Source organism: Rathayibacter sp. AY1D9, from assembly GCF_002932395.1.
Lineage (GTDB): Bacteria > Actinomycetota > Actinomycetes > Actinomycetales > Microbacteriaceae > Rathayibacter.
The window spans coordinates 111,973-192,953 of the sequence record NZ_PSVQ01000002.1 but is presented as its reverse complement, the minus strand read 5'-3'; the positions used below and the strand labels follow the sequence as shown (position 1 = coordinate 192,953).

The window sequence follows — 80,981 nt, the reverse complement described above, 5'->3', positions numbered from 1 at the left end:
AGGCCGGGGTATAAAATTGGCATTGAACATAGTGCACGCTGTTGAGTTCTCAAGAATCGGACACATCCCGCCTCCACACCAGAACGGTGCTTCACAACGAAAGTGATCGAAGTTTGCTGTACGAGGGCGTGAGCCACTCGATTTGTCTTGCTTGCCGAGACCGGTTAGGCTTGTCAGGACCGAAGTCCCGATCGCCTCCGTGGCAACTCGACTAACTTAGCACATCCGCAGGCCGTGTCAAGTCCGGCTTCTTCGTGGTGTTCGCTGCACGATCGAGGACCGCACCGCTGCACCGGGCTCGGCCGTGAGGCCTTGCAACGAAGCCGGGACCGTGTCCTGTGGAGGCTTTGCATCTTACGCTCGCGATCCCGCAGTCTTCAAGAGACGAATCTCTAACAGGCCTGGGAGCGAGGGGATGGTCCCCGCTTGAGGTGGGCCAGCTGGTCTCGACGCACCGCGCCTGACTCCCGCTTGCCGCTCCTTTGGGGTGACGAGGAGTTACATTACGTCGGGCCTCGGCCGAGCGGCAAATCGCCTGCGTCCCGGGCGTGTCGCGATTCAGGGGCCGTGCGTCGCTGAGTGTCCGACTCGGTACCCGACACCGGCTACCGGCTACCGGCTACCGGCTACCGGACACCGGACACCGGACACGGGACACGGGACACGGGACACCGTGTTGATGAGACCGCCGACGCCGTCATCATCCGCGTCCGCTCGAGGAGAGCGGGCACGCGGTCAGCGGACGAAGGCCCCGGCGAAGCTCTTCTTGCCGCGACGGAGGACGGCGATCCCATCGATCAACGGGAGCTCGCCGAGCGTGACGGTCTCGGACGGGAGGGCGGTGTTGTTCACCGAGAGCCCGCCCTGGGCGAGAGCCCGCCGCGCCTCCCCCGTGCTGGCGACGAGTCCGGTCTCGACGAACGCCTGCAGCGCCGGCGTCTCCGGGGTCGCCTCCATCGAGGGCACCGCCTCGAGTGCGCCGCGGAGGATGACCGGGTCGATCCCCTCGAGCGAGCCCTTGCCGAAGAGCGCGGCCGAGGCGTCGATCACCGAGCGCGTCGCCTCCGCTCCGTGCACCAGCGACGTGACCTCCCAGGCGAGCGCGCGCTGCGCCTCCCGGCGGAACGGCTCGTCGGCAGCGGCCTTCTCCAGGCGCTCGATCTCCGTGCGCGGCAGGAAGGTGAAGATCCGCAGGCGGTCGGCGACGTCACGGTCGTCCGTGTTGACCCAGAACTGGTAGAACGCGTACGGGCTGGTGAGCTCGGAGTCGAGCCAGACGGCGTTGCCCTCGCTCTTGCCGAACTTGGTGCCGTCGGAGTTCATCACCAGCGGTGTGCCGATCGCGTGGACCGACACGCCCTCCGTGCGGTGGATCAGGTCGGTCCCGCTCGTCAGGTTGCCCCACTGGTCGCTGCCGCCGGTCTGCAGGACGCACCCGTACTGCCGGTAGAGCTCCAGGTAGTCGAGTCCCTGCAGGATCTGGTAGCTGAACTCGGTGTAGCTGATCCCCGCGTCGGAGTTGAGGCGGGCGCTGACCGCGTCCTTCTTGAGCATCGTCCCCACACGGAAGTGCTTCCCGATCTCCCGCAGGAAGTCGATCGCCGACAGCGGAGCGGTCCAGTCGAGGTTGTTGACCAGGCGCAGCCCGTTGTCGCCGCCCGCGGGAACGAACCGGGACACCTGCGCCTGGAGGCGCTCGACCCACGCCGTCACCGTCTCGCGCGAGTTCAGCGTCCGCTCGGCCGTCGGACGCGGATCCCCGATCAGCCCGGTCGAGCCGCCGACGAGCCCGAGCGGCCGATGCCCGGCCAGCTGGAGCCGGCGCATGACGATCAGCTGCACCAGGTTCCCGAGGTGGAGGCTGGGCGCGGTCGGGTCGAACCCGCAGTAGTAGGTGATCGGCTCCCCCGACAGCAGCTCGCGCAACGCTCCCGCATCGGTCGACACGTGCACCGAGCCTCGCCAGACCAGCTCGTCCCACACGGAGTCGAAGGCGGGGTCGAGCCGCGGGCTCGTCGCGGACCCGGGGAGGTGCTGGTCGATCACCCGACCAGGCTACCGCGGCGGGAAGGAGCCGGTCTCCGGGAGTCAAGCGCACAGGCTTGATCCGGGGCGATCAAGTGCCGATACTTGATCGAGGAGGTCCGATGTTCGTCATCACCGCGGATCAGCGCGACAGCAGGCACGACCACGACCGCGTGGACCAGGCGATCGCGAGCCTGATCGACGACGGTCGGGCGTCGTTCGTCCTGCCCCCGGAGCGGACGGCGGGCGACGAGTTCCAGTGCGTGCTCGACCGGGCCGATGCCGTCGTCGCGCTCGTGCTCGAGCTGCACCGGACCGGCCACTGGAGCATCGGCCTCGGGATCGGCCCCGTCGACCGGCCACTCCCCGCGACCACGAGAGCGGCGACCGGGGAGGCGTACTTCGCGGCGCGCCGGGCGGTCGAGGCGGCGAAGGGCCGGCCGACGCGCTTCTCCCTCGATCCGGACGCACCGGGAACGGCGGCGCCGGCACCGGCGGACGTCCAGGCGCTGATCGATCCGCTCCTCCTGCTGCGCGACGCGCGCTCCGAGGCCGGCTGGCAGATCGTCGACCTGCTCGAGAGCGGCCTCTCCCAGAAGGATGCGGCCGAGCGCCTCGCCGTCAGCCCGCAGGCGGTCAGCCTCCGGGTCCGCGCGGCGAGTGCTCGAGTCGACGCTCCCGCCCGTGACGCGCTCGCGCGCCTGCTGACAGTGGTCGACCGTACGCTCGACCCCACCGACGAGAGGACACCCCGATGACGGCACCCCCCGGATCCCCCGCCCTGCTCCTCGCCTCCGCGCTGCAGTCCGCCTCGTGGACGGGCGTGGTGCTCGTGCTGCTCGCCGGACTCGCCGGTGCGGTGCTCGCCGTGCGCCTTCGCCGTCCGCAGCTCGCCTGGATCCCCCTCGTGGCGGCGGCCGCCGCCTTCCTGCTCACGGCGGTCGCCGGACCGTCCGCGCCCCCGATCCACTCCGTCCTGGTGGCGGTGCTGGCCTTCGCGCTGGCGGTCGCGGGCGGCGGGCCGATCGTGCTGCTCACCCTCCGGCTCGCGACGGCCGATTCCCGCAGCGGCAGCCACGGCGGCATCATGGTCGCCGGATCCTCCCGCCCCGCCGCCGGGAGCGCGCCCTCGGCGATCGGCCAGCCGATCGAGGTGCTCCGCGGCGGGACGACGATAGGGGTCCTCGAGCGGATCGCGACGGCCGGCGCACTGATGAGCGGTCTCCCCGAGGGGATCGCGGTCGTGGTGGCGATCAAGGGCGTCGGCCGCTTCAGCGAGCTCGCCTCCCCGGAGGCGCGCGAGCGGTTCATCATCGGCACGCTGGCGAGCCTCGCCTGGTCGGCGGCTCTCGGCGTGCTCGCCCGGCTCTACCTCGCGGGCTGAGCTCCGGGCCGCCGCCGGGGCACTGCTCTCCGGTAGGGCGAGACGGTGGGGTCGCCCGGGATGCTGAAGCGCCACGGGAAGTCGTCCCCGCCGCCCGGGCCCGAGACGCCGGTGCGCGGGCCCGCCGCCACGGAGGACGGCCTCTCCCCCGGCAGCAGCTCGAACGCCGCCTCGAGCGGGTCGCCCGACTCGGTGAGACGGACTCCGAGGGCCTTCGCCAGCCGTGCGGGTCCGCGGGCCAGATCCCGGCTGCGAACGGGTCCGCGCCGGATCATCGCGAGATCCTCCCCCGATACGACCTCGCCTGCGCGCAGCAGCACCGCCGACGCCGTGCCCGCCGGGGAGCAGACGATGTTCACACAGGTGTGCATCCCGTACGTGAAGTACGCGTACACGGATCCGGGCGGACCGAACATGGGAGCCGTCCGGGGTGTCGGTCCGCGGTGCGCATGCGAGCCCGGATCCTCACCGGTTCCGAGGTACGCCTCGACCTCGGTCAGCCGGACGCCGACCACGCCCTCCGGCGTGCGGTGCAGAAGGACGCGGCCGAGCAGCTCCGGTGCCACCTCGAGAGCCGAGCGCGCGAGGTCGGGGAGGTCGGCGCTCAGAAGAAGCTCTGGCCCGACACGAGGGTGATCACGATCACCGCGACGATGACGACTGCGGCGACGAGCACCAGAGTCCGCTGCTGCCAGGGGCGCAGCGGCGGACGGCCGTCGTCGCCCGGCGCTCCTCGAAGAGTCACGGGCGTTCCCCTCGGAGGGATCCGCGCACGACCCGGACGCGCTCGGTCAGCCGGGCGAGCTGCTCCGCGACGCGGTCGGGAGCCGTGCCGCCGACACCGTCCCGGCTCGCCACCGATCCCTCGATGCTGAGGACGGACCGCACGTCGGGAGTGAGCAGCGGCGACACCGAGGCGAGCGCGGCGGCGTCGAGATCCTCGAGCCCCCTCCCCTGCGACTCCGCCAGCTTGACCAGCTCACCGGTGATCTCGTGGGCGTCCCGGAAGGGCACGTGCTTCTTCACGAGCCACTCGGCCACGTCGGTCGCGAGGGAGAAGCCCTGGGGCGCGAGCTCCGCCATCCGGTCGGTGTGGAAGGTGAGGGTCGCGATCATGCCGCTGAACGCGGGCAGCAGCACCTCGAGGGTCGTCACCGAGTCGAAGACCGGCTCCTTGTCCTCCTGCAGGTCGCGGTTGTAGGCGAGCGGCAGCGCCTTGAGGGTCGCGAGCAGCCCGGTGAGGTTGCCGATCAAGCGGCCGGACTTCCCCCGGGCGAGCTCGGCGATGTCGGGGTTCTTCTTCTGCGGCATGATCGAGGACCCGGTCGAGTAGCCGTCGTCGAGCGTGACGAAGGCGAACTCCCGCGTGTTCCAGAGGATGACCTCCTCCGCGATGCGCGAGACGTCGATCCCGATCATGGCGCTGACGAAGGCGAACTCGGCGACGAGGTCGCGGCTGGCCGTCCCGTCGATCGAGTTCGGCACGCTCGACGCGAAGCCGAGATCGCGGGCGACCGCCTCGGCGTCCAGGCCGAGGGTCGAGCCGGCGAGGGCGCCCGAGCCGTAGGGCGAGACGTCCGCCCGGACGGCCCAGTCCCGCAGGCGCTCCAGATCGCGCAGCAGCGCCCAGCCGTGGGCGAGCAGATGGTGCGCGAGGAGCACGGGCTGAGCGTGCTGGAGGTGTGTGCGCCCGGGCATGATCGCCGTCGGGTGCGCCGACGCCTGCGCGGCGAGGGCGTCGATGAGCTGCACCACCAGCTCCGAGACGAGCGCCGCGTGGTCGCGGAGGTACATCCGGACGAAGGTGGCGATCTGGTCGTTGCGCGAGCGCCCCGCGCGGAGCTTGCCGCCGAGCTCGGGACCGGCTTCGAGCATCAGGCCGCGCTCGAGGGCGCCGTGCACGTCCTCGTCGGATTCGTCGGCGGCGAAGCTCCCGTCGGCGACGGCAGCCTCGAGCCGGTCGAGCGCCGCGAGCATCGCGGTGAGCTCGGCGTCGTCGAGGTAGCCCGCTCCGGCGAGCGCTCGGGCGTGGGCGCGGGAGCCGGCGAGGTCGTAGGGGGCGAGCTGCCAGTCGAAGTGGGTCGACCTCGAGAGCGCCGCGAGCTCGGGCGAGGGGCCGCCGGCGAAGCGGCCGCCCCAGAGGGCTCCGGCCTCGCCCGCGCGGGCGGAGGGTCGTTCCGTCATGGTTCTCCTCGGGTTCGGCTGTCGAGTCTACTGAGCCGCGTCGGCGGTGCCGGCGCGCTCCAGGAGCCACACGAGCAGGGCCTTCTGCGCGTGCAGGCGGTTCTCCGCCTCATCCCAGATCACGCTCTGCGGGCCGTCGATCACGTCGGCGGTCACCTCGTAGCCGCGATCCGCGGGCAGGCAGTGCAGGAACAGCGCGTCGGGAGCGGCAGCGGCCATCGTGGCCGCGTCGACCCGGTAGGCGCCGAAGGTCGCGACGCGCGCCGCCTTCTCGTCCTCCTTGCCCATCGACACCCACGTGTCCGTGATCACGATGTCGGAGCCGGCCGCGCCCTCGTCGGGGTCGGTCGTGGTGATCGCCGATCCGCCGGTGGTCGCTGCGATGCGCTGCGCATCGGCCAGGACCGCCGCGTCCGGCGAGTACGACTCCGGAGAGACGATGCGGACGTGCATGCCGGCCGTGGCCCCCGCCAGGAGGTACGAGTGCGCCATGTTGCTCGCTCCGTCGCCGAAGAACGTGAGCGTGAGGCCGGCGAGGCGACCGCGGTGCTCGCGGATGGTCAGCAGGTCGGCGAGGAGCTGGCACGGGTGGAACTCGTCCGAGAGCGCGTTGACGACCGGCACGCGCGTGCTGCGCGCCATCTCCTCCAGGCCCGACTGCGCGTAGGTGCGCCACACGATGGCGGCGACCTGGCGCTCCAGGACCCGCGCCGTGTCGGAGGCGGTCTCCTTGCCGCCGAGCTGGCTGCTCGCGGTCGAGATGATCAGGGGGCTGCCGCCGAGATCGGCGATGCCGACCGCGAAGGAGACGCGGGTGCGCGTGGAGGACTTGTCGAAGATCACGGCGACGGTCTGCGGCCCGGCGAGGGGCTTCCGGGAGAAGCGGTCGCGCTTGAGCTCGAGGGCGAGGTCGAGGATCTCGGCCTGCTCGGCGGGAGTGATGTCGTCGTCGCGGAGGAAGTGGCGGGTCACGGTGCTGGTCGCTTTCGGTGGAGGTACGGGGTCAGAGGGTCTGCAGTGCGCGGCCGAAGCGCTCGGCGAACTCGGCGACGTCGGCGGCGGTCACCACGAGCGGAGGCGCGAGCCGGACGCTCGAGTCGTTCGCCGCGTTCACGATCAGGCCGGCGTCGAGGCAGGCGGCGGCGAGCTCGGCGGCGACCGGCCGGGTCAGGGCGATGCCCAGGAGGAGGCCCGCGCCGCGGACCCCTCCGATCAGGGGCGAGTCGAGAGCGGTCAGCGCGTCGACGATCTGCGCCCCGCGCTCCCGCGCGTTGCCGAGAAGGTCGGCGCGCTCGATCTCGGCGAGCACGGCTCCGGCCACGGCGGTCGCGAGCGGATTGCCGCCGAACGTGCTGCCGTGGTGGCCCTTCTGCAGGAGGTCGGACGCCTCGCCGAAGGTCACCAGCGCTCCGACGGGGAAGCCTCCGCCGAGCCCCTTGGCCAGGGTGACGGCGTCGGGCAGGATCCCCGCCTCCTGGTACGCGAACCAGCGTCCGGTCCGCCCGACCCCGGTCTGGATCTCGTCGACGATGAGCAGCGCGCCGTGCTCGCGGGTGAGCTCCCGCGCGCGCTCGAGGTAGCCGGCCGGCAGCGGGATGACGCCCGCCTCCCCCTGGATGGGCTCGACGATCAGCGCGGCGACGGACTCGTCGAGAGCCGCCTCGAGGGCCTCGACGCTCGCCTCGAGGTGCTCGACCCCTCCCGGCATCGGCTCGAACGGCGCGCGCATGGCCGCCTTGCCGGTCAGCGCGAGCGCGCCCATCGTCCGCCCGTGGAACGCGTTCTGCAGCGCCAGGACGCGGTGCCGGCCGCCGGCCGCGTTCAGCCGCGCCAGCTTGAAGGCCGCCTCGTTGGCCTCGGTGCCCGAGTTGGCGAAGTAGACGCGGCCCGTCTCCCCGGCCCCGGTGAGGCGGCGCAGGGTCTCGGCCAGCTCGATCTGCGGGGCGGTCGCGAAGTAGTTGGAGACGTGGGCGAGCGCACCGGCCTGGCGCGTCACGGCCTCGACGAACACGGGATGCGCATGGCCGAGCGAGTTGACGGCGATGCCGCCGAGGAAGTCGAGGTACTCCCGCCCGTCGACGTCCCAGACCCGGCAGCCCTCACCGCGCTCGAGCACGGCGAGCGGCGGCGCGAAGGTCTGCATCATCGCGGCGGAGTAGCGGTCGCGCGCCGAGCCGGTGCGGGACGCGGTCGTGGGGGTGGACATGGTGGCCTTTCGATCGGAGCGGTCCGGCCGCGAGGGCCGACGGTGCGCGCGTCCCGGACGGGACGGGCGCTCGGAGCCGGGGCCGCTGAGGATCAGCGGCCCGACATTCGCTCCCGGTCGCGGGGGTCGAGCGAGGCGACGACCTCGGTGCCGATGCCCTCCGAGGTGAACACCTCGAGCAGGATCGAGTGCGGGATGCGGCCGTCGATGATGGCGGCCTTGGGCACTCCCCCGCGCACGGCGTCGAGGCAGGCGGTCATCTTGGGGATCATGCCCGATTCGAGCGAGGGCAGCAGAGCCGCGAGGTCGTCCGAGCGGATGTGCGAGACGAGCGACTCGCGGTCGGGCCAGTCGGAGTAGAGGCCGGCCACGTCGGTGAGGACGACGAGCTTCTCGGCGCCGAGCGCGACGGCCAGCGCGGCGGCGGCGGCGTCGGCGTTGACGTTCAGCGACTGCGTGGGGTCGTCCGAATCGGGGGCGATCGAGGACACGACCGGGATCCGGCCGGCCTCGAGCTGAGCGAGGACGGCGGCGGGGTCCACAGCGATCACGTCTCCGACGAGTCCGAGGTCGTGCTCCTCGCCGTCGATCACGACACCGCGGCGGCGGCCGACGAAGAGGCCCGCGTCCTCACCGGAGATGCCGGCGGCGAGGGGGCCGTGCTCGTTGATCCGGCGGACGATGTCGCGGCTGATGCTGCCGGTGAGCACCATCCGCACCACCTCCATCGCCTCGGGGCTCGTGACCCGGTAGCCGCCCCGGAACTCGCTCTCGATCCCGAGCCGGTCGAGCATCCGCGAGATCTGCGGCCCGCCGCCGTGGACGACCACGGGGCGGATCCCGGCGTAGCGCAGGTAGACCATGTCCTGGGCGAAGGAGCGCTGCAGCTCCTCCGACACCATCGCGTTGCCGCCGAACTTGATCACCATCGTGCGCCCGTGGAAGCTCTGCAGCCAGGGCAGCGACTCGATGAGCGTCGCGGCCTTCCCGGGTGCGGCGTCGCGCTCGGCGCGGCTCTCGGCCGAGAGGGTGGTGTCGTCGCTCATGGCCGCCTCAGCTCGAGTACGCGGAGTTCTCGTGCACGTAGTCGTGCGTGAGGTCATTGGTCCAGATCGTGGCCGTCGCGTCGCCGGCGTGCAGGTCGATGTCGACGGCGACCTGCCGAGGGGCGAGGTCGACGAGGTCGCGGCTCTCGTGCGGCTCGCCCGCGAGGCAGACCTGCACCCCGTTCATCGCGACGTCGATGCCGTACGGGTCGAACTGCGCATCGGTCGTGCCCACGGCGGCGAGGACGCGGCCCCAGTTGGGGTCCTTGCCGAAGATCGCGGCCTTGAACAGGTTGCTGCGGGAGACGGCGCGGGCGACGACCACGGCCTCGTCCTCGGTCGCGGCGTTCAGCACGCGGATCGCGACGTCGTGGTCGGCGCCCTCCGCGTCGGCCTGCAGCTGCAGGGTGAGGGCGCGGCAGACCGCGGTCAGGGCCGCGGTGAACTCGTCGGCGTCGGCCTCCACGCCGCTGGCGCCGCTCGCGAGCAGTGCGACGGTGTCGTTCGTCGACATGCAGCCGTCCGAGTCGAGGCGGTCGAAGGTGACGCGGGTCGCGGCGCGCAGGGCGATGTCGAGAGCGGCGGACTCGAGGGCCGCGTCGGTCGTGATCACGACCAGCATCGTCGCCAGACCCGGCGCGAGCATCCCGGCGCCCTTGGCCATGCCGCCGATGCTCCAGCCCTGCTCGGAGCGGACCACCGCCTGCTTCGGGACCGTGTCGGTGGTCATGATCGCGCGGGCGGCCGCCTCGCCCGCCTCGGGTCCCCCGGCGAGCTCGGCGGAGGCGCCGGTCACGCCGGCGGTGAGCTTCGCGAGGTCGAGCTGGTCGCCGATCAGCCCGGTGGAGCACACCAGCACGTCGCCGGCGGACACCTCGAGGCTCTCGCCCACGAGCTCCGCGGTGCGGTGGGTGACCTGGAAGCCCTGAGCACCCGTGTAGCAGTTGGCGCCGCCGGAGTTGAGGACGATCGCCGAGACGACGCCGTCGCGCATCACCTGCTCGCTCCAGAGGACGGGATTCGCCTTGCAGCGGTTGCTCGTGAAGACCGCGGCGGCGCTCTGCAGCGGGCCGAGGTTCTGCACGAGCGCGACGTCGCGCGCTCCGGTCGACTTGAGCCCGGCGACGACTCCGGCCGCCCGGAACCCTGCTGCTGCGGTGACGCTCACGGCGCGACTCCGTTCACGCTCAGGCCGAGGGACTCCGGGAGTCCCAGGGCGATGTTGGTGGACTGGACGGCCGCGCCCGCGGTGCCCTTGACCAGGTTGTCGATGGCCGAGACGACCACGACGCGGCGGGCCCGCTCGTCCACGGCGAGTCCGATCAGAGCGGTGTTCGCCCCTACCACGTCGGCCGTCCGGGGGAAGGAGCCCTCCGGGAGCAGCTGGACGAAGGTCTCGTCGCCGTAGGCGGTCTCCCACGCGGCGCGCACGTCCTGCGCCGAGACGCCGGGAGCGAGGCGCGCGGTCGAGGTCGCCAGGATGCCCCGGGACATCGGCACGAGGACCGGCGTGAACGAGATCGAGACGGGTCCGGCTCCGGCGAGCAGGAGGTTCTGCCGGATCTCGGGATTGTGACGGTGCGCTCCGCCGAGGCCGTAGGCGTGCGCGGAGCCGAGGAGCTCGCTGGCGAGGAGGTCGGTCCGCAGGCTCTTGCCCGCACCCGAGGGGCCGACGGCGAGGACCGCGACGAGGTCCGACGACTCGATCACTCCGGCGTGCAGACCGGGGGCCAGGCCGAGCGTGATCGCCGTGACGTTGCAGCCGGGGACGGCGATGCGCCGCACTCCGGCGAGCGCCTCGCGCTGCTTGCGTCCGCCGCCGCCGATCAGCAGCTCCGGGAGCCCGTAGGGCCAGGCCCCGGCGAAGTCGCCCCCGTAGAAGTCGGCCCAGTCCTGCGGGTCGGTCAACCGGTGGTCGGCGCCGCAGTCGACGACGAGGACGTCCTCGGGGAGGGTCGCGGTGATCTCGCCCGACTTCCCGTGCGGGAGGGCGAGGAAGACGACGTCGTGCCCGGCGAGGTTCCCGGTCGTCGTGTCGACGAGGACGAGGTCGCGGAGCGAGCGGAGGTGCGGGTGCACGGCGATGAGGGGCTGACCCGCGTTGGCGTGCGCCGTCACCGTGCGCACCTCGAACTCGGGGTGGTCGGCGAGCAGTCGCAGCAGCTCGCCGCCCGCGTAGCCGCTCGCACCGGCCACCGCCACGGAGAAAGTCATGCCCGAGAGCCTAGCCGGTGCGGGTGCGGGGCACCGCCCGGCCGAACCGGACGGGACCCCCGGCCTCACTCGCGGAGTCGGGCGCCGAAGCGCTCCGCCGCCACGGCCACGCCGTTCTCCTTCGCGGCCGTCGCCTCGGCCGCGGTGAGCGTGCGGTCCGGCGCGCGGAAGCGCAGCGCGAAGGTCAGCGACTTCGTCCCCTCGGAGAGCCCGGTGCCGCGGTAGTCGTCGACCAGGCGGATCGCCTCGAGCAGCTCGCCCGCCCCCTCGGCGACGGCGGCGCGCACGTCAGCCGCCGCGGTGCCGACCGGCACGACGAGCGAGAGGTCCTGGGTCGCGGCGGGCAGCGCGCCCACCGGGCGGGCCACGACGACCCTCCCGGCCCGCGCGAGCAGCGGCTCCAGGTCGAGCTCGACCACGGCGACGCGGCGCGGCAGGTCGAGCTCCTCGGCGAGCGCCGGGAGCAGCTCCCCCGCGTGGCCGATGACCGCGCCGTCGAGGACGACCTCGGCGGTGCGACCCGGGTGCAGCGCGGCGTGGGCCCCCTGGCGCAGCACCAGCTCGGTGCCGGTCGCCGCGGAGACCTCGCGGACCACGTCGAGGGCGTCGCGCCAGTCGACGTCACGGCCGGCGACACCGGGCTGGCGCACGACGGCGGCACCCGTGAGCAGCGCCGCGAGGTGCCGCGGCTGCGGTGGGATGCCCGCGTTCAGCTCGGCCTCGACCTCCGCGGACGGACGCGCCCCGCCCGCAGGGAGCGCCCCGGAGCCGAACGGGCCGCCGGCGGCCGGGAGGAAGACGGAGCCGAGCTCGTAGACCGCGAGATCCGTCAGGCCGCGCGAGCGGTTGCGGGCCGCGACCTGCACGAGACCCGGCAGCAGAGAGATCCGCAGCTGGCCCGCGGTCGCGTCGAGCGGGTTGGCGAGCGTGATCTGCTCCTGCGGCTCCCCGTCGACCGAGCCGAGCCGGTCGTTGATCGAGCGCGAGAGGAACGGGTACGAGAGCACCTCGGTCAGACCCGCGGCGGCGAGCGCCTGGGCGAGGGTGCGGCGCAGCCTCTGGCCCGGGGTCAGACCGCGGCCGGGAGGCGCGACGGGCAGGATCGCCGGGATGCGGTCGTACCCGGTGATGCGGGCGACCTCCTCCGCGAGCGAGGCGCGGTCGACGAGGTCCGGGCGCCAGCTCGGCGGAGTCACCAGCAGGCCCGCTCCGCCGGCCTCGACGGAGGCGCCGATCTCGACGAGCGCGCCGCGGATCTCCTCCGGGGTGTACTCCACGCCGATGAGGCCTGCGACGTAGCCGTCCGGCAGCTCGACCGGCTCCGCCGTGCGCGGGTCGGCCAGGACCGAGCCGAGCTCGTCCGCCGTGCCGCCGGCGAGCTCCACCAGCAGCTGCACCGCCCGGGCCGCGGCGACCGAGGCCACCTCGGGGTCGACGCCGCGCTCGAAGCGCCGCGACGCCTCGCTCGGCAGCTTGTGCCGGCGAGCCGTCCGGGCGATCGAGACCGGGTCGAAGTTCGCCGCCTCGAGCAGGACGTCGGACGTGGCGTCCGAGATCTCGGTGCGCGCGCCCCCCATCACTCCGGCGAGGCCGATCGCCCCGCCGTCGTCGGCGATGACGAGGTCCTCCGCGTGCAGGCGCCGGGTCTGGCCGTCGAGCGTCTCGAGGGTCTCCCCCGGCGCGGCGCGCCGCACCACGATGCCGCCCTGCAGGGTCGCCAGGTCGTAGCCGTGCAGCGGCTGGCCCAGCTCGAACATCACGTAGTTGGTGATGTCCACGACGAGCGAGATCGAGCGGACGCCGGCCAGGCGCAGTCGCGCGAGCATCCACGGCGGCGTCGGTCGCGAGACGTCGACGCCCCGGACGACGCGCGTGACGAACACGGAGGCGCCGACACGGCCGCGGATCGGCGCCTCGTCGGCCACGGACACGGGGAAGACGGGCGCCGTCTCCGTGCGCTCGTGCGGAGGGAGCGCCCGAGCGGGGTCGCGGAAGGCGGCTCCGGTGGCGTGGGCGTACTCGCGGGCGATGCCGCGGATCGAGAAGGCGTAGCCGCGGTCGGGCGTCACGTTGACCTCGACCGCGGCGTCGTCGAGACCGAGGAGCGCGACGGCGTCCGTGCCCGGCTCCGGGTCGAGCCCGAGCGAGGCGAGGCGGAGGATGCCCTCGTGGTCGTCCCCGAGGCCGAGCTCGCGGCTCGAGGCGATCATCCCGTCGGACACGTGCCCGTAGGTCTTCCGCGCGGAGATCGGGAACGGCCCGGGCAGGACCGCACCCGGCAGGGACACGACGACCTTGTCGCCGGCCGCGAAGTTGTGGGCTCCGCAGACGATGCCGCGGACGTCCTCTCCGCCGTCGGCGGCCCGCCCGCCCTCCGGAGCCACGCGGACGTGGCACCAGTTGATGGTCTTGCCGTTCTTCTGCGGCTCCGGAGCGAGGTCGAGCACCTCGCCGACGACGACAGGGCCGGTCACCTCGAAGCGGTGGACGTCCTCCTCCTCCAGGCCGACCGACACCAGGGCCGCGTGCACGGACTCCGTCGTGACGTCCTGCTCGAGGTCGACGTACTCCCCCAGCCAGCTCAGCGGGATGCGCATCAGATCACCATCCCGTACTGCTCGCTGAAGCGGACGTCGCCCTCGACCATGTCGCGCATGTCCTTCACGTCGTTGCGGAACATCAGGGTCCGCTCGATCCCCATGCCGAAGGCGAACCCGGAGTACTCCTCCGGGTCGATCCCGGCCGCGCGCAGCACGTTCGGATTCACCATGCCGCAGCCGCCCCACTCGATCCAGCGGGCACCGCCGACGAAGGTCGGGTGCCAGACGTCCAGCTCGGCGCTGGGCTCGGTGAAGGGGAAGTAGTTCGGGCGCAGGCGGATGCGCGCGTCGTCGCCGAAGAGGATCCGCGCGACGTGCTCGAGGGTGCCGCGCAGGTGCGCCATGGTCAGGCCGCGGTCGACGGCGAGGCCCTCGAACTGCGTGAACACGGGCGTGTGCGTCGCGTCGAGCTCGTCGGTGCGGTACACCCGTCCGGGAGCGATCACGTAGAGCGGCAGCGGGCGCTCGAGCATCGAGCGGATCTGCACCGGCGAGGTGTGCGTGCGCAGCACCAGGTGCGAGTCGACGGGGTCGACGAAGAAGGTGTCCTGCATGGCTCGGGCCGGGTGGTCCTCGTCGAAGTTCAGGGCGTCGAAGTTGAACCACTCGTTCTCGAGCTCCGGCCCCTCCGCGATCTCCCAGCCCATCCCGACGAACACGTCGGCGATCGACTCCTGGAGCAGCGAGAGGGGGTGGCGGGCGCCGCGGCGCACGAAGCTGGCACCGGCGGTGACGTCCACGCGCTCGGCCTCGAGCGCGGCCGCGTCCTCGGCCTCGACGAGCTCGGCCTCGCGGGCGGCGTAGGCGTCGCCCACCTGCTTGCGGGCACCGCCGACGAGCTTGCCGGACGCCGCCTTGTGCTCGGGCGGGACGGAGCGCATCCGCGCGTTGAGGCGGGCGAGGGCGGACCCCTCGCCGAGGTGGGCGGCTCGGGCGGACTTCAGAGCGGCGGAGTCGCCCGCCGCGCCGATGGCGGCGAGGGCGTCGGCGACCGCCGCGGAGACGGCCTCATCGGTGATCGGGTTGCTGTCTGACACGATCCCCCAGTGTAGGCGAGGGCCTCCGCCCCCTCCCGCCGCCCGCGCGCGGTGCTCGTCGCGCTCGCCCGCGGCCAGGCCACCGTCTGCGCCGACGGCCCTCGAAGCCCCGCCGCCGGCGCTGCTCGACCAGCAGGGGCGGGGTTCTCGCTACGCCGGGGTCGGAGGCTGCTCGACCGGCAGGAGGGGGGGCACCGCCGGGCGGGAGGACGAGAAGACGCCCGGATCGATCGCGACTCCCCGATCACCACCGCCTCCGCGTCGACGACGCCGGAGCGGAGCACCACCGCTCGATGCGCTGAGCGATCGCCGGACCCTCGAGGCGAACGGAGGAATCGCGTGCGAGCGATTCCTCCTGGCCGGACGCAGGACGCTCTGCGGAACCCGACCCCGTCAGGAAGCCGACCGCGGTGAGGATCGCCCTCGGGCGATCCTCACAGTTCAATCCTGCACAGCGATCAGCTGCGTGTCCGTCTGCGCGCGGGCTGCGGGGTGGCCGCCGATGGTGCGGCCGCCGCGTCCGCCGCTCTTCGTGCGGATCTCGATCCACTTCGCCAGCCCCGAGAGGAGGAGGCAGATGCCGATGTAGATCGCTCCGATGACGATCGCCGCCGGGATGATCGGGCTGTCGAGGCTCGACTGGTTGCCCAGGTAGCGCGCGTAGTACAGCAGCTCGTTGTAGGTGATGATCGAGCCGAGCGCCGTGTCCTTGAGGGCGACGACGAGCTGGGCGATGATCACGGGCAGCATCGAGCGGATCGCCTGGGGGAACAGGATGAGCCGCATCACGCCGGACTTGCGCAGGCCGATCGCGTAGCCCGCCTCCTTCTGTCCTCGCGGGAGGGCTTCGATGCCGGCGCGGAAGATCTCGGAGAAGACGGAGCCGTTGTAGAGGGTCAGGGCGATGACGACGGCGAGGTAGGGGCTGAGCTTGAGGCCAGCGAACGGCAGGCCGTAGTACATCAGCATCATCAGGATCAGGACGGGGATCGCCCGGAACAGCTCGATGAAGAGCGTGACGGGGACGTTGATCCAGCGCCGGTCCGAGAGCCGGCCGATCGCCAGGAGGAGGCCGAGGACGAGGCTGGCGACGCCCGCCGTGGCGAAGGCCGCGAGCGTGCGGCCGAGGGCGCCGCCGATGCTCTGCCAGACCAGCGGGTAGCCGAACGCGCGCCACTTGGAGGCGTCGAACTGGCCGGACTCCGCGAAGCGCCAGACCACGAAGCCGAGGAACGCCGCGATCAGCAGGACGACGACGACGCCGATGACGCGGTTGCGCACGACGGCCCGGGGGCCGGGGTTGTCGAAGAGGACGGAGCTCATCGGGCGACCCTCCACTTCTTCTCGAGCTGACGTTGGACGAGCGAGAGCAGGGTGACCAGGACCACGAAGACCAGGGCCACCCAGAGGACGACGATGAGGCTGTTCTCGCCGCGCTCGTTGAGGACGCGGACGATGGTGCCCGCCTCCGCGACCGAGAAGCCGGCGGCGACGGTGGTGTTCTTCAGCAGCGCGATCAGGACGCTCATGAGCGGCGGGATCACGGAGCGGAAGGCCTGGGGCAGGACGACCTGCGTCATCGTGAGGCCGAAGTCGAGGCCGATCGCGCGGGCGGCCTCGGCCTGGCCGATCGGCACGGTGTTGATGCCCGAGCGCAGCACCTCCGCGACGTAGGTCGCGGTGTAGAGGCTGAGGGCGCAGATCGCCAGGTTCGTGTAGTCCACCTGCGGCAGGTCGAGCTTGGGGTAGCCGAAGGCGAAGAAGAACATCACCAGCGTGAGCGGGGTGTTCCGGATGGTGTTCACGTACACCGTGCCGACCGCGCGGGCGATCGGGACGGGCGAGACGCGCATCGCGCCGACCACCGTGCCGATCAGCAGGGCGAACACGAGCGAGACGCTGAAGAGGATCAGGGTGTTGCCGAAGGCCGGGACGTAGACGTCGAGGTTGTTCAACAGGACATCCATGCGGCTGGCCCTTCTGTCGGAGCGGTGGTGGTGGTCGAGGAGAGGGGACCCCCGGGCGGCGGTCGGGCCGCCCGGGGCGCCTCCTAGTAGTCGTTCACCGCCGGCTGGGTGACGGTCGTGCCGGACTGGCCGAGCGTCTCGTCGTAGATGGCGCTCCAGGTCTCGCCGCCGTCGGTCAGCATGCCGTTGACGAAGTGGCGCAGGGCGTCGTCGTCCTTCGGCAGGCCGATGCCGTAGAGCTCGGTGCTGAAGGGCTCTCCGACGACCTTGAGCTCGTCGGGCTTCTGAGCGGCGTAACCGATCAGGATCGCGCCGTCGGTGGTGACGGCGTCGACGGTGCCGTCGGAGAGGGCGTCCACGCACTGCGAGTACGTGTCGAACTCCTCGGTCTTCACCTCGGGGTAGTTGGTGCGGATGTTCTGGATCGGGGTGGAGCCGGTGGCCGAGCACACGGTGGTGTCGGCGGTGAGGTCGTCCGGTCCGGTGATCGTGTCGTTGTCGGCCGCGACGAGCAGCTGCTGGCCGGTCTCGAAGTAGGGTCCGGCGAAGCCGACCTGCTCCTTGCGCTTGTCGGTGATCGAGTAGGTGCCGACGTAGTAGTCGATGTCGCCGTTCACGATCGACGCCTCGCGGTTGGCCGACGGGATCGCCTGGAACTCGATGGCGTCGGCCGCGAAGCCGAGCGAGGCGGCGGTCCACTTGGCGATCTCGATGTCGAAGCCGGAGCGCTCGCCGGTCGCCGCGTCGAGGTAGCCCAGCCCGGGCTGATCCTCCTTGACGCCGATGACGACCTTGCCGTCCGCGGTCATCGCGTCGAAGGTCGGGCTGCCCTCGAGAGTGACGTCGGAGGCGACCTCGTACGCGGAGGTCCCTCCCTCGGAGCCTCCACCGGCGCCGCCGCCGGCGGTTCCGGCGTCGCCGGAGCAGCCGGCGAGGGCGAGGGTCGCTGCCGCGAGTCCCGCGGTCATGAACATGAGCCTGGTGCGCATGATCGTCCTTCCTGGGGTTCGGCCCGCCGGAGCGGGCGATGTCGGGTCGGCTCCCGGGTCACGGGTCCGACCTGCCTGGTGGCTGCTGATCGCGCTTCTAGTGCGTGATGAGCTTGGAGAGGAAGTCCTTGGCCCGGTCGGTGCGGGGCGCGGTGAAGAACGACTCAGGGTCGGTGTCCTCGAGGATCTCGCCGTCGGCCATGAACACGACGCGATCGGCGGCCTTCCGGGCGAAGCCCATCTCGTGGGTGACGACGATCATCGTCATCCCGTCCTTGGCGAGCCCGACCATCACGTCCAGGACCTCGTTGATCATCTCGGGGTCGAGCGCCGAGGTCGGCTCGTCGAACAGCATCACCTTGGGCTTCATCGCCAGCGCCCGCGCGATCGCGACGCGCTGCTGCTGCCCGCCGGAGAGCTGGGCCGGGGTCTTGGCGGCCTGGTGGCCGACGCCGACCCGGTCGAGCAGCGCCGTGGCCTGGGCCTCCGCGTCCTTGCGGGAGAGCCCGCGGACCTTGATCGGGCCGAGGGTGACGTTCTCGAGGATCGTCTTGTGCGCGAAGAGGTTGAACGACTGGAAGACCATCCCGACGTCGGCGCGGAGCGCGGCGAGGCCCTTGCCCTCCTCCGGGAGCTTCTGACCGTCGATGGTGATGGTGCCGCCCGAGATCGTCTCGAGCCGGTTGACCGTGCGGCAGAGCGTCGACTTGCCGGATCCGGAGGGGCCGAGGACCACGACGACCTCGCCCCGGTGCACCGTCAGATCGATGTCCTTCAGAGCCTGGAAGTCGCCGTAGTGCTTCTGCACCCCGGAGAGGACGACGAGGGGTTCACCGGCGGGAGCGGCGGCGCGCTCGTCTTGCGGGGCTGTGACCATGCCGTCAGAGAAGCACACGGGGATGGGCCGGTCAAATCATGAGGGAATTCTTAACCGAAGGGTAACAACGCGCCCTGTTCTCCAGGTTCGCGGCACCCTCGGCCCGGTTCCTCTCAGGAACGCAGCGCGAAGGCGCTCTCGTACAGGCAGACGGAGGCCGCGGTCGCGAGGTTCAGCGACTCCGCCGCCCCGTAGATAGGCACCGCCACCACGCCGTCGACGAGGGCGAGCGACTCGTCCTCGAGGCCGCGCGCCTCGTTGCCGAAGACCCAGACGGTCGGCTGGGCGAGGTCCCCGCGGGCGCGGACGTCGAGCAGGTCCTCCCCCTTCACGTCGGCCGCGACGGAGCGCAGTCCCACGCCGCGGAGCCGGACCAGCACGTCGGCGAGGTCGGCGCCGACCGCGACCGGGAGGTGGAAGAGCGAGCCGGTCGTGGAGCGCACGACCTTGGGGTTGTAGAGGTCGACCGAGCGGCCGGACAGCACGACCGCGTCAGCGCCGGCTGCGTCGGCGGCACGGATGATCGTGCCGAGGTTGCCCGGATCGCGGACCTCCTCGAGCACCGCCACGAGGCGCGGCTCGGAGGCGACGACGTCCTTGAGCGACGTGGGGAACTGACGGCAGACCGCGACGAAGCCCTGCGGAGTGACGGTGTCGGCCATCGCGTCGAGGACGTCCTCGGTCACGTACTCGATCTCCACCTCCGCCTCGGCGGCCGCGGCGACGATCTCGGGGTGCCGCTCCAGAGCGGTCGGAGTCGCGAACGACTCGACGATCAGCTCCGGGCGGTACTGCAGCGCCTCGGAGAGTGCCTGCGGGCCCTCGAGGAGGAAGAGCCCCGTCTCGAGCCGGGCCGGGCGGCGGGTGAGCTTCGCCACGGAGCGGACACGGGGAGAGCGGGGGTTGTCGAGCATGCGGCGAGCCTATCGGCGCGGTGATCGCCGCCCCCGCAGACACGGCGCGGGAGGGCCCGCGAACGACGGAGGGGGCCGCGACCTCTCGGTCGCGACCCCCTCCGGGAAGCCGTGCTGACTACGCTGCGGCCTTGGGCGCCGAGGTGTCGGCGGGCAGCGCGCTCTTCGCGGTCGCGACGAGCGAGGCGAACGTGGCCGGCTCGGTGATCGCGAGGTCCGCGAGGATGCGGCGGTCGACCTGGACGCCGGCCAGGGCGAGGCCCTGGATGAAGCGGTTGTAGGTCAGGCCGTTCGCGCGGGACGCGGCGTTGATGCGCTGGATCCAGAGACGACGGAACTCGCCCTTCTTGGCGCGGCGGTCGCGGTACGAGTAGACGAGGGAGTGGGTGACCTGCTCCTTCGCCTTGCGGTAGAGGCGCGACCGCTGGCCGCGGTAGCCCGAGGCGCGCTCGAGGATGACGCGACGCTTCTTGTGGGCGTTGACGGCCCTCTTCACTCTTGCCATTGCTGTTTCTTCCTATCGATCCGTGTCGGCTGAGTAGCGACCACGCGGCGCAGCGGGCTGCGCCGGCGGTGGGCTACAGACCGAGAAGCTTCTTGGCGACCTTGGCGTCCTGCGGGGCGAGGACCTGGTCCTGGTTGAGGCGGCGCGTGCGAACGCTGGACTTGGACTCCAGGTTGTGCCGCATGCCGGCCTGCTGCTTCATGACCTTGCCGGAGCCGGTCACCTTGAAGCGCTTCTTGGCACCCGAGTGGGTCTTCATCTTGGGCATGTTCTCTCCTTGTGAACGTCACTCCGCGCTCGGCGGGGCGAAACCGGTGCCCCGCGAGCGGGGCGTCCACCGGCCCCGAGGCCGGGGCGGCGAAGTACTAGACGGACTCGGCCTCGGCCGTGTCCTCGGGGGTGTTGGCCTCGCGACGAGCGGCGCGGACCGCATTGGCCTCGGCCTTCGCCTCGGACTTGTTCTTCAGCGGGCCGATGACCATCACCATGTTGCGACCGTCGATGGTCGGGGTGGACTCGACCTGGCCGAACTCGGCGACGTCCTCCGCGAAGCGCTGGAGCAGGCGGACGCCCATCTCGGGGCGCGACTGCTCGCGACCGCGGAAGAGGATCATCGCCTTGACCTTGTCGCCGGCCTTGAGGAAGCCCTCGGCGCGCTTGCGCTTGGTCTCGTAGTCGTGCTTGTCGATCTTCAGGCGGAAACGGACCTCCTTGAGGATCGTGTTCGCCTGGTTGCGACGGGCTTCCTTGAGCTTCTGAGCCTGCTCGTACTTGAACTTCCCGTAGTCCATGATCTTGGCCACGGGCGGCTTGGAGTTGGGGGCGACCTCGACCAGGTCCAGGTCTGCGTCCTGCGCGAGTCGCAGGGCGACCTCGATCTTGACGACGCCGACCTGTTCTCCTGCGGGACCCACGAGGCGGACCTCGGGGACGCGGATACGGTCGTTGGTACGGGGATCGCTGATTGCGTTTCTCCTCTGATCTCGGTGAGTGCAGCTGCGCTGCCGGAGTCTTCTCCAGCGCACCCGAGAGAGGTGATCGTCCCGTCCACGTCGTGCCTGCAGCACGGCGCTCGCACCCTGTGACGCGGTTCCCGAGGCGGACCTCGAGAGCCGCAGCCCTGCCTCCGGTGGTCTGACGACCCTCGGGGGCGGAGTGCTTCTGACCCGGTAACCTTGTGAAGCGGTCAAGCGCGGGTGGGAGAATCTCCACTTTCGAACCGAGGACATGCCTCGGAGCCCGGACAACCATAGCAGACCGGCGGCCCGCCCGACAGACCGGATCCGGCCGCCCCTCGATCCTCTGCTCCGGCGGCCGCGCCCCTCCACCACGGACGACGAACGAAGGACCCATGGCCCAGTACGACGACGACTACACGCGACGATTCGGCGAGGACGGCGGAGCCTCCGACGTGGAGGCCGCCCGCGACATCGCGGAGGTCCCGGCGGTGGAGATCATCACCACCGCCGCCGTGCACCTGATGAGCGCGGCCGCCGTCAAGTGCGGACTCGCCGACGAGCCCGGAGCGCAGGTCGACCTCGACGAGGCGCGCAAGCTCATCAACGCGCTCGCGGGCCTGGTCACGGCCGGGGCGCCCGACATCAGCGACATGCACGCCCGGAGCCTGCGCGACGGCCTCCGCACCCTCCAGCTCGCGTTCCGCGAGGCGTCCCCCATCGCCGACCCGATCGGCAAGGGCCCGGGCGAGAAGTGGACCGGCCCGGTCACCTGATCGGGGGTCAGTGGGCGGCGGCGAGCTGCAGCGTCATCGAGTCGACGCGCTGCGCGACGGTCTCGTCGGCCGCCCACCGCTCCCCCAGGCGCGCGACGAGGGCGCCGAGCGCGTCCTGATCGAGCCCCGGGCGCAGGCTCAGGACCACCACGAGCTCGGGGCCCGCGAGGCGCTGCTCCGGGTCTCCCGCGCGCACCTCGAGCGAGGCGACCGCCCGCTCCCCCTCCGCAGCCGCGCGCAGAGCCCGGAGCACCTCCGCATCGGCGGGGGCCGGCCGCCAGTCGCCGCCCTCCGCGATCGCCCAGAGCGCCGGGCGCCGGACCGCGAACTCCCGCTCGGACGCGGGGTCGAGGACCATCACCTCGGTGCCCTCCGCGACGGCCGCCAGGGCCGCACGGCGCCCGTCGACCGGGACGGGACGGGCGGCCGGGTCCCATCGGCGCATGCTCTCGACGCCGCTGAAGACAGGGAGCACCGTGCGGCCGTCGGGTCCGGCGACCGTGACGATCGCGAGCTCCTGCGTCTTGTCCGCCCGGAGTCCCCCGACCCCCTCCGCCTCCTCGCCGAGGCGGGCGACCAGCGGGATGAGCAGGCGGGACGTGCGGATCGCGTCGACCACGGCCTCCGGGCCGCGAGTGCCACCGGCGAAGGACTCGAGCGCGGCGACCAGCGCCTCCGGGGCGCTTCCGTCGTCCTCCGGCGCTGCGCTCGGCTCGAAGTGCCGGCCCGCCCAGGGGGTGCCGGCCGAGTCGGTCAGATGCGCCGGGAGCGGGCGGGGCTCACTCGGATGCGACATCCAGGGCCTCCGCGAGCGTGAACGCGCCCGCGTACAGCGCCTTGCCGACGATCGCGCCCTCGAGCCCCTGGGGCACGAGGTCGCGCAGAGCGGCGATGTCGTCGAGGTTCGAGATGCCGCCCGAGGCGATCACGGGGCGGTGGGTGCGGGCCATGACCTGCTCGAGGAGCTCGAGGTTCGGGCCCTTGAGCGTGCCGTCCTTCGTGACGTCGGTGACGACGTAGCGGGTGCAGCCGGCCTCCTCCAGGCGGTCGAGGACCTGCCAGAGGTCGCCGCCCTCCTTGGTCCAGCCGCGCGCGGCGAGCGTGGTGCCCCGGACGTCGAGACCGATGGCGATCTGGTCGCCGTACTGCGCGATGACGCTCGCGGCCCACTCGGGGTTCTCGAGCGCCGCGGTGCCGAGGTTGATGCGCTTCGCGCCGGCGCTCAGCGCGGACTCGAGGCTGCGGTCGTCGCGGATCCCGCCGGAGAGCTCGACGTTGACGCCCTTCACCTGCCGGATGACCTTCTTCATGATGCCGTGGTTGTCGCCGCGGCCGAAGGCGGCGTCGAGGTCGACGAGGTGGATCCACTCCGCGCCCTGGTCGGCCCAGTCGCCCGCGGCGTCGATCGGGTCGCCGTAGTTGGTCTCGGTCCCGGCCTCGCCCTGCGTGAGCCGCACGGCCCTGCCGCCCGCCACGTCGATCGCGGGCAGGAGGACCAGGCCCGGGGCCTTGGTGAACTCGCTCATCGTCATCCTCAGTCTCGGAGCCGGTGCCGGCCCCTGGAGGCGCCGACCACCGGCCGATCCTAGTTCGTGCGGAGGGTGCCCAGCCAATTGGCCAGCAGCCGGAGCCCGGCGGCCCCCGACTTCTCGGGGTGGAACTGCGTGGCCGAGAGCGGCCCGTTCTCGACCGCGGCGATGAAGGGGCCTCCGTGATCGGCCCAGGTGACCGCGGGACGCGGGAACGGGGGCATCACGTCGAGCGACCACTCGCGGGCGCCGTAGGAGTGCACGAAGTAGAAGCGCTCCTCGGCGATGCCGTCGAAGAGCACCGAGCCCTCGGGAGCGGAGACGGTGTTCCAGCCCATGTGCGGGACGACCTCGGCCGGGAGGAGGTCCACCGTCCCCGGCCACTCGCCCAGGCCCTCGCTCTCGACCCCGCGCTCGACGCCGCGCTCGAAGAGCACCTGCATCCCGACGCAGATGCCCAGGACGGGGCGCCCGCCGGCGAGGCGCTTCTCGATGATCTCGCCGCCGCGGGCGCGGGTCAGCGCCGACATCACGGCGTCGAAGGCGCCGACGCCGGGCACGAGGAGGCCGTCCGCCTCCAGCGCCCGCTGCCGGTCCCCCGTCAGCTCGACGTCGGCCCCGGCGAGCTCGAGCGCCTTGACGGCGGAGTGCACGTTCCCCGAGCCGTAGTCGTAGACCACGACGGAGGGGCGGGCCGAGCTCACAGCGCGCCCTTCGTCGACGGCACGCCGGAGACGAGCGGGTCGAGGGCCTTGGCCTGACGGAAGGCGCGGGCGAACGCCTTGAACTCCGCTTCGGCGATGTGGTGCGGGTCCCTGCCGCCGAGCACCGTGACGTGCACGGTGAGGCCGGCGTTGAACGCGATCGCCTCGAAGACGTGGCGCACCATCGACCCGGTGAAGTGGCCGCCGATCAGGTGCAGCGCGAAGCCCTCCGGCTCGCCGGTGTGCACGAGGTAGGGGCGCCCCGAGATGTCGACGACGGCCTGCACGAGCGCCTCGTCGAGGGGGACGAGCGCGTCGCCGAAGCGGGAGATCCCGGCCTTGTCGCCGAGAGCCTGTCGGATGGCCGTGCCGAGCACGATGCCGATGTCCTCCGCGGTGTGGTGGATGTCGATCTCGATGTCGCCGCGGGCCCGAACGCGCAGGTCCGTGAGCGAATGCTTCGCGAACGCCGTCAGCAGGTGGTCGAAGAAGGGCACGCCGGTCTCGAGATCGGCGACGCCCGTGCCGTCGAGGTCGAGGGAGAGCTCGATGCTCGACTCGCTGGTGGCACGGCTGAGGGAGGCGGTGCGCCCGGGTGCGGCGCTCGGGGAGGTCATGCCTCCCAGTCTATTCGCGCCGCGTCACCGACCCAGGGCGGACCTCTACTCGCGCGAAAGCGCCACCGCGGGGTCGGCCGACGGTGCGGGGAGGGAGGCGAGCGCCTCGAGGAACGCGGTCGTCTCCTCCTCGGTGCCGGCGCTGACGCGGAGGTGGTTCGGGATGCCGACGTCGCGGATGAGCACGCCGCGGGCGAGCAGGCCCTCGAACACGGCGGCCGGATCCGCGACGCCGCCGAAGAGGACGAAGTTGCTGCCGGTCGTGTACGGGCGGTAGCCGAGGGCGCGCAGTCCGTCGATCATCCGGTCGCGCTGCACGATGATCTCGCCGACCATGGCGAGCATCTCGTCGGCGTGAGCGAGGGCGGCGGTCGCGGCGGCCTGGGTGAGGGCCGACAGGTGGTACGGGAGGCGGACGAGGCGGAGCGCGTCGATCACCGCGGGGTCGGCGGCGAGGTAGCCCAGGCGGACACCGGCGAAGGCGAAGGCCTTGCTCATGGTGCGGGACACGAGCAGGCGCGGTCGCCCGGGGAGGAGGCTCAGCGCGGTGGGCGCGCCCCTGCCGGCGAACTCGGCGTACGCTTCGTCGACGACGACGATGCCGTCGGTCGCGTCGTAGACCGCCTCGATCACGGCGAGGTCGAGCGGCGTCCCGGTCGGGTTGTTCGGCGCGCAGAGGAAGACGATGTCGGGCCGGGCCCGGCGCACCTGCTCCGCGGCGTACTCGGCTCCGATCTCGAACTCCGCCTCGCGCGGAGCGGGGATCCACTCCGCTCCGCTCCCCGACGCGAGGATCGAGTACATCGAGTAGGTGGGCGCGAACCCCAGCAGCGAGCGCCCGGGACCGCCGAACGCCTGAAGGACGTGCTGGAGCACCTCGTTCGATCCGTTCGCAGCCCACACGCCTTCCGCGGTGAGCCCGTGACCGAGGTAGCCGGCGAGGGAGTCGCGCAGCTCTCGGAACTCGCGGTCGGGGTACCGGTTGACGGTGCGCAGCGCCTCCGAGACCCGCCCGACGATGTCGGCGATCACATCGTCCGGGACCGGGTGGGTGTTCTCGTTGACGTTGAGGGCGACGGGCACGACCGCCTGGGGTGCGCCGTACGGGTGCTTGCCTCGGAGGTCGTCGCGGAGGGGCAGGTCGTCGAGAGTCGTCACCAGGGAATGGTAGCGAAGCGCCCGACGCGGACGACCGGGCAGCCCGGCTCAGCGAGCGGTGTCGTACTCGGCCGGGACGGCGAGGCGCTGCCCGGGCTCGACGCCCGCGCTCGAGAGCTGGTTGAGGGAGAGGATGTCGTCGACCACGTCGCGCGGGTCCGCCTGCGGGGCGAGCTCCTCGGCGAGCAACCAGAGCGACTCGCCCGCGTGGACGGTGACGTACTGGAACTCGACTGCAGCGGCGTCGCTCGACGCGACCGCTCCACCGCCGTTGAGCCCGAAGGCGAAGGCACCCGCGACGATCGGCAGGGCTCCCAGAGCGGCCACCACGGCGCGGCCGCGGCGCGTGAGGCGGAGACGGGTGCGGACGATCCGCGCCTCGCCGAACGCGTTCATCGGCTCGGAAGCGGACGGCAGGACCTCGACGGGCCGGGCCGCGGACGAGCGCTGCAGCGGGCGGGAGGTGAGCTGTGCGGTCATGGGATCGCTCCTTTCAACAGGGATTCGGAGAGGCCCTCGGCCGGGAGGGCCGCCCCGAACGCCTGTACCGAACATATCTTCGAACAGCGGAGCGGTCAAGGGACCGTTCCGGCTGATCCGCGTGCGGACTTGCGCGCGACACACTCGAACGAATGTTCCGAGTCGGGAGTTCCGGCGGATACAGTTTCGAGAGCCTGGTCGTAGTACAGCAGCGACCACCGACATTCCTTGTCGGGTCGCGACCGGGCGGGCGCGCACGCGGCGTGCGCACCGGGAAGAGGGAGCATCGTGAGCGACGCGCAGAGGGCCGGGACCCCGGCCGCCAAGACGAAGGCGGCCGCAGGCCGGCGCCGGAAGAGCCTGAGCGCCAAGCAGCTCGCGATCCTCGACGCGATCCAGCGCTCGGTGTCGAGCCGCGGCTACCCGCCGAGCATGCGCGAGATCGGCGACGCGGTCGGCCTCGCCTCGCTGTCGAGCGTCACCCACCAGCTCAACCAGCTCGAGCTCAGCGGCTACCTGCGCCGCGACCCGAACCGGCCCCGCGCCCTCGAGATCCTCATCGACGTCCCCAGCTCGACGGAGGACGACGGGTCGTTCGAGTCGACCGCGACGGTCGGCGACGCGGCGATGGTCCCCCTCGTCGGCCGGATCGCGGCGGGCGTGCCGATCATGGCCGACCAGCAGATCGACGAGGTGTTCCCGCTTCCCCGGCAGCTCGTCGGCAAGGGCGAGCTCTTCATGCTCAAGGTCGTCGGCGAGTCGATGATCGACGCCGCGATCTGCGACGGCGACTGGGTCGTGGTCCGCTCGCAGCGCACCGCCGAGAACGGCGAGATCGTGGCGGCCATGCTCGACGGCGAGGCCACCGTCAAGGTGCTGCGCCAGCGCGACGGCCACACCTGGCTGCTGCCCCGCAACTCCAACTTCGAGCCGATCCTCGGCGACGAGGCAGAGGTGCTCGGGAAGATCGTGGCGGTCCTGCGCTCGGTCTGACACCGGGCGTGCAGGAGGGGCCCGACCGGCGTGCAGCCGGCCGGGCCCCTCCTGCGTTCGACGGGCACCGGCGATCGGGGCGCGCGCCCCTCCGTCGCGGTCACGGGAAGGCGGAGGAGGGCCGCCGAAACCCCGTCGCCGAACCCTCCGGCCGCCGCCGGTCGGTGGTGCGGGTCGCCGCACCCCCTCCCGGATGCGCCGAGCGCCCGCCTCCCTGACGGGGAGACGGGCGCTCGGGTGGTGGCGATCAGGCCTGGACGGCCGCGCGCGGAACCGCGAACTCGGTGAGCGAGCCCGCCAGATCGGCGTGCACGAGGGCGACCACGTGGGTGCCGCCCTCGACGTACTGCGTCGACAGGATCCGGCCGCTGCGGTGCAGATGCGAGATCACGTCGCCACGGTCGTACGGCACGAGCAGGTCGATCTCGACGTCCGGCTCGGGCAGGATCTCGGCGATCCGCGCCTCCAGCTCGTCGATGCCCTCGCCGCTGCGCGCCGACACGAAGACCGCGTCGGGAGCGAGACCGCGCAGCACCAGCCGCGTGCCCTCGTCCACCAGATCGGCCTTGTTGAAGGCGATGATCTCGGGGATGCTGCGGGCGCCCACCTCGCCGATCACGTCGCGCACGGTGGCGATCTGCCCGGCCGGATCGGGGTGGGAGGCGTCCACGACGTGGACGATCACATCGGAGTCCGCGACCTCCTCGAGCGTCGACCGGAAGGCCTCGACGAGCTGGTGCGGAAGCGCTCGCACGAAGCCGACCGTGTCGGCGAGCGTGTAGAGGCGCCCGTCCTTCGTCTGGGCCTTGCGAACGGTGGCGTCGAGGGTCGCGAAGAGCGAGTTCTCGACGAGGACGCCCGCGTGCGTCATCCGGTTCAGCAGGCTCGACTTGCCGGCGTTCGTGTACCCCGCGATCGCCACCGAGGGGACGGCGTTGCGCTTGCGGTTCGCGCGCTTGGCCTCGCGGGCGGGCTTCATCGCCGTGATCTGCTTGCGCAGGCGCGCCATGCGGGTGTGGATGCGGCGACGATCGAGCTCGATCTTCGTCTCACCCGGACCGCGCGAGCCCATTCCGGCTCCCGCGCCCACCTGGCCGCCGGCCTGGCGGGACATGGACTCGCCCCAGCCGCGCAGTCGCGGGAGCAGGTACTCGAGCTGCGCGAGCTCGACCTGCGCCTTGCCCTCACGGCTCTTCGCGTGCTGGCTGAAGATGTCGAGGATCACCGCGGTGCGGTCGATCACCTTGACCTTCACCACGTCCTCCAGCGCACGCCGCTGGCTCGGTGCGAGCTCGGTGTCGGCGACGACCGTGTCCGCGCCGAGGGCCGCGACGAGCCCCGCGAGCTCCTGGGCCTTGCCCTTGCCGAGGTAGGTGCTCGGATCGGGGTGCGGGCGGCGCTGGAGCAGGCCGTCGAGGACCGTCGCTCCCGCCGTCTCCGCGAGCGCGGCGAGCTCGTGCAACGAGTTCTCCGCGTCCTCCAGCGAATTCTGCGAGTACACGCCGATGAGCACGACGTTCTCCAGGCGCAGCTGGCGGTACTCGACCTCCGTGACGTCCTCGAGCTCGGTCGAGAGGCCGGCGACGCGTCGCAGCGCCTGCCGGTCGTCGCGGTCGAACTGCTCGCCGTCGCTGTTCTCGCCCTCGTGGCCGGCGCTCTGCAGCGCCTGGGCTCCACCCGCGACGAAGCGCGAGTACCCTGCCGAACGCGACTGCGCGTTCGCCAGGACCCTCGAGACGACGTCCACGGCCTCGGTCGTGTCGGTCTCGTTCAGGTCTTCCGTCATCCGGATAACACTAACTCCTCAGGTCTTGATAGGTTCACTTCTCATGGCCGCCGAGCACTACTTCTCGAGTACTCCCGACGGCGACCTCCGGCCCCGCAGGATCCAGGCCCGCCTGGCCGGCCGCGACCTCGAGGTCACGACGGCAGGAGGGGTGTTCAGCCCCGGTCACGTCGATCTCGGCACACGCGTCCTGCTGGACGCGGTGCCCGACGCCCCCGCTGACGGGGACCTGCTGGACCTCGGCTGCGGCTGGGGCCCGATCGCCCTCGCGCTCGCCCTCGCCTCCCCCGACGCCCGGGTGTGGGCGGTCGACGTCAACCAGCGGGCGCTCGAGCTGGTCCGTCGCAACTGCGAGGAACTCGGCGTCCTTAATGTCAACGCCGTGCTGCCCGAGGATGTTCCCGACGACGTCCGCTTCCGCACCGTGTGGTCGAACCCGCCGATCCGCATCGGCAAGGAGGAGCTGCACCTCCTGCTCGAACGCTGGCTGCCGCGGCTCGAGGAGGGCGCGGACGCCTGGCTCGTCGTGCAGCGCAACCTCGGCTCCGACTCGCTCCAGACCTGGCTGGGCGCCGCGTTCGCCGGGCGGCTCGACGTGGAGCGCGTCTCCTCGGCGAAGGGCTTCCGCGTGCTGCGGACGACCCGCCTGGCCTGACCGGGTCCTCAGTCGATCCGGATCGTCCCGGTGAAGACGAGGTCGGCCGGGCCGGAGAGCCCGACGTGCTCGCCCTCCTCCGCCGCGAACATCGTCACGCCGAGCGTGCCGCCCGGGACCTCCACGCGCCAGGCCTGCGGAGCGCGCGCTCCCGCCCAGTAGCGCACCGCCAGTGCCGCCGCCGCGGCACCCGTGCCGCAGCTCAGGGTCTCGCCGCTGCCGCGCTCGTGCACGCGCATCCGGATCCGCCCGATCCCGTCGTGGACCAGGGGCTCGCCGGGAACCACGAACTCGACGTTCGCGCCGTCCTCGAGCTCCGGGTCGAGCTGCGGGATGTAGGAGAGGTCGGCGGAGTCGAGCTCCTCGTCGATGCTGAGGGCGACGACCACGTGCGGATTGCCGAGGTCGATCCCGAGACCGGGGCGCGCGACCTTGAGCTCCTTCGCCCGCACCAGGGGCTCGCCGCCCGCCAGCTCCCAGCGGCCGAGGTCGACCTGGAACCCGGCACCGCTGCGGGTGACGTCGCGGACGCCGGCGCGGGTGCCGATCGGCAGGGTGTCGCCGGGCTCGAGCGCCGCGAGGCCGCCCGCGAGCAGGAACGCGGCGTAGACGCGGATGCCGTTGCCGCACATCTCGGCGATCGAGCCGTCGGCGTTGCGGTAATCCATGAACCACTCCGCCTCGCTCTCCTCGGCCAGAGCCGCGGCGCCCTCCGGGATCGCGCGGGAGCGGACGGCACGGATGACGCCGTCGGCGCCGACGCCGAAGTGGCGGTCGCAGATCATCGCGATCTGCGCGGGCGAGAGGTCGACCTCACCGTCCGGGTCGCTGAAGAGCACGAAGTCGTTGCCGGTGCCCTGGCCCTTGGTGAAGTGCAGCTCGATCGTCATGGCGCACAGCCTAGCGAGGAGCGGGAGCGGCGGCCTGGGCGGCGGCGTGCGCCCGCGACACCAGGTCCGGCGCGTCGTACGGGAGCCGGTGGGCGCCGGCGTAGCGCCGGAACCAGCTGTTCTGCCGACGTGCGTAGCGGCGCGTGAGCGCCTGCGTCGCCGCGATCGCCTCCTCCTCGCGGAGGACGCCGGCACGCTGGGCGAGCGCCTGGGCGTACCCGATGGCCCGCCCGGCTGTGACGCCGCGCTCCAGGCCGAGGGGGACGAGCCGCTCGACCTCGTCGAGCATCCCGGCCGCCCACATCCGCTCCACCCGCCGGTCGAGGCGCTGCACCAGCTCCTCCCGCGGAGCCTCGAGGAACAGGACAGAGGCGGGGCGCCACGGAACCGGCTCGTCGGACATCAGCGCGCTGTGCGTGCTCCCGCCGGTGAGCTCCGCGATCTCGAGCGCGCGGACGATGCGCCGGGCGTTGTGCGGACCGATCCGCTCGGCCACTCCGGCGTCGATCCGGCGCAACCGCTCGACGAGGGCGCCCAGGCCCTCCCGCTCGGCGGTCTCCTCGAGCCGGCGCCGGACGGCCGGGTCGGTGCCCGCGAACGAGAACTCGAAGACGACGCTGGAGACGTACAGACCGGAGCCTCCGACGAGGATCGGCGTCGCCCCGCGCGCCAGCACGCTCTCGATCACGCGCCGCGCCTCGCTCTGGTAGCGGGCGACCGACGCCTCCTCCGTCACGTCGAGGACGTCGAGCAGGTGGTGCGGGACGCCCCGACGCTCGTCGGCGGGCAGCTTCGCGGTGCCGATGTCCATCCCGCGGTAGAGCTGCATCGCGTCGGCGTTCACGATCTCAGCGGCGCCGCCGTCCTGCCGGATCGCCTCGGCGAGCTCGAGCGAGAGGTCGGACTTGCCCGTGCCGGTCGCGCCGACGACCGCGATGAGCTCCGGCGCGGTATCGGGGGCTCCGGTCTCAGCGCTCGCCATCGAGGGCGTCGTAGATCGGCGTCGTCAGCGTGCCGGCGTCGCGCACGCGCAGCGACGGCAGGCCCAGCGAGACCCGGGGCGCCCCGCTCCCGCCCGGGGCGGCCGGAACTCCGCAGGACTCGGTCTGCGCCCGGTCCCAGGCGTCGCCCGCGCGGGTGTGGCGGATGCGGAGCGGCGCGCCGTCGGGCGAATCCGCCAGGAGGTAGAAGGGGGCGGCACGGGTGACCCGGACGGAGACCACGTCTCCGGGACGCGGCTGCTCGGAGCCCTCGGGCACGTCGAAGTGCACCAGACGGCTGTCCTCGGCGCGTCCGCTCAGCCGGTGCGTCTCCGTGTCGCGACGGCCCTCGCCGGTCGCGACGAGGACCTCGACCTCTCGGCCGACGACTGCGCGGTTCTCCTGCTCGCTGATCGCGTCCTGCAGGGCGACGAGCCGCTCGTAACGCTCCTGGACGACCGCCTTGGGGATCTGGTCGGGCAGCGTCGCGGCCGGGGTGCCGGGCCGGATGGAGTACTGGAAGGTGAAGGCGGAGGCGAAGCGGGCCGCCTCGACCACCCGCAGGGTCTCCTGGAAGTCGGCCTCCGTCTCGCCGGGGAAGCCCACGATGATGTCGGTGCTGATCGCCGCGTGCGGGATGCGATCGCGCACCCGGTCGAGGATCCCGAGGAACTTCTCGGAGCGGTAGGAGCGGCGCATCGCCTTGAGGACGCGGTCGGAGCCGGATTGGAGCGGCATGTGCAGCTGCGGCATCACCGCCGGCGTCTCGGCCATGGCGTCGATCACGTCGTCGGTGAAGGCCGCGGGATGGGGGCTCGTGAAGCGGATCCGCTCGAGCCCGTCGATGGTGCCCGCCGCGCGGAGCAGCTTCGAGAACGCCTGGCGATCGCCGAACTCGACGCCGTAGGAGTTCACGTTCTGGCCGAGAAGGGTGACCTCGATCGCGCCGTCGTCCACGAGCGCCTGGATCTCGGCGAGCACGTCGCCGGGGCGCCGGTCCTTCTCCTTGCCGCGGAGCGAGGGGACGATGCAGAAGGTGCAGGTGTTGTTGCAGCCGACCGAGATCGAGACCCAGCCGCTGTAGGTCGAGTCGCGCTTCGTGGGGAGCGTGGAGGGGAAGACATCGAGCGATTCGAGGATCTCGAGCTGCGCCTCGTCGTTGTGGCGGGCGCGCTCGAGCAGGCTGGGGAGGGCGCCCATGTTGTGCGTGCCGAAGACCACGTCGACCCACGGGGCACGGTCGAGGATGACGTTCTTGTCCTTCTGCGCGAGACAGCCGCCGACCGCGATCTGCATCCCCTCGTGGCGGCGCTTCACCGACGCGAGGTGGCCGAGGTTGCCGTAGAGCTTGTTGTCGGCGTTCTCGCGCACCGCGCAGGTGTTGATCACGACGACGTCGGCCTCGGCTCCATCGGCGGACACGTAGCCCGCCGCCTCGAGCGAACCGCTCAGCCGCTCGGAGTCGTGCACGTTCATCTGGCACCCGAACGTACGGACCTCGTAGGTCCTCGGCCGGGTCTCGGCGACGGGCGACGGGGCGGTACCGAGCGTGCTCATGGTGTGGGATTCTACGCTCCGGTCGGACCGCTCCCGGGCCGCCGTGTCAGCGGAAGCGGACGCTCGACCCCGGCTTCCGGATCGTCTCGCGGACGACGCGCTGCACGAGTCCGCCGGCGTAGCCGCGGCGCGCGAGGAATCCCGTGAGTCGGCGCTCGGCGACCTCGTCGGAGAGCGAGCGCAGGCTCGGCAGGCGCTTGCGCGCGAGCTCGAGCGCCGTGCGGTACTCGTCGTCGCCGTCCAGCTCGTCGAGCGCTGACGCGATCGCCTCGGGGTCGATCTTCCGCGCGCGCAGCTCCTGCTGGATGGAGGAGCGGCCGAGCTTCTTGCGGTCGCGGAGCGAGACGACCAGCTGCTCCGCCATGCGGAGGTCGTCGAGGTAGCCGAAGCGCGTGAAGCGCTCGAGGATCTCGAGGGCGTCCTTCTCGGCGACGCCCTCCGTGTAAAGGCGCGCCTCGACCTCGGCGACCGAGAGGCTCTTGCGGGAGAGCCCCCGTACGATCCGATCCGCGACCTGCTCGGGATCGATCTCCTCCGGGATCTCGATCGCGTCGTCGTCGTCCTCGTCGTCCGCGTTCTCGACGAACGCCGGCGCGCGCCGGGCGACATGAGCCGAGAGCTCGGCGATCCGCTCGGAGGCCGGAGACGCGGCGCCGCCGACGGCCGAGCCTCCCGACTCTCCTCCGACCGTCCCGGGCGCACTGGTACGCGGCGTCCCGGCTCCGGACGGCTCCGGAAGCGACCCGGCCCCGTCGGCGGCCGGCGCCGCCGGAGCCCAGCCCTCGTCGCCCGCCGCACCCCGGTCGACCCAGGGCAGGAAGGCCACGGGGCGGCCCTTCGCCCCCTCCGCGGCCTTCTCCGCCACGGGCTAGGCGCCCTTGCGCACGGGCTGCTTGGTCTCGATCGCGACCGGCGCGGCCTCGACGGCCGCGTTCGGGTCGACGATCACGCCGAGCTTCACCAGGATGCGCTTCTCGATCTCAGCGGCCACATCGGCGTTGTCGATGAGGAACTGGCGCGCCTTCTCCTTGCCCTGGCCGAGCTGGTCGCCATCGTAGGTGTACCAGGCGCCCGACTTGCGGACGATCTCGTGCTCGACACCGAAGTCGATCAGGCTGCCCTCGCGGGAGATGCCGACGCCGTAGAGGATGTCGAACTCGGCCTGCTTGAAGGGCGGGGCCATCTTGTTCTTCACGACCTTGACGCGGGTGCGGTTGCCGACCGCGTCGGTGCCGTCCTTCAGCGTCTCGATGCGGCGGATGTCGAGGCGGACCGACGCGTAGAACTTGAGCGCCTTGCCGCCCGCCGTGGTCTCGGGACTTCCGAAGAAGACGCCGATCTTCTCGCGCAGCTGGTTGATGAAGATCATCGTGGTGTTCGTGGTGTTCAGTCCGCCGGTCAGCTTGCGCAGCGCCTGGGACATGAGGCGCGCCTGCAGGCCGACGTGGGAGTCGCCCATCTCGCCCTCGATCTCGGCACGCGGCACGAGGGCCGCGACGGAGTCGATCACGATGAGGTCGATCGAGCCCGAGCGCACGAGCATGTCGGCGATCTCGAGCGCCTGCTCTCCGGTGTCGGGCTGCGACACGAGGAGGGAGTCGATGTCGACGCCGAGCTTCTTGGCGTACTCGGGGTCGAGCGCGTGCTCCGCGTCGATGAAGGCGGCGATGCCGCCGTTGCGCTGCGCGTTCGCGATCGCGTGCAGCGTGAGGGTTGTCTTTCCGGAGGACTCGGGGCCGTAGATCTCGACGATGCGGCCGCGGGGGAGCCCGCCGATCCCGAGCGCGACGTCGAGCGCGATCGAACCGGTCTGGATCACCTCGACGGGAGCGCGGTCGTCGCTTCCAAGGCGCATGACGGCGCCCTTGCCGAACTGGCGGTCGATCTGGGCGAGTGCGGTCTCGAGGGACTTCTCGCGGTCGGAGGAACTGGGCATGGCCGTCTCGCTCTCGTGTTCGTGGTGGTGTCGCCTACAGGCTGTCGCGACATGCCGGTGGCTGTCGGAGTGACAGTGCCGGCCGGCTGCGACAAGGCGGTGAAGCAGGTCCGTTCAGGTGTCTCCGACGGTACGCCCGACCACCGACATCGGGGCCGAGCGAGAGCGACTCCGTGGAGACGGGGCCGTTCCTGCTTCTGTGGAGGAGCCTAGACCCGTTCGAACACGGATTCGAGCACGAGCCGTCGGCGTGTCGAACACGGCTTCGGCGACGGGAGCGTCAGCGGTGGCGCTTCCGCGGATCCACGCCGTGCCACCGGGCCTCCGGGACGTCGTTGGCGCGGCAGAGGGCGAGCCAGACCTCGCGCGGCTCCGCTCCGTCCGCGAGGGCGCGCTCGGCTGTGCGGCCCCCGAGCTCGGTCAGCACGAGGTCCGAGACCAGGACACGGGCGTAGGCGCCGCCGAACTCGTCGTCCACCAGCTGCCGGAACTCGCTCAAGCGCATGCGTCCACGGTAGCCGCTGCCCGGAGGCCGCACTCCCCCGGGAACGCCGAAGGGCGCCCGGCCGGAGCCTGGGCGCCCTTCGCGTGGAGCGGGTGCGGTGAGTGGAGGGGACGGGGGCCGACTACTGCGTGACGAGGTCCGCGTCGAAGCCGGCGACCATATCGGCCGGGATGGTGTCGGGGATGGTGTCGATGCCCTCGATGACGGCGAGACGATCGCCGACCTCGCGCATGATCACCGAGATGGGGGTGTCGAGGGCGTCGGCGACAGAGGCGAGGATCTCCGAGGAGGCCTCCTTCTGACCGCGTTCGACCTCGCTCAGGTAGCCGAGCGCAACGCTCGCCTTGCTCGCCACCTGACGGAGCGTACGACCTTTCTGCAGGCGAAAGTCCCTGAGGACATCGCCGATCTCCTGACGAACTAGAACCACTGGACCCTCCTTCTCCACGTCAACCGCATGTCGTGCACCTGCACCGCGAGCACGAGCGCCGGAGATTCCGGAGCGGGTGATCGGGGGGCTGGGACGAGAGAACCGGATAGCTGTTCACTACCCGGTTCGTATGGTGTCGACTCTAATACCGGATGACTGGACTTTGCGTGTGAGCGACACCAGTTGTAACCGGGCCGCAATGCGGCGCATTCCGATTCCCGGAGGGCCCTCGCTGGGTATCCGCCTCATGCCCCCCGGGAGATCAGCTCCGCGCCGAGGGCGAGGGCCGCGTCGACCGAGGCGGCGCGGATCGCGGCGCGGTCGCCGTCGAACCGGTGCTCACGGACGAGCTCGTCCTCGCCGAGGACGGCCGCCACGAAGACGGTGCCGACGGCCGTGTCCCCCTGCGGATCCGGACCGGCGACCCCCGTGGTCGCCAGGCCGAGCGTCGGACGCCCGTCGGCTGCGAGCCGCGAGGACGCTCCGCGCGCCATCTGCACGGCGACTCCGGGATCGACGGGACCCCGCTCGCCGAGGACGCGCGCGTCGACCCCGAGGAGCCGGTCCTTGAGGTCGGTGGCATAGCTCACCACTCCCCCGCGGTACACGGCGGAGGCGCCGGGCACCTCCACGAGGGCGGAGCTGAGCGCGCCGCCGGTGAGGGACTCCGCGACGGCGAGGTCGACACCCCGCCGCCGGAGCTCGGCGATCAGCTGCGCGGCCGTCACCGCGTCGACCGGGCGGCCCGGCTCTGGCGGGCGGCGTCGGCGAGGTAGTCGATCCCGGTGGCGACCGTGAGCACCACCGCCGCCGTCATCGTGATGCCGTTCAGCCAGTGGACCCACTCGCCGAGGACGGCCCAGAGCGGCAGCAGAGCGAGGGAGATCGCGATCGACTGCACGATCGTCTTGAGCTTGCCGCCCCGCGACGCGGGGATCACCCGGTCCGAGAGCACGGCCATCCGGAACACGGTGATGCCGATCTCGCGCACCAGGATGACGATCGTCACCCACCACGGCAGCTCCGCGAGGATCGAGAGCCCGACGAGCGCCGCGCCGGTGAGCACCTTGTCGGCGATCGGATCCAGGAGCTTGCCGAGATCGGTCACGAGGCCCCGGCTCCGGGCGATGTGCCCGTCGATGCCGTCCGTGGCGATCGCGACGATGAAGAGGAGCGCCGCGGCGATCCGGATCCCGCCGTCCTGCCCCCCGTCGGCCAGCAGGAGCCAGAAGAAGACGGGCGCCAGCAGGATCCGGACGACCGTGATCGCGTTCGGCAGGTTCCAGTTGCCCGACGCGGCCGGAGCCGGTGCGGTGGGGTGGGTCATCGTGCTCCGCCGTTCCTCGCAGTGCGGGCGACCGGGACGGTCACTCGCGTCCCGTCAGCGTCCAGGCGTCCTCGCCGGACCCCTCGTCGTCGTCGTGGTAGTCGGTGGCGGCGGGCCCCGTCGGCTCGGCCAGCGGATCCGCGTACGGGTCCGGGGCGACCGAGGACGGCGCGGCCGGCCCCTCGCCCGGGTCCTCGCCGCGCATCCGCGCGAGGACGCCCGGCAGCTGCTCGGCGGTGACCAGCACGTCGCGGGCCTTCGACCCCTCGGAGGGGCCGACGACCTCGCGCGACTCGAGCAGGTCCATCAGTCGGCCGGCCTTGGCGAAGCCGACGCGGAGCTTGCGCTGCAGCATCGAGGTCGAGCCGAACTGCGTGCTGACGACGAGCTCGGCCGCCGCGACCAGCAGCTCGAGGTCGTCCCCGATGTCGGAGTCGATCTCCTTGCGCTGCGCCTGCACGGTGATGTCCTGGCGGTACTCGGGCTGCGCCTGACGGGTGACGTGCTCGACGACCTTCGCGATCTCGTCCTCGCGGACCCAGGCGCCCTGGACGCGCATCGGCTTGTTGGTGCCCATGGGGAGGAAGAGGCCGTCGCCCTGCCCGATGAGCTTGTCGGCTCCCGGCTGGTCGAGGATGACCCGCGAGTCGGTCACGCTGGTCACCGCGAAGGCGAGGCGGCTGGGCACGTTCGCCTTGATGAGGCCGGTCACCACGTCGACGCTCGGCCGCTGCGTGGCCAGCACGAGGTGGATGCCCGAGGCGCGCGCGAGCTGGGTGATGCGCACGATCGAGTCCTCGACGTCGCGCGGGGCGACCATCATCAGGTCGGCGAGCTCGTCGACCACCACGAGGAGGTACGGGTACGGCTTGAGGACGCGGCTGCTGCCCGCGGGGAGCTTGATCTCGTCGGCGCGGACGGCCGCGTTGAAGTCGTCGATGTGGCGGAACCCGAACGACGCCAGGTCGTCGTAGCGCATGTCCATCTCCTTCACGACCCACTGCAGCGCCTCGGCGGCCTTCTTGGGGTTCGTGATGATCGGAGTGATCAGGTGCGGCACTCCGCCGTAGATGGTGAGCTCCACGCGCTTGGGGTCGATCAGGACCATGCGCACGTCCTGCGGGCGCGCGCGCATCAGCAGGCTCGTGATCATCGAGTTGACGAAGCTGGACTTGCCGGAGCCGGTGGAGCCGGCGACCAGGAGGTGCGGCATCTTGGCGAGGTTCGCCACGACGTAGCCGCCCTCGACGTCCTTGCCGACGCCGATGGTCATCGGGTGCGTGGACGTCGTCGAGGCCGGCGAGCGGAGGACGTCGCCCAGCGAGACGATCTCGCGGTCCGTGTTGGGGATCTCGACGCCGATCGCGCTCTTGCCCGGGATCGGGGAGAGGATCCGGACCTCGTTGCTGGCGACGGCGTAGGAGAGGTTCTTGCTGAGCGCGGTGACGCGCTCGACCTTGACGCCGGGGCCGAGCTCGATCTCGTAGCGGGTGACGGTCGGGCCGCGGGAGAAGCCGGTGACCGTCGCGTCCACGTTGAACTGCTGCAGCACCTCGGTGATGGCGCGGACCATCTCGTCGTTGGCCGCCGAGCGCGCCTTGGAGGGCGTGCCCGTCGAGAGGGCGGCCGCCGAAGGGAGGCGGTACGGCGCGTCGTCCTCGAACGAGGAGTCGAAACCGGCGGTCGGGTCCGCCTCGGCGAGGGGCGCGATCGGGCCGGTCTCGATGACGGGCGGGATCGGGACGGCGGGCGCCACGTCGAGGCGGTCGAGCCGGATGACCTCGGTCGCGTCGTCGTCGACCACGCCGGTCGCGCCGCGGGGAGCGCCCGTCTGCTCGAAGCGGGCGAGCGCCGCCTCGGCGGTCTCGGCCTCGGCCAGCACCTCGGTGGCGTAGGAGCGGGTCGGCGGGTGGGCCTCGTCGTCGCGCTCCTCGAGCGCGGTGTCGAAGCCCTTCGCGCGGCCGCGGGCCGGCGCGGCGCCCTCGATGACCTCGGTGAAGGAGTCGATCGGGAGCTCGGTCTGCACGGTCGGCTCGTCCTCGCGCCCGGACTCGGTGCGCCGCCACCAGGGCAGCTCTCCGCCGTCCTGCTGCGCATCCTCCTCCTGCTCGGCCTCCGCCTTCGCCGCGGCCTTCGCGGCGGCCCGCTCGGCCTTGAGGCGGGCGCGCTCCTCGTCGTCGAGCACGGGGGCGCCGAAGAGGTAGCCGTAGAGCTCCCGCGAGCGCGCGCCGATGCGGTTCGGCGGGGTCTTGGTGATGATGAACAGCGACAGCAGGATCACGAGCGACAGCAGCACGGTCGCGCCGGGGACGGTGGCGATCGCCGCGAGCGGGGCGCCCACCAGCCAGCCGAGGACGCCTCCCGCTGCCGCCATGGTCTCGATTCCCTGGCCGGGCTGCGGCAGGCCGAGGTGCGCGTGGCAGATGCCGGCGGAGGCGACGAGCAGCGTGATGACGCCCACGCCGATCCGCCCGTTGTCGTCGACGGACCGGGGGTGCCGGAAGAGCCAGAGGGAGAAGAGGAGAAGGACGACCGGCAGCACGTAGGCGACCCGGCCGAAGAAGCCGCCGAAGCTCCACGCGTCGAGCACCAGGGCGACCGGGTCGGTCGCGAGGAACCACTCGACGACCGCGCCCGCGACGGCCAGCAGCAGCAGCAGGAAGGGGACGCCGTCGCGGCGCTCCTCCTTCGCCAGCCGCTCGGGACCGAGGGCGCGCGCGGCGCCGCCCGCGAGGTGGGCCAGCGCCATCCAGAGCCGCACGGCGGGGTTGGTGCGCGGGGCGGACTCGAAGGCCACCGCCTTCGTCTCGGCGGCCGCCTTGCCCGAGCCCCGGCCGGATCGCGGCGCGCCGGAGCGCGGAGTCGCGCTGCCGCGCCCGCGCGAGGTCGTCTTGGTACTGGTCGCCATGAGGCCACCGTACCCGCCGCCCCCGTCAGGGCCGGTGACCCGCGCCGCGACGGCCGGCGCCGATCCGCCGCCGGCCGGGAGGCTCAGGCCTCGATGACGAGCGGCACGATCATGGGCCGGCGGCGGTAGGAGGTGTTGACCCAGCGGCCGACGACGCGACGGACGGCCTGCGACAGCGCGTGCTGGTCGCTCGCCCCGTTCCGCACCGCCTCCTCGAGCGCGGCCGCGATCCGCGGCTTGACCTCGTCGAAGACGCTGTCGTCCTCCGCGAAGCCCTTCGCGTGGATCTCGGGGCCGACGACGATCCGCCCCGTGCCCGCCTCGACCACCACGATGATCGAGATGAAGCCCTCCTCGCCGAGGATCCGCCGGTCCTTGAGGTCGGCGTCCGTGATCTCGCCCACCGACGATCCGTCGACGTAGACGAACCCCAGGTCGAGCCGTCCGACGACGGTCGCCCTGCCGTCGAGCAGGTCGATCACGGTGCCGTCCTCGGCGATGATCGTGTTCTCCTCCGCGATCCCGGTCTCGCGCGCGAGCTGCGCGTTCGCGACCAGGTGCCGGTACTCGCCGTGCACCGGCATCACGTTCAGCGGCTTGAGGATGTTGTAGCAGTAGAGGAGCTCGCCGGCCGCGGCGTGCCCGGACACGTGCACCTTCGCGTTGCCCTTGTGCACGACGGTCGCTCCGAGCCGGGTGAGCCCGTTGATGACCCGGTACACCGCGTTCTCGTTGCCGGGGATGAGGCTGGAGGCGAGGATCACGGTGTCGCCCTCCCCCGGCTCGATCTGGTGATCGAGGTTGGCCATCCGGCTGAGGACGGCCATCGGCTCGCCCTGCGACCCGGTGGACATGTAGACGATCCTGTCCTCGGGGACATCGCCCGACTTCTTCATGTCGACCAGGACTCCCGGAGGGACGTGCAGGTAGCCGAGATCCGCGGCGATGCGCATGTTGCGGACCATGGAGCGGCCGAGCAGCGCCACGCGGCGGCCCGTGGCGTGGGCCGCGTCGAGCACCTGCTGCACCCGGTGCACGTGGCTGGAGAAGCTCGCGACGATGACGCGGCGGGTCGCCCTGGCCATGACGCTCTCGATGACCGGGCCGATGTCGCGCTCGCTCGGCGTGAAGCCGGGGACGTCGGCGTTGGTGGAGTCGACCATGAACAGATCGACGCCCTCCTCGCCGAGGCGGGCGAAGGCGCGCAGGTCGGTGATCCGGCCGTCGAGCGGCAGCTGGTCCATCTTGAAGTCGCCGGTGTGCAGCACCGAGCCGGCGTCGGTGACGATCGACACGGCCAGCGCGTCCGGGATCGAGTGGTTCACGGCGACGAACTCGAGCTCGAAGGGCCCGAGGTTCTCGACGTCGCCCTCCTTCACCGTGAGCGTGTACGGCGTGATCCGGTGCTCCTTGAGCTTCGCCTCGACGAGGGCGAGCGTGAGGGTGGACCCGATCAGCGGGATGTCGCGCTTCAGGAGGAGCAGGTAGGGGACGGCGCCGATGTGGTCCTCGTGGCCGTGGGTGAGGACCACTCCGACGATGTCGTCGAGCCTGTCCCGGATGGGCGTGAAGTCCGGGAGGATCAGGTCGACGCCCGGCTGGTCCTCCTCCGGGAAGAGCACGCCGCAGTCGACGACCAGGAGCCTGCCGTCGATCTCGAAGACGGTCATGTTGCGGCCGATCTCGCCGAGGCCGCCGAGGGGGATGATCCGGAGCGTTCCCGGAGCGAGCGGGGCGGGGATGATCACGGGACCGGGCATGCGCCCTCCTTCTCCAGCGGTGCTTTCTCGGGACGTGCCGCTCGGGCTCAGCGGGTGGTGCCGGCGACCTTCGGGAGGGCGCCGCCGGCCGCGGCGTTGCGGTCGGGCCGGAAGTTGCGGAAGTCGACGCCCGGGATGTCGCGGACCAGGCCGAGCTCGTCCTCGATGAGCGCCGCCTCCGACTCCTCCGGGCCGACCAGGGGCAGCCGCACGCGCGGCGAGGAGATGCGGCCGAGGCCGTGCAGGATGTACTTCGCGGCGACGGTCCCGGGGACGTGCGTCATCACGGCGCGCACGAGCGGCTCGAGCTGCTGGTGCGCGCGGGTGGCCGCGTGGAGGTCGCCCGCGTTCACGGCGTCGACGATCGTGCGGTACGGCGCGGCGGCGATGTTCGCGGTGACGCCGATGAGCCCCGTGGCGCCGATGGCGAGCTCGGGGAGCACGTTCGCGTCGTCGCCGCAGAAGTACATCAGGTCGGTCTGGTTGAGCACGCGGCTGACCTCGGAGAGATCGCCCTTCGCGTCCTTCACGGCCAGGATGTTCGGGTGCTTGGCCGCCCGCAGGATCGTCTCGTAGCGGATCGGCACGCCGGTGCGGCCGGGGATGTCGTAGAGGATCACCGGCAGGTCCGTCGCATCCGCGATCATCCGGAAGTGGGTGAGCACGCCCGCCTGCGTGGGCTTGTTGTAGTACGGGGTGACGATCATGTTGCCGTCGGCGCCGGCCTTCTCGCTCTGACGGGCGAGCTGCATGGCGTGGGCGGTCTCGTTCGAGCCGCCTCCCGTGATGATCTTGGCGCGGCCCCCGGCGACCGAGCGGCCGACCTCGACGAGGCGGATCTTCTCCGGGTCGGTCAGGGTGCTGGTCTCGCCCGTGGTCCCGGTGACCACGATGCCGTCCGCGCCCGCTGCGATGCAGTCGTCGATGTGCTTCTCGACACCGGGCCAGTCGACCTCGCCGTCGGCGGTGAACGGGGTGACCAGGGCGACCAGGACCTGGCCGAAGGGATTCTCCGGAGTTGACACGCTGCCAGGGTAGCGGGTCGCCGCCGCGCCGCCGGGAGGAGGTTCCCGGAGCCGCCCGCGCGGACGGCAGCAGGCGGATCGGGCGGGACGGCCCGCTCGTCCTCGCCGGGCGGCGGGCTACGGAGCGACGCGGCCGTTCGCTGTGAAGGCGGCGGCCGTGAGGGGCATCAGCTCCTGGAAGTGCGTCTCCATCTGCTCGGCCGCCATCTCGATCTCGCGCTGCGGGAAGGAGGGGAACGTCGAGTCCTCGCGCTTGGTGCGCAGGGAGAGGAAGTTCATCAGCGAGCGGGCGTTGAGCGTGACGTACATCGACGAGTAGATGTTCAGCGGGAGGACGATCCGGGCGACCTCGCGGGCGACGCCCTCGCCGAGCATCCGCCGGTACGACTCGTAGGCCTGCGTGCTGACGCGGCGCGTCTCCTCGGCGACGAGCTCGGCCTGCTCCGCGGTGCCGGGCTCGAAGGAGTAGGCGCCGGGCTTGCCGACCTGCACGAGGTTGCGGCGGGGGCCGGGCACGTAGAAGACCGGACGGAGCTCGCGGTAGCGGCCCGACTCCTCGTTGTAGGAGGCGATGCGGTGCCGCATGAACTCGCGGAAGACGAAGATCGGCGCCTGCACGTAGAAGGTCATCGAGTTGTGCTCGAACGGCGAGCCGTGGCGGTCGCGCATGAGGTAGTTGATCAGGCCGCGGTCGCGCTTGCGCTGCAGCTCGGCGTCGGACTCCTCGCCGTCGAGCGCCTCGGCGAGCGTCTTCTCGCCCTGGGTCGAGACGCGGGCCGCGAACAGCACGTCGGAGTCGTGGGCGCTCGCGCGGACCAGCTCGACGACGACATCACTGCGGAAGACGGGACTACTCGGGTCTGCGCTGAGGCTGCTCTGTTCGGTCACGGATCGAACCTAGACCACGCTCCGACCGCGGCCGTCGTCACATCCCGAAACAGTCGTCCGCGCAGCGCCCGCGCCGACCTACGCTTCCCTGATGGAGCCCGTGACGATCCTCGCCGCACTGCTCGGCCTCGTCGTGCTGGGCGTCGTCCTCGGGGCTGTCCATCGGGCCCGCTCCGGGCGCGTCGCGAGCGCCCCCTCGCGCCAGGACCCCGCGATCGACCCCGGCGAGCTCGTCCCCGGCGCAGTGCTCGGGACCCGGGCCACAGTCGTGCAGTTCTCGACCGACGTCTGCACGCGGTGCCCTGCAGTGCGACGGATGCTCGGGGAGCTCGCCCAGCAGCGGCCCGGGCTGGCGCACCTCGACGTCGATCTGACGCACCGCCCCGACCTCGCGGCGCGCTTCCGCGTCCGGCAGACGCCCACGCTCCTCCTGCTCGATCGAGACGGAGTGCCGCGCAGCCGCGTCGGCGGCGCTCCGACCCGGGCCGCCCTGACCATCGAGCTCGACCGACTCCAGGAGACATGATGAGCACCCGCTCCCCCTCCACCACCGGCGCCACTCCCCCGTCCGGCACAGTCGATCCCCGCGGCCCGAGGGTCGCCGCCGGAGTCACCGCCGCACTCCTCCTCACGGCCGTGGGCCTCGGGCTCGCGGCCCCGGCCCGGGCCGACCTCGACGGCCGGCTCTCCCAGCCCGGCTTCCTCCTGCTGCTCGCGCTCGCCGCCCTCTTCGCCTGGTCGGCCGCGCGCGGCGTCGGCTCCGGCCCCTGGGCGGTGCTGTTCCGCCGGGTGGTCCGGCCGCACCTGGCACCGCCGCGCGAGTGGGAGGACGCCCGCCCGCCGCGCTTCGCCCAGCTGATCGGCCTGGTGGTGACCGGCACCGGCGTCCTCCTGCACGTCGCCGGCGTCCCGGGATCGGTTCCGGTCGCCGCGGCCGTCGCCTTCCTCGCCGCCTTCCTCAACGCCGTGTTCGGCCTCTGCCTGGGCTGCGAGCTCTACCTCGTGCTCGCGCGGGCCGGCCTGGTCGGGCGCTCGGCCGGCTCCCGGGCGTGAGGCTCTAGGCTGGGTCCGCTTCGCGGGCGGCCCGCGACCGGCTCCGGGAGGCACCATGAGCGACTCATCCGCACGGCACTCCGACCACGACGGGACCACGGACTCCGGCTCGCCGCGACGCGCCGCGCGCACGCCGGGCGAGCACGTGTCGACGCCGTCCGAGCTGCCCTCGGCCCGGCCGGACGCGTCCGCTCCCCGGCTCCGCGTCCTGATCTCGGGCGCCAGCGGGATGATCGGCTCCGAGCTGACCCGCCAGCTGCGCGCCGAGGGGCACGAGATCCTGCGCCTGGTGCGCCACGCGCCGTCGAGCCCGGACGAGTTCCACTGGGCGCCCACCTCGCACATGCTCGACTTCAGCGTGCTCGACCGCGTCGACGCCGTGATCAACCTCTCCGGCGCCTCGATCAGCCGCCTGCCGTGGACCGCGTCCTACAAGCGGGAGATCCTCGACTCGCGGATCCAGTCCACGCAGACCCTCACCGACGCGATGCGGATGTCCTCGACCCCGCCGACGACGCTGATCAACGCCTCCGCGGTCGGCTACTACGGAGACCGCCCGGGCGAGGAGCTCACCGAGCAGTCCTCGCGCGGCGACGGGTTCCTCGCCGACGTCGTCGACCGCTGGGAGAAGGCCGCCCACCTCGCGCCCGAGGCCACGCGGGTGGTCACCGCTCGCACCGGGCTCGTCCTCGGCGACGGCGGCGCGCTCAAGCCGCTCCTGCCCCTGACGAAGCTCGGCCTCAGCGGACCCCTCGGCAGCGGCAACCAGGCCTGGCCCTGGATCAGCCTCTACGACGAGGCCGCGGCGATCCGCCACCTGCTCACGTCCTCGCTCTCGGGCCCGGTGAACCTCGCCGGACCGGTGCCGGCGACCGCGAACGAAGTGATGCGCACCCTCGCCGAGCAGCTGCACCGCCCGTTCAAGCTGGCCGTCCCCGAGAAGATCATCGAGCTCGCGCTGCGCGACGCCGGGCACGAGCTCCTGCTCTCGAGCCAGCGCCTGGTCCCCCAGCGGCTGCTCGACGACGGCTTCGAGTTCCGCCACCGCACGGTCGGCGCGGCGCTGGAGTGGGTGCTCGCCTGATCCCGGCCGCCCGAGCGGTTCTCGCCCGGAGAGCCGCGCTCGAGTCGCGGCCGAGCGGTCAGGCCGGAGCCTCGTGCTCCAGCGCGATGGCCCGGCGGATGGCGCCTCGGGCGCGCTTGCGGTCGCCACTGGCGTCGTAGGCGAGGCCGAGGCGGTACCAGGCACGCCAGCTCCCGGGCTGCGCGTCGACCTCCTCCGCGTACTGCGGGAACAGCGCGTCCGCCTCCTCCCGGAGCGGACGCCCGCTGGCCCGCGAGTCGAGGACCTCCTGCGGCAGCGCGTTCTCGCCCTCCAGCCGACGGGCCAGCTTCTCGGCGCGGAGCCCGAACAGCAGCTCGCGCACGAGCCCCCAGACGCCGACGGCGCCGAGGATCAGCAGGCCGACGCCCATCACGATGCCGGGCACCGTCGCCGCGGCGAAGGCGACGACGGAGTACTGCAGGCAGACGAACAGGTAGAGGGCGAGCAGGACCGCCATCAGGACGACGCCGATGCGGGTCCTCACGGGGTGCTCGTCGCTGCGGCGGCCTGGCCGGACGGAGCCCGGTCGATGACGGGCTGCTCGTCGACCGGCCGCTCGTCGAGAGGCGCGGCGTCGAAGGCGGCGCGCAGGTCGATCAGCGCGTCGAGGCCCACCACCACGCCCGTGGTCGTCCGGACCGCGTCGAGAGCGCGCAGGACGCCCTGCTCGTAGGACGCCTGCGAGGTGGTGTCGTGCCGGATGGTGACCGTCTCGCCGGTGCCGCCGAAGACGACCTCCTGGCGCGCCTCCACTCCGGGCAGGCGGAGGCTGTGGACCGGGACGCTCGCGACCTGCTGGCCGCGGGCCCGCTGGTCGGTGTGCGGAGCCTGCACCGGACCGAGCTCGGCCCGGGCGCGCAGCAGCAGCTCGGCCGTGCGGACCGCGGTCCCGGAGGGCGAGTCGACCTTGCGGGCGCCGTGGGTCTCGACGATCTCGGCGGCGTCGAAGAAGCGCGCGGCCACGGTGGCCAGCGCGGTCGCGAGCACCGAGCCCAGCGAGAAGTTGGGGATGATCACGACGCCGGCCTCCGGCTGCTCGGCGACGCTGCGCCGGAGGGCCGCGATCCGGTCGCCGGTCCAGCCGGAGGTGCCGACGAGCACCTTCCTCCCGTTGGCCACGGCGAAGTCGACGATCTGCTGGCTGACGGCCGGCACGGTCATGTCGACGACGACGTCGGCCGCGAGCATCTCGGCGGGATCGCTCCGCGAGCCGAGCCGCGCGACGAGCGAGAACTCGCTCGACGCCTCGATGAGCGAGCAGGTGAACGAGCCGAGTCGGCCGGACGCGCCGACCACGGCGACGGAGGTAGTCACCGACTCAGCGTAGCCCGCGGCTCAGTACGGCTGGGCCTCGGGCAGGCCGGTGCGCAGCTCCACGGGCAGGTGCGAGAGGTCGTTGTGCACGACGAGCACCGGCGGCTTGCGGGAGCGGACGCGGATGATCGTCAGCCCGCAGTTGGCCTGGTTGAGGCCCAGCCACCGCCAGTCGGGAGCGTCGAACACGTGGCGGACGAACCAGCCGATCACGAAGTTGTGGGTGATGAGGAGGTCGTGGCGGTCCTCGCGCGACGGCGCCAGGAACTCGGCCACCGCGTCCTGCATCTGCGCGTGCCCCGCCTCGATCTCGGCCGCGGTGACGCTGCCGAAGAAGGGCTCGAACGCCTTGGGCATGTCCGGGGTCGGCCCCGAGGGGATGCAGTCGAACAGCAGCGAGGACGGCTGGAGCGGCAGGCTCGGCAGAAGCGTCTGGAAGCGCGCGGCCGTCTCCTCGGCCCGGCGCAGCGGCGAGTGCCACGCTCCGGTGAAGGGGACTCCGCCGAGCCGCTCGGCGATGAGCCTCGCCTGGCGCTCACCACGGGCCGAGAGCGGGCCGTCCGGCATGCCGTGCTCGGCGTCCTGCTGCTCGCCGTGGCGGACGAGGTAGATGTAGTGGGACACGGGGTCCTCCCTGGTGCGGCGCGGCGGTGCGCGGTCAGCGGGCGTTCGACGATCGGATCAGATCGCGGAGGCGCTCTCGATCCCGGCGATCCCGGCGAAGGCCGACTCGTCGACCGCGCCGACGGCCGAGATCGACGACGGCCCCCGGGCCAAGTCTGCCGCGAGTGCCTGGACGTCCTCCGCGCCGACGAGGGCGAGTCGGCGCAGGCTCTCGTCGAGGTCGACGAACTCGCCGAAGGTCAGCTCGGCGCGTCCGAGGCGCGACATCCGGGTGTCGGAGTCCTCCAGCGCGAGCGCCGCCGCTCCCGAGAGCTGGCCGCGGGCGCGGGCGAGCTCGTCGTCGGTGACGCCGTCCTCGGCGAGGCGGTGGAACTCGGTGAGCAGGAGCTCGGCGACCGTCCCCGCCTTCGCCGGGGTGCACGCGGCGTAGAGCCCGAAGAGGCCCGCGTCCGAGTAGGACGGGGCGAAGGAGTAGACGGAGTAGGCCAGGCCGCGCTTCTCGCGCACCTCCTGGAACAGCCGCGAGGACATGCCGCCGCCGAGGATCGAGTTGAGGACGCCCATCGTCATCCGCCGCTCGTCGCCCGCGGCGAGACCGGGGAAGCCGACCAGCAGGTTCGCCTGCTCGGTGGGGCGGTGCACCACCGACAGGGCGCTGCCGCGGGTGTAGGACGCACGGCCGCCGACGCGCCGCTCGACGGGCGGGGCCGCCGTGCCGAGGTCCCAGCCGTCGGCGACGAGGACCCGCTGGAGCAGCGCGACGAGCGCCTCGTGGTCGACGGCGCCGGCGACGGTGATCACCACGTCTCGCGGGCGGTAGGCGGCGCGGTAGTGCGCCCAGACCGCGTCCCGGGTGGCCTCGCCGATGGTCGCGGCGGTGCCCCCGATCGGGCGGCCCAGCGGGTGGTCGCCGAACACGGCCTCGAACAGCTTCTCGCCCGCCACGTCGGCCGGATCGTCGTCCGCCATCGCCAGCTCCTCGAGGATGACCCCGCGCTCGGTCTCGAACTCGTCCGGATCGATCAGGCTCGAGGTCACCATGTCGGCGATCACCTCGACCGCCATCGGGAGGTCGCGGTCCTGGATCTTGGCGTAGTAGCAGGTGTACTCCTTGGCGGTGAGAGCGTTGTGCTCCCCGCCCACGGAGTCGAAGGACACGGCGATGTCGAGGGCGGACCGCTTCTGCGTGCCCTTGAACAGCAGGTGCTCGAGGAAGTGCGTCGAGCCGACGTTGGAGGGCACGGCGGGCTCGCCCGCGGTCGCGGGGCGGCCGGGCCGCTCGTCGCGAGAACCCGCGGCGACCCAGAAGCCGATCGTGGCGCTGCGGGCGCCGGGCACCGATTCGCTGAGGATGCGGACACCGCTCGGGAGGACGGAGCGGCGGACCGTGGATCCGCCTGCGGCCCGGACTGACGTCTCCGGCTGGTCGAGGGGCAGTGCGACTCCGTGATTCATCGTGCCCACCCTAGGCCACCGCGACGGCGGCCCGAGCCGGGCTGTCGCGCCGTGGCGGGAGAGGTGCAGGGGGCGTCGCGGACGGGCGCGGTCAGCGGCGCGCGCGCTCCAGCGCGGCCAGGTGTCCGGGGTCGAGCTCGAGCGAGACCGCGCGCACCAGCGCGTCCACGTCGGCGGGTGAGCGCGGGGCGACCGTCGCGGCGGTCAGCCGCGGCCGGCCGAGCAGCCAGGCCAGGGCGACGGCGGCGGGAGCGGCCGAGAGCTCGGCACCGATCGCGTCGAGGACGGCGAGGACCCGGCGTCCGCGGCGCCCGAGGTGGGCGGCGGCGAGTGCCCCGTCGGGCAGGCGGCCGAGCTCGCGGCGGGTGCGCTCGGCGCCGCGGAGGAACCCGTGGGCGAGGGGGACGGTCGCGAGCAGGGCGAGTCCCTGGCCGGCGGCGACGAGGCCGAGATCGCCCTCCGAGCCGGGCCGCTCGAGCAGGTTCCAGCGGACCTCCGCGCCGGCGAGGCGGGGCAGCCCGTGGGCGGCCAGGACGCGCGCCTCGAACAGCTCCTCCGGGGAGAACCCGGAGGCGACCACCGACCGCACCAGCCCGCGCGCCAGCAGCACGTCGACGGCGCTGAGGAGCTCGTCGAGGCGTCCGGCCCCGTCGGGGCGGACCGCCAGCACATCGAGGCGATCGGTGCGGAGGCGGCGCAGCGCCCCCTCGACACGGTCCACCAGCGCACGCGGCGTCGCGGGCGCGCCGACCGGAGCGGCGAAGCGGCCGATCAGGAGGAAGCGGTCCCGGTCGCGGTGTCCGGCGGGCCAGCCGCCGACGCCCTCCGCGAGGCTCGAGTCGGTGACGACGACGCCGTTGCCGCCCCACGCCGCGTAGCGCTCGAGCAGCGCGGCACCGTCGTCGCGGCCGAGGGCCGCCGCGTCGAGCACGAAGGGGAAGAGGTCGTGGCCGGAGTCGCCCATCGGCCGGCGGCGCGAGGGTGCGACGGCGGTCGGCTCGACGGAGCCGGTCTCGGCGAGGACGCCGCTCGAGGCGGCTGCGCGGGAGACCGCGGGCGGGAGCGGGACGGCACTGTGACGGGGAGCCCGCACGACGGCGCCGGTCCTGTCCCTGGGCACGCCACCACTCTCCCTGCGGCGGCTCGGGTCCCGCCAGGGGAGAGAGTATCCGAGCGCCGTAGCCGCCACTCCGCCGGGTCGCGCACGGTTCACCAGATCGTTACACGGGCGCCGCCGGCGGGGTCGACTCGCGCCGGCGAGCGGTGCGGCGGGCCCCTCCGTGTCGGCCGTCCGGGCTAGATTCGCGACCATGGACTCCGCCGCCCCGACCCCCTCCGAGACCGCCGCCCCGACCTCCGACTCCCCCGAGCGGGAGACGTCCGCGCCCTGGTGGACGAGCGCCGTCGTCTACCAGATCTACCCGCGCTCGTTCGCGGACTCGAACGGCGACGGCATCGGCGACCTGGGCGGCATCCGCTCGAAGCTCGACCACCTCGCCGACCTGGGGGTCGACGTGATCTGGCTCTCGCCGGTCTACCCGTCGCCGCAGCACGACAACGGCTACGACATCTCGGACTACGAGGACATCGACCCGCGGTTCGGGACGCTGGAGGAGTTCGACCTGCTCCTCGCGGAGGCCCACGAGCGCGGCATCCGCATCGTGATGGACCTCGTGGTCAACCACACGAGCGACGAGCACGCCTGGTTCGTCGAGTCCCGCTCCTCGCAGGAGGACCCGAAGCGCGACTGGTACTGGTGGCGCCGCGGGCGCCGCTCGGCCGAGCCCGGCCGCGAGCTCGAGGCGGCCGCCGGCGCCGGCCTCGACGTCGCCGAGCCGAACGGCTGGCGCTCCTACTTCTCCGGCCCGGCCTGGACGCTCGACCCGGCGACGGACGAGTACTTCCTCCACCTCTTCGCGGTGCAGCAGCCGGACCTCAACTGGGAGAACCCCGAGGTGCGGCACGCGGTGCACGCGATGATGAACCGCTGGCTCGACCGCGGAGTGGACGGCTTCCGGATGGACGTGATCAACCTCGTCTCGAAGGACGTCGGAGCCGTCGACGGCGACCAGGGCGGCGCGGGCATCGTCGGAGGGGTGGGTCCGCGGCTCCACGAGTACCTCCGCGAGATGCACGAGGCCGTGTTCGCGCACCGCGAGGGCTCCTTCCTCACCGTCGGCGAGATGCCCGGGGTCACCCTCGAGGAGGCGGTGCTCGTGACCGATCCCGAGCGGCGTGAGCTCGACATGGTCTTCCAGTTCGAGCACGTCGGCATCGACCACGGAGTCGACAAGTTCCACCCGGTGCCGCTGGACCTGGTCGCCTTGAAGGCCAACCTCGCGCGCTGGCAGGACGGCCTGGCCGAGCGCGGCTGGAACAGCCTGTACCTCGGCAACCACGACCAGCCGCGTCTCGTCTCGCGCTTCGGGGACGACGGCGCGCACCGCTACGAGTCCGCGACCCTCTGGGCGACGCTCCTCCACCTCCAGCGCGGCACGCCGTACATCTACCAGGGCGACGAGATCGGGATGACGAACGTCCCGTTCGCCGGCATCGAGGACTTCCGCGACGTCGAGTCCCTGAACTACTGGGCCGAGGCCGTCGGCGAGCGCGGCGAGGACCCGGCGACCGTGCTCGCCGGGCTGCGCGCGCAGAGCCGCGACAACGCCCGCACGCCGGTGCAGTGGGACGACAGCCTCCAGGCCGGCTTCACGACCGGCGAGCCGTGGATCGCGGTCAACCCGAACGCCGCCGAGGTGAACGTCGCCGCCGATCGGGCCGCCGAGCGGTCGGTCTTCGAGTACTACCGGTCGCTGATCGCGCTGCGGCACGCCGACGAGACGGTGCAGCTGGGCCGCTTCGCGCTGCTGGAGCCCGAGCACCCCGCGCTCTTCGCCTTCACGCGCACCGGACCGGGCGAGCTGCTCGTCGTCGGGAACGTGTCCGGTGAGCCGCTCGAGGTGCCGCTGCTCGAGGAGTGGGCGGCTGCCGAGACGGTCCTCGGCAACGTCGCCGGTGCGACCGGGTCGACGCTCGGCCCGTGGGAGGCGCGCATCCTGCGCCGCTGAACCTCGCCGCGCCCCGCTCCGAGCACGGCGCGGGGCGCGGCGCCCGACGGCGGTGGACCAGCGGGCGAGGGCCTCAGGCGGAGACGCGGTCCAGTTGAGCGACGTCGCTGCGGGTCAGCGGGAGCGCGGCCGCCGCGAACAGCGACTCGAGCTCCGCGGCGTTCCGCGCCCGGACGATCGCCGCCGAGACCTCCTGGTGCGAGAGCACCCAGGCGAGCGCGACCACGCCGGGCTCCGTGCCGTGGGCCCCGGCGATCTCGTCGAGGGCCGCGAGCACGCGGGAGCCGTGGCGGCCGACGTAGTCCAGGCCCGCCTCGAACAGGGCCGACTCCGGCTCGTCCGTGCGGCTGCGCAGGGCGCCGGTGAGGTAGCCGCTCGCCAGGGGCAGCCGCGCGAGGGTACCGAGCTCGAGCCGCACCACCTCGGGGGCGACGTCGGTCTCGTAGGTCCGGCGCTCCATCAGGCTGTACTCCGACACGACGGCCGAGAGCGACGGCAGCGCGAACGCGGTCGCCGTCTCGTGCAGCGCCGTGATCGCGGCTCCGCTGAAGTGCGCGGCGCCCAGGGCGCCGACCGAGCCGTCCGCCAGGAACGGCGCGACCGCCGCCAGGCTGTCGGCGATGGGGATCCCGGGGTCCTCGCTGTCGAACGAGAGCAGGTCGATCCGGGTGCCGAGCCGCTCGAGGCTCCCCTCGATCGCGATGCGGACGTCCTCCGGGGCGAGGCCCGGCGCGTCCGGGTGCCGGCCGACCTTCGTCGCGACCAGCATCCGCTCGCGCAGCCCGCTCTGCTCGAGCCAGCGGCCGATCATGTACTCGCTCCGACCGGTCGCGTAGTGGTCCGCGGTCGAGATCAGGGTGCCGCCGAGACGGCCGAACGCGTCGAGCACCTCGGTGGTGTCGTCGATCCCGGCGGCCCAGCCGAAGACGGAGCCGTCGAGGGCGAGCGGATGCACGGGGAGGCCGGTCCGACCCAGGGTGCGTGAGAGGAGGGGCGTCTCCGGCTCGGTGGCCAGGGGCGTCGGGTCGGTCACGGAGTCCTCCGGTCGGGGCGGTGCGGCGCGGTCCCGCCACCGTACCCCATGCCCCCGCCGACGACGGACGCCCGCCCCACCGGAGTGGGACGGGCGTCACGGTCGTGCAGGAGGGATCAGCTCTCGGCGGGAGCCTCGACCTCGGCCTCCTCGGCCACGACGGGCGCGAGGGACAGCTTGCCGCGGTCGTCGATCTTGGTGATCTGGACGAGCAGCTTCTGGCCGACTCCGAGGACGTCCTCGACGTTCTCGACGCGCTTGCCGCCGGCGAGCTTGCGGACCTCGCTGATGTGCAGCAGTCCGTCCTTGCCGGGGAGGAGCGAGACGAACGCGCCGAACGTCGCGAGCTTGACGACGGTTCCGAGGAACTGCTCGCCGACCTCGGGGTTGGTCGGGTTCGCGATGGCGTTGACCTGCGCACGCGCGGCCTCGGCCGACGGACCGTCGACGGCTCCGATGTAGACGGTGCCGTCCTCCTCGATGGAGATGTCGGCGCCGGTCTCGTCCTGGATCGCGTTGATCGTCTTGCCCTTGGGGCCGATCAGCTCGCCGATCTTGTCGACGGGGATCTGCACCGAGATCACGCGGGGCGCGGTCGGGGCCATCTCGTCGGGCTGGTCGATGGCCGCCGTGAGCACCGCGAGGATCGTGGTGCGGGCGTCCTTGGCCTGCTTGAGCGCGGCGTCGAGCACCGACGACGGGATGCCGTCGAGCTTCGTGTCGAGCTGGATGGCCGTGACGAACTCGGCGGTTCCGGCGACCTTGAAGTCCATGTCGCCGAGCGCGTCCTCGGCGCCCAGGATGTCGGTCAGCGCCGCGTAGCGGGTCTGGCCGTCGACGACGTCGGACACGAGGCCCATCGCGATGCCCGCGACCGGGGCGCGCAGCGGCACTCCGGCGTTGAGGAGCGACAGGGTCGACGCGCAGACCGAGCCCATCGAGGTCGAGCCGTTGGAGCTCAGCGCCTCGGAGACCTGGCGGATCGCGTAGGGGAACTCCTCGCGGCTCGGCAGCACCGGCACGAGGGCGCGCTCGGCGAGGAAGCCGTGCCCGATCTCGCGACGCTTCGGCGATCCGACGCGGCCGGTCTCACCGGTCGAGTAGGGCGGGAAGTTGTAGTGGTGCAGGTACCGCTTCTTGGTGACGGGCGACAGCGAGTCGATCTGCTGCTCCATCTTGAGCATGTTCAGCGTGGTGACGCCCAGGATCTGGGTCTCGCCGCGCTGGAAGATGGCCGAGCCGTGGACGCGCGGGATGACCTGCACCTCGGCGTCGAGCGGGCGGATGTCGGCCAGGCCGCGTCCGTCGATGCGCACGCCGTCGCGGAGGATGCGGCCGCGGACGACCACCTTCGTGACGGACTTGTACGCCGCTCCGACCTGGTTGTAGGCCTCGGCCGAGAGCTGGCCCGAGGCGATGCGCTCGGCGATCTGCTCCTTGACGCGCGCCTTGAGGGCGTCGTCGGCGTCCTGCCGCTCGACCTTGTCGGCGATCTGGTACACGCGGACGAGCTCGTCGTAGCTGAGCTCGGCGACGTTGTCGTAGGTCTCCTGCGCGTAGGGCAGGAACACCGGGTAGTCCTTGACCGGCTTCGCGGTCTCGGCGGCGAGCTTCGCCTGCGCCTCGACGAGTGCGCGGAGGAAGGGCTTGGCGGCCTCGAGGCCCTCGGCGACGACGTCCTCGCTGGGCTTGGTCGCACCCGCCTTGATGAGGTTCCAGGAGGACTCCGTGGCCTCGGCCTCGACCATCATGATGGCGACGTCCGAGGAGCCGTCCTCGTTGGTGACGACGCGGCCCGCGACGGTGAGGTCGAAGACGGCGTTCTCCAGCTGGGAGGCCTTGGGGAAGGCGACCCACTGGTCGTTGCCGGAGCCGTCGGACATGAGCGCCAGGCGGACGCCGGCGACCGGGCCGGAGAACGGCAGGCCGGAGATCTGCGTGGACGCGCTCGCGGCGTTGATCGCGAGGGCGTCGTAGAACTCGTCCGGCGCGATGCTGAGGACCGTGATGACGATCTGGACCTCGTTGCGCAGGCCCTCGACGAACGAGGGGCGCAGCGGCCGGTCGATCAGACGGCAGACCAGGATCGCCTCGGTGGAGGGGCGGCCCTCGCGGCGGAAGAACGAGCCGGGGATCTTGCCGGCGGCGTAGGAGCGCTCCTCGACGTCGACGGTCAGCGGGAAGAAGTCGAAGTTGTCCTTCGGGTTCTTCGAGGCCGACGTGGCCGAGAGGAGCATGGTGTCCTCGTCGAGGTAGGCGGCGACGGCGCCCTGAGCCTGCTGCGCGAGGCGGCCGGTCTCGAAGCGGACGGTGCGGGTACCGTACGAGCCGTTGTCGAGAACGGCTTCGGCGAATGTGATTTCAGGACCTTCCAAGAGGTCTGTCTCCTTAACGTCTGCAGCGGCGCCCCTTCTGGGCGCCGGCGTTCGTCGGAGCAGCGGTCCGGTCAGGAATCGAGACGATCCCACGGCAGGGCTTCGCGCCGTGCCGTCGTGTGGAGGGCGTTCGTGCTGGCCACCAGTAGAAGAGCTCCGGGCTGTCGCGACCTGTGCCGCGAGCGGGACGTGCCGCCTGCGACTCGTGCCGCGGCGGCCCGTGCTCTGTCGCACGCTGCCGCCGTCCGGGACTCCACCACCGAGGACCAGCTTCCTGCCGGCCTGCTCCGTGGCTCGAATCCTGGGTCGACCGGCGGTCGCTTTCGGATTCGGAACCGGTTCATGCTATCAGCCGCGGTGCGGTTCCTCCATGGACCGCGCCGACCCGGCCGGCCCTCCGCCCGTCAGCCCCGCGTCTCGTGCATCAGCAGCTCGACGCGCAGCCCGCCCCTCACCGTCACGATGCGGGCCGGCACGCGGGGCGACCTCCCCGCCTCCGAGAGCCGGGCGAGGGCGGCCTCGACCACGTTCTCGAGACCGCGCGGCACCTGGCCGACGAGCCCCGAGGGGCGCTGGGCCGCGAACAGGCGGACCGGCATCGGAGCATCCACGCGCTCCTCCTCCGCGGTGCGGCGCGGGATCACGGCCGTGACCTCGTCCTCGCCGAGGGCGAGCACCCGCGCGATCTCGTCCTGGTGCGGCCGGGAGTCGGCGAGGCGGAGGAGGGTGTCACCGCGCCGCGACTTCGGACGCAGCTCGTAGTCGTAGTCGTCGAGCTTGCCCGAGCCGCGGTCGTCGGAGGGGAGGGGGTTCGCGTCGCCGCGTCCGAACGGGAAGAGCTTCATGCCTCCATTGTCCAGCTCGCGGCCCCTCCCCCGCTCGCGTCAGGCGGTGCGCCGCATCCGGGCGATCGCCGCGAGCACCAGGACGAGCACGACGGCGACGAAGCCGAGCAGGACCGGGACGGCCGGCAGGAGCGCGAGCGCGGCACCGATCGCCAGGACCGGCACCGCGAGGCCGAGATAGGCGGCGAGGAACACGGCCGCGAGCACCTCGCCGCGGGTCTCGTCGGTGGCGAGCGAGCCGGCGACTCCGAGCGCCAGGCGGAAGAGCAGGCCCACGCCCGCTCCCGCGAGCACCCCGCCGATGATGAAGGCGGACACCGAGACGATCACGGCGCCGGTCGCGACCAGCAGCAGCCCGGCCGTCAGCGCCACGGCCGAGAGGCGGAGCGCCGTCCGCGAGGACAGCCGGATCGAGACCAGCTGCGCGACGGCTCCGGCGGCGAAGACCCCGAAGGAGACCGCGCCCGCCTCGAGGTGGGAGGTCTCGCCGAAGCGCCCGGCGAGGAAGGTCGGCGCCAGCGAGGTGAAGAGGCCGAGCACGGCGAACCCGGCGAACGCGCCGACCGCGGCCGAGAGGAAGACGCCGCGGGAGGCGGCCGGCACGGCCAGGCGCTGCGGACGGTAGGCCGGGAGGACCTCGCGCCGCTCGACCGTCTCGGGGACGAGCGCGACGCCGATCCCGAGGACGACCAGGAGGACGAGGAACACGGCGTACGGGACGACCAGGGGCTCGCGCACCGTCACGGCGAACACCCCGCCGACGAGCGGGCCGAGCGCCAGCCCGCCCATGTTCACGAGGGCGGAGACGGCGCGGGAGGTGCCGGGGCCCTCCTCCGGGCGGGCGACGGCGCGCAGCTCCGAGAGATGGGCGGTGGCCGTCGCGGTGAGCGCGCCGACGCCGAGCCCGGTCAGCAGGCGGGCGAGGATCAGCCCGGGCACGTCCGGCCAGAGCAGGAACACGGCGGCCGCCAGGACCTCGACGAGGATCGACGCGAGCAGGATCCGGCGGCGGCCGAGCCAGTCGCTGACGTGCCCGGCGAGGAAGAGGCTCGCCACGACTCCGACCGCGTACGCGGCGAAGACCACGGTGACGACGAAGGCCGGGAACCCGTCGCGCTGCTGGTAGATCGCGTAGAGCGGTGTCGGCACGGTCGAGAACGCCATCACCGTGAGGAAGGCGACGGCGATCACCCGGAAGCCGTGGCGGTGCGGGAGCTCGCGGCGGTGGACGGACGGGAGGGAGCGCTCGGTGGTGGTCACAGTGTCCACAGTGCTCCGCCCCATCATCCGAGTCCAACGGAGGATCTCGGATGAATTGATCGTCCCTGTTGGATAATGGGCGCATGGACGACCGCCAGCTCGCCGCCTTCGTCGCCGTCGCCGAGGAGCTCAGCTTCACCCGGGCGGCCGCGCACCTGTTCGTCGTGCAGTCGACCCTCTCGGCGAGCATCCGCTCGCTCGAGCAGGAGCTCGGCTCGCCGCTGTTCGCCCGCTCGACCCGGCGGGTGGCGCTCACCGCGGTCGGCGAGGCGCTCCTGCCCTCGGCCCGATCGGCGATCGACAGCCTCGACCGGATGCGCTCGCTCGCGGCCGACGACGCGGCGGGGCTCCGCGGGCGGGTGCGGGTGGGCACCTTCTCCGCCCTCGACCTCGTCGACCTGCCCGGCGCGCTCGGCGTCTTCCGCACCCGGCACCCGCTGGTGGACCTGCTCCTGCGCACCTCGACCACCGGCTCCACCGGTCTCGCCGAGGACCTGCGCCGCGGCCTGCTCGACGCCGCTCTGCTGGCACTGCCGGCGACGCAGCTGCGGGGCCTGGCGGTGACGCGGCTGGTGCGCAGCGACTACGTCCTGCTGGTGGAGAGCGCGCATCCGCTCGCCGCGGCGGGACCGCCCTCTCCGCAGGACCTCGACGGGCTCACCTTCGTGGACACGCCCGCCGGCTTCGGCAACAGGGTCGCCGTCGACCTCGCCTTCCGCGAGGCCGGGGCGTCGCGCCGGGTGGCCACCGAGGTCGCCGATCTGCCGGGGATCCCCCGCTTCGTGCAGGCGGGGCTGGGTCCGGCGATCGTGCCGCGCGCGGGCGTCGAGCCGCTGGAGGGCGTCACGGCCCTCGCGCTCGACTGGCCGGGGCTGGTCTGGGAGCTCTCGGTCTGCACGGCGCCGCGCCCCTCCGCCGCGGTGCAGGCGCTCACGGCCGTGCTGGCGGAGCGCTCGGCCTAGGCCTCAGCCCTCGCGCAGGGGGCCGCGGACGATCGAGTCGCCGGAGTGCTCCGGGTCGTCGTCGAACGGCTCCTGGGAGACGTCCACGAGCGAGTACTCGGCGAGGTCGACGTCGTCGGGCACGGCGAAGACGCCGTCGGTCCCGTCGAGCACGCCGAGGCCTACCAGCCCGGAGGCGTCGGCGGCGAGGAGCCAGACCTCCCGGTACGAGTCGTCCGCGCTCTGCGCATCGAGGTGCACGTGCAGGCGGCGGGCGCCGTCGGCGTCCTCCAGCTCCGCGGTTCCGCTCGCTCCCTGCCAGTCGGGGAGAGCGGCGAGATCAGCGCGCGCCACGACGGCGGCGGCGTCGTCGCTCCGCGAGGCCTGCCACCAGGCTCCGCCCGCGACCCCGATGACGAGCGCGCCGAGAGCTGCCAGAACGGCGCTCAGAGCGCGGGGCCGGCGGCGGCGCGCGGGACGGTGACGTCCCCGGGGAAGGGCGAGCGGAGGCGGCACGGCAGCCGCCGACGACGGCAGGGCGCCGGGCCCGAGGTCGCCGAGGGCGAGCTCCTCGCGGATGCGGTCCCAGACGATCGCGGGCGGCGCCTCCAGCTCGACAGCACGGCTCGCACGGCCCAGGCCCGCGGCGTGGCCGAGCTCGACCAGCTGCCGGGCGCAGTCGGGGCAGTCGCGCAGGTGGGCCTGCTCGGCGTCGCTCGAGTGCTCGCCGAGGGCGAGCAGGGCGAGCTCGTCGGGATCGAGGTGGGTCATGTGCTGCTCACCTCCAGGCGGGAGCGGAGCCGGTCGAGGCTGCGGCGGATGTGGCTCTTGACGGTACCGAGCGGCAGGCCGGTGCGCTCGGCGATCTCGGTGTGGGTGAGGTCCTCGTAGAAGGCGAGGCCGATCACCCGCCGGGGGACGGGATCCAGGCGGGCCAGCTCGTCGGCGATCAGGATCCGCGCCTCGAGGTCGACGGGGGCCTCCCCCTCCTCGACCGGCGTGACGGCGACGAGGGCCTCGGTGAGCCTCCGCTCGCGCGCCCGCGCCTCGTGCGCGTCCGCGATCCTCCTCCGGGAGATCCCGACCAGCCAGGCTCCGAGAGCCGCCCGTCCGGGGTCGAAGCCCGAGCGCGAGGTCCAGGCCGAGACGAACACGCGCTGCACCACGTCCTCCGCGTCGCCGCGGTCGCCGAGCGAGCGCAGCGCCAGCGTGAAGACCAGCGGCGACCAGCGCGAGTAGGCCTCGGCGAGCGCCGCCTCCTCCCCTGCGGCGAAGCGGCGGCCGAGCCGGGCCACGAGAGCGCTGTCGGCCTCGGCGCCGTCGGCGGGCTCGATGGTCTCGATCAGGGGATCCCTCCAGGGCTGCGGGGAGCGCTGCCGCCCGGGGGCGTGCGGCGCTGCGAGGCTCATCGTACGTCGCTGAGGCTCGGGCGGGCGGATCAGCCGGCCGGGACGGCCGTGACCACCACGTTGCTGAGGTAGTGGCGGGTGTCGTAGTCGAAGTCGCCGCCGCAGGTGATCAGGACCAGCCGCGGCGGTCCGTCGGCGGCGAACACGGCCGAGAGGTCGACCGTGGTCTTCTCCGTGGTCTCCACCGTCGAGACGGTGTACGCGCGCTCCGCGCCGTCCGCGCCGGTCAGGGTCACGGTCTGGCCCGGGACCGCCTTCTTCAGCTCGACGAACGGCCCGAGGCCGTAGGCGAGGGAGTCGACGTGCGCGGCGATCACGACCGTGCCCTCCGGCTCGTCGAGGCCGGCGCCGAAGCGGTACCAGCCGGCGACCTGCGTGTCGGGCACGAGCTCCATCGTGCCGTCGTCCGCGACTCCGACCGGCTCGACGGCCATGTCGACGGGGAGCCCGTCGACGACGAGCCGCTCGGGAGCGAGCGCGGTGGGGGCGGGGGTCGCGCCGAGCCGGGCGTCCGCCACCGGGACGGACGGCACCGCTTCCGGCAGGGCCGCCGCGGGCGAGGAGGGGACCGTGGCCGGCACCGGCTGCTGGGGCGCCGAGGAGACGGCGGCGGGAGCGGGCTCCACCCGGGACTCCTGCGCCGCGCATCCGGCGAGACCGGCACCGGCCACGATCAGCCCGACCACGGCGAGGACGCGCAGAGGGAAGGGGCTCCGGCTCATGGCGTCCTCCTGGGTCGTGGTCGGGGGTGCCGGGACGGCCGCGCTCCAGCACGGCCGACCCGGCGGTCGGATCCTCGGGTCAGCGACGCGAGGCGGCGGTGCGGCGGCCGATCAGCACGGCGCCGGCAGCGGCGAGGGCGGCGAGCAGTGCTCCGCCCCACCAGCCCGCGGCGGCGTCGGGGCGGTTGTCCGCCGCGAGGCCGGCCTCACCGGCGGGGACGCCCGACGGCGAGGAGTGCAGCCCGTCGATGGTCTGCGTCGCGAGAGCGAGGTTGCCCTTCTCCAGGCTGCCCCAGGCGTAGACGATCGTGTTCACGCCCTCCTGGACCTGCACGTCGGCCGGGCCGATGACCGGCGCGGTGGTCCCGGTCGCGGCGACCACGGTCGAGATCGTGGCCGGGGCGAGGTTCAGCACGCCCTCGTTCGGGTTCGTCACGTTCGTCAGGACGGGCGACCCTCCGGCGAGGATGTCCACGGCCGGAGCGGCGGCGATGTGGCGGACCGTGAGCCGGCCCTCGCCCGCGGCGGTCTTCGAGATGTCATTGGTGAAGAGGGTCGCGGTGGGGGTGTTGTCCGGCTTGAGGTGCGCCGCGACGGTGTAGCTCTTCCCCGCCTCGAGGCTGATGTCGATCGGGCCGATCACGGGGGCGCTGGCGTCCGCGGCGGTGGAGGCCGTGATGGCGACCTTGTAGGTGCCGGTGGGGAGGTCGAGCGGGCCGGCGAGCGAGCCGGGGGTGAAGTCGTCGAGCGTCAGCTTGCCGTCGACGTAGACGTCGACCGGGGTATCGGGGACGGCGTGCAGGACCGAGAGGTCGGCCGAGTCGGCGTCGGCGGCGGCGGCGGGCGTGGCGGCGATGCCGACGACGGCCAGGGTTCCGATGCAGGCACCGGCGAGCAGGCTGCGGGAGAAGCGGGAGGTGGTCACGGTGTTCCTCTTTCACGATGGGACCCGCGTGGGGTCGGGGGGTGGTCGAGAAGGGCCTTCACCACTACTTCCGGCCGAGGCGCCTCCTCGGATGCACCCGGTCTGAGATTCTTCGAAAGAATTCCTGCCGGACACTTCGCGAGCCCCTCGCAGCGCTGGCCCGAGCGCCCGCGCCGGGCTAGCCTCCGACCAGGAGGTGCGGAGGATGGGCAGGCGCGGCGTGGTCCTCCTCCTCGCCGCCGCGGCGCTCACCACGGCGGCGGTCGCGGGCGTGCAGGGCTCCCTCGCCCCCCGGGCGCCGGTCGCCGACCAGGCCGCCGCCGCCTCCGACGCCCCCGCCCAGTGCGACGACGCCCGGGAGCTGCTGGCCGCCTCGTCCGCCTTCGAGGGCGGAGCGGGCGTGCCGGCCGGCCACCTCGTGGCCTGCCTCGACGAGGACCACCGGCGCCTCACGATCCACAACCGCACCCCCGTCGTCTGGAGTCTCGGCGACTCCTCGGTGCGGGGCGTGACGAGCGGGACGGACGGAGTGACGGGGCTGCTGAGCCTGCACGCGTCGCAGTCCTCCTCCGGGCTGCTCCTCGCACCCGGATCGGCGGCCTCGGTCTCGGCCGGCGACGGGAGGATCCGACCGCGGCCCGACGAGCCCTCGACCCGGCTGGAGCTCGCACTCACCGCGGTGGTCGCGGCTCAGGATCAGGCGATCGGCCCCTCCGCCGGTCCCGACAGCATCATGCGCGGCGCCGCGCTCACCTGCGCGGTCGTGGTCGCGGAGTCGGACACCGGCTGGCGGGTGACCTCGCCGCGGGCTCTCGCCGCGGCGGCCGAGGACCCGGTGTGCGCGCGCGACTGGGCCCGCGCCCAGCGCAGCGCGGCGGCCTGGCGGATCGCCCTGCCCGGGCTCGTCGACGCCGTGGAGGCTCCCGGCCGCCCCGAGGAGGACACGGCGCTCCAGCGGGCCGCGGCCGACTGGTTCTCGGCCTCGAGCGGCTACTCGTGGGGCGGAGTCGACCGCCCCGCTCCCCTGCCCTGACCGGCGCCGCGCGCCTCGTCCGCTCGGGAACGCGGAACGGGCCGCCCTCCGCGAGGAGGACGGCCCGTTCGGCAAGAAGTTCGCGGTGTCATCGAGACCGCGCCCTGCTCCGGGAGGAGCTAGCGGCGCAGACCGAGACGCTCGATCAGCGAGCGGTAGCGGTTGATGTCCACATCCGACAGGTAGCCGAGGAGTCGACGACGCTGACCCACGAGCAGCAGCAGACCACGACGCGAGTGGTGGTCGTGCTTGTGCTCCTTGAGGTGCTCGGTGAGGTCCTTGATCCGCTTGGTCAGGACGGCCACCTGCACCTCGGGGGATCCGGTGTCACCGGGGTGGGTCGCGTACTCTTCGATGATCGCCTTCTTGACATCTGCTTCGAGTGCCATATATGGGATCCCCTCTCTCTCGTTGCGCGGTGCCCGGCGCCTGATGCGTGGGCTCTCTTGATCCGCGGCCGTCGAACGGCAACCGGACGACTCTACCAGAGGGAGGGCGGCATCAGGAGCCGGCGGCCCGGTTCCAGAGCACGACGAGCCACGGCGAGACCAGCAGCTGCCAGTAGACGAGCACGAGGACGTTGAGGACCACGCCGATCCAGCCGGCGATCGGCGGACGCTTCTCGCGACGCCGGGCGCGGAGGGTGGAGACGGCGAGCAGGATCCCGGCGAGCAGGACCGCGTGCACGAGCGCGGTGTAGAGCACGCCGACCAGCAGGTCGCTGACGGCCTGGTCGCCCGGGTAGGCGCCGAGCGAGATCAGGGCGTACCAGACGAAGAACGACAGCGGGACCGCGAGGACGGCCAGGAGGACCGAGACGATCCCGGCTCCGTAGCGGCGGAGGAACCCGCGAGCTCCCGAGGCCGTGGCACCGGTCCGAGCGGCTCCGGCGCGGACGCCGCCCGTGGAGCTGCGCCGACCGCCCGTGGCGGCCGCCGCGCGACGCGCGCCCGCCTCGGCGGCGGTGCGGATCGAGCGTCGCGAGGGGGCGGCTCCGGCTGCTCGCGGGGCAGGAGGACCCTGACGCCCGGGCGCGCCGTCGGATGACGTGCTCATGCCTCTCACCCTAGGGGATGACCCCTGAGCCCCCGGATCGGCGCGACGCGGCCCGCCGGGGCGGCGGAGTCAGCAGAATGGAGCGAGTGAGCCAGACCCCCCGCGCCCCCCGGCGCAGCCACGTCCTCGACGTCTCCCCCCTCCGCGAGTCCCCGGCTTTCGCCCGGCTCTGGGCCGGCAACGTGATCTCGGGCATCGGCGGCCAGATGACGATCGTCGCGGTCGGCCTGCACATCTACGAGCTCACCGGATCGACCCTCGCGGTCGCGCTGGTCGGCGTGGTGGCGCTGGTCCCGACCGTGATCGCCGGCCTCTACGGCGGGATGCTCGCCGACGCGTTCGACCGCCGCCTGGTGCTCCTGCTCGCCGCGGTCGTGGCCTGGGGCTCGACCGCGGGGATCGCGGCCCTCGCCTGGCTCGGCGCCGAGACCCCGCTCTCCCTCTACGCGCTCACCGCCGTGAACGCGGTGGCGACGACGGTGATCGTGACCACCCGGATGACGCTGGCTCCGCGGCTGCTCCGCACCGAGCTGGTCCCCGCCGCCGCCGCGCTGGGCGGCATCGCGAGCGGAGTCGAGGTGACCGTGGGGCCCGCCCTCGCCGGCGTGCTGGTCGCCTCCTCCGGCTTCGCGATCACGTACACGATCGACGTCGTGCTGTTCCTCGCCGCGTTCCTCGGCATCGCGGGGCTGCCGGCGCTCGTGCCCGAGGGCGAGCGGCAGCGGCCGGGGCTGGAGTCCCTCCGCTACGGCCTGGGCTTCCTGAAGGGCGCCCCGAACATCCGGATGTCCTTCCTGGTCGACATCGTGGCCATGACCTTCGGACAGCCGCGCGTGGTCTTCCCGGCGGCCGCCGCGGTGCTGCTCGGCGGAGGCGCGGTGACGGTGGGCGCGCTCACCGCCGCTTTCGCGATCGGGGCGCTGATCAGCGGCGTCTTCTCCGGCCGGCTGACCGGGGTCCGCCGGCAGGGCCTCGCGATCGGCCGCTCGATCCAGGTGTACGGAGCGTTCGTGGTCGCGTTCGGCGCGGTCCTGCTCGGTGCCGCACTCGTGCAGCACGACGCGTCGGCGCCGAACGCGGTGCTCATCGCGCTGGCGGCGGTCGCCCTGGCCGGCGCGGGCGCCTCCGACAACGTCAGCTCGATCTTCCGGCAGACGATGCTGCAGACCGCGGTCCCCGACAACATGCGGGGTCGGCTCCAGGGCGTGTTCATCGTCGTGGTGACGGGCGGCCCGCGGGTCGGCGACCTCTACACGGGACTGCTCGCCTCGCTCGCGCTGCTCTGGCTGCCGCCGCTCGCGGGCGGGCTCGCGATCATCGCGATCCTCGCCGCGGTGCTGCGACTCCGACCGGGGTTCCGTGGGTACGACGCCCTGCACCCGACGGCCTGAGCGGAGGGGCGTCTCCCTCGAGCCGGATGGGACAGCGCGCCCGCCCGCTCGGCTCAGGCCGGCGGACGGGCGCGCCGGGGATCAGTCGCCGGAGGCCGCGTCGGCGCCGCCGCCGTCGGTCAGCCGGTCGTCCGAGACCAGTCCGCTGTCGTCGTCGCGGCCCTCGACCCGCACCGGGCGGTAGACGTGGAAGCCGTCGTCGTCGGGCTCCAGCTCCCAGACCACCTCGACCTCCTCGCCGTCGATGTCGGCCAGGCGGGTGAAGGAGCGCTGCGGGGAGCCGTCGATCATCTCGAGGCGGATGCTCTCCTGCTCCGCTCCGCTGTCGAGGATGGCGGTGTACGTCGATTCGGTGTCCATGCCTCGACGCTAGACACGCCCGGGGAGGCGTCGCCACCCCTTGCGGCGGCGCGCGGTCCGCGTAGCGTCGGCACCATGACCGACACCGACATCACTCCCGCCGACTCCGACGACCGCGAGCAGATCACCGAGATGGTGAAGAGCGCCGGGATCGGGCTCCTCACCACCGTCAACGCCACCGGGCAGCTCGTCAGCCGTCCGCTCAAGGCCCAGGACATCGACTTCGACGGCGAACTGTGGTTCTTCACGCAGGACCCGTCGCCCAAGGTCGACGACATCCGCGCGAACCCGAGCGTCAACGTCGCGTTCGAGTCGAAGAAGGGCTACCTGTCCGTGGCCGGCTCGGCGACCGTCGTGCACGACCCGGCGAAGGTGGACGAGCTGTGGTCCCCGGCCGTCGCCGGCTGGTTCCCCGACGGCAAGGACGACCCGACCGTCGCGCTGATCCGCGTCGAGGCCGAGACCGTCGAGCTGTGGGCGACCGACGAGCCCCGTCCGGTCGTGCTGTTCAAGGTCCTCAAGGCCGCCGTCACCGGCGGACAGCCCGACATCGGCGAGAACCGCACCGTCTCCTTCGAGTGATCCCTCCTCCGGGGCGCCGCCGGGGCGCGGCGCCTCGCGGGGACAGGCGTCAGGCGCCGCCGAAGCGCTCGGTGCGGACGCGCTCGGGCGCGTGGCCCTGCTCGACCAGGGCGGTGGCGACGGCCTCGACGAACGAGGTCGGGCCGCACACGTAGACGGTCGGCTCGAGCGAGGCCGGCAGAGCCGCCTCGGCGAGCAGCTCCGGAGTGACGCGGCCGGCCGGACGTGCCGCTCCCGCCGGCGCCACCCGGGTGAAGACGTGGTCCACCGCGACTCCGCCCGTCGCGGCCGGCCGCTCGGCGAGCGCCGCCAGCTCCTCGCGGTAGTAGGCGAAGACGGGCGAGCGGACCGAGTAGAGCAGCTGCATCCGCGCCGCGCTCCCGGACCGGGCGTGCTCGCGCGCCATCGCCATCAGCGGCACCACACCGCTCCCGCCCGCGATCAGCTGCACCGGCTCCGCCTGCTCGGGGCGCCAGACGAACCAGCCGCCGATCGGACCGCGGATCTCGAGCCGGTCGCCCGCTTCGAGGCCGTCGACCAGGTACGGGGAGACCTCCCCGTCGTCCAGCCGCTCGACCGCGAGCTCGACCCGCTCCCCGTCGGCCGGGGCGCCGATCGAGTAGGAGCGGCTCGCCTGGTAGCCGTCGGGCGCGGTGAGGCGCACGTCGAGGTGCTGCCCCGCCAGGTGGCCCGGCCACCCGGGCACGCGGAGCACCAGGAGGCGCGACGTGGGCGTGAGCGGCGCGACCGACTCGGCCACCGCCTCCGTCCACATCACCAGTAGCGCTCCTCTTTCCAGGGGTCCCCGTGCATGTGGTAGCCGTTCTGCTCCCAGAAGCCGGGCTCGTCGCCGGGCATCAGGCGGAGCGTCCGCACCCACTTCGCGCTCTTCCAGAAGTAGAGGTGCGGCACCAGGAGCCGGGCGGGGCCGCCGTGCTCGGCCGCGAGGGGCTTCCCCTCGAACTCGGTGACGACCCAGGCCCTCCCGCCGCGGATCTCGGCGAGCGGGAGGTTCGTCGTGTAGCCGCCGAAGCTCTGCGCCATGACGAAGCCGGCGTCCGTCTCCAGGCCCTCCAGCAGAGTGTCGACCGAGACGCCGCGCCAGCTGGTGCCGAGCTTCGACCACCGGGTCACGCAGTGGATGTCGGTGTGCACGTCCTCGTGCGGGAGCGCGTCGAACTCCTCCCGGTTCCAGCGGCGCACGCCCGCGGGGCCGCCGTCGATGGAGAAGGCCCACTCATGGATGTTCGGGGTGGGCCCGATCGAGAGGACGGGGAAGCCGTTCTCGAGGTGCTGGCCCGGCGGGAGGTCCGGGTCCGCCTCCCTCTTGCCGAAGAAGCCCCGCGTGATGATGCCCATGTCCGCCCTCGTCGTCCTCGGGGCCTGGCCCCGGATCGCTGGAAACCGCTCGTCGCGCTCACGCTACCGCTCGGTGCTACCGCATGCGGGCCCGCCGGGCGAGCCCGGGACCGTGTCGGACGTCGGTGCCAGGATCGGGGCATGAGACGAACCGTCGTGCCGCCGTACCTCCTCGTCCGCATCGCCCGCCTCGACGATCCGGCCTTCGCCCGGGCCGCGCGGGCCGCGAGCCGCTCGCTCGAGCAGGACGTGCCGTTCCGGCGCGTCCGGCCCGGAGAGCCCGCGCCCGACCGCGGGGCGCCGACCGCCGCCGCGACGTCCTCGCCGCGCACCCGCGTGCAGTCGCTCCAGCGCACCATCGCGGACGCGCGTACCGAGGAGACCCTGCCCGGCACGGTCGTCCGCCGCGAGGGCGAGGCGGCCACGGGGGACGCGGCCGTCGACGAGGCGTACGACGGCCTCGGTGCGATGTCGGCCTTCCTGCAGGGTGCGTACGGCCGCGACTCGATCGACGACGCCTGGCTGCCGCTCGACGCGACCGTGCACTTCGGCGACGACTACGACAACGCCTTCTGGGACGGCTCGCGGATGGTCTTCGGCGACGGGGACGGCCAGGTGTTCCGCCGCTTCACCGTCTCGCAGAGCGTGATCGGCCACGAGCTCGCCCACGGCATCACCGAGTACACGGCGAACCTCGTCTACCGCGGCCAGTCCGGGGCGCTCAACGAGTCGGTCTCGGACGTGTTCGGAGCCCTGCTGGAGCAGTACGGCGCCGGCCAGAGCGCCGACGAGGCGAGTTGGCTGATCGGCGAGGGGCTCTTCACCGACGAGGTGCAGGGCACGGCCCTGCGGTCGATGATCGCCCCCGGCACCGCGTACGACGACGACGTCCTCGGCTCCGACCCGCAGCCGGGCTCGATGGCCGACTACGTCGAGACCGACGACGACAACGGCGGAGTGCACATCAACTCGGGGATCCCCAACCGCGCGTTCGCCGTGGCGGCGACGACCCTCGGCGGGAAGGCGTGGGAGCGCGCAGGGCAGGTCTGGTACGACGTGCTGACCGGGGGCGTCCTCACCGCGACGGCCGACTTCGAGGCGTTCGCCGCGCTCACCGTGCAGGCCGCCGCCGAGCGCTACGGATCCGGCTCCGAGGTCGAGGCCGCCGTGCGCACCGGCTGGACGACGGTCGGCGTGACCCTGTCCGCCTGAGCCGGTCCGATCGAGGGCGGAGGCGGGTAGCATCGCGCGCATGGACGTCATCGTGTCGCGCAGCGGCGGAGTCGCCGGCCTCCGCCGGGTGTGGCGGGTCGACGTCGAGCAGCAGCCCGACGAGGGCGCGTGGCGCGACCTGCTCGGCTCGCTCCCCTGGGACGCCGCCGACGGCGAGTCCCCCCGGCGGGCCGACCGCTTCGTCTACGAGATCCGCGTGCAGACGCACCACGTCCGCCTCGGCGAGACCGAGCTCGACGGAGCCTGGCGCGAGCTGGTCGACCGCGTGAAGAAGGCGCAGCCCCGTTAGGAGCTGCGCCTTCGTCGTGTGCTCGGAGCTACTTGGTGCCGAGCAGGTCGATCACGAAGATCAGGGTCTTGCCGGAGAGCGGGTGCCCTCCGCCGGCCGGGCCGTACGCCAGCGCGGGCGGGCAGATCAGCTTGCGGCGGCCGCCGACCTTCATCCCCGGGATGCCCTGCTGCCAGGCGCGGATGAGGTTGTTGAGGGGGAAGTTGATCGACTGGTCGCGGCTCCAGGAGGAGTCGAACTCCTCGCCGGTGTCGTACTCGACGCCGAGGTAGTGGACCTCGACGGTCGAGCCGGGCTGCGCCTCGGCGCCGTCGCCGACGACGATGTCCTCGACGACGAGGGTGTCGGGGGCCGGGCCCTCAGGGGCGTCGACCTCGGGCTTGGTCAGGTATTCGCTGCTCATGCCTCGATCCTACGGCGCTCGGGAGCGGAGTCTGGGAGCGGGCTGCGAGCACTCACTCCACGAGCGTGAGGCGCTGCGTCGGCCGGGTCATCGCGACGTAGAGCGATGCGGCGCCGCGCTCGCCGGTCTGCGCGATGAGGCGAGGGCGGGCGATGATCACGGAGTCGAACTCGAGCCCCTTGGCGTCGTTCGTCGACAGCACGGCGATCGCGCGGTCGAGCCCGGTCGCTCCGCGGCCCACCTCCCGGCCGAACCGCTCCTCGAGGCGCTCGGCGATCGCGGCGAGGTCGTCGTCGGGCGCGATGACCGCGAGCGTCCCCTCCGCCTCGATCGCCCGGTCCTCGACGACGGCCCCCAGCACCCGCTCGGCGAGGCTCGCGTCGCCGCGGTCGCGGATCGTCCGCACCGGCCACTCGGTGGAGCGCACGGCCTCCCCCGGCGTGATCTCCAGCCCGTTCTCGCGCGCCGTCCGCTCGGCGAAGGCGACGATCTGCGCGGGCGTGCGGTAGTTGACCGTCAGCTCCTCCAGGCGCCACGGCGCCGCCTCCACTCCCCGGCCCTGGCGGCCGAAGGTGTCGCGGAGCGCGGCGTCCCAGCTCGAGGCGGCGGAGGCGCCGGACGCCTGCGCGACGTCGCCCACGATCGTGAACGAGCGCATCGGGCAGCGGCGCAGCAGCACCCGCCACTGCATCGGCGAGAGCTCCTGCGCCTCGTCGACCACGACGTGCCCGTAGGTCCAGGTGCGGTCGGCCGCGGCCCGCTCGGCGGTGGTGCCGAGCACCGAGCGCTCGGCGAAGCCGGCCGCGAGGTCCTTGGCGTTGACGAGGCCGTCGACGCCCATGTTGCGGATGGCGGCCTCCGCGTTCTCGACGTCGCGCTTGCGCTGCTCCTTCTCGGCCTTCTTCGAGGCGTCGGCGTGGTCGTCGTAGGCGCCGAGCAGCTCCGCGGCCTCGTCGAGCAGCGGTACGTCGGAGACCGTGAACGGAGCGTCACGGTCTCGGCGGAGGAGGGAGCGCTGCGCGGCGGTCCAGCGCGGCGTGAGGGTCGCGAACCAGTTCGGACGGGCGTAGAGGTCCTGCAGCAGCTTCTCGGGGGTCAGCGGGATCCACGCGGTGTTGAGAGCGACGCGGACGTCGTGGGCGGTCCGCACGTCCTCGCGCAGCACCGCCTCGTCGGCCTCGTCGACCGTGCTGCCGTGGCTCCGCAGCTGATCAGCGAGCTGGCGGGTGAGCTGCGAGAGCAGCGTCTTGACGAAGGAGACGCGCGCCTCGTTGTGCGGCTTGCGGGTGTCACGCGCCCGGGTGATCGCGCGCTCCACGTCCTGCGGCTCCAGACGGAGCTTCTCGCCGTTGACGTCGAGCACCTGGGTCTCGGCCGGGACGGTCTGGCGGGAGCGGACCGCGCGCTTGAGCAGCTCCGCCATCCGCGCCGAGCCCTTCACGCGGGCGACCGCGGGCACGTCCTCCTCGACGAGGTCGAGGCCCGGGTAGAGCTGGCCGAGCGTCGAGAGGACGACACCCGTCTCGCCGAGCGAGGGCAGCACCGCCTCGATGTAGCGGAGGAAGGAGCGTGAGGGGCCGACCACGAGCACGCCGGAGGAGGCGATGCGGTCGCGGTAGGAGTAGAGGAGGTAGGCGGCCCGGTGCAGGGCGACCGCGGTCTTGCCGGTGCCCGGCCCGCCCTGCACGACGAGCACGCCGCGCAGCTCGGACCGGATGATGCGGTCCTGCTCGCTCTGGATGGTCGCGACGATGTCGTGCATCCGGCCGGTGCGCTGCGCACCGAGGGCCGCCATGAGCGCGCCCTCGCCCTGCAGCACGGTGCCCTCGCGCAGCAGCTCCTCGTCGAAGACCTCGTCCTCGAAGCGGAGGACCTCGCGGCCCCGAGTGGTGAGGTGGCGCCGGGCGCGCGTCCCCATCGGCCGGGCGGCGGTGGCCTGGTAGAACGCGGCCGACTGCGGGGCGCGCCAGTCGAGCAGCAGCGTGTCCTGCTCCTCGTCGCGCAGGCCGATCCGGCCGATGTAGCGGTGCTCGGCGTCGGCGTCCGCGAGCGTCAGCCGGCCGAAGGCGAGCCGGTCGTCGGCGCCGGTGAGCGAGCGGATGCGGTCCTCGTAGAGCCGCGCGTAGGCGTCGCGCTCGGAGCGGCTCTGGTGGTTGCCGCCGACGCTCTCGATGCGGACCGTGTCCAGAGCCTCGCGGGCCTGGGCGATCAGCTCGTCGAGGCGGGCGTAGAGCGCCGCCACGTAGTCGCGCTCCCGAGAGAGCTCGGTGGCCTGCACAGTGCTGCCGTCCGTCATCGTCCGCCTTCCGAGGGTCCGCCGCCGCGGGCCGGGAGGCGCGGGATGCGCTCCGGGGGCCGCGGGAAAACAGGCGGTCCAGTCTACCGAGCGATCCGAAGCGGGCCGTGCCGACAGCGGGATCCGGATGCCTCTTGCGCTCGGCGCCGCGGAGGAGCATCCTCTCTCTCACGAAGAGCTCGACGCCCCGTCCGAGCAGCCGGCCCTGCCGCTGCCGCAGGGCGTCGAGCTCTTTCTCGCGGGTGTCCGTCCTCCGTCCGGTCATCGACCGGGAAGAGAACCGGACGGCCCCGCGTTGCACGCCCCATGGCCACTCCGAGCAGCAGCGTCACCGCCCCCTCCCGCGCCTCGATCGACCTCACGGAGTCGGCACGCGCCGGCTGGGAGTCGTGGCTCGCCCGACGCGTCGAGCGCGTCACCGGACCCCGGGGCGATCTCGCCCTCGTCGAGACGCGCTGGCTCGAGCCCGGCGAGAGCGTCGACGACGAGCAGGCGCTGGCCGGCTACGGCCCCTCGGCGACCCTGACGCGGATGCGCCGCGAGAACCTCGACACCGGCGAGCCCGAGTACGGCTACCGCGTCTGGGACGCGGCCTCCGACGGCATCCGGTCCTTCGACGCCATCGAGACCTTCCCGTTCGACGCCGCCTGGGTGCTCGAGGCGTGGTTCGAGCCGGTCGCCGAGGACCGCACGGTCCCGTTCGAGCACCTGCGCGACAACGGCGCCACCCGCGAGCTCGTCGTGCCCGGCGACATCACCTTCTCGCTCGTGGACGACGGGCGCGCCCGCGAGTACACGGTCGCGGCGTTCGACGACGGCGGCACGCTCCTCGTCCCGTTCGGCGATCCGACCAACCGCAGCGACGACCCGGAGCTCGCGAGCTACCCCGTCGGCCGCTTCCTCGTCGTGCAGCGGATCGGCGGCGCGGCCGACGCGGGCACCCCCGCTCCGGTGCTCCTGGACTTCAACCGGGCGTACATCCCGCCGTGCGGCTTCTCGCCCCACTACAACTGCCCGCTGCCGCCCGCGCAGAACCGGCTCGGCGTGCCCGTGACGGCCGGCGAGCGCCGCGTGCGCAGCGCCTCCGCCTAGCGCGCCGGGGCTGAGCGGGGGCGGCCCCGGCTCAGCGGGTGAGCACCGCCCGGCGGGCGACGAGCTCGTCGAGCAGGACCTGCTCGTCGACCGCTCCGGTGCGTCCGCCGCGGCCGAGCAGGAGGTGCTGCCGGTGGTGCGCGAGCCGCGTCGCCGAGCGGAGGAAGTCCCGCATCGCCCGCGGCCGGTCCCCTCCCGCGCTCCGGGCCCAGCGAGCGGCGGTGCGGCGCCCCTCCGCGGTGCCGATCATCCGAACCTCGGCCGGCGAGAGCCAGCCGGCGACGGCGTAGTCGTCGAGCCGCTGGAGCGTCACGCGCCGCTCCTGCCGGCGCAGCAGCACCACCACGACCACGGCGACCGCGAACAGCGGCACCTGGACCACGCCGTAGAAGCCGAACCAGTCGGACACCAGGAACGACGAGCCGTTCCAGAGCGCGTGCAGGAACGCGGCGAGCGCCAGCCCGAGCAGGGCGATGGGCAGCCGCGCGACGGCGGGCCGGTTCGAGGCGAAGCCGAGGGCCGCGCCCGTGCAGGCGGTGAAGAGCACGTGCGCGAAGGGCGAGAGCACCCCGCGGAGGAAGAAGGTCACGGCGAGCGAGCCGAGACCGCCCTCCACCAGCGCGCTGCCGAAGTAGAGGATGTTCTCGACGAAGGCGAACCCGGAGGCGACGACGGCCGCGTAGACGATGCCGTCGACGGGCCCGTCGAAGGTCCGGCGCCAGATCAGCAGGACGAGGAGGACGCCGATCCCCTTGGCCGTCTCCTCGACCAGCGGCGCCTGGATCACGGCGCCGACGAAGTCGGATCCGCTCGGCTGCTGCCCGGACGCGTAGACGGCGATCTGCACGCCGAGGTCGACCAGGAGCGCGATCGCGACGGACCCGGCCGCGCCCCAGAGGAACGCGAACCACAGGCCCAGCGCTGGCTCCGGCTCCCACCGGTCGACCCAGCGGACGCCCAGCAGAACCACGGTCAGCGGGACGAGGGCGATGACCGCGCAGATCCCCGCGGCGCTGACGCCGAGTCCGAGAACCACGTAGGCGAGCACGAGCAGCAGCAGGATCCCGAGGAGCGCCACGCCGATCGAGCCGAGCACGGTCGGCACGACGGAGGGGCGGGCGGTGGCGGGCGGTGCGGGCGGCGGATAGGCGCTCATGGGGCCGACAGTAGGGCACGGGCGGGGTGCGCTGTCGGCGGTTGACACGCGCCGGGCGCGTGGAGGAGGGCCGGGGTGCGGACGCCCGTGTCCGATTCCCGCTCCTGCTCGACGTCGCCGCGTGCGAGGCTCGAGGCGTGCCCGACTCCGACCCGCTCTTCGAGGAGCGCTACCGCGCCGTCGCCTCCCGCGACTCCCGGTTCGACGGGCGGTTCCTGACCGGCGTGCACTCCACCGGCATCTACTGCCGTCCGAGCTGCCCCGCCATCACGCCGCGGCGCGCGAACGTGCGCTTCTACCCGACGGCCGCCGCCGCGCACGAGGCGGGGCTCCGCGCCTGCAAGCGCTGCCTGCCGGACGCCGTCCCCGGCTCCCCCGAGTGGAACCTGCGCGACGACACGGCGGCGCGCGCCATGCGTTTGATCGCCGACGGAGTGGTCGACCGCGAGGGGGTCGAGGGGCTGGCCGCACGGCTCGGCTACGGCGCGCGCCACCTCGGCCGCATCCTGCGCGAGGAGCTGGGCGCGCCTCCGCTGGCGCTCGCGCGCGCCCAGCGCGCCCAGACCGCCCGGCTCCTGCTCACGAGCACCGACCTGCCCGTGTCCGACGTCGCCTTCGCCGCCGGCTTCACGAGCATCCGGCAGTTCAACGCGACCCTGGCGGAGGTGTACGAGCGGACCCCGACGGCCCTGCGCGCCTCGGCCCGCGGCACGCGCTCCGAGGCGAGCGTCCACGACGGCGCGACCACGCTGGAGCTCCGGCTGGCATTGCGGGCTCCGTTCGATCCCGGGGTGCTCGACGTGCTCGGCGGCGCCGCGCTCCCGGGCATCGAGGAGGCGTCCCCCGGCGGCTACGCGCGCTCGCTCGTCCTGCCCGGGGGCGCGGCGCTGATCCGGCTGGCGGCGGACGGGGAGAGCGTCCGCTGCAGCGCGACGCTCGTCTCCGTCGCCGACGTCGGGCCGCTGGTCGCCCGGGTGAGGCGGCTGCTCGACCTGGACGCGGACGCCCGCGCCGTGGACGAGGCCCTCGCGGCCGATCCCGCACTCGCTCCGAGCGTCGCCGCCCGCCCCGGTGTCCGCGTGCCCGGCTCCGTCGACCCGGCCGAGACGCTGGTGCGCGCGCTGCTCGGCCGGCGGGAGGCCGCACGGCTGGTCGCGGCGCTGGGCGCGACGCTCCCGGAGTCCGTGGCGAGCGGATCGATCGCTCGCGCCTTCCCCTCCCCCGCGGTGATCTCCGAGCACGCCGCCGACGTGCTCCGCGGATCCGCCGACGTGCTGGTGCGGACCTGCACGCTGCCCGCCGAGGGAGCCCTGCGGCTCGACGCCGACCGGGAGGAGCTCGCCGAGCAGCTGCTGGCGGTCCCCGGGATCGACGCGGCGACGGCGGCCGAGGTGGCACAGCGGGCGACCGGAGATCCCGACGTCCTGCTCACCGGGGATCCCGTGCTCCGGCGGGGCGCGGCGGCGCGCGGCCTGCCCGCCGGCGAGCGCGGGCTGGCCGAGGCCGGGCGCCGCTGGGCGCCCTGGCGCAGCTACGCCGGGGCGCGCCTCGCGGCCGCGGTCACGCCTCCGGCGCGGGGTCGATGATCGGGAGCGCCGCGGTCATCGCCTCGATGCCCGAGAGTCGGGCCGGCGAGATGAGCCTCATGACCTCTTCGCGCGACATCAGCCCCGCCTCGACCACCAGGTCGGCGATGTTGCGGCCGGTCGCGAGGGCGGCCTTCGCGAGGGCGGCGGACGCGGTGTACCCGATGCTCGGCGTGAGCGCCGTCACGACCCCGACCGAGGAGGCGACCATGGCCTCGAGCCGGTCGACGTTCGCGGTGATGCCGTCGATGCAGTTCTCGCGGAGCGTCCTGCAGGCCTGCGTCATCCAGGTGATGCTCTGCAGCAGCGAGTGCGCGATCACCGGCTCGAAGGCGTTGAGCTGGAGCTGACCCGCCTCGGCCGCCATCGTGACCGTGACGTCGGCCCCGGCCACCGAGTAGGCGACCTGGTTGACCACCTCGGGGATGACCGGGTTCACCTTGCCGGGCATGATGCTGGATCCCGCCTGGCGCGGAGGCAGGTTGATCTCGCCGAAGCCGGCCTGAGGGCCCGAGGAGAGGAGCCTCAGGTCGTTGCAGATCTTGGACAGCTTGATCGCGGAGCGCTTGAGCGCGCTCGAGAACGACATGAAGACGCCGGTGTCGCTCGTCGCCTCGACGAGGTCCTGCGCCATCTCGAGGTCGAGGTCGGTGATCTCGTTGAGGTGGCGGACAGCGGCCGCGCCGTAGCGCGGATCGGCGGTGATGCCTGTGCCGATCGCGGTGGCTCCGATGTTGACCTCGGCGAGCAGCCAGATGGTCTCGGAGAGGCGGGCGTGGTCCTCGCCGAGGGTCGTCGCGAAGCCGTGGAACTCCTGGCCGAGCGTCATCGGCACCGCGTCCTGCAGCTGCGTGCGGCCGACCTTCAGGACGCTGCCGAACTCGACCGCCTTGCGGGAGAACGACTCGCGCAGCAGCGCCAGCTCGTCGAGCAGGCGGCGCAGCGACCAGGTCATCGCTATCTTGATCGCGGTCGGGTAGACGTCGTTGGTGGACTGGCTGCGGTTGACGTCGTCGAGGGGGTGCAGGTGCGCGTAGTCGCCCCGCTCGAAGCCGCCGATCTCGAGTGCGACGTTGGCGACGACCTCGTTCGCGTTCATGTTCGTCGACGTGCCGGCGCCGCCCTGGATCACCCCGACCACGAACTGGTCGTGGAACTCGCCGTCGATGATGCGGCGGCACGCGGCCTCGATCAGCTCCGCCTTGGCGGGGGCGAGACTGCCGAGCTCGGTGTTGGCCCGGGCGGCCGCGAGCTTGACCGTGGCGAGGGACCGGACGAGATCGGGGTAGATCGAGATGGGGCGCTTCGAGATCGGGAAGTTGTCGAGGGCCCGCGCCGTGTGGATGCCCCAGTAGGCCTCGGCGGGGATCTCCATCGAGCCGAGGGAGTCGCTCTCGGTGCGCGTGGCGGGGGTCTCGGTGTCGTCCAGGGCTCTGCCTTCCGGGTCGCGGTCGGGGAGGGTGCTCGGTGCGAGGGTCACGTCCAGCTCCGTTGCTGTCGTCGTGCGGCCCCGGAGGGTGCAGGGGGCTCGCGAACTGCGCGGCCAGCCTATCGCCGGGGCACGGGGCGGCGGCGGACGCGGGCGCGGAGCGTCCGCTCGGCGGGCGCGGAACGACCGCGCCTCCCGCCGCCGGAGCGGACAGGAGGCGCGGGACGCGGGAAGCGGCGGATCAGCGGTAGTCGCTGCCCGACGCGAGGGCCGCGAGCGGAACGAGCACGACCACGACGAGCACGGCGATCGCGAAGAGCAGGACGAGGCCGAGCATGACGGAGTTGAGCACGATGCCCCAGATCGAGAGCGTGCGGCCGGTCGGCTCCCTCCGCAGGCCCAGGATGCCGAAGACGAGGCCCGCGGCCGGAGCGATCACGGTCAGTCCGAAGAAGACGGAGGTGACGCCGAGGATCAGGCTGGTGAGCGAGAACGGGGTCGAGGGCGCCGGGGCGAGGGCCGCGGGCGGGACGGCGGGGGTGCCGTAGGGGGCGCGGGCCTGCTGCGAGGAGGCGGGCTCCTCGGCGGCGGGGCGCTCTCCGGCGGACGGCCGCTCCTCGGTGAGGACGGCGGTCGCGCCCAGGTCCACGGTCGGCTGCTCGTCGGCGGGGGTGGAGAGGCGGGCGGTGCGGTCGTCGGTGGTCACGGTGTGCTCCTTCTCGGGTGCCGGTCGCCCGGCGGGATGCGGTCCCGCCGGGCGGGCCGGCGGTGCTGCCGGTGTGCTCCGGCGATGCCTCCACGCTACGGACGAGCCCGGACCCGCCCCATCCGGGGAACCCCCGGAACTCGGGGGCGATCCCCCGCCTCGAGGCGGGGGCGGGTGCGAGACTGGTCCCGGCGCGAGGAGGCGGCGACGATGGACGACGACGAGCTGCGGCACCGCACCCGGGACCGCAAGGGCGCCCGGGCCGTCTGGTTCGCCGGGCTCTCGGCGCTCGCCGGCTTCGTGGTGATCTCCCCCGTGATCTCCCTCACGGCGACCGTGATGGTGTGGGGGTCGCGGCGGCGGATCGGCACCCTCAGCGACCGGAACGGCCTGGTCGCCGTCAACTGGCAGCTCACCTACCTCGCACTCCAGCTGATGCTGGTCCCGCTGCACCTCGCCCTGGTGTCGGTGCGCGACTCGCTCGGCGCCGACTGGCCGCTCGCGACGATCTCGGCGATCCTCGCGCTGGCCGTGCTCAACCTCGTGCTGTGCGTCGTCCTCGGGATCCGGTCCGGCCGGGGACGCACCGTGCGCCTCTGGATCGCCGTGCCCTTCGCCCGCTCCACCCGTCCGCCGCGCTGACCGTTCGGGGACACCGGGCACGGCGGCTCTCCGCTCCTGGGACTCCGCCCGGCGTGTCCGCGGCGCGGTGCCCCCTCGACCCCGCGGCGGCGGGCAGGGTGGTGGAGTGATCGCCTTCCCTCCGCCCGTGTACGTCGTGGCCGACGACGGAGTGCGGCTGGCCACCTACTCCGTCGGCGAGGAGAGCGCCCCGACCGTCCTCGCCGTGCACGGCTTCGCCTCCCACGCCGTGCTCAACTGGGAGACGTCGGGCTGGCTGCGGACGCTGCACCGGGCCGGGTACCGCGTCGTGGCGCTCGACCAGCGCGGGCACGGCGCGAGCGAGAAGCCGCACCACTCCGACTCCTACAGCGTGGACGCCATGGTGGCCGACCTGGTGCGGGTGCTCGACTCCTACGACCTCGACGCGCCCCACGTCCTCGGCTACTCCCTCGGCGCCCGGATGAGCTGGGTGCTGGGGCTCGAGCACCCGGAGCGGCTCGCATCGCTGAGCCTCGGCGGGCTGACGGTGGGCGAGCCCCTCCGCTCCTTCGACGCGGAGGCGGCCCGGGCCCGCGTCGCCTCCGGCGGCGAGATCGACGACGGCTTCACCCGCGCCTTCATCGGCATGGCGGAGGGCGTGCAGGGCAACGACCTCGCGGCACTGGTGGCGGTGGCCGACGGCGTCCGCGGCGGGGCGCACCCGGAGCACGGGCGGCACCCCGGCCTGCCGACGCTGCTCGTGACCGGCGGCGCGGATCCGATCGCTCCCGGCGGTGAGCTGCTGGCGGCGGAGGCGGGGGCGCGGTTCGTGAGCGTCCCCGGCCGCGACCACACCAGCACCGTGCCCGCGCGGGGCTTCAAGGACGCGGTGCTGGCGTTCCTGGCGGAGCAGCGCTGAGCCGGCCCCGCGCCGGACGGGAGCACCGCGAGCGCCGAGGCCCGCGGCGTAGCATCCCCCTCATGCAGGCGATCCGCATCGAGAACCCCGGCCCCGACTCCCGACTCGTGCTGGAGGAGGTGCCGACGCCCTCCCCCGGACCCGGCGAGGTCCTCGTCCGCGTCGCGGCCGCCGGCGTCAACCGCGCCGACCTCGGCCAGCGCGCAGGGGTCTACCCGCCGCCGCCCGGCGCCTCCGAGATCCTCGGGATGGAGGTGTCCGGCACGGTCGTCGCGCTCGGCGAGGACGCGACCGGGTTCGCGGAGGGCGACGAGGTCTGCGCGCTGCTCTCCGGCGGCGGCTACGCGGAGTACGTCGCGGTCGACGCGGGCCTGGTGCTGCCGGTGCCGGACGGCGTCGGCCTCGTCTCGGCCGCCGCCCTCCCGGAGACGACGTCCACCGTCTGGTCGAACCTCGTGATGGTGGCCGGGCTCGGATCCGGCGACGCCGTCCTCCTCCACGGCGGCGGGAGCGGGATCGGGACCACGGGCATCCAGATCGCCGCCGCCCTCGGCGCCCGCGTCGCCGTCACGGCCGGCAGCGCCCGCAAGCTCGAGGCGTGCCGCGCGCTCGGCGCCGACGTCCTGATCGACTACCGCGAGGAGGACTTCGTCGAGCGGATCCGCGAGGCGACCGGCGGGCTCGGCGTCGACGTGATCCTCGACCCCGTCGGCGGCGACTACCTGGCGCGAGACCTGGAGGCGCTGGCCGTGGGCGGGCGCGTGGTGTTCATCGGCAACCAGTCCGGTGCGCTGGGCTCGCTCGATCTCGGGGTGCTGATGCGCAAGCGCGGGGCGGTGCACGCCACGACCCTCCGCGCCCGGCCCCTGGAGGAGCGGCGCGCGATCGTCGCGCAGGTGCGCGCGGAGGTCTGGCCGCTGGTCGCCGCCGGGACGGTGCGACCGGTGGTGGACGAGGTGGTCCCGCTCGCCGAGGCCGAGCGGGCGCACGACGTGATGCGCTCCTCCGGCCACATCGGCAAGCTGCTGCTCACCCTGTGACGCCCCGCACCGGAGGAGGCCCCCGCCGCCCGCGGTGAGCGGGAGCGGGGCCTCCTCCGGTGATGCCCTCCGGCGGGGCGTCAGACCGCGGAGCGCAGGAGTCCGAGCGAGCGGTTGATGCCGTCGACGTCGACCGCGGCCGGATCGAACGAGGCTCCGGCGGCGAGGCCGAGAGCCTCGAGCGCCTCCGCGTGGTCGGCCGAGGACGGGTCCGTCGCCGCCCGCACCGTGTCGGCCCAGGCCGCGGGGCCTCCCGGCACGTCGAGCGGAGCCGCGCCGCGCGCGCCCGTGCAGCGCGGCAGAGCCGACGACAGCGGCGCGATCGACTCCAGACGGATGACGTGGCGCCACTCGTCCTCGAGGTCGTAGACGTAGAAGAGCTCGTCCTGCTCCTGCTCGAGCACCTCGGCGAGCGCGACGCCCGCCTCGTCCACGAGGTCGGCGCCGAACTCCTCCGCGTCGGACGGCGAGCCGATCGGAGCCTGCTCCTCGTCGGGCACGCCGACGCTGA

The 80,981-nt window shown here is 72.9% G+C and carries 83 protein-coding genes (1 of these 83 running past the window's edge); 20 read left to right on the top strand and 63 right to left on the bottom strand.

Annotation, left to right across the window (positions count from 1 at the left end; all coding sequences use genetic code 11):
* Positions 1-735 precede the first annotated feature (735 nt).
* Positions 736-2,046, bottom strand: a complete 1,311-nt coding sequence (gene tyrS / locus C5C50_RS02515) for a tyrosine--tRNA ligase (RefSeq protein WP_104224503.1) — start codon at positions 2,044-2,046, stop codon at positions 736-738.
* Positions 2,047-2,147: 101 nt separating this feature from the next.
* Between tyrS and C5C50_RS02510 the strand changes: the two genes are divergently transcribed.
* Positions 2,148-2,783, top strand: coding sequence for a DNA-binding protein (locus tag C5C50_RS02510; RefSeq protein ID WP_104255580.1), 636 nt, complete (start codon positions 2,148-2,150; stop codon positions 2,781-2,783).
* The gene (locus tag C5C50_RS02505; protein WP_258067611.1) at positions 2,780-3,409 is read left to right on the top strand and encodes a hypothetical protein; all 630 of its coding nucleotides are present in this window, start codon (positions 2,780-2,782) and stop codon (positions 3,407-3,409) included. The genes C5C50_RS02510 and C5C50_RS02505 overlap by 4 nt, the downstream gene beginning before the upstream one ends.
* On the opposite strand, the gene C5C50_RS02500 is transcribed toward C5C50_RS02505, so the two are convergent.
* From C5C50_RS02500 to infC, 18 genes are all read right to left on the bottom strand, one after another.
* Positions 3,394-4,017 (bottom strand): DNA-3-methyladenine glycosylase, encoded by a 624-nt coding sequence (locus C5C50_RS02500; protein WP_104226321.1) that lies wholly within the window; start codon positions 4,015-4,017, stop codon positions 3,394-3,396. The genes C5C50_RS02505 and C5C50_RS02500 overlap by 16 nt on opposite strands.
* Positions 4,014-4,154, bottom strand: coding sequence for a hypothetical protein (locus C5C50_RS16815; RefSeq protein WP_160034127.1), 141 nt, complete (start codon positions 4,152-4,154; stop codon positions 4,014-4,016). The genes C5C50_RS02500 and C5C50_RS16815 overlap by 4 nt, the downstream gene beginning before the upstream one ends.
* Positions 4,151-5,593 carry an argininosuccinate lyase gene (argH, locus tag C5C50_RS02495; protein WP_104272766.1) on the bottom strand — a complete coding sequence of 481 codons (1,443 nt, stop codon included), beginning with the start codon at positions 5,591-5,593 and terminating at the stop codon, positions 4,151-4,153. The genes C5C50_RS16815 and argH overlap by 4 nt, the downstream gene beginning before the upstream one ends.
* A 27-nt stretch (positions 5,594-5,620) precedes the next feature.
* Entirely contained in the window at positions 5,621-6,565 is a 945-nt protein-coding gene (gene argF / locus C5C50_RS02490) for an ornithine carbamoyltransferase (RefSeq protein WP_104226319.1), read from the bottom strand.
* A gap of 31 nt (positions 6,566-6,596) precedes the next feature.
* Positions 6,597-7,799 carry an acetylornithine transaminase gene (locus tag C5C50_RS02485; RefSeq protein WP_104272765.1) on the bottom strand — a complete coding sequence of 401 codons (1,203 nt, stop codon included), beginning with the start codon at positions 7,797-7,799 and terminating at the stop codon, positions 6,597-6,599.
* 92 nt (positions 7,800-7,891) lie between these two features.
* Positions 7,892-8,845, bottom strand: a complete 954-nt coding sequence (argB, locus tag C5C50_RS02480; RefSeq protein WP_104224497.1) for an acetylglutamate kinase — start codon at positions 8,843-8,845, stop codon at positions 7,892-7,894.
* Between the two features lie 7 nt (positions 8,846-8,852).
* Positions 8,853-10,013 (bottom strand): bifunctional glutamate N-acetyltransferase/amino-acid acetyltransferase ArgJ, encoded by a 1,161-nt coding sequence (gene argJ / locus C5C50_RS02475; protein WP_104272764.1) that lies wholly within the window; start codon positions 10,011-10,013, stop codon positions 8,853-8,855.
* Positions 10,010-11,059 (bottom strand): N-acetyl-gamma-glutamyl-phosphate reductase, encoded by a 1,050-nt coding sequence (argC, locus tag C5C50_RS02470; RefSeq protein WP_104226315.1) that lies wholly within the window; start codon positions 11,057-11,059, stop codon positions 10,010-10,012. Before argC ends, argJ begins: the two co-directional genes overlap by 4 nt.
* A 65-nt stretch (positions 11,060-11,124) precedes the next feature.
* Positions 11,125-13,656 (bottom strand): phenylalanine--tRNA ligase subunit beta, encoded by a 2,532-nt coding sequence (gene pheT, locus C5C50_RS02465; RefSeq protein ID WP_104224494.1) that lies wholly within the window; start codon positions 13,654-13,656, stop codon positions 11,125-11,127.
* Entirely contained in the window at positions 13,656-14,696 is a 1,041-nt protein-coding gene (gene pheS, locus C5C50_RS02460; protein ID WP_104272763.1) for a phenylalanine--tRNA ligase subunit alpha, read from the bottom strand. The genes pheT and pheS overlap by 1 nt, the downstream gene beginning before the upstream one ends.
* A 441-nt stretch (positions 14,697-15,137) precedes the next feature.
* Positions 15,138-16,019 (bottom strand): amino acid ABC transporter permease, encoded by an 882-nt coding sequence (locus tag C5C50_RS02455; protein ID WP_104224492.1) that lies wholly within the window; start codon positions 16,017-16,019, stop codon positions 15,138-15,140.
* Positions 16,016-16,663 (bottom strand): amino acid ABC transporter permease, encoded by a 648-nt coding sequence (locus tag C5C50_RS02450; RefSeq protein ID WP_104224491.1) that lies wholly within the window; start codon positions 16,661-16,663, stop codon positions 16,016-16,018. Before C5C50_RS02450 ends, C5C50_RS02455 begins: the two co-directional genes overlap by 4 nt.
* Before the next feature lie 83 nt (positions 16,664-16,746).
* Positions 16,747-17,652 (bottom strand): glutamate ABC transporter substrate-binding protein, encoded by a 906-nt coding sequence (locus C5C50_RS02445; RefSeq protein ID WP_181027238.1) that lies wholly within the window; start codon positions 17,650-17,652, stop codon positions 16,747-16,749.
* A gap of 97 nt (positions 17,653-17,749) precedes the next feature.
* Positions 17,750-18,529 (bottom strand): amino acid ABC transporter ATP-binding protein, encoded by a 780-nt coding sequence (locus tag C5C50_RS02440; RefSeq protein WP_104224489.1) that lies wholly within the window; start codon positions 18,527-18,529, stop codon positions 17,750-17,752.
* A gap of 113 nt (positions 18,530-18,642) precedes the next feature.
* Positions 18,643-19,443: an RNA methyltransferase gene (locus tag C5C50_RS02435; RefSeq protein WP_104272762.1), complete on the bottom strand. Its 801-nt coding sequence runs from the start codon at positions 19,441-19,443 to the stop codon at positions 18,643-18,645.
* A 118-nt stretch (positions 19,444-19,561) separates the two neighbouring features.
* Positions 19,562-19,948 (bottom strand): 50S ribosomal protein L20, encoded by a 387-nt coding sequence (gene rplT / locus C5C50_RS02430; RefSeq protein WP_104224487.1) that lies wholly within the window; start codon positions 19,946-19,948, stop codon positions 19,562-19,564.
* 73 nt (positions 19,949-20,021) lie between these two features.
* Complete coding sequence (gene rpmI, locus C5C50_RS02425) at positions 20,022-20,216, bottom strand: 50S ribosomal protein L35 (protein WP_055793295.1); 195 nt, start codon at positions 20,214-20,216, stop codon at positions 20,022-20,024.
* 97 nt (positions 20,217-20,313) lie between these two features.
* Positions 20,314-20,862 (bottom strand): translation initiation factor IF-3, encoded by a 549-nt coding sequence (gene infC / locus C5C50_RS02420; RefSeq protein ID WP_374952931.1) that lies wholly within the window; start codon positions 20,860-20,862, stop codon positions 20,314-20,316.
* Between the two features lie 437 nt (positions 20,863-21,299).
* On the opposite strand from infC, the gene C5C50_RS02415 reads away from it, so the two are divergent.
* Entirely contained in the window at positions 21,300-21,680 is a 381-nt protein-coding gene (locus C5C50_RS02415; protein ID WP_104313470.1) for a DUF1844 domain-containing protein, read from the top strand.
* 7 nt (positions 21,681-21,687) lie between these two features.
* Here the strand turns inward: C5C50_RS02415 and C5C50_RS02410 are convergent, their stop codons facing one another.
* Genes C5C50_RS02410 through C5C50_RS02385 form a run of 6 tightly spaced genes read right to left on the bottom strand, consistent with a single transcriptional unit; the run spans position 21,688 to position 26,168 of the window.
* A complete protein-coding gene (locus C5C50_RS02410; RefSeq protein WP_104224486.1) occupies positions 21,688-22,476 on the bottom strand; it encodes an SseB family protein in 789 nt (262 codons plus the stop codon).
* Positions 22,460-23,206 (bottom strand): bifunctional 1-(5-phosphoribosyl)-5-((5-phosphoribosylamino)methylideneamino)imidazole-4-carboxamide isomerase/phosphoribosylanthranilate isomerase PriA, encoded by a 747-nt coding sequence (priA, locus tag C5C50_RS02405; protein ID WP_104272761.1) that lies wholly within the window; start codon positions 23,204-23,206, stop codon positions 22,460-22,462. The genes C5C50_RS02410 and priA overlap by 17 nt, the downstream gene beginning before the upstream one ends.
* 59 nt (positions 23,207-23,265) lie before the next feature.
* On the bottom strand, positions 23,266-23,913 hold the full coding sequence (gene hisH, locus C5C50_RS02400; protein ID WP_104224485.1) for an imidazole glycerol phosphate synthase subunit HisH: 648 nt from the start codon (positions 23,911-23,913) through the stop codon (positions 23,266-23,268).
* Complete coding sequence (hisB, locus tag C5C50_RS02395) at positions 23,910-24,530, bottom strand: imidazoleglycerol-phosphate dehydratase HisB (RefSeq protein WP_104224484.1); 621 nt, start codon at positions 24,528-24,530, stop codon at positions 23,910-23,912. Before hisB ends, hisH begins: the two co-directional genes overlap by 4 nt.
* A 45-nt stretch (positions 24,531-24,575) precedes the next feature.
* Positions 24,576-25,688 carry a histidinol-phosphate transaminase gene (locus C5C50_RS02390; RefSeq protein WP_181133875.1) on the bottom strand — a complete coding sequence of 371 codons (1,113 nt, stop codon included), beginning with the start codon at positions 25,686-25,688 and terminating at the stop codon, positions 24,576-24,578.
* A gap of 48 nt (positions 25,689-25,736) precedes the next feature.
* A complete protein-coding gene (locus C5C50_RS02385; protein WP_308471005.1) occupies positions 25,737-26,168 on the bottom strand; it encodes a LysM peptidoglycan-binding domain-containing protein in 432 nt (143 codons plus the stop codon).
* A gap of 288 nt (positions 26,169-26,456) precedes the next feature.
* Between C5C50_RS02385 and lexA the strand changes: the two genes are divergently transcribed.
* Positions 26,457-27,161, top strand: a complete 705-nt coding sequence (gene lexA / locus C5C50_RS02380) for a transcriptional repressor LexA (RefSeq protein ID WP_104224482.1) — start codon at positions 26,457-26,459, stop codon at positions 27,159-27,161.
* A 247-nt stretch (positions 27,162-27,408) separates the two neighbouring features.
* On the opposite strand, the gene hflX is transcribed toward lexA, so the two are convergent.
* A complete protein-coding gene (gene hflX / locus C5C50_RS02375) occupies positions 27,409-28,947 on the bottom strand; it encodes a GTPase HflX (RefSeq protein WP_104224481.1) in 1,539 nt (512 codons plus the stop codon).
* Positions 28,948-28,990: 43 nt separating this feature from the next.
* On the opposite strand from hflX, the gene C5C50_RS02370 reads away from it, so the two are divergent.
* A complete protein-coding gene (locus C5C50_RS02370; protein ID WP_104224480.1) occupies positions 28,991-29,602 on the top strand; it encodes a class I SAM-dependent methyltransferase in 612 nt (203 codons plus the stop codon).
* Positions 29,603-29,610: 8 nt separating this feature from the next.
* On the opposite strand, the gene dapF is transcribed toward C5C50_RS02370, so the two are convergent.
* The 13 genes from dapF to thyX form a co-directional block, all read right to left on the bottom strand.
* Entirely contained in the window at positions 29,611-30,492 is an 882-nt protein-coding gene (dapF, locus tag C5C50_RS02365) for a diaminopimelate epimerase (RefSeq protein WP_104272759.1), read from the bottom strand.
* Between the two features lie 10 nt (positions 30,493-30,502).
* The gene (miaA, locus tag C5C50_RS02360; protein ID WP_104272758.1) at positions 30,503-31,474 is read right to left on the bottom strand and encodes a tRNA (adenosine(37)-N6)-dimethylallyltransferase MiaA; all 972 of its coding nucleotides are present in this window, start codon (positions 31,472-31,474) and stop codon (positions 30,503-30,505) included.
* Complete coding sequence (miaB, locus tag C5C50_RS02355) at positions 31,461-33,029, bottom strand: tRNA (N6-isopentenyl adenosine(37)-C2)-methylthiotransferase MiaB (RefSeq protein ID WP_104272757.1); 1,569 nt, start codon at positions 33,027-33,029, stop codon at positions 31,461-31,463. Before miaB ends, miaA begins: the two co-directional genes overlap by 14 nt.
* Before the next feature lie 46 nt (positions 33,030-33,075).
* Positions 33,076-33,855 carry a regulatory protein RecX gene (locus C5C50_RS02350; protein WP_146085844.1) on the bottom strand — a complete coding sequence of 260 codons (780 nt, stop codon included), beginning with the start codon at positions 33,853-33,855 and terminating at the stop codon, positions 33,076-33,078.
* Positions 33,856-33,897: 42 nt separating this feature from the next.
* Positions 33,898-34,965 (bottom strand): recombinase RecA, encoded by a 1,068-nt coding sequence (gene recA, locus C5C50_RS02345; protein ID WP_104262713.1) that lies wholly within the window; start codon positions 34,963-34,965, stop codon positions 33,898-33,900.
* Positions 34,966-35,245: 280 nt separating this feature from the next.
* The gene (locus tag C5C50_RS02340) at positions 35,246-35,470 is read right to left on the bottom strand and encodes a DUF3046 domain-containing protein (RefSeq protein WP_104224474.1); all 225 of its coding nucleotides are present in this window, start codon (positions 35,468-35,470) and stop codon (positions 35,246-35,248) included.
* Positions 35,471-35,591: 121 nt separating this feature from the next.
* Positions 35,592-35,900, bottom strand: a complete 309-nt coding sequence (locus C5C50_RS02335; protein WP_068207524.1) for a helix-turn-helix domain-containing protein — start codon at positions 35,898-35,900, stop codon at positions 35,592-35,594.
* Positions 35,901-36,145: 245 nt separating this feature from the next.
* Positions 36,146-36,628, bottom strand: a complete 483-nt coding sequence (locus C5C50_RS02330) for a CinA family protein (protein WP_104262712.1) — start codon at positions 36,626-36,628, stop codon at positions 36,146-36,148.
* Positions 36,625-37,227: a CDP-diacylglycerol--glycerol-3-phosphate 3-phosphatidyltransferase gene (pgsA, locus tag C5C50_RS02325; protein WP_104226303.1), complete on the bottom strand. Its 603-nt coding sequence runs from the start codon at positions 37,225-37,227 to the stop codon at positions 36,625-36,627. The genes C5C50_RS02330 and pgsA overlap by 4 nt, the downstream gene beginning before the upstream one ends.
* 40 nt (positions 37,228-37,267) lie before the next feature.
* Positions 37,268-40,135, bottom strand: coding sequence for a DNA translocase FtsK (locus tag C5C50_RS02320; RefSeq protein ID WP_104272755.1), 2,868 nt, complete (start codon positions 40,133-40,135; stop codon positions 37,268-37,270).
* Positions 40,136-40,218: 83 nt separating this feature from the next.
* Positions 40,219-41,895 carry a ribonuclease J gene (locus C5C50_RS02315; protein WP_104272754.1) on the bottom strand — a complete coding sequence of 559 codons (1,677 nt, stop codon included), beginning with the start codon at positions 41,893-41,895 and terminating at the stop codon, positions 40,219-40,221.
* Between the two features lie 47 nt (positions 41,896-41,942).
* Positions 41,943-42,920 carry a 4-hydroxy-tetrahydrodipicolinate synthase gene (dapA, locus tag C5C50_RS02310; RefSeq protein ID WP_104224469.1) on the bottom strand — a complete coding sequence of 326 codons (978 nt, stop codon included), beginning with the start codon at positions 42,918-42,920 and terminating at the stop codon, positions 41,943-41,945.
* Between the two features lie 117 nt (positions 42,921-43,037).
* Positions 43,038-43,808 carry an FAD-dependent thymidylate synthase gene (gene thyX / locus C5C50_RS02305; RefSeq protein WP_104226301.1) on the bottom strand — a complete coding sequence of 257 codons (771 nt, stop codon included), beginning with the start codon at positions 43,806-43,808 and terminating at the stop codon, positions 43,038-43,040.
* A 91-nt stretch (positions 43,809-43,899) separates the two neighbouring features.
* Between thyX and C5C50_RS02300 the strand changes: the two genes are divergently transcribed.
* The 3 genes from C5C50_RS02300 to C5C50_RS02290 are packed head-to-tail and all read left to right on the top strand — an operon-like array spanning position 43,900 to position 45,945.
* Positions 43,900-44,334: a thioredoxin family protein gene (locus tag C5C50_RS02300; RefSeq protein ID WP_104233266.1), complete on the top strand. Its 435-nt coding sequence runs from the start codon at positions 43,900-43,902 to the stop codon at positions 44,332-44,334.
* Positions 44,334-44,861 (top strand): DUF4395 domain-containing protein, encoded by a 528-nt coding sequence (locus C5C50_RS02295; protein WP_104224466.1) that lies wholly within the window; start codon positions 44,334-44,336, stop codon positions 44,859-44,861. The genes C5C50_RS02300 and C5C50_RS02295 overlap by 1 nt, the downstream gene beginning before the upstream one ends.
* A 55-nt stretch (positions 44,862-44,916) precedes the next feature.
* Positions 44,917-45,945 carry a TIGR01777 family oxidoreductase gene (locus C5C50_RS02290; RefSeq protein WP_104272753.1) on the top strand — a complete coding sequence of 343 codons (1,029 nt, stop codon included), beginning with the start codon at positions 44,917-44,919 and terminating at the stop codon, positions 45,943-45,945.
* 58 nt (positions 45,946-46,003) lie between these two features.
* Here the strand turns inward: C5C50_RS02290 and C5C50_RS02285 are convergent, their stop codons facing one another.
* From C5C50_RS02285 to C5C50_RS02265, 5 genes are all read right to left on the bottom strand, one after another.
* Positions 46,004-46,450: a hypothetical protein gene (locus tag C5C50_RS02285; protein WP_104250175.1), complete on the bottom strand. Its 447-nt coding sequence runs from the start codon at positions 46,448-46,450 to the stop codon at positions 46,004-46,006.
* Positions 46,447-47,280 (bottom strand): 4-hydroxy-tetrahydrodipicolinate reductase, encoded by an 834-nt coding sequence (dapB, locus tag C5C50_RS02280; RefSeq protein ID WP_104250174.1) that lies wholly within the window; start codon positions 47,278-47,280, stop codon positions 46,447-46,449. The genes C5C50_RS02285 and dapB overlap by 4 nt, the downstream gene beginning before the upstream one ends.
* Positions 47,281-47,301: 21 nt before the next feature.
* Entirely contained in the window at positions 47,302-47,904 is a 603-nt protein-coding gene (locus C5C50_RS02275) for a histidine phosphatase family protein (RefSeq protein WP_104224462.1), read from the bottom strand.
* A 57-nt stretch (positions 47,905-47,961) separates the two neighbouring features.
* Complete coding sequence (locus C5C50_RS02270; RefSeq protein ID WP_104224504.1) at positions 47,962-49,359, bottom strand: pitrilysin family protein; 1,398 nt, start codon at positions 49,357-49,359, stop codon at positions 47,962-47,964.
* Between the two features lie 91 nt (positions 49,360-49,450).
* Positions 49,451-50,479, bottom strand: coding sequence for an aldo/keto reductase (locus C5C50_RS02265; RefSeq protein ID WP_146085843.1), 1,029 nt, complete (start codon positions 50,477-50,479; stop codon positions 49,451-49,453).
* A gap of 190 nt (positions 50,480-50,669) precedes the next feature.
* Here C5C50_RS02265 and C5C50_RS02260 point away from each other — a divergent pair, with 190 nt between their 5' ends.
* The gene (locus C5C50_RS02260; RefSeq protein WP_104272751.1) at positions 50,670-52,427 is read left to right on the top strand and encodes an alpha-glucosidase; all 1,758 of its coding nucleotides are present in this window, start codon (positions 50,670-50,672) and stop codon (positions 52,425-52,427) included.
* A gap of 73 nt (positions 52,428-52,500) precedes the next feature.
* Here the strand turns inward: C5C50_RS02260 and C5C50_RS02255 are convergent, their stop codons facing one another.
* From C5C50_RS02255 to C5C50_RS02240, 4 genes are all read right to left on the bottom strand, one after another.
* Complete coding sequence (locus C5C50_RS02255; protein ID WP_104260622.1) at positions 52,501-53,460, bottom strand: aldo/keto reductase; 960 nt, start codon at positions 53,458-53,460, stop codon at positions 52,501-52,503.
* A 116-nt stretch (positions 53,461-53,576) separates the two neighbouring features.
* Positions 53,577-55,835: a polyribonucleotide nucleotidyltransferase gene (locus C5C50_RS02250; protein ID WP_104224806.1), complete on the bottom strand. Its 2,259-nt coding sequence runs from the start codon at positions 55,833-55,835 to the stop codon at positions 53,577-53,579.
* 404 nt (positions 55,836-56,239) lie between these two features.
* Positions 56,240-56,680 (bottom strand): hypothetical protein, encoded by a 441-nt coding sequence (locus C5C50_RS02245; protein WP_104226292.1) that lies wholly within the window; start codon positions 56,678-56,680, stop codon positions 56,240-56,242.
* A gap of 39 nt (positions 56,681-56,719) precedes the next feature.
* Positions 56,720-57,940, bottom strand: a complete 1,221-nt coding sequence (locus C5C50_RS02240) for an MFS transporter (protein WP_258067609.1) — start codon at positions 57,938-57,940, stop codon at positions 56,720-56,722.
* 83 nt (positions 57,941-58,023) lie between these two features.
* Here C5C50_RS02240 and C5C50_RS02235 point away from each other — a divergent pair, with 83 nt between their 5' ends.
* Positions 58,024-58,902, top strand: coding sequence for a LysR family transcriptional regulator (locus tag C5C50_RS02235; protein ID WP_104272749.1), 879 nt, complete (start codon positions 58,024-58,026; stop codon positions 58,900-58,902).
* A gap of 3 nt (positions 58,903-58,905) precedes the next feature.
* Here C5C50_RS02235 and C5C50_RS02230 read toward each other — a convergent pair whose 3' ends face one another.
* The 4 genes from C5C50_RS02230 to C5C50_RS02215 all read right to left on the bottom strand — a co-directional run bounded on the left by C5C50_RS02230 (position 58,906) and on the right by C5C50_RS02215 (position 61,937).
* Positions 58,906-59,652: an anti-sigma factor gene (locus C5C50_RS02230; protein WP_104224810.1), complete on the bottom strand. Its 747-nt coding sequence runs from the start codon at positions 59,650-59,652 to the stop codon at positions 58,906-58,908.
* On the bottom strand, positions 59,649-60,290 hold the full coding sequence (locus C5C50_RS02225) for an RNA polymerase sigma factor (protein WP_104226288.1): 642 nt from the start codon (positions 60,288-60,290) through the stop codon (positions 59,649-59,651). The genes C5C50_RS02230 and C5C50_RS02225 overlap by 4 nt, the downstream gene beginning before the upstream one ends.
* A gap of 29 nt (positions 60,291-60,319) precedes the next feature.
* The gene (locus tag C5C50_RS02220; protein ID WP_104262705.1) at positions 60,320-61,012 is read right to left on the bottom strand and encodes a class F sortase; all 693 of its coding nucleotides are present in this window, start codon (positions 61,010-61,012) and stop codon (positions 60,320-60,322) included.
* A 79-nt stretch (positions 61,013-61,091) separates the two neighbouring features.
* A complete protein-coding gene (locus C5C50_RS02215; protein WP_104224813.1) occupies positions 61,092-61,937 on the bottom strand; it encodes a DUF4397 domain-containing protein in 846 nt (281 codons plus the stop codon).
* Positions 61,938-62,142: 205 nt separating this feature from the next.
* Between C5C50_RS02215 and C5C50_RS02210 the strand changes: the two genes are divergently transcribed.
* Positions 62,143-62,970 (top strand): hypothetical protein, encoded by an 828-nt coding sequence (locus C5C50_RS02210; RefSeq protein ID WP_104272748.1) that lies wholly within the window; start codon positions 62,143-62,145, stop codon positions 62,968-62,970.
* 119 nt (positions 62,971-63,089) lie between these two features.
* Here the strand turns inward: C5C50_RS02210 and rpsO are convergent, their stop codons facing one another.
* Together rpsO and C5C50_RS02200 are read right to left on the bottom strand one after the other, a co-directional pair.
* The gene (rpsO, locus tag C5C50_RS02205; protein ID WP_068252328.1) at positions 63,090-63,359 is read right to left on the bottom strand and encodes a 30S ribosomal protein S15; all 270 of its coding nucleotides are present in this window, start codon (positions 63,357-63,359) and stop codon (positions 63,090-63,092) included.
* A gap of 112 nt (positions 63,360-63,471) precedes the next feature.
* A complete protein-coding gene (locus C5C50_RS02200; protein ID WP_104272747.1) occupies positions 63,472-64,026 on the bottom strand; it encodes a hypothetical protein in 555 nt (184 codons plus the stop codon).
* Between the two features lie 86 nt (positions 64,027-64,112).
* Here C5C50_RS02200 and C5C50_RS02195 point away from each other — a divergent pair, with 86 nt between their 5' ends.
* Positions 64,113-65,417 (top strand): MFS transporter, encoded by a 1,305-nt coding sequence (locus C5C50_RS02195; RefSeq protein WP_258067608.1) that lies wholly within the window; start codon positions 64,113-64,115, stop codon positions 65,415-65,417.
* An 81-nt stretch (positions 65,418-65,498) separates the two neighbouring features.
* On the opposite strand, the gene C5C50_RS02190 is transcribed toward C5C50_RS02195, so the two are convergent.
* Positions 65,499-65,777 (bottom strand): hypothetical protein, encoded by a 279-nt coding sequence (locus tag C5C50_RS02190; RefSeq protein ID WP_104224817.1) that lies wholly within the window; start codon positions 65,775-65,777, stop codon positions 65,499-65,501.
* A gap of 75 nt (positions 65,778-65,852) precedes the next feature.
* On the opposite strand from C5C50_RS02190, the gene C5C50_RS02185 reads away from it, so the two are divergent.
* The gene (locus tag C5C50_RS02185) at positions 65,853-66,359 is read left to right on the top strand and encodes a pyridoxamine 5'-phosphate oxidase family protein (RefSeq protein WP_104224818.1); all 507 of its coding nucleotides are present in this window, start codon (positions 65,853-65,855) and stop codon (positions 66,357-66,359) included.
* 49 nt (positions 66,360-66,408) lie between these two features.
* On the opposite strand, the gene C5C50_RS02180 is transcribed toward C5C50_RS02185, so the two are convergent.
* Entirely contained in the window at positions 66,409-67,134 is a 726-nt protein-coding gene (locus tag C5C50_RS02180; protein WP_104226284.1) for a ferredoxin reductase, read from the bottom strand.
* On the bottom strand, positions 67,134-67,718 hold the full coding sequence (locus C5C50_RS02175) for a molybdopterin-dependent oxidoreductase (protein WP_104224820.1): 585 nt from the start codon (positions 67,716-67,718) through the stop codon (positions 67,134-67,136). The genes C5C50_RS02180 and C5C50_RS02175 overlap by 1 nt, the downstream gene beginning before the upstream one ends.
* Before the next feature lie 141 nt (positions 67,719-67,859).
* Here C5C50_RS02175 and C5C50_RS02170 point away from each other — a divergent pair, with 141 nt between their 5' ends.
* Together C5C50_RS02170 and C5C50_RS02165 are read left to right on the top strand one after the other, a co-directional pair.
* Positions 67,860-68,930, top strand: coding sequence for a M4 family metallopeptidase (locus C5C50_RS02170; protein WP_104257230.1), 1,071 nt, complete (start codon positions 67,860-67,862; stop codon positions 68,928-68,930).
* A gap of 40 nt (positions 68,931-68,970) precedes the next feature.
* Positions 68,971-69,240: a protealysin inhibitor emfourin gene (locus C5C50_RS02165; RefSeq protein ID WP_104272746.1), complete on the top strand. Its 270-nt coding sequence runs from the start codon at positions 68,971-68,973 to the stop codon at positions 69,238-69,240.
* Between the two features lie 28 nt (positions 69,241-69,268).
* On the opposite strand, the gene C5C50_RS02160 is transcribed toward C5C50_RS02165, so the two are convergent.
* Positions 69,269-69,643: an FKBP-type peptidyl-prolyl cis-trans isomerase gene (locus tag C5C50_RS02160; protein WP_104272745.1), complete on the bottom strand. Its 375-nt coding sequence runs from the start codon at positions 69,641-69,643 to the stop codon at positions 69,269-69,271.
* Positions 69,644-69,695: 52 nt separating this feature from the next.
* Positions 69,696-71,939, bottom strand: a complete 2,244-nt coding sequence (locus C5C50_RS02155; protein WP_104226279.1) for a UvrD-helicase domain-containing protein — start codon at positions 71,937-71,939, stop codon at positions 69,696-69,698.
* Positions 71,940-72,245: 306 nt separating this feature from the next.
* Between C5C50_RS02155 and C5C50_RS02150 the strand changes: the two genes are divergently transcribed.
* The gene (locus tag C5C50_RS02150) at positions 72,246-73,031 is read left to right on the top strand and encodes a DUF1684 domain-containing protein (RefSeq protein ID WP_104247431.1); all 786 of its coding nucleotides are present in this window, start codon (positions 72,246-72,248) and stop codon (positions 73,029-73,031) included.
* Positions 73,032-73,062: 31 nt separating this feature from the next.
* On the opposite strand, the gene C5C50_RS02145 is transcribed toward C5C50_RS02150, so the two are convergent.
* The gene (locus C5C50_RS02145; protein ID WP_104233243.1) at positions 73,063-74,187 is read right to left on the bottom strand and encodes a PrsW family intramembrane metalloprotease; all 1,125 of its coding nucleotides are present in this window, start codon (positions 74,185-74,187) and stop codon (positions 73,063-73,065) included.
* A 137-nt stretch (positions 74,188-74,324) separates the two neighbouring features.
* Here C5C50_RS02145 and C5C50_RS02140 point away from each other — a divergent pair, with 137 nt between their 5' ends.
* Positions 74,325-75,773: a DNA-3-methyladenine glycosylase 2 family protein gene (locus C5C50_RS02140; RefSeq protein WP_181133873.1), complete on the top strand. Its 1,449-nt coding sequence runs from the start codon at positions 74,325-74,327 to the stop codon at positions 75,771-75,773.
* On the opposite strand, the gene C5C50_RS02135 is transcribed toward C5C50_RS02140, so the two are convergent.
* Together C5C50_RS02135 and C5C50_RS02130 are read right to left on the bottom strand one after the other, a co-directional pair.
* Positions 75,748-77,202, bottom strand: a complete 1,455-nt coding sequence (locus C5C50_RS02135; RefSeq protein WP_258066843.1) for an aspartate ammonia-lyase — start codon at positions 77,200-77,202, stop codon at positions 75,748-75,750. The genes C5C50_RS02140 and C5C50_RS02135 overlap by 26 nt on opposite strands.
* A gap of 241 nt (positions 77,203-77,443) precedes the next feature.
* Positions 77,444-77,908 (bottom strand): DUF4190 domain-containing protein, encoded by a 465-nt coding sequence (locus C5C50_RS02130; RefSeq protein ID WP_104250160.1) that lies wholly within the window; start codon positions 77,906-77,908, stop codon positions 77,444-77,446.
* A gap of 174 nt (positions 77,909-78,082) precedes the next feature.
* Here C5C50_RS02130 and C5C50_RS02125 point away from each other — a divergent pair, with 174 nt between their 5' ends.
* From C5C50_RS02125 to C5C50_RS02115, 3 genes are all read left to right on the top strand, one after another.
* On the top strand, positions 78,083-78,550 hold the full coding sequence (locus C5C50_RS02125; RefSeq protein ID WP_181068014.1) for a DUF4870 domain-containing protein: 468 nt from the start codon (positions 78,083-78,085) through the stop codon (positions 78,548-78,550).
* 106 nt (positions 78,551-78,656) lie between these two features.
* On the top strand, positions 78,657-79,430 hold the full coding sequence (locus tag C5C50_RS02120; RefSeq protein ID WP_181027173.1) for an alpha/beta fold hydrolase: 774 nt from the start codon (positions 78,657-78,659) through the stop codon (positions 79,428-79,430).
* Between the two features lie 62 nt (positions 79,431-79,492).
* Complete coding sequence (locus C5C50_RS02115) at positions 79,493-80,470, top strand: NAD(P)H-quinone oxidoreductase (RefSeq protein ID WP_104272742.1); 978 nt, start codon at positions 79,493-79,495, stop codon at positions 80,468-80,470.
* Positions 80,471-80,550: 80 nt separating this feature from the next.
* Here the strand turns inward: C5C50_RS02115 and C5C50_RS02110 are convergent, their stop codons facing one another.
* Positions 80,551-80,981 carry the end of a plasmid pRiA4b ORF-3 family protein gene (locus C5C50_RS02110; protein ID WP_104272741.1) on the bottom strand. 1,408 nt of this gene lie beyond the right edge of the window, so the window shows 431 of its 1,839 coding nt (coding positions 1,409-1,839); its start codon lies off the right edge, out of view; the stop codon is at positions 80,551-80,553.

Bases quoted from the DNA above. Each gene is read 5' to 3' on its own strand.
- C5C50_RS02510 (WP_104255580.1), top strand. From the start codon at position 2,148: ATGTTCGTCATCACCGCGGATCAGCGCGACAGCAGGCACGACCACGAC.
- C5C50_RS02505 (WP_258067611.1), top strand. From the start codon at position 2,780: ATGACGGCACCCCCCGGATCCCCCGCCCTGCTCCTCGCCTCCGCGCTG.
- argH (WP_104272766.1), bottom strand. From the start codon at position 5,593: ATGACGGAACGACCCTCCGCCCGCGCGGGCGAGGCCGGAGCCCTCTGG.
- C5C50_RS02485 (WP_104272765.1), bottom strand. From the start codon at position 7,799: ATGTCCACCCCCACGACCGCGTCCCGCACCGGCTCGGCGCGCGACCGC.
- argB (WP_104224497.1), bottom strand. From the start codon at position 8,845: ATGAGCGACGACACCACCCTCTCGGCCGAGAGCCGCGCCGAGCGCGAC.
- argC (WP_104226315.1), bottom strand. From the start codon at position 11,059: ATGACTTTCTCCGTGGCGGTGGCCGGTGCGAGCGGCTACGCGGGCGGC.
- pheT (WP_104224494.1), bottom strand. From the start codon at position 13,656: ATGCGCATCCCGCTGAGCTGGCTGGGGGAGTACGTCGACCTCGAGCAG.
- C5C50_RS02455 (WP_104224492.1), bottom strand. From the start codon at position 16,019: ATGAGCTCCGTCCTCTTCGACAACCCCGGCCCCCGGGCCGTCGTGCGC.
- C5C50_RS02450 (WP_104224491.1), bottom strand. From the start codon at position 16,663: ATGGATGTCCTGTTGAACAACCTCGACGTCTACGTCCCGGCCTTCGGC.
- C5C50_RS02445 (WP_181027238.1), bottom strand. From the start codon at position 17,652: ATGCGCACCAGGCTCATGTTCATGACCGCGGGACTCGCGGCAGCGACC.
- C5C50_RS02440 (WP_104224489.1), bottom strand. From the start codon at position 18,529: ATGGTCACAGCCCCGCAAGACGAGCGCGCCGCCGCTCCCGCCGGTGAA.
- C5C50_RS02435 (WP_104272762.1), bottom strand. From the start codon at position 19,443: ATGCTCGACAACCCCCGCTCTCCCCGTGTCCGCTCCGTGGCGAAGCTC.
- rplT (WP_104224487.1), bottom strand. From the start codon at position 19,948: ATGGCAAGAGTGAAGAGGGCCGTCAACGCCCACAAGAAGCGTCGCGTC.
- rpmI (WP_055793295.1), bottom strand. From the start codon at position 20,216: ATGCCCAAGATGAAGACCCACTCGGGTGCCAAGAAGCGCTTCAAGGTG.
- C5C50_RS02415 (WP_104313470.1), top strand. From the start codon at position 21,300: ATGGCCCAGTACGACGACGACTACACGCGACGATTCGGCGAGGACGGC.
- C5C50_RS02410 (WP_104224486.1), bottom strand. From the start codon at position 22,476: ATGTCGCATCCGAGTGAGCCCCGCCCGCTCCCGGCGCATCTGACCGAC.
- priA (WP_104272761.1), bottom strand. From the start codon at position 23,206: ATGAGCGAGTTCACCAAGGCCCCGGGCCTGGTCCTCCTGCCCGCGATC.
- hisB (WP_104224484.1), bottom strand. From the start codon at position 24,530: ATGACCTCCCCGAGCGCCGCACCCGGGCGCACCGCCTCCCTCAGCCGT.
- C5C50_RS02385 (WP_308471005.1), bottom strand. From the start codon at position 26,168: ATGACCGCACAGCTCACCTCCCGCCCGCTGCAGCGCTCGTCCGCGGCC.
- hflX (WP_104224481.1), bottom strand. From the start codon at position 28,947: ATGACGGAAGACCTGAACGAGACCGACACGACCGAGGCCGTGGACGTC.
- C5C50_RS02370 (WP_104224480.1), top strand. From the start codon at position 28,991: ATGGCCGCCGAGCACTACTTCTCGAGTACTCCCGACGGCGACCTCCGG.
- dapF (WP_104272759.1), bottom strand. From the start codon at position 30,492: ATGACGATCGAGCTGCACTTCACCAAGGGCCAGGGCACCGGCAACGAC.
- miaA (WP_104272758.1), bottom strand. From the start codon at position 31,474: ATGGCGAGCGCTGAGACCGGAGCCCCCGATACCGCGCCGGAGCTCATC.
- miaB (WP_104272757.1), bottom strand. From the start codon at position 33,029: ATGAGCACGCTCGGTACCGCCCCGTCGCCCGTCGCCGAGACCCGGCCG.
- recA (WP_104262713.1), bottom strand. From the start codon at position 34,965: ATGCCCAGTTCCTCCGACCGCGAGAAGTCCCTCGAGACCGCACTCGCC.
- C5C50_RS02340 (WP_104224474.1), bottom strand. From the start codon at position 35,470: ATGCGCTTGAGCGAGTTCCGGCAGCTGGTGGACGACGAGTTCGGCGGC.
- pgsA (WP_104226303.1), bottom strand. From the start codon at position 37,227: ATGACCCACCCCACCGCACCGGCTCCGGCCGCGTCGGGCAACTGGAAC.
- C5C50_RS02320 (WP_104272755.1), bottom strand. From the start codon at position 40,135: ATGGCGACCAGTACCAAGACGACCTCGCGCGGGCGCGGCAGCGCGACT.
- C5C50_RS02315 (WP_104272754.1), bottom strand. From the start codon at position 41,895: ATGCCCGGTCCCGTGATCATCCCCGCCCCGCTCGCTCCGGGAACGCTC.
- C5C50_RS02300 (WP_104233266.1), top strand. From the start codon at position 43,900: ATGGAGCCCGTGACGATCCTCGCCGCACTGCTCGGCCTCGTCGTGCTG.
- C5C50_RS02295 (WP_104224466.1), top strand. From the start codon at position 44,334: ATGAGCACCCGCTCCCCCTCCACCACCGGCGCCACTCCCCCGTCCGGC.
- C5C50_RS02290 (WP_104272753.1), top strand. From the start codon at position 44,917: ATGAGCGACTCATCCGCACGGCACTCCGACCACGACGGGACCACGGAC.
- C5C50_RS02270 (WP_104224504.1), bottom strand. From the start codon at position 49,359: ATGAATCACGGAGTCGCACTGCCCCTCGACCAGCCGGAGACGTCAGTC.
- C5C50_RS02260 (WP_104272751.1), top strand. From the start codon at position 50,670: ATGGACTCCGCCGCCCCGACCCCCTCCGAGACCGCCGCCCCGACCTCC.
- C5C50_RS02245 (WP_104226292.1), bottom strand. From the start codon at position 56,680: ATGAAGCTCTTCCCGTTCGGACGCGGCGACGCGAACCCCCTCCCCTCC.
- C5C50_RS02235 (WP_104272749.1), top strand. From the start codon at position 58,024: ATGGACGACCGCCAGCTCGCCGCCTTCGTCGCCGTCGCCGAGGAGCTC.
- C5C50_RS02230 (WP_104224810.1), bottom strand. From the start codon at position 59,652: ATGACCCACCTCGATCCCGACGAGCTCGCCCTGCTCGCCCTCGGCGAG.
- C5C50_RS02225 (WP_104226288.1), bottom strand. From the start codon at position 60,290: ATGAGCCTCGCAGCGCCGCACGCCCCCGGGCGGCAGCGCTCCCCGCAG.
- C5C50_RS02220 (WP_104262705.1), bottom strand. From the start codon at position 61,012: ATGAGCCGGAGCCCCTTCCCTCTGCGCGTCCTCGCCGTGGTCGGGCTG.
- C5C50_RS02210 (WP_104272748.1), top strand. From the start codon at position 62,143: ATGGGCAGGCGCGGCGTGGTCCTCCTCCTCGCCGCCGCGGCGCTCACC.
- rpsO (WP_068252328.1), bottom strand. From the start codon at position 63,359: ATGGCACTCGAAGCAGATGTCAAGAAGGCGATCATCGAAGAGTACGCG.
- C5C50_RS02200 (WP_104272747.1), bottom strand. From the start codon at position 64,026: ATGAGCACGTCATCCGACGGCGCGCCCGGGCGTCAGGGTCCTCCTGCC.
- C5C50_RS02190 (WP_104224817.1), bottom strand. From the start codon at position 65,777: ATGGACACCGAATCGACGTACACCGCCATCCTCGACAGCGGAGCGGAG.
- C5C50_RS02185 (WP_104224818.1), top strand. From the start codon at position 65,853: ATGACCGACACCGACATCACTCCCGCCGACTCCGACGACCGCGAGCAG.
- C5C50_RS02180 (WP_104226284.1), bottom strand. From the start codon at position 67,134: ATGTGGACGGAGGCGGTGGCCGAGTCGGTCGCGCCGCTCACGCCCACG.
- C5C50_RS02175 (WP_104224820.1), bottom strand. From the start codon at position 67,718: ATGGGCATCATCACGCGGGGCTTCTTCGGCAAGAGGGAGGCGGACCCG.
- C5C50_RS02170 (WP_104257230.1), top strand. From the start codon at position 67,860: ATGAGACGAACCGTCGTGCCGCCGTACCTCCTCGTCCGCATCGCCCGC.
- C5C50_RS02165 (WP_104272746.1), top strand. From the start codon at position 68,971: ATGGACGTCATCGTGTCGCGCAGCGGCGGAGTCGCCGGCCTCCGCCGG.
- C5C50_RS02160 (WP_104272745.1), bottom strand. From the start codon at position 69,643: ATGAGCAGCGAATACCTGACCAAGCCCGAGGTCGACGCCCCTGAGGGC.
- C5C50_RS02155 (WP_104226279.1), bottom strand. From the start codon at position 71,939: ATGACGGACGGCAGCACTGTGCAGGCCACCGAGCTCTCTCGGGAGCGC.
- C5C50_RS02150 (WP_104247431.1), top strand. From the start codon at position 72,246: ATGGCCACTCCGAGCAGCAGCGTCACCGCCCCCTCCCGCGCCTCGATC.
- C5C50_RS02145 (WP_104233243.1), bottom strand. From the start codon at position 74,187: ATGAGCGCCTATCCGCCGCCCGCACCGCCCGCCACCGCCCGCCCCTCC.
- C5C50_RS02115 (WP_104272742.1), top strand. From the start codon at position 79,493: ATGCAGGCGATCCGCATCGAGAACCCCGGCCCCGACTCCCGACTCGTG.